The 114,251-nt window shown below is 63.0% G+C and carries 103 protein-coding genes (1 of these 103 running past the window's edge); 39 read left to right on the forward strand and 64 right to left on the reverse strand.

Annotated features, from left to right (window positions below):
• Window positions 1-62 precede the first annotated feature (62 nt).
• The 4 genes from MOD31_RS04910 to MOD31_RS04925 all read right to left on the reverse strand — a co-directional run bounded on the left by MOD31_RS04910 (window position 63) and on the right by MOD31_RS04925 (window position 4,803).
• Complete coding sequence (locus MOD31_RS04910) at window positions 63-1,526, reverse strand: amino acid permease (protein ID WP_142938120.1); 1,464 nt, start codon at window positions 1,524-1,526, stop codon at window positions 63-65.
• A 220-nt stretch (window positions 1,527-1,746) separates the two neighbouring features.
• Window positions 1,747-2,652, reverse strand: a complete 906-nt coding sequence (locus MOD31_RS04915) for an NAD(P)/FAD-dependent oxidoreductase (RefSeq protein ID WP_250820019.1) — start codon at window positions 2,650-2,652, stop codon at window positions 1,747-1,749.
• The gene (locus MOD31_RS04920) at window positions 2,652-2,999 is read right to left on the reverse strand and encodes a molybdopterin oxidoreductase (RefSeq protein WP_142938119.1); all 348 of its coding nucleotides are present in this window, start codon (window positions 2,997-2,999) and stop codon (window positions 2,652-2,654) included. The genes MOD31_RS04915 and MOD31_RS04920 overlap by 1 nt, the downstream gene beginning before the upstream one ends.
• Window positions 3,000-3,138: 139 nt before the next feature.
• Window positions 3,139-4,803 carry an ABC-F family ATP-binding cassette domain-containing protein gene (locus MOD31_RS04925; RefSeq protein ID WP_223940818.1) on the reverse strand — a complete coding sequence of 555 codons (1,665 nt, stop codon included), beginning with the start codon at window positions 4,801-4,803 and terminating at the stop codon, window positions 3,139-3,141.
• A gap of 204 nt (window positions 4,804-5,007) precedes the next feature.
• Between MOD31_RS04925 and MOD31_RS04930 the strand changes: the two genes are divergently transcribed.
• On the forward strand, window positions 5,008-5,517 hold the full coding sequence (locus MOD31_RS04930) for a histidine kinase (RefSeq protein WP_250820020.1): 510 nt from the start codon (window positions 5,008-5,010) through the stop codon (window positions 5,515-5,517).
• Window positions 5,517-6,380, forward strand: coding sequence for a DUF4097 family beta strand repeat-containing protein (locus MOD31_RS04935; protein ID WP_142938116.1), 864 nt, complete (start codon window positions 5,517-5,519; stop codon window positions 6,378-6,380). The genes MOD31_RS04930 and MOD31_RS04935 overlap by 1 nt, the downstream gene beginning before the upstream one ends.
• On the opposite strand, the gene MOD31_RS04940 is transcribed toward MOD31_RS04935, so the two are convergent.
• The 3 genes from MOD31_RS04940 to MOD31_RS04950 are packed head-to-tail and all read right to left on the reverse strand — an operon-like array spanning window position 6,367 to window position 8,918.
• Window positions 6,367-7,239 carry a metal ABC transporter permease gene (locus tag MOD31_RS04940; RefSeq protein WP_250820021.1) on the reverse strand — a complete coding sequence of 291 codons (873 nt, stop codon included), beginning with the start codon at window positions 7,237-7,239 and terminating at the stop codon, window positions 6,367-6,369. The two genes, MOD31_RS04935 and MOD31_RS04940, sit on opposite strands and share 14 nt — an antisense overlap.
• A 3-nt stretch (window positions 7,240-7,242) precedes the next feature.
• Window positions 7,243-7,977: a metal ABC transporter ATP-binding protein gene (locus tag MOD31_RS04945; protein ID WP_250820022.1), complete on the reverse strand. Its 735-nt coding sequence runs from the start codon at window positions 7,975-7,977 to the stop codon at window positions 7,243-7,245.
• On the reverse strand, window positions 7,974-8,918 hold the full coding sequence (locus MOD31_RS04950; RefSeq protein ID WP_250820023.1) for a metal ABC transporter substrate-binding protein: 945 nt from the start codon (window positions 8,916-8,918) through the stop codon (window positions 7,974-7,976). The genes MOD31_RS04945 and MOD31_RS04950 overlap by 4 nt, the downstream gene beginning before the upstream one ends.
• Window positions 8,919-8,969: 51 nt before the next feature.
• On the opposite strand from MOD31_RS04950, the gene MOD31_RS04955 reads away from it, so the two are divergent.
• From MOD31_RS04955 to MOD31_RS04975, 5 genes are all read left to right on the forward strand, one after another.
• Window positions 8,970-9,698 carry a CPBP family intramembrane glutamic endopeptidase gene (locus tag MOD31_RS04955; protein WP_166841784.1) on the forward strand — a complete coding sequence of 243 codons (729 nt, stop codon included), beginning with the start codon at window positions 8,970-8,972 and terminating at the stop codon, window positions 9,696-9,698.
• A 79-nt stretch (window positions 9,699-9,777) separates the two neighbouring features.
• On the forward strand, window positions 9,778-10,215 hold the full coding sequence (locus MOD31_RS04960; RefSeq protein ID WP_250820024.1) for a VOC family protein: 438 nt from the start codon (window positions 9,778-9,780) through the stop codon (window positions 10,213-10,215).
• A 21-nt stretch (window positions 10,216-10,236) separates the two neighbouring features.
• Entirely contained in the window at window positions 10,237-11,187 is a 951-nt protein-coding gene (locus MOD31_RS04965; protein ID WP_223940822.1) for a 1,4-dihydroxy-2-naphthoyl-CoA synthase, read from the forward strand.
• An 8-nt stretch (window positions 11,188-11,195) separates the two neighbouring features.
• Window positions 11,196-12,335 (forward strand): AMP-binding protein, encoded by a 1,140-nt coding sequence (locus tag MOD31_RS04970; protein WP_250820025.1) that lies wholly within the window; start codon window positions 11,196-11,198, stop codon window positions 12,333-12,335.
• Window positions 12,336-12,395: 60 nt separating this feature from the next.
• Window positions 12,396-13,277 (forward strand): 1,4-dihydroxy-2-naphthoate polyprenyltransferase, encoded by an 882-nt coding sequence (locus tag MOD31_RS04975; RefSeq protein WP_142938108.1) that lies wholly within the window; start codon window positions 12,396-12,398, stop codon window positions 13,275-13,277.
• A gap of 73 nt (window positions 13,278-13,350) precedes the next feature.
• Here the strand turns inward: MOD31_RS04975 and MOD31_RS04980 are convergent, their stop codons facing one another.
• On the reverse strand, window positions 13,351-13,662 hold the full coding sequence (locus MOD31_RS04980) for a DUF4229 domain-containing protein (protein ID WP_062071864.1): 312 nt from the start codon (window positions 13,660-13,662) through the stop codon (window positions 13,351-13,353).
• Between the two features lie 87 nt (window positions 13,663-13,749).
• On the opposite strand from MOD31_RS04980, the gene MOD31_RS04985 reads away from it, so the two are divergent.
• Both MOD31_RS04985 and MOD31_RS04990 read left to right on the forward strand, forming a co-directional pair.
• The gene (locus MOD31_RS04985) at window positions 13,750-14,190 is read left to right on the forward strand and encodes a PLD nuclease N-terminal domain-containing protein (protein ID WP_142938106.1); all 441 of its coding nucleotides are present in this window, start codon (window positions 13,750-13,752) and stop codon (window positions 14,188-14,190) included.
• Window positions 14,191-14,195: 5 nt separating this feature from the next.
• A complete protein-coding gene (locus tag MOD31_RS04990) occupies window positions 14,196-14,798 on the forward strand; it encodes a hypothetical protein (protein WP_166841789.1) in 603 nt (200 codons plus the stop codon).
• Here the strand turns inward: MOD31_RS04990 and MOD31_RS04995 are convergent.
• From MOD31_RS04995 to MOD31_RS05040, 10 genes are all read right to left on the reverse strand, one after another.
• Complete coding sequence (locus tag MOD31_RS04995; RefSeq protein ID WP_250820026.1) at window positions 14,795-16,270, reverse strand: dynamin family protein; 1,476 nt, start codon at window positions 16,268-16,270, stop codon at window positions 14,795-14,797. The two genes, MOD31_RS04990 and MOD31_RS04995, sit on opposite strands and share 4 nt — an antisense overlap.
• Window positions 16,267-18,168, reverse strand: a complete 1,902-nt coding sequence (locus MOD31_RS05000) for a dynamin family protein (protein WP_250820027.1) — start codon at window positions 18,166-18,168, stop codon at window positions 16,267-16,269. Before MOD31_RS05000 ends, MOD31_RS04995 begins: the two co-directional genes overlap by 4 nt.
• 149 nt (window positions 18,169-18,317) lie before the next feature.
• Entirely contained in the window at window positions 18,318-19,682 is a 1,365-nt protein-coding gene (locus MOD31_RS05005) for an IniB N-terminal domain-containing protein (RefSeq protein ID WP_250820028.1), read from the reverse strand.
• Window positions 19,683-19,854: 172 nt separating this feature from the next.
• A complete protein-coding gene (locus MOD31_RS05010) occupies window positions 19,855-21,747 on the reverse strand; it encodes a LuxR C-terminal-related transcriptional regulator (protein WP_250820029.1) in 1,893 nt (630 codons plus the stop codon).
• A 3-nt stretch (window positions 21,748-21,750) separates the two neighbouring features.
• Entirely contained in the window at window positions 21,751-23,883 is a 2,133-nt protein-coding gene (locus MOD31_RS05015; RefSeq protein ID WP_250820030.1) for an Hsp70 family protein, read from the reverse strand.
• A gap of 210 nt (window positions 23,884-24,093) precedes the next feature.
• The gene (gene ccsB / locus MOD31_RS05020; RefSeq protein WP_250820031.1) at window positions 24,094-25,161 is read right to left on the reverse strand and encodes a c-type cytochrome biogenesis protein CcsB; all 1,068 of its coding nucleotides are present in this window, start codon (window positions 25,159-25,161) and stop codon (window positions 24,094-24,096) included.
• Complete coding sequence (locus MOD31_RS05025; RefSeq protein ID WP_142938099.1) at window positions 25,161-26,876, reverse strand: cytochrome c biogenesis protein ResB; 1,716 nt, start codon at window positions 26,874-26,876, stop codon at window positions 25,161-25,163. Before MOD31_RS05025 ends, ccsB begins: the two co-directional genes overlap by 1 nt.
• Window positions 26,876-27,631 (reverse strand): cytochrome c biogenesis CcdA family protein, encoded by a 756-nt coding sequence (locus MOD31_RS05030; protein ID WP_166841796.1) that lies wholly within the window; start codon window positions 27,629-27,631, stop codon window positions 26,876-26,878. Before MOD31_RS05030 ends, MOD31_RS05025 begins: the two co-directional genes overlap by 1 nt.
• 5 nt (window positions 27,632-27,636) lie before the next feature.
• Entirely contained in the window at window positions 27,637-28,242 is a 606-nt protein-coding gene (locus MOD31_RS05035) for a TlpA disulfide reductase family protein (RefSeq protein ID WP_250820032.1), read from the reverse strand.
• A gap of 4 nt (window positions 28,243-28,246) precedes the next feature.
• Window positions 28,247-28,912, reverse strand: coding sequence for a histidine phosphatase family protein (locus tag MOD31_RS05040; RefSeq protein WP_250820033.1), 666 nt, complete (start codon window positions 28,910-28,912; stop codon window positions 28,247-28,249).
• Window positions 28,913-29,119: 207 nt separating this feature from the next.
• On the opposite strand from MOD31_RS05040, the gene MOD31_RS05045 reads away from it, so the two are divergent.
• The 3 genes from MOD31_RS05045 to MOD31_RS05055 all read left to right on the forward strand — a co-directional run bounded on the left by MOD31_RS05045 (window position 29,120) and on the right by MOD31_RS05055 (window position 31,616).
• On the forward strand, window positions 29,120-29,671 hold the full coding sequence (locus tag MOD31_RS05045; protein ID WP_024817916.1) for a YceI family protein: 552 nt from the start codon (window positions 29,120-29,122) through the stop codon (window positions 29,669-29,671).
• 190 nt (window positions 29,672-29,861) lie between these two features.
• A complete protein-coding gene (locus MOD31_RS05050) occupies window positions 29,862-30,584 on the forward strand; it encodes a hypothetical protein (protein WP_250820069.1) in 723 nt (240 codons plus the stop codon).
• A 261-nt stretch (window positions 30,585-30,845) separates the two neighbouring features.
• On the forward strand, window positions 30,846-31,616 hold the full coding sequence (locus tag MOD31_RS05055) for a hypothetical protein (protein ID WP_250820034.1): 771 nt from the start codon (window positions 30,846-30,848) through the stop codon (window positions 31,614-31,616).
• Between the two features lie 47 nt (window positions 31,617-31,663).
• Here MOD31_RS05055 and MOD31_RS05060 read toward each other — a convergent pair whose 3' ends face one another.
• Together MOD31_RS05060 and MOD31_RS05065 are read right to left on the reverse strand one after the other, a co-directional pair.
• On the reverse strand, window positions 31,664-32,371 hold the full coding sequence (locus MOD31_RS05060; protein WP_142938094.1) for a redox-sensing transcriptional repressor Rex: 708 nt from the start codon (window positions 32,369-32,371) through the stop codon (window positions 31,664-31,666).
• Window positions 32,372-32,447: 76 nt separating this feature from the next.
• Window positions 32,448-32,702 (reverse strand): glutaredoxin family protein, encoded by a 255-nt coding sequence (locus MOD31_RS05065; RefSeq protein WP_142938093.1) that lies wholly within the window; start codon window positions 32,700-32,702, stop codon window positions 32,448-32,450.
• Window positions 32,703-32,899: 197 nt separating this feature from the next.
• Here MOD31_RS05065 and MOD31_RS05070 point away from each other — a divergent pair, with 197 nt between their 5' ends.
• Window positions 32,900-33,763, forward strand: a complete 864-nt coding sequence (locus tag MOD31_RS05070; RefSeq protein WP_250820035.1) for an HAD family phosphatase — start codon at window positions 32,900-32,902, stop codon at window positions 33,761-33,763.
• 179 nt (window positions 33,764-33,942) lie between these two features.
• On the forward strand, window positions 33,943-34,905 hold the full coding sequence (locus tag MOD31_RS05075) for a DUF559 domain-containing protein (protein ID WP_250820036.1): 963 nt from the start codon (window positions 33,943-33,945) through the stop codon (window positions 34,903-34,905).
• 135 nt (window positions 34,906-35,040) lie between these two features.
• Here MOD31_RS05075 and MOD31_RS05080 read toward each other — a convergent pair whose 3' ends face one another.
• The 4 genes from MOD31_RS05080 to MOD31_RS05095 form a co-directional block, all read right to left on the reverse strand.
• The gene (locus tag MOD31_RS05080; protein WP_003792170.1) at window positions 35,041-35,139 is read right to left on the reverse strand and encodes a 30S ribosomal protein bS22; all 99 of its coding nucleotides are present in this window, start codon (window positions 35,137-35,139) and stop codon (window positions 35,041-35,043) included.
• Window positions 35,140-35,303: 164 nt separating this feature from the next.
• Window positions 35,304-35,516 carry a helix-turn-helix domain-containing protein gene (locus MOD31_RS05085; RefSeq protein ID WP_017199160.1) on the reverse strand — a complete coding sequence of 71 codons (213 nt, stop codon included), beginning with the start codon at window positions 35,514-35,516 and terminating at the stop codon, window positions 35,304-35,306.
• A 154-nt stretch (window positions 35,517-35,670) separates the two neighbouring features.
• Window positions 35,671-36,807 (reverse strand): 3-deoxy-7-phosphoheptulonate synthase, encoded by a 1,137-nt coding sequence (locus MOD31_RS05090; protein ID WP_223940835.1) that lies wholly within the window; start codon window positions 36,805-36,807, stop codon window positions 35,671-35,673.
• A gap of 220 nt (window positions 36,808-37,027) precedes the next feature.
• Window positions 37,028-38,047 (reverse strand): acetylxylan esterase, encoded by a 1,020-nt coding sequence (locus tag MOD31_RS05095; RefSeq protein WP_250820037.1) that lies wholly within the window; start codon window positions 38,045-38,047, stop codon window positions 37,028-37,030.
• A gap of 264 nt (window positions 38,048-38,311) precedes the next feature.
• Here MOD31_RS05095 and MOD31_RS05100 point away from each other — a divergent pair, with 264 nt between their 5' ends.
• Window positions 38,312-40,429 (forward strand): DUF6807 family protein, encoded by a 2,118-nt coding sequence (locus MOD31_RS05100; RefSeq protein ID WP_250820038.1) that lies wholly within the window; start codon window positions 38,312-38,314, stop codon window positions 40,427-40,429.
• A 69-nt stretch (window positions 40,430-40,498) separates the two neighbouring features.
• Here MOD31_RS05100 and MOD31_RS05105 read toward each other — a convergent pair whose 3' ends face one another.
• The 5 genes from MOD31_RS05105 to MOD31_RS05125 form a co-directional block, all read right to left on the reverse strand.
• A complete protein-coding gene (locus MOD31_RS05105; protein ID WP_250820039.1) occupies window positions 40,499-41,773 on the reverse strand; it encodes an MFS transporter in 1,275 nt (424 codons plus the stop codon).
• 104 nt (window positions 41,774-41,877) lie between these two features.
• The gene (locus MOD31_RS05110) at window positions 41,878-42,519 is read right to left on the reverse strand and encodes a Poxvirus protein I5 (RefSeq protein WP_250820067.1); all 642 of its coding nucleotides are present in this window, start codon (window positions 42,517-42,519) and stop codon (window positions 41,878-41,880) included.
• 22 nt (window positions 42,520-42,541) lie between these two features.
• On the reverse strand, window positions 42,542-43,465 hold the full coding sequence (locus tag MOD31_RS05115; RefSeq protein WP_166841806.1) for a carbohydrate ABC transporter permease: 924 nt from the start codon (window positions 43,463-43,465) through the stop codon (window positions 42,542-42,544).
• Complete coding sequence (locus tag MOD31_RS05120; protein WP_166841807.1) at window positions 43,462-44,412, reverse strand: carbohydrate ABC transporter permease; 951 nt, start codon at window positions 44,410-44,412, stop codon at window positions 43,462-43,464. The genes MOD31_RS05115 and MOD31_RS05120 overlap by 4 nt, the downstream gene beginning before the upstream one ends.
• A gap of 50 nt (window positions 44,413-44,462) precedes the next feature.
• Entirely contained in the window at window positions 44,463-45,749 is a 1,287-nt protein-coding gene (locus tag MOD31_RS05125) for an ABC transporter substrate-binding protein (protein ID WP_142938075.1), read from the reverse strand.
• Window positions 45,750-45,955: 206 nt separating this feature from the next.
• Between MOD31_RS05125 and MOD31_RS05130 the strand changes: the two genes are divergently transcribed.
• Complete coding sequence (locus MOD31_RS05130) at window positions 45,956-47,992, forward strand: beta-galactosidase (RefSeq protein WP_250820040.1); 2,037 nt, start codon at window positions 45,956-45,958, stop codon at window positions 47,990-47,992.
• 84 nt (window positions 47,993-48,076) lie between these two features.
• Here MOD31_RS05130 and MOD31_RS05135 read toward each other — a convergent pair whose 3' ends face one another.
• From MOD31_RS05135 to MOD31_RS05145, 3 genes are all read right to left on the reverse strand, one after another.
• Complete coding sequence (locus MOD31_RS05135; protein ID WP_250820041.1) at window positions 48,077-49,450, reverse strand: ABC transporter substrate-binding protein; 1,374 nt, start codon at window positions 49,448-49,450, stop codon at window positions 48,077-48,079.
• Between the two features lie 235 nt (window positions 49,451-49,685).
• Window positions 49,686-50,624: a carbohydrate ABC transporter permease gene (locus MOD31_RS05140; RefSeq protein WP_250820042.1), complete on the reverse strand. Its 939-nt coding sequence runs from the start codon at window positions 50,622-50,624 to the stop codon at window positions 49,686-49,688.
• Entirely contained in the window at window positions 50,617-51,561 is a 945-nt protein-coding gene (locus MOD31_RS05145; RefSeq protein ID WP_142938071.1) for a carbohydrate ABC transporter permease, read from the reverse strand. The genes MOD31_RS05140 and MOD31_RS05145 overlap by 8 nt, the downstream gene beginning before the upstream one ends.
• Before the next feature lie 370 nt (window positions 51,562-51,931).
• On the opposite strand from MOD31_RS05145, the gene MOD31_RS05150 reads away from it, so the two are divergent.
• The 3 genes from MOD31_RS05150 to MOD31_RS05160 are packed head-to-tail and all read left to right on the forward strand — an operon-like array spanning window position 51,932 to window position 56,381.
• Window positions 51,932-53,179, forward strand: a complete 1,248-nt coding sequence (locus MOD31_RS05150; protein ID WP_250820043.1) for an acetylxylan esterase — start codon at window positions 51,932-51,934, stop codon at window positions 53,177-53,179.
• On the forward strand, window positions 53,176-55,239 hold the full coding sequence (locus tag MOD31_RS05155; RefSeq protein ID WP_250820044.1) for a DUF6807 family protein: 2,064 nt from the start codon (window positions 53,176-53,178) through the stop codon (window positions 55,237-55,239). The genes MOD31_RS05150 and MOD31_RS05155 overlap by 4 nt, the downstream gene beginning before the upstream one ends.
• Window positions 55,236-56,381, forward strand: a complete 1,146-nt coding sequence (locus tag MOD31_RS05160) for a Xaa-Pro peptidase family protein (protein WP_250820045.1) — start codon at window positions 55,236-55,238, stop codon at window positions 56,379-56,381. Before MOD31_RS05155 ends, MOD31_RS05160 begins: the two co-directional genes overlap by 4 nt.
• A 66-nt stretch (window positions 56,382-56,447) precedes the next feature.
• On the opposite strand, the gene MOD31_RS05165 is transcribed toward MOD31_RS05160, so the two are convergent.
• The 5 genes from MOD31_RS05165 to MOD31_RS05185 are packed head-to-tail and all read right to left on the reverse strand — an operon-like array spanning window position 56,448 to window position 62,392.
• Window positions 56,448-57,899 (reverse strand): aldehyde dehydrogenase (NADP(+)), encoded by a 1,452-nt coding sequence (locus tag MOD31_RS05165; RefSeq protein ID WP_250820046.1) that lies wholly within the window; start codon window positions 57,897-57,899, stop codon window positions 56,448-56,450.
• On the reverse strand, window positions 57,880-59,043 hold the full coding sequence (locus tag MOD31_RS05170; RefSeq protein ID WP_250820047.1) for a mandelate racemase/muconate lactonizing enzyme family protein: 1,164 nt from the start codon (window positions 59,041-59,043) through the stop codon (window positions 57,880-57,882). Before MOD31_RS05170 ends, MOD31_RS05165 begins: the two co-directional genes overlap by 20 nt.
• Window positions 59,043-59,948, reverse strand: a complete 906-nt coding sequence (locus MOD31_RS05175) for a 5-dehydro-4-deoxyglucarate dehydratase (protein WP_166841815.1) — start codon at window positions 59,946-59,948, stop codon at window positions 59,043-59,045. The genes MOD31_RS05170 and MOD31_RS05175 overlap by 1 nt, the downstream gene beginning before the upstream one ends.
• Complete coding sequence (locus MOD31_RS05180; protein ID WP_250820048.1) at window positions 59,945-60,952, reverse strand: NAD(P)-dependent oxidoreductase; 1,008 nt, start codon at window positions 60,950-60,952, stop codon at window positions 59,945-59,947. The genes MOD31_RS05175 and MOD31_RS05180 overlap by 4 nt, the downstream gene beginning before the upstream one ends.
• Window positions 60,953-60,979: 27 nt before the next feature.
• Window positions 60,980-62,392 (reverse strand): Gfo/Idh/MocA family protein, encoded by a 1,413-nt coding sequence (locus tag MOD31_RS05185; RefSeq protein ID WP_223940848.1) that lies wholly within the window; start codon window positions 62,390-62,392, stop codon window positions 60,980-60,982.
• 180 nt (window positions 62,393-62,572) lie between these two features.
• Here MOD31_RS05185 and MOD31_RS05190 point away from each other — a divergent pair, with 180 nt between their 5' ends.
• Complete coding sequence (locus MOD31_RS05190; protein ID WP_166841818.1) at window positions 62,573-63,604, forward strand: LacI family DNA-binding transcriptional regulator; 1,032 nt, start codon at window positions 62,573-62,575, stop codon at window positions 63,602-63,604.
• 16 nt (window positions 63,605-63,620) lie between these two features.
• On the opposite strand, the gene MOD31_RS05195 is transcribed toward MOD31_RS05190, so the two are convergent.
• Window positions 63,621-64,319 (reverse strand): FadR/GntR family transcriptional regulator, encoded by a 699-nt coding sequence (locus MOD31_RS05195; protein ID WP_223940849.1) that lies wholly within the window; start codon window positions 64,317-64,319, stop codon window positions 63,621-63,623.
• Window positions 64,320-64,409: 90 nt separating this feature from the next.
• Here MOD31_RS05195 and MOD31_RS05200 point away from each other — a divergent pair, with 90 nt between their 5' ends.
• Complete coding sequence (locus MOD31_RS05200; protein ID WP_284705256.1) at window positions 64,410-65,741, forward strand: alpha-hydroxy acid oxidase; 1,332 nt, start codon at window positions 64,410-64,412, stop codon at window positions 65,739-65,741.
• Between the two features lie 80 nt (window positions 65,742-65,821).
• Here MOD31_RS05200 and gdhA read toward each other — a convergent pair whose 3' ends face one another.
• From gdhA to MOD31_RS05215, 3 genes are all read right to left on the reverse strand, one after another.
• Window positions 65,822-67,159 (reverse strand): NADP-specific glutamate dehydrogenase, encoded by a 1,338-nt coding sequence (gene gdhA, locus MOD31_RS05205; RefSeq protein WP_142938061.1) that lies wholly within the window; start codon window positions 67,157-67,159, stop codon window positions 65,822-65,824.
• Window positions 67,160-67,366: 207 nt separating this feature from the next.
• Window positions 67,367-67,981 carry a helix-turn-helix transcriptional regulator gene (locus tag MOD31_RS05210; protein ID WP_250820049.1) on the reverse strand — a complete coding sequence of 205 codons (615 nt, stop codon included), beginning with the start codon at window positions 67,979-67,981 and terminating at the stop codon, window positions 67,367-67,369.
• Window positions 67,982-68,061: 80 nt separating this feature from the next.
• Window positions 68,062-69,288, reverse strand: coding sequence for an acetoin utilization protein AcuC (locus MOD31_RS05215; RefSeq protein ID WP_223940851.1), 1,227 nt, complete (start codon window positions 69,286-69,288; stop codon window positions 68,062-68,064).
• Window positions 69,289-69,390: 102 nt separating this feature from the next.
• Between MOD31_RS05215 and MOD31_RS05220 the strand changes: the two genes are divergently transcribed.
• Both MOD31_RS05220 and MOD31_RS05225 read left to right on the forward strand, forming a co-directional pair.
• Complete coding sequence (locus tag MOD31_RS05220; RefSeq protein WP_142938058.1) at window positions 69,391-70,824, forward strand: TrkH family potassium uptake protein; 1,434 nt, start codon at window positions 69,391-69,393, stop codon at window positions 70,822-70,824.
• A gap of 40 nt (window positions 70,825-70,864) precedes the next feature.
• Window positions 70,865-71,503, forward strand: coding sequence for a TrkA family potassium uptake protein (locus tag MOD31_RS05225; protein WP_011775951.1), 639 nt, complete (start codon window positions 70,865-70,867; stop codon window positions 71,501-71,503).
• 69 nt (window positions 71,504-71,572) lie between these two features.
• On the opposite strand, the gene proC is transcribed toward MOD31_RS05225, so the two are convergent.
• The 7 genes from proC to MOD31_RS05260 form a co-directional block, all read right to left on the reverse strand.
• Complete coding sequence (gene proC, locus MOD31_RS05230) at window positions 71,573-72,403, reverse strand: pyrroline-5-carboxylate reductase (RefSeq protein ID WP_142938057.1); 831 nt, start codon at window positions 72,401-72,403, stop codon at window positions 71,573-71,575.
• A 331-nt stretch (window positions 72,404-72,734) separates the two neighbouring features.
• Window positions 72,735-73,568, reverse strand: coding sequence for a sugar phosphate isomerase/epimerase (locus MOD31_RS05235; protein ID WP_166841831.1), 834 nt, complete (start codon window positions 73,566-73,568; stop codon window positions 72,735-72,737).
• A 1-nt stretch (window position 73,569) separates the two neighbouring features.
• Window positions 73,570-74,694: a Ppx/GppA phosphatase family protein gene (locus MOD31_RS05240; protein ID WP_166841832.1), complete on the reverse strand. Its 1,125-nt coding sequence runs from the start codon at window positions 74,692-74,694 to the stop codon at window positions 73,570-73,572.
• Between the two features lie 89 nt (window positions 74,695-74,783).
• On the reverse strand, window positions 74,784-75,218 hold the full coding sequence (locus MOD31_RS05245; protein WP_142938054.1) for an SseB family protein: 435 nt from the start codon (window positions 75,216-75,218) through the stop codon (window positions 74,784-74,786).
• A gap of 66 nt (window positions 75,219-75,284) precedes the next feature.
• Window positions 75,285-78,008 carry a type I DNA topoisomerase gene (gene topA / locus MOD31_RS05250; protein ID WP_166841834.1) on the reverse strand — a complete coding sequence of 908 codons (2,724 nt, stop codon included), beginning with the start codon at window positions 78,006-78,008 and terminating at the stop codon, window positions 75,285-75,287.
• Window positions 78,009-78,131: 123 nt separating this feature from the next.
• Window positions 78,132-78,839, reverse strand: coding sequence for a helix-turn-helix transcriptional regulator (locus tag MOD31_RS05255; RefSeq protein ID WP_142938052.1), 708 nt, complete (start codon window positions 78,837-78,839; stop codon window positions 78,132-78,134).
• Window positions 78,836-80,485 (reverse strand): methyltransferase, encoded by a 1,650-nt coding sequence (locus tag MOD31_RS05260; RefSeq protein ID WP_142938051.1) that lies wholly within the window; start codon window positions 80,483-80,485, stop codon window positions 78,836-78,838. Before MOD31_RS05260 ends, MOD31_RS05255 begins: the two co-directional genes overlap by 4 nt.
• A gap of 152 nt (window positions 80,486-80,637) precedes the next feature.
• Between MOD31_RS05260 and MOD31_RS05265 the strand changes: the two genes are divergently transcribed.
• On the forward strand, window positions 80,638-81,081 hold the full coding sequence (locus tag MOD31_RS05265) for a hypothetical protein (RefSeq protein ID WP_223940853.1): 444 nt from the start codon (window positions 80,638-80,640) through the stop codon (window positions 81,079-81,081).
• 65 nt (window positions 81,082-81,146) lie between these two features.
• On the forward strand, window positions 81,147-81,677 hold the full coding sequence (locus MOD31_RS05270; RefSeq protein WP_142938049.1) for a hypothetical protein: 531 nt from the start codon (window positions 81,147-81,149) through the stop codon (window positions 81,675-81,677).
• A gap of 8 nt (window positions 81,678-81,685) precedes the next feature.
• Here the strand turns inward: MOD31_RS05270 and MOD31_RS05275 are convergent, their stop codons facing one another.
• Window positions 81,686-82,582, reverse strand: coding sequence for a rhodanese-related sulfurtransferase (locus MOD31_RS05275; RefSeq protein WP_142938048.1), 897 nt, complete (start codon window positions 82,580-82,582; stop codon window positions 81,686-81,688).
• 173 nt (window positions 82,583-82,755) lie between these two features.
• Here MOD31_RS05275 and MOD31_RS05280 point away from each other — a divergent pair, with 173 nt between their 5' ends.
• Both MOD31_RS05280 and MOD31_RS05285 read left to right on the forward strand, forming a co-directional pair.
• Entirely contained in the window at window positions 82,756-83,448 is a 693-nt protein-coding gene (locus MOD31_RS05280) for a GNAT family N-acetyltransferase (protein WP_166841835.1), read from the forward strand.
• A 101-nt stretch (window positions 83,449-83,549) separates the two neighbouring features.
• On the forward strand, window positions 83,550-85,874 hold the full coding sequence (locus tag MOD31_RS05285) for a DEAD/DEAH box helicase (RefSeq protein ID WP_284705273.1): 2,325 nt from the start codon (window positions 83,550-83,552) through the stop codon (window positions 85,872-85,874).
• 55 nt (window positions 85,875-85,929) lie between these two features.
• Here the strand turns inward: MOD31_RS05285 and MOD31_RS05290 are convergent, their stop codons facing one another.
• The 7 genes from MOD31_RS05290 to ssd form a co-directional block, all read right to left on the reverse strand.
• Window positions 85,930-86,289, reverse strand: a complete 360-nt coding sequence (locus tag MOD31_RS05290; RefSeq protein ID WP_142938045.1) for an Rv3654c family TadE-like protein — start codon at window positions 86,287-86,289, stop codon at window positions 85,930-85,932.
• The gene (locus tag MOD31_RS05295; RefSeq protein ID WP_142938044.1) at window positions 86,286-86,669 is read right to left on the reverse strand and encodes a TadE family type IV pilus minor pilin; all 384 of its coding nucleotides are present in this window, start codon (window positions 86,667-86,669) and stop codon (window positions 86,286-86,288) included. Before MOD31_RS05295 ends, MOD31_RS05290 begins: the two co-directional genes overlap by 4 nt.
• Window positions 86,666-87,097 (reverse strand): DUF4244 domain-containing protein, encoded by a 432-nt coding sequence (locus tag MOD31_RS05300; protein WP_142938043.1) that lies wholly within the window; start codon window positions 87,095-87,097, stop codon window positions 86,666-86,668. Before MOD31_RS05300 ends, MOD31_RS05295 begins: the two co-directional genes overlap by 4 nt.
• Window positions 87,098-87,257: 160 nt before the next feature.
• On the reverse strand, window positions 87,258-87,854 hold the full coding sequence (locus tag MOD31_RS05305; RefSeq protein ID WP_142938042.1) for a type II secretion system F family protein: 597 nt from the start codon (window positions 87,852-87,854) through the stop codon (window positions 87,258-87,260).
• Window positions 87,854-88,516 carry a type II secretion system F family protein gene (locus tag MOD31_RS05310; RefSeq protein WP_223940857.1) on the reverse strand — a complete coding sequence of 221 codons (663 nt, stop codon included), beginning with the start codon at window positions 88,514-88,516 and terminating at the stop codon, window positions 87,854-87,856. Before MOD31_RS05310 ends, MOD31_RS05305 begins: the two co-directional genes overlap by 1 nt.
• 131 nt (window positions 88,517-88,647) lie before the next feature.
• Window positions 88,648-89,976, reverse strand: a complete 1,329-nt coding sequence (locus MOD31_RS05315) for a TadA family conjugal transfer-associated ATPase (protein WP_250820051.1) — start codon at window positions 89,974-89,976, stop codon at window positions 88,648-88,650.
• A complete protein-coding gene (gene ssd / locus MOD31_RS05320) occupies window positions 89,973-91,130 on the reverse strand; it encodes a septum site-determining protein Ssd (protein ID WP_243753250.1) in 1,158 nt (385 codons plus the stop codon). The genes MOD31_RS05315 and ssd overlap by 4 nt, the downstream gene beginning before the upstream one ends.
• A gap of 137 nt (window positions 91,131-91,267) precedes the next feature.
• Here ssd and MOD31_RS05325 point away from each other — a divergent pair, with 137 nt between their 5' ends.
• Together MOD31_RS05325 and MOD31_RS05330 are read left to right on the forward strand one after the other, a co-directional pair.
• A complete protein-coding gene (locus tag MOD31_RS05325) occupies window positions 91,268-92,959 on the forward strand; it encodes a bifunctional 3'-5' exonuclease/DNA polymerase (protein WP_250820068.1) in 1,692 nt (563 codons plus the stop codon).
• Between the two features lie 185 nt (window positions 92,960-93,144).
• On the forward strand, window positions 93,145-93,345 hold the full coding sequence (locus tag MOD31_RS05330) for a DUF1508 domain-containing protein (RefSeq protein ID WP_250820052.1): 201 nt from the start codon (window positions 93,145-93,147) through the stop codon (window positions 93,343-93,345).
• A 15-nt stretch (window positions 93,346-93,360) separates the two neighbouring features.
• On the opposite strand, the gene MOD31_RS05335 is transcribed toward MOD31_RS05330, so the two are convergent.
• From MOD31_RS05335 to MOD31_RS05345, 3 genes are read right to left on the reverse strand one after another with little or no spacing between them, the layout of a single operon-like run.
• Entirely contained in the window at window positions 93,361-94,038 is a 678-nt protein-coding gene (locus tag MOD31_RS05335) for a CoA pyrophosphatase (protein ID WP_142938038.1), read from the reverse strand.
• Window positions 94,035-94,829: an endonuclease III gene (gene nth / locus MOD31_RS05340; protein ID WP_142938037.1), complete on the reverse strand. Its 795-nt coding sequence runs from the start codon at window positions 94,827-94,829 to the stop codon at window positions 94,035-94,037. The genes MOD31_RS05335 and nth overlap by 4 nt, the downstream gene beginning before the upstream one ends.
• An 11-nt stretch (window positions 94,830-94,840) precedes the next feature.
• Entirely contained in the window at window positions 94,841-96,370 is a 1,530-nt protein-coding gene (locus tag MOD31_RS05345; RefSeq protein WP_250820053.1) for a hypothetical protein, read from the reverse strand.
• Window positions 96,371-96,840: 470 nt separating this feature from the next.
• Here MOD31_RS05345 and acs point away from each other — a divergent pair, with 470 nt between their 5' ends.
• From acs to MOD31_RS05365, 4 genes are all read left to right on the forward strand, one after another.
• Window positions 96,841-98,886 carry an acetate--CoA ligase gene (gene acs, locus MOD31_RS05350; RefSeq protein WP_166841861.1) on the forward strand — a complete coding sequence of 682 codons (2,046 nt, stop codon included), beginning with the start codon at window positions 96,841-96,843 and terminating at the stop codon, window positions 98,884-98,886.
• 154 nt (window positions 98,887-99,040) lie between these two features.
• Window positions 99,041-99,829: a DeoR/GlpR family DNA-binding transcription regulator gene (locus tag MOD31_RS05355; protein ID WP_142938035.1), complete on the forward strand. Its 789-nt coding sequence runs from the start codon at window positions 99,041-99,043 to the stop codon at window positions 99,827-99,829.
• Between the two features lie 106 nt (window positions 99,830-99,935).
• Window positions 99,936-100,688, forward strand: a complete 753-nt coding sequence (locus tag MOD31_RS05360; RefSeq protein ID WP_250820054.1) for an ABC transporter ATP-binding protein — start codon at window positions 99,936-99,938, stop codon at window positions 100,686-100,688.
• Window positions 100,681-102,051: an FtsX-like permease family protein gene (locus MOD31_RS05365; RefSeq protein WP_250820055.1), complete on the forward strand. Its 1,371-nt coding sequence runs from the start codon at window positions 100,681-100,683 to the stop codon at window positions 102,049-102,051. Before MOD31_RS05360 ends, MOD31_RS05365 begins: the two co-directional genes overlap by 8 nt.
• Window positions 102,052-102,080: 29 nt before the next feature.
• Here MOD31_RS05365 and MOD31_RS05370 read toward each other — a convergent pair whose 3' ends face one another.
• Window positions 102,081-103,100, reverse strand: a complete 1,020-nt coding sequence (locus MOD31_RS05370; RefSeq protein ID WP_142938033.1) for a LacI family DNA-binding transcriptional regulator — start codon at window positions 103,098-103,100, stop codon at window positions 102,081-102,083.
• A gap of 14 nt (window positions 103,101-103,114) precedes the next feature.
• Window positions 103,115-104,314: a Gfo/Idh/MocA family protein gene (locus tag MOD31_RS05375; RefSeq protein WP_166841844.1), complete on the reverse strand. Its 1,200-nt coding sequence runs from the start codon at window positions 104,312-104,314 to the stop codon at window positions 103,115-103,117.
• A 214-nt stretch (window positions 104,315-104,528) separates the two neighbouring features.
• Here MOD31_RS05375 and MOD31_RS05380 point away from each other — a divergent pair, with 214 nt between their 5' ends.
• The 4 genes from MOD31_RS05380 to MOD31_RS05395 all read left to right on the forward strand — a co-directional run bounded on the left by MOD31_RS05380 (window position 104,529) and on the right by MOD31_RS05395 (window position 110,189).
• A complete protein-coding gene (locus MOD31_RS05380; RefSeq protein WP_374206974.1) occupies window positions 104,529-105,491 on the forward strand; it encodes a carbohydrate ABC transporter permease in 963 nt (320 codons plus the stop codon).
• Between the two features lie 9 nt (window positions 105,492-105,500).
• Window positions 105,501-106,427, forward strand: coding sequence for a carbohydrate ABC transporter permease (locus tag MOD31_RS05385; protein WP_250820056.1), 927 nt, complete (start codon window positions 105,501-105,503; stop codon window positions 106,425-106,427).
• A 70-nt stretch (window positions 106,428-106,497) separates the two neighbouring features.
• The gene (locus MOD31_RS05390; protein ID WP_250820057.1) at window positions 106,498-107,847 is read left to right on the forward strand and encodes a sugar ABC transporter substrate-binding protein; all 1,350 of its coding nucleotides are present in this window, start codon (window positions 106,498-106,500) and stop codon (window positions 107,845-107,847) included.
• A 158-nt stretch (window positions 107,848-108,005) separates the two neighbouring features.
• Window positions 108,006-110,189 (forward strand): alpha-galactosidase, encoded by a 2,184-nt coding sequence (locus tag MOD31_RS05395; protein WP_250820058.1) that lies wholly within the window; start codon window positions 108,006-108,008, stop codon window positions 110,187-110,189.
• 162 nt (window positions 110,190-110,351) lie between these two features.
• On the opposite strand, the gene MOD31_RS05400 is transcribed toward MOD31_RS05395, so the two are convergent.
• Window positions 110,352-111,029: a Crp/Fnr family transcriptional regulator gene (locus MOD31_RS05400; protein ID WP_011775987.1), complete on the reverse strand. Its 678-nt coding sequence runs from the start codon at window positions 111,027-111,029 to the stop codon at window positions 110,352-110,354.
• 234 nt (window positions 111,030-111,263) lie between these two features.
• Between MOD31_RS05400 and MOD31_RS05405 the strand changes: the two genes are divergently transcribed.
• Entirely contained in the window at window positions 111,264-112,448 is a 1,185-nt protein-coding gene (locus MOD31_RS05405) for a MarP family serine protease (RefSeq protein ID WP_250820059.1), read from the forward strand.
• 161 nt (window positions 112,449-112,609) lie between these two features.
• Window positions 112,610-113,074 (forward strand): type II 3-dehydroquinate dehydratase, encoded by a 465-nt coding sequence (gene aroQ / locus MOD31_RS05410; protein WP_166841849.1) that lies wholly within the window; start codon window positions 112,610-112,612, stop codon window positions 113,072-113,074.
• A gap of 127 nt (window positions 113,075-113,201) precedes the next feature.
• Here the strand turns inward: aroQ and MOD31_RS05415 are convergent, their stop codons facing one another.
• Both MOD31_RS05415 and MOD31_RS05420 read right to left on the reverse strand, forming a co-directional pair.
• Entirely contained in the window at window positions 113,202-114,113 is a 912-nt protein-coding gene (locus MOD31_RS05415) for an NUDIX hydrolase (RefSeq protein ID WP_250820060.1), read from the reverse strand.
• Window positions 114,114-114,130: 17 nt separating this feature from the next.
• Window positions 114,131-114,251, reverse strand: partial view of a RidA family protein gene (locus MOD31_RS05420; protein ID WP_142938025.1) — the 3' end only. Its footprint extends 416 nt past the window's final position; 121 of the gene's 537 nt are visible here — the last part of the coding sequence; its start codon lies beyond the right edge, outside the window — the gene reads right to left on this strand; it ends in the stop codon at window positions 114,131-114,133.

Genomic DNA, 114,251 nt, shown 5'->3' on the forward strand with positions numbered 1-114,251 from the left:
GCGTGCCCCCGAAAGGAGGCACGCGCCGTCGTACGTTTGAAGCGTCTAAAGCGTTTGGAGCCTTAGCTGAACAACTCGCTTTTGGGCTCGTTGTTCTTGACCTTCTGCCATCCGAGCCACAGCACCAATGCGAAGAACGGGATCGTGGCAAGGGTCCACAGGCCCAGGAGGAAGACCTCGCCGGTCTCCTTGTCCGTCATGGAATCGAAACCGATCAGCACGGTGATGGCCAGCAGCGCAATGAGGCCGAGCCAGCTGGTCCACGGCGAACCGGGCATCGGCAGGCTGGAGACGTTGCCGCGCTTCTTTCGCAGGGCAATCTGGCTCGCGAAGATGGAGCCCCAGGTGAAGATCACGCCGATGGACGCGGTGTTCAGTGCGAGGTCGAACGCATGCGAGCCGCCCAGCCAGATGTTGAGGAGAATTCCCACCAGGTACACGCCACCGATGGCCAGGATGGCCGCGTACGGCACGTGGCGTGTGGACATCTTGGTGAGCCATTGCGGAGCGTGGCCGTTGTTGGCCATGGTGCGGAAGATGCGGCCGATCGAGTACAGGCCCGAGTTGCAGGAGGACAGCGCGGCGGTGATGACGATCATGTTCATGACGTCACCCATCCAGCCGAGGCCCATCTGGCCGAACACGGTAACGAACGGCGAGGTGCCTGCCACGTACTGGTCGGACGGCAGCAGCATAGCCAGCAGCGTCACCGAACCGACGTAGAAGACCACAATACGGATCACGACGGCGCGGATCGCCTTGGGAACTTCGCGTTCCGGGTTTTCCATCTCACCAGCAGTAATGCCGACGAGCTCGATGGCGTTGTAAGCGAAGATCACGGCGTTGAGGACCAGGATCATCACCAGGCCGCCCTTGGGGAACATGCCACCGTCTTCGTGGAAGAGGTTGGCCACAGACGCGTTTCCGTCGCCCACCTTGGCGTTGGTGACCACCATGAATGTGCCAACAGCCAGGAAGATCACGATTGCCGCGACCTTGAGGCAGGATGCCCAGAATTCGAATTCGCCGAACGCCTTGACGCTGAACAGGTTCACGGCCACCAGCAGCACCAATGCGGCAATGGCGGACAGTTCAATGGGCACGTTGGGGAAGAAGAACTGGAAGTACAGGCCGATTGCGATCAGCTCAGCAATGCCTGTCATGGCCCAGTTGATGAAGTACATCCAGCCGGAAAGGAAGGCGCCCTTCTTGCCGAACATTTCGCCGGCGTAGCTTACGAACGAGCCGGAGGTCTGGCGGTACATGATGAGTTCGCCGAGGGCGCGCATCAGCAGGTATGCGATGACGCCGGCAATGGCGTAGGAGAAGATCAGGGCCGGGCCGGTGGAGGCCAGGCGGCCACCGGCGCCCATGAAGAGGCCGACGCCAATAGCGCCACCCATGGCGATCATGGTGACGTGACGGCGGCTCAGGGTCTTCTGATATCCCTCGGCGCTGAGGTTGGAGTCCGAGGCTGCAGATGAGGCCTTGGGGCTCTGGAGATCTGTGGGAGTACTTTGCGGCACAGCTGTTCCTTGTGGGTTGGGGTGTTGCTGTAGGTGTTACGCCAGTGCCGGGACACAGGCGGCTTTGGCACACAAAATTCGATCTTTCCCTCTTTGGAGGGCACGAAGTGTGACAAAGGACGCAGAACGCCGAAGCTTCGCGCAACCCGTCTATCTTACGGGATTAACGCGAATGCCCGTGACGCAGGCAACAGGTGGCTGCGGATAAGGTTTATTCCGGCTACGCCGCGGCTCTGGTTCCCAGGTATATCGAGCTGCGATCCGAGCCCGTGATCTGGTCGGCCAACACGGCGGCCTGCTCCCACAAGGGCGCCACCATCCCGTACACCTCACCGCGGTGCTGGGCGCACTCGCCCACAGCGTAAATGTCCTCCTCGTCCATCACCCTCAGGTGGTCGTCCACCACGATTCCGCGCTCAACCGCCAAACCACTAACGACGGCGACGTCAACGTTCGGTCGGACGCCTGCGGAGACCACCACCATGTGGCAGTCGATTTCAGGTTCGTTGCGTACGCTCAGTCCCGTGATGCGATCAGCCCCGAGGATCGCGGTGACCCGGCTTCCGGAAAGAACCTCCACCTCCAGACCGCAGGACTCCAGACCTCGGGCTGCTTCCAGAGCGAATGAGTCCCCGCCAATCACCGCTGCCCGTCGGTGGTGCTCCTGCTGAGCGAACGTGATCATCCTGCGGGCATCGTCCAGGGTTCGGAAGGTAAAGACTCCGTGGCGGATGGCTCCGCTGGGTGTGTAGAGCCCCGCCATGGGCGGCAGAAACGGGTGGCTGCCGGTTGCGATGATCAGATGGTGGTATTGGACCACTCGTCCGTCGGCGGCGAAGACGTGCTTGCTGAACTTGTCGATGCGTTCCACCCGGACCCCCGAGTGGAGTGTGATGTTGTTCTCCTGGTACCAGGGCAAGGAATTGAGGAGGATGTCCGCCTCACTTTCCTTCCCGGACAGCACCCGCCCAAGCCTGGTCCGGTTGTAATTCCCATAGGGTTCGTCGCCGAACACCGTGATGTCGAAAAGATCCGCGCCACCCCTGGCCAGGACCTCTTCCACTGCCCGCGCGCCGGCCGTGCCGTTGCCGATCACCACCAGCCGCTTCTTCACCAGCACGCTCATCAGTGCTCCACCATCCCCAGGTCCACCACCACATATCCCCTGGTTCCCACGGGAGCCACGATGAAAAGCTCAATCACCGATCCGCCCTCGGTGTCTTCCACTACCCTGAGCGGGATATGAACATCGCTCTTGGCTCCAATGGGGAAATAGCGCATGGGAATGCGGTCCCGCATCAGCACCACGGTGACCAGTTCCGGGCTCGAATTGCCCCCGCGAAAGTAGAGCGTCTGGTTGATAACGCCATCGGGCACGAAGTGGGAGAGCTCGGCATGGAGGGGCACCGGTTTGTCCAGGCCAGCGCCGTCAAAGGTGTAGATGCCCTGCAGGAAGAGATTCTGAATGATCACGGGACAAGTCCTTTCGGCCGTTCCCTTCCCATGATCCATTGCCGCTGTTTCAGGACGCTCGACGCCGTGTTTCCACCTTCGGGCCATGCGGTAACCATCTCTTTGCCAACAGCTCACCGGCAGGGAAGCCGCCCGGGGACTACTGCAATTCGCCGCCCTGCATCCCGTACCGCACCCACGTGCCCGCAGCGGGGCGGGCATGGTGGGAAGCACTTCGATCGAACCACTCCCCCAACGCACGATCGTGGCTCACAATCACCACCGTGCCCTCAAAGGAAGCAAGAGCCGCTTCCAGCTGCTCCACCAACACCGGGGCCAGATGGTTGGTTGGCTCGTCCACGATCATGGTGTCGAATCCACCCAGGAGGAGCCGGGCAAGGGCAAGTCGGCGCTGTTGACCTGCGGACAAACCGCCCACAGGAACGTGGAATTCGGCCGGCCGGAACAGCCCCAGCCGCAGCAGCCCCTCAGCATGTTCGTCGATGTTGCCGCCCAATCCCGCAGCGAACGCAGGGAGCAGCCGCAGCCCGGGCCGGGCGGGCACCTCGAGTTCTTGTTGCAGATAGCCCACCTTGCCGTTGACGTTCACAGTGCCTGCAGCGGGCTCCAGAGTCCGGGCAAGGACGGACAGCAGCGTGGACTTGCCAGCGCCGTTGGGGCCGGTGATGAGCACTTTCTGTCCGGTTTCCACCCTAAGATCGGTGGGCTGGAGACGCCCGGGGACACTCACACCTCTGGCTTCCAACGCGGGAGCGGACGCAATCTCCGCCACGGCCGCGGCCCGGGACGGTGCTGCCAATTTCAACGGCACTGGTGGCCGATCCACCGGGTTGTCCTCGAGCCTGCGCAGCCGCTCCTGGGCGTTACGGACCTTACTGGCCGCGGCGCTTTGCCAGGTTCCGGTCTTGAATCCGAACGCCATCTTGTCGTTGTCGCGTTTGCGGCCATAGCCCATGCCATCTGCAACCGTGGCAGCCTGGTGGCGTTCAGCAGCCATGGCGTCGAGCCATTGATCGTATTCCTGGATCCAGCGGGCACGCTCGGCCGCCTTTTCGCGGAGGTAGCCCTCATATCCGTTCCCGTACCGGTTTACGGACCGCCGGTCAGCGTCAACTTCGATGATGGTGCTGGCCACCTTCCGCAGCAGCACGCGATCGTGCGAGACCACCACAACCGTGCCCCGATGCGCCGCCAATCTCGACTCAAGCCAGGCCGTGCCGTTCGCATCCAGATGATTGGTGGGCTCGTCCAGCAGCAAGGCCTCAGCCGGGTCGGCCAAAAGACAGGCCAGCGCTACCCGCTCCTGCTCGCCGCCGGACAAAGACCCCAGTGTTCGACGCCGGTCCAAGCCTCCCAGCCCCAGCTTGTCCAACGCTGATTCCACCCGGGATTCGGCAGCGTAGCCTTCACGGAGTTGGTACTCCGTTTGCAGGCTTCCGTAGAGCTCCAAATCCTCCGAATCGGCGTCAGCCAAACCCGACTCAAGCTCGGCAATACGTGCCTCCAGGGAACGCAGCGAACCAAGGGAAGCATCAATGGCGTCACCTACGGTCAGGGACTCGGAGAACCCGTGGGTTTGCGCGAGGTAACCCACGCGGTAGCCGGGGTTACCGGACAAACCCGCCGTGCCGTCGTCGGGCGTCTCCACACCGGCCAGCAAGCGAAGCATGGTGGATTTACCGGCGCCGTTTTCGCCGACAATAGCGACGTGTTCGCCGTGGTGGATGGCCAGGTCAACAGCATTCAGGAGTTGGCGGTCCCCGTAGCCGTGGGAAACGCTGGAAAGGTGCAGGTGGTTAGTCAAGAGGAATCCTCGCAAGTCCGCAGTGGGTGGCAGAAAGCCATGTGGGTACTCGGGATGCAGCCGTTGGGAGGGGGCTGCGCTCAAGACTTCATTGCTCAAGCCTGACGGCGGAAGCCGGATGCGTCAAGCCGACGCAACACCCCTTGGCGTCAGTTGTTCCGAAATACCATTGTGATGACACCAAAATGGCGTCACAATGGTGTCATGCAGATAAACCAGTACATCACGGCGGTGCAGCACCAGCTGGAGACCGCCGCCGAGGCTGGCGGCCCGGAGGCTCGCGCCCTCAGCGAACGCCTCACTGCCGCTGTCGAATCCACGGTCCGTCTGATCCTCCTGGAGGCCCTCTCTGATGCCGCCAGCGAGATTACCTTGGAGCTCGCTCCCGGGTCCGTGGAAGTCAGGCTCCGGGGCCGTGACCCGGAATTCGTGGTCACAAATCCGCACGGCGGGGACTTCGAGGCCATGATCGAACAAACCATCCAAGGCACCATGGCACCAGAAGACTTTGATGGCACCAGTACCTCGCGCACCACGCTCCGGCTTCCGGATCAGCTCAAGCAACAAGTTGAAGAGGCGGCCGGCCGGGACAGCCTTTCCGTGAACTCCTGGCTGGTCCGCACCATCGCCGAAGCGTTGAACGGCGGCAACGCGCCCAGGAAAGGCACACGCCGCGAACCCGGCGAGCAAAACTTCACAGGATGGGCCCGCTAATGGCAACCTTCCAGACCCCCCAGCCAATCGCCGTCGTCATTGACGTCTCCGTCCGCGGCGATATCCAGGTGGTAGCCCAAGATCGCCACGACACCGAGGTGACGGTCCAACCCCGCAAGGCCACACGAAACCTGGACGTCAAAATGGCCGAGCAGACCACCGTGGACTACTCCGACGGCCGCCTGCAGGTAAGGCTTCACCCATCGTTCCGCCATAGCTGGTTCAGCGACGGCGGCGCTGTAGAGATCACGGTGGAGGTTCCTACCGGCAGCAGCCTGGAGCTGAAGTCCGCCATGGGAGACCTCCGTTGCGAAGGCGAATTCGGCGCAGCCGACCTCAAAACCGACCTTGGCCACATCCGCGTCGATCACTGCGGCGAGCTGCGGGCACACACGGACATGGGAGACATCACGGTGGAGCACGCTGTGGGCCGGTCCCGAATCAAGACGGGCTCAGGAAAAATCCGCATCCATCACCTGGACGGAGTTGCCACCGTCAAGAACGGCAATGGCAATACGTACATCGCCCACGCTTCCGGAGAACTGAGCGTTAGCGCAGCCAACGGCGACATTTCGCTGGAACGGGCCGGCCTTTCCACCACCGTCAAAACATCCAGCGGCGATGTCACCGTGGGCGAAGTGGCCGCCGGCAGCCTCACAGTTCAGACTGCTGCCGGCACGCTGGCCGTGGGTGTGTCTGAAGGCACTGCCGCGTGGCTCGACCTCAGCACCAAATACGGACGTGTGCGCAATGCCCTCGAAGCTACCAACGGACCGGGCGACACCGTGGACAGAGTGGAGATCCGCGCCCGCAACGCCTATGGCGATATCGCGGTGATGCGGTCCCCTGTCAGCGCGCGGTAGCTGTGGCGAGGGCCCGCTTCCTGCGGGCTTTGGCCAGTCGCGTACCGATCAGTCCCTGCCGCGGGCTGAACAGATACACAAAGCCGAACACCACTCCCTGAGTAAGGACCACCATGGCCCCGGAAGCCGTGTCCAGATAGTAGCTGAGGTAGATGCCGGCCACGGAGCACACCACTGAAATGACGGGGGCAATCACCAGCATCCGGGCGAACCGGTCGGTCAGCAGGTACGCGGTGGCACCCGGGATGATCAGCATGGCCACCACCAGCACCACACCCACAGTCTGAAGGGCAACCACGGAGGTCAGCGCAAGCAGGCCCAAGAGCAGTGCCCCGAGCCTTTTGGGTGACAGACCAATCGCGTGGGCGTGCGTAGGGTCAAAGGCGTAGAGCGTGAGGTCACGGCGTTTGAGGATCAGGATCGCGAAGGCCACCACACCCAGAACCACCACCTGGATGAGGTCCGGAACACTGACACCCAGGAGGTTGCCGAAGATGATGTGGTTCAGGTCGGTCTGGCTCGGGGTCACTGAGATCAGCACCAGGCCCAGTGCGAACAGCGACGTGAACACAATGCCGATCGCCGCATCTTCCTTCACACGGCTGGTATTGCGCACCACGCCGATCAATGTCACCGCGATCAGCGCGAACACCAAGGCACCCAACGCAAATGGCGCACCCACAATGTAGGCGAGGACGACGCCGGGAAGCACCGCGTGCGAGACGGCGTCGCCCATGAGGGACCAGCCGATCAGGACGAGCCAGCAGCTCAGGACGGCGCATACCACCGCAGCGATGGCGGTGGTTGCCAGGGCCCGGACCATGAAGTCGTAGCTGAGGGGTTCCAGGAGGAATTCCATGGCTTAGCCCCTGTTCATGACATCGAGGCCGAAGGCCATGGCGAGGTTCTCCGGCTGGAGCACGGTGTCCGGGCTTCCATGCATGAGCACCTTGCGCATCAGGAGCACTGCTTCGTCACAGAGTTGGGGCAGGGCGTGTAGGTCATGGGTGGAGATGAGGATGGTGGCTCCGTTGTCCGCAAGCTCGCGGAGCAGCCTGGTGATAGTAGCCTCAGACCGTTTATCCACGCCCGCGAACGGCTCGTCCAGCAGCATCATGGTGGCGCCTTGCGCAATGCCGCGGGCAACGAAAGCCCGCTTTTTCTGCCCACCGGACAATTGACCGATCTGCCGGTCGGCGTACTCGCTCAGCTCCACGCGTTCCAAAGCATGCTCGACGGCGTCCCGGTCCGCTTTGCGGGGACGGCGCGTGAATCCCAGGTGCCCGTAACGGCCCATCATCACCACATCCCGGACGGACAGGGGAAATGCCCAGTCAACGTCCTCGCTTTGGGGAACGTAGCCGATCCCCGCGTCCTTGCGCATCTTCACTGGAGGTTGACCGTTGATGAGCACCCTGCCGGAATCCGGTTTGACCATGCCCATGATGACTTTGAAGAGGGTGGACTTGCCGGAGCCATTCATGCCCACCAATCCGCAGATCCGCGAATGGTCCAAGGTGAGGGATGCCTTGTCCAGGGCCAGGACGTCACCGTAGTGAACCGTGACGCCCTCAACAGCGATCGTGGGTGTGCTCATGAGGTTCCTCCTGTCAGCGCCGTGGTGATGACCTTTGCGTCATGGCGCATGAGGTCCAGGTACGTGGGAACGGGCCCGTCCGCTTCAGAGAGGGAATCAACGTAGAGCACCCCGCCGAACTTGGCATCGGTGGCTCCGACAACCTGCTGCATGGGGGCGTCGGACACCGTGGACTCACAGAACACCGCCGGAACTTGGTTGTCCTTGACGAACTCGATGGCCCGCGTGATCTGCTGTGGCGTGGCCTGCTGCTCTGCGTTCACGGCCCAGATGTAGACCTCTTTGAGGCCGGCATCGCGGGCCAGGTAGGAGAATGCGCCTTCACAGGTGACCAGGGCCCTCTGTTTTTCCGAAAGTACGGACAGTTTGGACACCATTTCGTCCTGCACGGCCTGAAGTTGGGTGTTGTAGGCCTTCGCGTTGGCTTCGAACTCGGCGGCGTGGGACGGGTCCAGCTTGGCGAAAGCCGTGGCCATGTTGTTGGCGTAGATCTGAACGTTCTTGGGAGACATCCACGCATGCGGGTTCGGCTTGCCTTGGTAGGAATCCTCGGCAATGGGAATGACCTCCACCCCATCACTGACTACTGCGTGCGGCACATCCAGGTCTTCGACGAACTGGGCGAACCAGGCCTCGAGGTTGAGCCCGTTGTCCAGAATGAGATCGGCCTGGGCGGCCTTGCGAATGTCCCCCGGCGTTGGCTCGTAGCCGTGGATCTCAGCTCCGGCTTTGGTGATGGACTCGACGCGAAGCTTGTCCCCCGCAACGTTCTTGGCCACGTCCGCCAGGACTGTGAAAGTCGTGAGCACCACGGGCTTGTCATCACCTCCCGCAGAAGAATTCCCTCCGCACGCGGTGACTCCCAGGGCAAGTGAGATCGCGGTAAGGACAGCAGCGAAACGGCGGACGTCTTTGGCGCGCCGAAACGAAAAGTTAGGCATACCGAAAATTGTAGCGACGCATGGGCCGCCCGGCAAAGCTAGGCTGGTCATATGGGCACTCTTTCCACCAAGGCACCTGAGTTCAAGTTCACTGCCTTGGACGGCCTCGCCGTTGCCGTCTACGTAGGCTTCACGGCCTACTTCCTGCTGGCCGGTGAGACGCTCAACCTCCTGATGCTGCAGCTTTTCGCGAACCCGGCCACAGCGTCGTTTGCCGTCAACGCAATCTTTTATGCCGGCGTCGGAATATTCTCCGTGGCGTCTGCCTGGCGTGTGGCCGGCCGCGACCTGAAGATACTGGGGACCCGGCCGTGGTTCACGCTGGGCATGGTGCCGCTCGCCATCGTGGTGATGCTGATACTTACGGCACTTCTGGTGGCGGCCTTCGGAGGCGTTCAAAGCTCTGAAAACCAACTGGGCATCCAGGGCATGCTGCAACAGGTCCCCGCGTGGTTAATGGTGCCACTATTGGTGATCCTGGGTCCATTCGTGGAGGAGTACCTTTTCCGTCATCTCCTGATCGGCAAGTTGTCGCAGTACCTGAACATCTGGATCTGCTGCGTGATCTCCGTAGTGGTTTTCGCATCCATCCACGTGGTGGGCCGCGAAGGGCTTGCTTTGCCCGCGTTGGCACCGTACTTGGGGATGGCCGTGGTGCTGGTGGGGGTCTATGTGTGGACGGGGAAAAACCTGATGTTCTCCTACTTTGTGCACGCCGCCAAGAACCTCATGGCCGTTGTCCTGATCTACGCTGTTCCCCCCGAACTCCTCCCCAACTAACTGGCATTAGTGGTAACGCGGACGGAAGCTGACCGCAAGGCCCTACCCGGCCACCCGCAGTCGGGAATAGCTTGAGGGCATGACACTGAACATCCAGGTAGTAGTCGATTGCAAGAAGCCCCACGAACTCGCCGATTGGTGGGCAGAAACCATTGAGTGGACCGTGGAGCCCCAGGACGAGGCCTTTATCCGCTCCATGATCGAGCAGGGCCACGCCACCGAGGCCCAGACCATCACCCACAAGGGCAAGCTGGTGTGGGCCGAGGGCTGCGCAATTGTGCCCGCCGAGGACAAAGACCCCAAGACGGGCCGGCGGATCCTGTTCCAAACGGATCCCAACCAAAAGTCCGTCAAAAACCGCGTCCATTGGGATGTGCGCCTGGACGGCCGGGACAAGGACGACATGCGGAAACAGCTGGAAGCACGCGGTGCCAAACACTTATGGACCGCCAACCAAGGACCCCACGAATGGCACACCATGGCCGACCCCGAGGGCAACGAGTTCTGCATCAGCTAAGGCCATTACTAGACTCAGGGTGTGAACAACCAACTCCCTGCCAAGGTTTCCGACGTCTTTGACCCCTCACGCTGGCGCACCGTTTCCGGCTTCGACGACTTCAAAGACATGACCTATCACCGGCAGGTTGAGCGTTCAACGGACGGCTCCGTCAAGGACCTGCCCACGGTCCGCATCGCCTTCAACCGCCCCGAGGTCCGTAACGCGTTCCGCCCGGGCACCGTGGACGAGCTCTACCGCGCCATGGACCATGCCCGCATGACACCCGACGTCGCCACCGTCCTGCTCACGGGTAACGGCCCCTCGGAGAAAGACGGCGGCCACTCGTTCTGCTCCGGCGGAGACCAGCGGATCCGCGGCAGGGACGGGTACCGCTATGCCGAAGGGGATACCCAGGAGACCATAGACCCCGCCCGCGCCGGCCGCCTCCACATTCTTGAAGTCCAGCGGCTCATGCGGACTATGCCCAAAGTGGTGATCGCTGTGGTGAACGGTTGGGCGGCAGGTGGTGGCCATTCATTGCACGTGGTCAGCGACCTCACCATCGCCTCGCGCGAGCACGGCAAGTTCAAGCAGACCGACGCCACCGTGGGAAGTTTCGACGCCGGATACGGCTCTGCGCTGCTGGCCCGCCAAATCGGTCAGAAGGCCGCGCGGGAGATCTTCTTCCTGGCCCGCGAATACTCTGCCGAAGACATGGTCCGGATGGGCGCTGTCAACGAGGCCGTGGATCATGAACGGCTGGAAGAAGTGGCCCTGGAATACGCCGCGGACATCGCCCGCCAATCTCCGCAGGCCATTCGCATGCTCAAGTTTGCCTTCAACCTGGCAGACGACGGCCTCGCCGGGCAGCAGGTATTTGCCGGCGAAGCCACCCGCCTCGCGTACATGACGGACGAGGCCGTGGAGGGCAAAGAAGCGTTCCTCCAGAAGCGCGATCCCGACTGGTCCAACTTCCCTTACTACTTCTAGGACACCCGGTGGACATCGATCCCATACTCAAAGCCCTGATGGCCGCCCTCCACGGCGAGGGCCCCGCCGTCGAAATCGTCGTGGACGAACTCGGCGAGCCGCAAGCGGTTCCGGTGGAGACCGGCGTCGAAGAGGCAGCCGTTGTGGTCCGCACCTCCGGCTCCACGGGGACGCCCAAAGCCACCGTTCTGACCATTGACGCCCTGGCTGCGTCCTCCGTGTCCACAGCCATGGCCCTGCGCGGCGAAGGCCAGTGGCTGCTGGCCCTCCCCCTGCAGTATGTGGCCGGGGTTCAGGTGCTGGTCCGTTCGCTGTATGCGGGCACGCGCCCGTGGGTCATGGACCAGTCCAGTGGCTTCACGCCTGAGGCCTTCACCGCTGCGGCCGAGGAACTCACGGACAAGATCCGGTTCACCTCTTTGGTGCCCACGCAGCTCCAGCGGCTGCTGGACTCCCCCGCGCCGGAAACCCTCGCCGTGCTGCGCCGCTTCAACGCGATTCTGCTGGGCGGCGCGCCCGCTTCGGCTGAACTCCTCAGCACTGCCCGGGAGCAGGGACTCAAGGTGGTGACCACCTACGGCTCAGCCGAGACTTGCGGTGGGTGCGTCTACGACGGCGAGCCGTTGGACGGCGTCGAGGTCCGCATCGGCCAGGGCGAACTGGAAGGCCGCATCCTGCTGGGTGGCGACACCGTGGCGGCAGGCTATATGGATGCTGCCCGGGCTTCAAAGGCTGCGTTCTTCGAGGAAGACGGGACCCGCTGGTACATCACCGGGGATCTTGGGGAACTGTCCGACGACGGCAAGCTTACGGTTCTGGGCCGCGCCGATGACGTGATCATCACCGGCGGCGTCAAAGCCTCCGCCGCATACATCCAAGGCAAGTTGGAAGAGCTCGACGGCGTCACCGCGGCTTTCGTGACCGGCGTCCCGTCGCGCGAATGGGGCCAGGCCGTGGCAGCCTACGTTGCCGTGACCGATCCCTCGCCCGAAGGCGTGAAGGGATTCACCGCCCGACGCGAAGAGGCACTGGGCGTCCTTGCACCCAAGACGGTGCTGGCCGAGAAGGAACTGCCGATGCTTCCCAACGGAAAACCGGACCGCATGGCCATGATTGACCTGCTTTCCAATCTGCATCAGGGACAATAGACACGTTCTTCCTCCCGAGCCTGACTCAAGATCAACCGCGAAATACACGAGGTACTACACGTGGCGACAGCTGCACAATGGATTCAAGGAGCCCGGCTCCGCACACTGCCCGCGGCGATTGCGCCGGTCCTCATCGGTTCGGCAGCGGCGTACGAGCTCCAGGCTTTCCGGCTGCCGAACGCGATCCTGGCGGCACTTGTGGCTCTCTTGCTTCAAATCGGAGTCAACTACGCCAACGACTACTCGGACGGGATCCGCGGGACGGACGAGGACCGGGTGGGTCCTCTTCGCTTGGTGGGTTCCGGCGCAGCTAAACCGGAGCAGGTGAAATGGGCAGCCTTCGCGCTATTCGGGGCGGCGATGATCTGCGGCCTGATCCTGGTGATCATTACCCAGACGTGGTGGCTGATCCTGGTGGGCATTGGCTGCGTCCTGGCAGCTTGGGGATACACCGGCGGGAAGAACCCCTACGGGTACCTGGGCTTGGGTGACGTCTTTGTCTTCGTGTTCTTCGGTCTTGTGGCCACCCTTGGCACCACCTACACCCAGGCCGGGCAGGTCAGCCTCGCCGCGGTGATTGGTGCGATCGGCACCGGGCTCATTGCCTGCGCATTGCTGATGGCCAACAACGTGAGGGACATCCCCACGGATGCGGCAGCAGGAAAGCGCACCCTTGCTGTGCGGCTTGGTGACAGGCATGCCCGTGAAAGCTACGTCCTGATGCTGGCCGTCGCCATTCTGCTGGTGATCGTGCTGGCACCCACCAAACCGTGGATGCTCATTGTCCTGCTGCTGATCCCCGCGTGCCTCATGCCTGCCTGGCTGATGGTGAACGGCAAGAAGCGCAAGAGCCTCATCCCGGTCCTCAAGCAGACCGGCATGATCAACCTCGGCTACAGCCTGCTGTTCTCGCTGGGGCTGATCCTAAGCCGCGGCTTCTAAACCTTTATACGAGTTTTTGTACAGCTAACGCCCCCAAGAAGCTCTCTTAGGGGCGTTAGCTGTACAAAAACTTCTAGACAGTGCCCGGGCGTTTGTCGTTGTTAACGGCGATGTCCGGGTTTTTCTCTACCAAGCCGTCCTCGGCTGCGGCGTCTTCAACCTCACCCGCGGTGCGAATCGGCTTGGCCCGCCCGGAGAAACGCTCGCGCATGGCCGCAGTGGCGGCGTCGCGCTGTTTTTGGAAGAAGAGGTAGCTGATGGCGAAGGCAATCAGACCGGCGAACACCACAGCCAGGATCCAACCAACCCCCAAAAAGGCGAACAACACGAACAACGGCACGAACAGTGCCAGGCGGATGAGGGAATACTTCAGGAAAGCCACCATCCAAGTTTAGCCGCCCGGATGGTTGCACTCTGATCACAGCCGCAAGAGGGCGTCCAGTGATTGGCTTCCGGCGACTAGACTTGGTGCATGCTCCGGGTTGTAGGCGTCGTCATTGTACTGGTCATCTTTGTCTATGCCTTGGTGGACGTCATCCGCACCGACGGCCACCAGACACGCGGGATCTCCAAACCCGCGTGGATCATTGTGATGATCGTCCTCCCGCTGCTGGGCGCGATCCTCTGGTTCATTTTCGGCCGCCCTTACAACAAACCCAAAGCCGCACCGGTTCGACGCCAGCCCACAGCTCCGGATGACGACCCCGAATTCCTCCGCAACCTGGAAACCCGCCGCCGTAACCAGGCTGAAGACGATCGCCTGAAAAAGCTCAAAGCGGACTTGGAAGCCAAGGAACGCGATCTTGGCGAGAAGCCCGGCGATGGCAGCGGCGACGCCAAAAACAACGGATTCAAACCCGGCGATGCCAAGCGTACCGAGCCGGATCCGCATGATACGGACGAGCTGAAGTAGGGAACATGGCCCAGCAAGCTGATGGATCACGGCAGACACCTTCCTCCACGCCATCAGTCAGCGGGCCCGCGTCACCCTCCGCACCACCGCCGCGCCCCGGCATTTCACTTTCCACGCCCCCGCCCATAGCAGCGGTGGTCAAACCTCCCGCACTAGCGCGATGGTCGCGCTCACTATGGGTGGCCAGCTTCGTGGCGGGGATAGCCGTGGTGGCCACAGGCTTTCTGGGCCGTGATTCCCACTTCGAACGCTTGAAGGGGGTCATCGGAGGCATGGTTCCCGAGGGCGACGCCAATGCAGTGGAGGGGGCCACTGCGGTGGTGTTCCTGGGAAGCCTCGCCATGCTGGCCCTGGTGGTGGCCATGGAAGCGACCCTGCTGGCGGCCCTGTTTAGACGCCGCATCTGGGCGCGCTGGGCCTTGGCCCCGCTGGTCCTCCTGCACGCTGTGGTCACCGTCATCACCGCCGACTTCGTGGTGGCGCCCGGAGCCGATGGCGTCCTGACAACTGTGCTCTTGGCGGCCCAATTCATCCTGGCCGCTGCTGGCCTGATCCTGCTGTTTCTCCCATCCACCACCAGCTGGCTGCTGAGCGAACGGTTTTCTTAGCGGACGGCCGGAATTGCGGCCAACATCCCTTCGCAACTGCGCAGGACTACGCGGCATGCGTCCAGTGCGGCCGGCTCAGTGAGCGGGTTTTCCGCGATCAACCGCCAACGGTTAAAGGCGTTCCGTGCCGCCTCACTGATCTGCTCCGGGGTTGCCCCAGGATCCAAGCCCAACCTCAGCTGGGGGGTACTGCCGTGGCCGCCTACCAACTGCTCGGCTTCCGCAGACAACTCCGGGGTCAGGCTTAGTCCCGTCGTTCGCAGCGTCCCTAGGAGTTTCAACTCCCGGAACTCGTGCGCGCCAGCCTGAAGCCTCTCCAAGCCGGCTTCCAGCGGAAGCACGGTATCCCGCGGTGAACCGCGCAGGAGAGCCTCCAAACCCACGACGGCGGCACGGGTCTTGAGTGCGTCCGCCCGGGTCTGGAACAAAGAGGCGATGTTCTGGAGCAACTGGCCAAGTCCGCTGCGCCGTGCCAGCTCATGGGCCAGTTCCGTGGGATTGCTGATGCCGCCCCGGATCAATGCAACACCAAGGCGAATGCCGAAAAGGCCGAACCTTTGCACGAGGAACGCTTTTGCTTCCGGGGTCAGCCCAGCGGGTTCGCTGGCCCGGACAAAGAGGTCCGCTGACAGCATCAGCCTTTCCCGCTGGTTCCTGTCCATCAGCGCCAACACCTTCATGGCTTCAAAATCCGTTTGGCGCATGGCCCGCGAGCTTTGCGCCAGCAGGCCGGCAACCGGCACGACGCCCAGCGCAAGGGGCCTGAGGTTCTGGTCCCTGCTGTATCTATCAGCGATCACCGCGGCGGAGATGAGGGAGTCGATTCTTCCCGCACCGATCTCGTCGGCCCGGGACAGGACCGCCAACGCATTGACAGTCCCGGATTGACCCGCGGCGGTGTCCTTAAAGGACTCGAGGAACCTGACATCGGAGGCATGAAGATGCCGCATGAGATAGATGACAGCATCGGCGGCCATGGGGGCGTCCTCGGGTAGGAGGAATTCTGCGGAGCGCCCTGACACATCCTGAGACAAAGAGGCGATCCCCGGGGTATCGATCAGCGTCAGCTCCCTCAGGCTCGTTGCCGGCCAATCCACCACCAAGCGTTCCACGTCCTCAGGCCGGACATCGCCCAAGCTGAAAACCAGACGGCCATCCTCACGGGTAACCGGGAGGGCAAGCGGCTCCCCGATGACGGGATGGAGCGTAATCCTGGGCGTATGTCCGTACCGGTACCAGGTGACGATCCGTGTGCATTCCCCGGCATCGGTGGGCGCGATCTCTTCTCCGATGATCGCATTGAGAAGAGTGGATTTGCCGGCCTTGACCATACCGGCCACTGCTACCCGCAAAGGCCCTTCCAGCCTGCCCTCGAGCTCCTCCACCACCGCCAGCGCTACTGCGTCGTGCCGGAAGATCTCCCTTGCTTGCCGGAGCAGGTCAGATGCTCCGGCGATGCCCGAGTCCATCATCCTGCCGGGACCGCCGGCGTTGACGTGGTGGGTTGGGGCAGGGGGTCGGCCTGGGTGGTTGCGGGTGGCTCTTGGTGCAGTTGCTGCGCGGCCTTCGCCAGGGCGTCCACTGCTTTGAGCTGGTTCCGTATCTCTTTGATTCTCATGTCCCGTTCAACTGCGTACGTGGCTGCCGCTTTCTGTGCGGCCGCAACGGATTCTGTCAGGGAACGGTGGTGCTCTTCGGCGATCTCCGTGAAATGGTCGCGTGTGGCACGCTGGACCAGCCGCAGCCTGTCTTTGAGCTGCTTGCCCACTTGGAACACAACATCATCAACGTGCTTCCGTACCAGCACCTTCGCTTCGGACTGGCGTTGTTTCAGGCGCGCTTCTTTGTCTTCCCTATAGGCTTTCCGTCCCAGCATCAGGCCGGCCCCAACCGATAGCGGATTGATAAGGGCCATCCCAAAGATGCCCGTCAGGAGGCCGAACATCAGTACGCCTCCATAGGACCCGCGCATCCCGATCAGCACTTTCTGCAGCGGCCCGAGCCTGCCATCCTGCATCTCCTGGATGTCGGCTACAGGGTCCAGTACGCCGCCGGTGTCTGCCACTTTCAAGGCGGGGAGGGCCACCACTTCCTCTGAGAAGTGCTCCGCCACCTGGGTGGCCAACCATTGAGCACGCTCACTGGTCCACACGAAGGTATCCGAAACCGCCGCTGCCGTGCTCTGTTCCAGCCATTGCGTGAACTGCTCCCACGCGGGTCCAGGGTCGCCTTGATCAATGGCAGTTTCGGCCTCGCGTTGGATCCGGCGGAGCCTGTCCCTCAAGTCGTACTCCAGGTCGGCGATCAGGTCACCAATGCCATCATTAAGGGTGATCTGCCAACGGGCGGAGCGTTTGCGCAGCGAGTCCGCGTCCTCCTTCGCCGCGTTCAAGCCAGCGATCATTTGTGGTGTTCCTGCCGGGTTTTCCAAGGCTTCAAGTTCCGACTGCAAAGCCAGCCGAAGGTTTTCGGTGACAGACAAAAGGTCGTTGCTGACGGATCTGCGTTGCATCCTGGCCGCCCCGCCCACAATGTTGTTCCGCAAATGGCCGATCAGCGCGGGAAATCCTGATTCGGCGTTCAATTCCTGGTCCTGCAGCCGCGCCGCATGGAGCCGCAACTCCGAGGACACTGGAAAGAGTGGAATATCGGGCCCGACGCTGGCCAGGTGTCTTTGATCCAGCTCAGCGATTTGGCGCCAACTGGGATAAAGATCTGTCTTGGACAACACACACAGGACGTTCGGGCTGATGCGCATCGCTTGACTCAGGAACCGCATCTCCGGTTCGGTGTATTCCTGCGATGCATCGGAGACGAACACCATGGCGTGGGCCGATGGCAAGGCAGTCAACGTGGTCAGTGTGTGTGTTGAGCCCAGTCCGCCAACGCCAGGGGAATCGACGATCGTCAGTCCACCGCTCAGCAGCTTCCGGGGCAGTGACACTTCTGCGGCCACGATGTTCTTCGCGTTGCCCGGATTACCTTTCTCTGAGACGTATTCCGCGAGTTGATCCAGGTGGACGGGTTGCCTTTCCAAGCCGTTTTCGCGTCCTCCGGCATCTCCTTCGGCCTCCGGTCCGCTGCTTTGTTGGGCGGGAACGAGAACGACCGCCGACGCCGGGTCCCCGTGCCGCACAACTGTTGGGACGGCGGTGGCAATGTCGTCATCCACCGGGCAGACAGGTGCGTTCACCAGCGCGTTGATGAGCTGGCTCTTCCCTTGTTTGAACTCGCCCACCACGATCACACGGACACTGGGATCGCTGAGGCGGGTGAGGGTATTTTCCAGACGACGCCGGAGGTCGTTCCGGTCCCCTGCCAGCGCCATGCCCTGTTCCACCAAGATGGTCATGCGTCCTGTTTCCGTCACCGTCTGTCCTTTGTCCCTTGTTTTCCAGCGCCGCTCCAGTGAAGAGGCCACGAAGTGCCCGGCAAACGTTATGGCGTCTGCCGGGCACTGCTGGGGTTTTCGTAAATGTTGTGTCAAAAATTCTTTACGACGTTTGGACCTTCCTGGTGCTAGTCGATTTCCACATCGTTCTTGGCGACGACGATCGAATCATCAATGTCGTTGTATTCAACCTCAACGTCGAGTTCGTTGTCGGCGATGACGGTGTTGTCCTCGACGTTGGTGTATTCGAGTTCCAGCTCGTTGTCCTGGATGACCGTGGAGTCGTAGTTGACCTGCACGTCCTCGACGTCGATGTCGGTGGAGTTATCAACTTCCAGCTCGTTGTCCTGTACAACGATGGACTCGTTGATGAGCTGAACGTCTTCGACGTCCACATCCGTGGAGTTGTCGTTGAACGAATCGGTGACGTTCACGGAGTTGTCCGTGACGGAGTTGTCGGAATTATCCGAGTTGTCCGAGTTGTCCGAGTTGTCGTTGAACGAATCCGAGACATTGACCGAGTTGTCCGAGTTGTCCACGGAGTTGTCCGTGTTGAACGAGTCCTCGATGTCCACGTCAACATCAACATCGGTGTTGTAGGAGTCCTTGGTCACCGAATGATCGGAGTTGTCGTTGAACGAATCCTTGACCTCAATGTCCGTGTTGCCTACTTCAACATCACCGTCGCCGGACTCCGTAATGTTCACCGAGTTATCCGTTGAATGGTCATCGGTAGTGGTAGTCGTTGTAGTCGTGGTGGTGTTGCCCGAATTGCTGACGTCGTCGCCGGCAGCAATAGCGCCGTCGCCGGAGGCCACCACAGCGTCCTGGTTGAAGAGTTGCGTGACATCGCCGTCGGCCCAGATGTTCTGGTTCACCGACTGGTCAGTGATGGTGTCGCGGTCGTCGATGGTGGTGGTGTAAGAGTAATTGTTCACCACGTGGACCAGCTGCTGAACGGCATGTGCGTGGTCGTCCCAGTCGCCGCCACCGCCACCACCGTGACCGCCGTCGTGGCCACCGTGGTCACCGTGGTCGTCGTCGTGTCCACCCCAGCCGCCGCCACCGCCGCCACCACCGTGGCCGCCATGTCCGTGGTCGTCGTCGTCGTCGTGTCCACCCCAGCCGCCGCCACCGCCGCCACCACCGTGGCCGCCATGTCCGTTGTCATCGTCATCGTGGTCCGGGCGTCCGCCGCCACCGCCACCACCGTGGGGGTGATCATCGTCGTCACGGCCGCCCCAGGCACCCCCGCCACCGGTGGAAGCATGATTGCCGCCAGTGTTGTATTCGCGGTCGAACGAGGAACGGGCGCTGATGGGTGCGTAGTCCAGGACAACCGGACGAACGGCGTCGACGTCGGCCGACGAGACGTCACGCAAACCCGCTGCAGCGAGCGCAGCTTCCGGATCACGGACGAACTCTTCAGCGGCATCAGGATCATTGAACAGGCTCATCAGGAACTGCACGAGCTGTTGTGCGAGTGTAGGCATTGGAGTGCTCCCTCAAATTCTGTGGTGTGTGGTTGGCCCGGCGCCTTTGCCGGGCTTGAATTCAACGTATTGCCGGGCCGGGGGTCCGGGCATCGGGGGTGGTCCCCCTACCCAGTCACCCACCGTTAGGGGATGGCGGGGTTTCCCGTTAGGGGGTGAAGGGGTATGCCGCCTACGGAGGCGGGTACCCCTCCCCCAACGCCAGCCGTAGGCGGACCAAGAGTTCCGAACGGTTTTCCGCTCCCAGACGTCGCCGCATACGTGCCACGTGATGCTCCGCCGTGCGGGGAGAGATATAGATGGCCTCACCGATCTCCCGGTAGGTCTTGCCTTCAAGGATGAGTCGGCCCACTTCACGTTCCCGGGCGCTGAGCCCTGAGGTGTCGGGAGTTCCGGGACCACCATTGCCAAAGTCCATGACGGGTTGAGCTGTAGCGCTAGAGCGCGCGTCCTCTGGCCGTTGGGCCGCCCCGGCAGGCGGTGCTGCACTTTGGGGATGAATATCCCTGGCGCACGCCAGTAGTTTCACCATGTCACGTCGCTCATCCGCGTGCGCAGCGGCGTGGCCCGCCAAGCGCGCGCCCTCCCAAGGCATCCCGACGGCGGCCAACCCACGGGCCGCTGTTTCGACGTCGGACGCTTCAAAACGGCCTGCCAGGACGGAGACCCACGCCTTGCCGCCTGTGGCGAGCACGGACGCCAGATGGCTGTGTTCAGAGGCGCGCACGAGTGCTGCAGCGTGTGGTGCCAGTCCGGCGGGGTCTTCGCTGAGCAAAGCCGCCTGCACCGCCGCCCAGTGCAATGGAACGGACCACAAGGGCGGTTTGCCCAGCCTGCCCAGCAGCTCCCAGGCGTTGTCCAGGTAATGGCCAACCCTCCTTGATTCCCGAAGCCGGGCCGCGGTGATCATGAGTTCGCCCCACGGCAGGAGGCTGAAGAGATCCACGGACACATGCATCATCGCTTCGCGGGCTCTCTCCCAGGCAAGCACGAGCTCGTGCATGTCACTGCCGCGCCGGGCAAGGCCCACCTCCAGTGCCGCAAGCAAGAACCCATCCCTTGGTGCCAAGGACCAATGGTTGGCCTTGAGGGCCTCGTTGATGGCCAGGATGGCGTCATCGGCGTTGTCCTGTTGCATGGAGGACCACGCCCGCAACAGGAACAGCCGTGGTCGCGCTGCATCGCCCCCTTGACCAGCCGCCAGCGCTGCTTTGAGCACTGTGTCCGCCACCTCCGGCTCCCCGCTGTGGAGGGCGCATAAGGCTGCCAAGGCTCCGGGTGTTTCCGGAAGGGGGATGGTTGTGCCTGCCGCGTTCATCATGTCCGAGGCCCGGATGAGCTCAGGCAGTGCCAGTTCCGGGGCCGGCCCCAAGGTTCGGCGGAGACCCTCCTGGGTCAGTGACAAGGCCACTGCCAGGAGCGTCGGAGAACCGCTCGGCGGAGCAGCTGCCAGAAACTCTTCGGCGGCCGCGGCATTTCCCGTCCCGATCATGGCCACAGCAGCAAGGGGTGCCGAACCATCGATCCTGTTCGGCCCAAGCCAGCTGTAAGTATCGGCGCTCCGGGACAGCATTCCGCGCTGCGCCCAGACCGCCGAGGCTACGTCTACTCCCAGTCGCAGGTCCGGTGCCTTGGGCACCGCCAGGAGTCTGTCCGCGATTCTGCCTGCAGCATCCAAATCACCAGTCGCGGCAGCAGCCTGGGCGCGTCTTGCGGCCTTGGCGGCCTCGTCACCCCCGGCCAAAAGAGCTTCGGCGTAGAGCTCTGCAGCCAGCCGCGGGTCATTTTCCAGCGCTTCATCTGCGCAGCGTTCGAGCTCAGCCACCACGCGGGGATCCTTGAAACCCGTCCGCGCAAGGTCACGGGCCAGTTCCCCCAAATGCTGGCCGTCCTGAATGGTCTTGTCCACCAGCTCTTTTTGCATTGCACGGGTGCGGGCAGGTGGAGTTTCCTTCAGCAAGGCATACCGTGCCGTTGCTGCGTCCCAGGTATCGGTTGTCTCTGTGAGGGGGTGATCTTCTGCGCCGGGACCATAGTGGCCGGGCATATGGTCATGTCCCGTCATGGGTTAGACCGCCGAGAGCAGCGACGGATCCGCAGCGGGGCTGGTTTCCGTTGGTAACGGAGCCGGGTCAGGGACGGCCGGCGGTGTGGTCTCTTGCGGCAGTATTGGTTCCTGTGCCGGGGGTGGAGGGTCTTGGACCACCGTCGGCTCGGGCGCCGGCACGGTCGGTTCCGGCGTTGGGGGTGGAGTCACTGGGTCCGCGGGAGTACTCGGAGGTGTTGTCGGTTCTGTTACCGGTGGGGTGGTGGGCTCGGTCGTTGGCGGTGTTGTGGTCGGTGGCGGAGTCGGTCCGCTGGCGGCACCTCCTGTGGGATCAGGTGCAGGGGTCGCTGGCGGGGTCTGGGTACCTGGAGCCTGGGTACCCGGGGCCTGGGTACCCGGCGTCTGAGTACCCGGAGCCGGTGCAGCCGGTGGGGTGGACGCCCCCGGCGCAACCGGTGGGGTGGTGCCGGCCGCGCCGGTTCCCGTCCCGGCAGTGGTACCGGAGCCGGACCCGGCGCTTCCTGTACCACCGGTGCCCGCGCTGGTTGACCCGGGGTTCGTACCCTGAGTGTTTGCACCTTTGGCTGGCGCCTTTCCGTTGGATCCAGCCCTCGTGACGCCCGCCCTGGCGCTCGCTTCGAGACCGCCCGCCAGTCCTCCGACAACCGGGATCGAACCCCCTGCGCCTCCAGCGCCGTTGCCTTGGGCGCCGGGAGCCTGTGCCCCGGCTGCCTGAGCACCGCCGTCGCGCATGACATCCGCTGCCTGATTGCCGAACATGGTGGCCAGCAGTCCTGAGCCTGCGGGGCTTTGGGCCGCCGTGGCAGTCGCGATGGTCAGCGCGGCAGCGGCCGCAGCGGCTGCTGCCGCCATCCGCACGCGGGGCCGCGGGGCATGCCGGCCTGGTGTGGTCACACTGGATTTGGGGTGGTTGAATGCCGGAGCCCTGCCCGGGACGTGCGGCCTCCGCATCGCAGCCGCCGCGCTTGTTTTTACAGGCCCGGATGGCAAGGCTGCAGCGGCCGGAACTGAAGCGGCCGTGGCCGAGGCTGCCGCGGCATCCACTGCGTCCGCCCCCTGCGAGAGCAGGCCAGCGACAGCAGCGCCACGGCAGATAGACGATTTGGGATCGGCGTCAACGGCGATTGGACGGTCAAGTTCCACGGAAATCAGCTCTGCCACGAGTGGAATCCGGGAAGACCCGCCGATGAGCAGCACTGCGCTGAGATCCTGGGCTTGGAGGTTGATGGTTCTCAGGCTGCGTTGGAGGGCGTCCACGGTATCCCTGACAGGGGCCTCGATCATCGCCTCGAATTCGGAGCGGACCAGCCGCACCGACGTCTGGGTTCCGGGCAGGGATACGGCCACGCTGGCTTCGCTGTCCAGTGAGAGTGCCTCCTTGGCTTCCCGGCATTCCCGCCTCAACCGCGCCAGTGCAGCCAAGGTCTCGGGAGAGGCCGGGTCCATGGCCGGGCCGTCGCCAAGGTGACCCATGACGTGGCGCAGGACGGCGGCGTCGAAATCGGCGCCGCCCAGAGTTTCAATGCCGTCCGGACGGCCCAATAGCTCAAAGTTGCCCGCTCCGGCTTTGCGAAGGATTGCGGTGTCGAACGTACCGCCGCCGAGGTCGTACACCGCGATGATGCTGCCGTCCTCCACGCGCGTTTGGGAGGCGTAGTGCAGCGCAGCCGCTTCCGGCTCGCTGATCAGGGTGATGTCCTGCAGGCCTGCCATGGTGAGCGCTGCCAGGACCAGTGAGGTGCGGTGCTGACCCCACGCTGCAGGGTGGGTCATGATGATCGACGTCGGCGCGGTGCCCTCGCGCTCTTGGGCCTTATCCACCACCCATCGGGCCATGGTGGCGTACACGTCCTCTGGTGCCAGCCAGCTTTCGCCCACAGCGAGGGGAACGGAGTCACCTATGCGGCGCTTGAACTCCCGCACCATGCGTTGGGGGTCGTCCAGACCGCGACGTTCGGCGGCTTCTCCTACCAGCACCCGGCCGTCGCCGGCATAAAACAGCACCGAGGGCACGGCACTGCCATGCAATCCCAACGAGAGAATTTCAGGGGTTGGAGTGGGTCCTTGGCAGGGCTTGACAAGGGCTGCGGCGGTAAAACTTGTTCCGACATCGATGGCGAGAACATAGCTCATGGTTACCTCGAAAAGGTCACGGCGCGTCGCTAGCGGGCTGCATCACAAGCGGGTCCTGAACAAGGTAGCACCTGCCCCTGATGGGCAAAAGGCTTAGTTGCAACACCAAATTGTCATGATTGCTACACCGATTTGTCATACTCCGCGACCGTCATCCGCGTGCAGGAGCAAAGCCCCTGCTCAGAGGGCCAAAGCGGCAGGCCCCTCGGCCTAAAGCCCCGAGTAGGAGTGCAGACCGTTGAAAACGGTATTGACGAGCGTGAAGTTGATGATGACGCAGGCGTAGCCAACAATTGACAACCATGCGGCACGGGTTCCGGTCCAACCGCGTGTGGCCCGCGCATGCAGGTAGCCCGCGTAGACCACCCAGATCACAAAGGTCCACACTTCCTTGGGGTCCCAGCCCCAGAAGCGGCCCCAGGCTTTCTCAGCCCAGATCGCCCCGAACATGAGGGTAAACGTCCAGCCGATGAAAGCGATGGCGTTAATGCGGTAGGAGAGATTCTCAAGGCTCAAGGCGTTCGGAACCAGGCGCATGAAGCCCAACTTGTCCGCACGGCCGGCAGCCAGGTTCTTTTGGCGATGCGATTGCAGCAACTGCAGCACGGACATGGCAAACGTCAGGGTGAACAGTGCAGAGGACAGCACTGCGATGGAGACGTGGATGATCAACCAGTAACTCTGCAGCGCCGGAACCAAATGGCCCACTGGAGTCCAGAAAGCAGCCGAAGCCGCTACCAGCATGATGATGGCCAAGCCGATCACGAACGTGCCCAGGAAGCGGAGATCCCTACGGATGAGGACTACAAGGAAGACAGCCACTGCCACGAAAGCACCGGTGGTGAGGAACTCGTACATGTTGCCCCACGGCACGCGGCCTGCACCGAAGGCACGCGTCACCACACCCGCACCATGGATCAGCACACCCAGCACGGTCAGCGCGACGGCCACGCGGGCAGGAGCGCGGCGTTCGCCTGCGTACTTCATGTCACCGGCGGCGGTACCGCCCTCAACGGTGAGGCCCGACGTCGGACGCTCGGCGCGGCCAGCCGGCCCACCGGCGTCGGGACCTCCCAAACCTGCCGCGACACGGCCCGCAGCAACGCTCACCTTGTGGTCGGTGGTGCAGGCCGCAGCCTTCTGGTCCACGGCGCGGAGCATCTTGCTGCTCTTGGCCAGGTCCCAGGCAAAGGCGATGAACGCCACGGTGTACGTGCCGGCGGCCAACAGCATGAACAGCTCGCTGTACTGGCCCAGGGTTTCGTTGATGACGGGCATTACTGGTCCTTCGAGGTTGAGGAAGATCCTGCAGTTGTTGTAGCGGTGTCCGGCGTGGCCGGCGTTTCCGGGATGTTCCATTCCCGGGCAAAGATCTCGCGGAGGGCTGCTGCTTCACCGGCGAGGCGGTGGTCTTCACCGCGAGCCAGCAGGCCGTATTCCACCATGGTGCGGCCATCGGAGTGGGTTCCGGTGCGGACCCAGACACGGCGGCGGTTGATGTACAGCGACATGACCAAACCGGCGACTGCGAGGAAGCCGAAGATCAAGGCGTACAGCTGGCCGGGGTTGTGGTGGATGTCCACGCCGATGTACTTCTTGACGCCATCGAACGTGATGCTGCCCTTGCCTTCGGGCAGGTCCACGGTGGCTCCGGGCGTCAAGGTGATGCCGCCTGCAGCGAGGTCGCGGGCGTTGAGTGGTTTCAGGTCCTTGACGTCCAGCTCGAACACGTTCTGGGGCACGCCCTTGTCCAGGCCGAGGTCTCCGTAGAAGGAATTCAGGCTCAGCTGGGGGTTGAAGAGTTCCGGGGAAGCGCTGAACGAGGTGCCGGTCTCTGTAACGAACGCCGTCGGAAGGAAGAAGCCCACAAAGCCCAGCTGTTCCGGCTTGGCATCCGGGACCTTGATGACCACGGACGAGTAATAGTTGTCGCCCTGGACCTTGGCAATCACTGGCCCTTCGAAGGAGACGTTGCCCTCCCCATCGCGGATAGTGACCATGGGCGCGTAGCCGTTTCCGGTGAGATAAAGGCTGGTTCCTCCGAGGGAAACGGGGTCGTTGACCTTCAGTGTTTCCTTCTTGCCCGGCGCATCAGGGGTTTCCTTGGTGGTCACCTCAGCGGTGTAATCGATGGGCTGGCCGGCCTTGCCGGGAGACTCACCGCGATCGAACGTGGCCTCGAACTTGTCCAATTGCATGGAGTACGGCTGGAGTGAACTGCTCTGGAAGTTGGTACCCGGAGTGAATTGGTCATAGCCCACCAGGGTGTTGACGAACGTGTCGCCCTCCACCAGGATTCGCTGGCCGCTGTACCCGAAAAGGCCACCAATGGCCACGGACACCAGCACCCCGATCAATGAGGTGTGGAACACCAGGTTCCCCACTTCCTTCAGGAAGCCGCGCTCGGCACCCAAGGACGGCAGGTCGCCGTCGACGTCCCTGACTTCCACGCGGTAGCCGCGCTTCTTGAGCAGCCCGGCGGCATCGGTGACGGCCTTCGACGCCGGGATCCCGGCGTCGGCGGGCAGCGCCAGAGTGCCGTATTCCGGCAGGCGCGAAAGGCGCCTGGGAGTGCGCGGCGGCTGAGACTTCATGGCCTTGTAATGGGCAATGGCGCGGGGAGTAACGCAGCCGATCAAGGAAATGAACAGCAGGATGTAGATGGCCGAGAACCAGGCCGAGGAATAGACGTCGAACATCTGGAGGGCGTCCAGGAATGGGCCGGTTGTTGGGTTGTTCCTGATCCAGTCAGTAACCACCACCGGATTGGCCGGCCGCTGCGGAAACAGGGAACCCGGGACCGCGCCAACGGCCAGCAGGAGCAGCAGGAACAGAGCCGTGCGCATGCTGGTCAGTTGGGTCCAGGACCACCGGAGCATGCCCTTGAAACCAAGCGCGGGCAGGGCAGCCTCGGACTTGGCCTGCTGGAGTTTTCCGTCCGCTGTGTTCTCAGCGGCTGGTGACTTCTTCTTGGCTTTCACGGACTCGCTCATCAGATTGGCAACTTCACATCGTTTTGGAACCAGTACTGCAACTCGGTCACCCAGGCTCCCCACACTCCGGTGGCCATCAGGATGCCGAGCAAAATCAGAATGCCTCCGCCGATCCGCTGGATGGCCAGCCGATGCTTTCGGAAGAAGGACATGACTCCCATGCCCCGGCGTACAGCCAACGCAATCAGGAGGAACGGAATGCCAAGGCCAAGGCTGTAAACGAACGCCAGGAGGGCACCCTTGGCCGCCGACGAACCGCCGGACAAGCTCAGCAACTGTACCGCGGAGTACGTCGGACCAATGCAGGGCGCCCAACCCAAGCCGAACGTCAGCCCCAGGAGCGGAGCGCCCCACAAGCCTGCCGGCGGTTTGGCATGGATTTTCGCGTCCCGCTGGAGCCAGCCGAAACCACCCATGAACACCACGCCCATGATGATCACCAGAATGCCCAGCAGTTGAGTGATCCAGGCGTTTTGCGGACCCGTCAGCAACGTTCCAAGCTGCCCGAAAGCACCGCCCAAGAGGACAAAAATCACCGAGAATCCCAGGACGAACAGCCCGATTCCGGCCAGCATACGGCCTCGCCGCTGCTTTTGGAGGTCGACGCCGGTCAGTCCCGTGACGTAGCCAAGGTAACCAGGGACCAGCGGCAGGACGCACGGCGAAAGGAAGGAGACCAGCCCGGCCAGCAATGCCACCGGCACAGCCAGCAGCAGTGATCCGTTGAGGATCGTCTCGGCGAATGGACTGTTCATGGGTGCTACTCCGCCGCTGCGGAGGTGATGAGGGCCTTTAGGGTGCTCTTCTCAATCTCGCCCAGCACGCGGGAGGCAACCTTGCCTTCCTTGTCCAGGACCAGGGTGGTGGGAACCGCACCTGGAGGGACAATGCCGGACACGGACAGCAGCACTGCGCCGTCCTTGTCATCGAAGCTCGGGTAGGTGATGTTGAAGGTCTTGTCGAAGGCCTCAGCGGTGGCTTTTTCGTCACGAAGGTTAACGCCGAAGAACTGGACTCCCTGGTCCTTGAAGTCCTGGTGCAGGGCTTCAAGCTGGGGAGCTTCGATGCGACACGGAGCGCAGGCGGCAAACCAGAAGTTGAGCACGGTGACTTTGCCCTGGAGATCCTCAGGCTTGACGGTCTGTCCATTAAACAAAGTGCCCTTGAGCGCCACCGGAGCTGCGCGGTCAGCCTTCGCGAATTCCGTCACCGAGCCGTCGCCTGCCACGTAGTTCTTGTTATCGCCGGCCTTGGCCTGCTTGGCAAGGGACTCTTCCTGAGCGCATGCGGACAGGCCCATGGTCAGTCCTGCCAGGAGAACTCCACCGGCGGTCAGCACGCCGCGGCGTGAAAGATTGTTGTCCATGCCTCTATGCCCCCGGGGTGCTCGCCGCGCCGGGGAGCAGAACGGCAGCAGGCTCGGTGTATTCGACGCGCACGATCTTGCCGGCATCGTCCAAAGTCAAGGATGTCAGGGAGGTGAGGGTGCATTCACGCTTGCGGGGATCGTGCGCGAGGCGGCGGCCCTCAGCGGTCAAACGGGTTGACCAAATGGGAAGTTGGTGGCTCACCAGAATGGCTTCAGCGCCGTCGCCACCGAGCTCGATCGCCTTCACCCGTGCGTCTTCCACAGCCGCCAGAACGCGGGCCGCTTGCTCTTTGTAGGGCTCGCCCCAGGAAGGCCGCAGGGGATTCCGGAAGTAGAACCAGTGCTTGGGCTTGAGGAACTCGCTCTTGGTGGGATGGAGTCCCTCAAAGTGGTTCTCGGCTTCGATGATGCGAGGATCAGTGGTGATCTCCAGGTTCAGCGCCTCGGAGGTCGGCATGGCTGTTTCCTGGGCGCGGGTCAGCGGCGAGGCTACCAAATGCACAATCTTGGCACCTTCACTGGCGCGGGCCGTGAAGTGGTCCGCCAACATCCGGGCCATCTCCCGGCCACGCTCTGAGAGGTGGAATTCCGGCAGCCGGCCATAGAGGACGGCGTCGGGATTGTGGACCTCGCCATGGCGAAGCAGATGGACAGTTGCTTGGGGCATGTTTACCAGTTTCTCAAAGAAGCGGGGCGATCCGAAATCTTCTACCGCTAGTAGAACTCAAAGTTTTCCCGAAATGTTCCGTGGAGTTGGAATAAAAGATGCATATGCATGTTTATACTGGGTACGAAGCTCGGTTGACGCTTCAAGCAATGAGCTCGACCGGACAAGCACGCAGTACCCACCACTTGATATAGGAGCAACACCATGATGACTCTCCCCGCTTCCGTCACCACCGGCACCTGGACCCTCGACGCTTCCCACAGCGAAATCGGCTTCACCGTCCGCCACGCAGGCATCAGCAAGGTCCGCGGCCAGTTCAAGGACGCCACGGCCACCTTGGAAGTTGGCGAAACCCTGACCGATTCCAAGGTCACCGCCACCATCCAGACCGCCAGCTTCGACTCCGGCGACGTCAACCGCGACGGGCACGTCAAGGGCGAAGACTTCTTTGACGTAGAGAAGTTCCCGGAAATCACCTTCGTGTCCCGGCACGTCAAGGCCAACGGAAACAGCTTCGACCTCGTGGGCGATCTCACAATCAAGGGAGTGACCAAGGAAGTTTCCATCGAGACCGAATTCAACGGTGTAGCAGTGGACCCCTTTGGCAACACCCGCGCCGGCGTTTCCGGTGAAACCACCATCAGCCGCAAGGACTTCGGCCTTACCTGGAACGCCGTCCTCGAAGCCGGTGGCGTCCTGGTCAGCGACAAGGTTGTCATCAACCTGGAACTCGCTTTCATCGCACCGGCTGCCGCGTAGTCCTTCACCACCCGGCCGGCTACTCCCGGCCCGCGTCCGCAAACGGCGCCCTGCACAGTTCATTCTGTGGGGGCGCCGTTTCGCGTAGGGAGAAGTCACCTCGCAATTGTTCGGCAAAAGGCCTGTATTTAGCTGCGCGTTAGCTCCGAATTTCCTATGCATCCTTCAACCTGCGGTCTAAAGTGATGCCATGAGTACCCCAGACGAAACACCACAGCCACAGCAGCCCGGCGCTCAGCCTCCGCAGCCCGGCACTGTTCCTCCTGCGGGTCCCCAACCTCCGCAGCGCGGCGACGTCCCTCCCTCCGGCTACCAACCGCCCCAGGGTTACCAGCCACCGCAGGGTTACCAGCCGCCGTCGCAACCCGGCCAATACTCACAGCCCGGACCGGCCCAGCCCGCACCCGGCCAGCCGGGTTTCCACTTTGAAATGCCCACTGACGGACCGCGAAACTTCAACGACGTCATGCCCCAGGGCGGCTTCTCGGGAATGTTCAAAACCCAGGGCCTGCCAACGGAGCTGAAGGTCTCCTACTTCATCTGGGTGATCTCCGGACTCCTGGGATTGTTGTTTGGCCTCATCGCCTTCTTCGCGGTGATCGCCGCCTTCGCGTTCGCTCCAGGATTCGCTGCCATCGCACTGATCCTCCTTCTGCTCACCCTGGCCGTCTCTGCCGCCCAGGTGGTCCTGGCCATGAAGATGAAGGAAGGCAAAGAGTGGGCACGCCTCGCCCTGACCATCCTGGCCGGCATCTCCCTCCTGCTGGCAATCTTCGGTGCAGCGAGTGGCGGCGGCTCAGGGATGGGCCTGGGTGGCAACTGGTTCGGCTTCCTGGTCAGCGCCGTAGCCGTGGTACTGATGTGGCTACCTAATTCACAGCTGTGGTTCAAGGCGGTCAAGGGCCACGCCTGACACGTACCCAGCTGCCGCCGTCGGGCGTTTTCGACGCAAATGCAGGCTGAAGGCCGCGGTTGAATCCCCAGGGATCCCGCGGCCTTCATCATGAAGGCGTAAGCCCACATGATGATTTTTCCCGTCAGCTTGAAATACCTGCGTGTGATCGTCTGCAGCGCAAGGACCTGGAGGTACGGTGGTAGCAGAACCACGCTGGGGGCAGGGTCGTTTTGCTGATCCCGGCGGCCGCACCAGCAGTCGAACAAGCAAAGGAATGCCATGAGCAACCCTCCGTACCCACCGTCAAACCCGGGCGACACTAACCAGCCCGGCACAAACGGCTCCCAGCCCCCGGCGCCGCAGTACGACCAGCAGTCCCCCGCCGCGCCGCAGTACGGCCAGCAGTCCCCCGCCGCGCCGCAGTATGGCCAGCCAGCCGCGCCGCAGTATGGTCAGCAGTCCCCCGCCGCACCGCAATACGGTCAGCAGGGCTCCCCGTATGGTCAGCCTCCCGCAGCTCCGCAGTACGGCCAGGACACCAACTGGCCAAGCCAGCAGCCCGGACCCACCACCGTCCCGCAGATGGTCAATTACGCCTTCTGGATGATCATCGCCGCCGGAGTTCTATCCGCCATCAGCTCGATTATTCTGGCCACCACCGGTGCGGATGCCTTCATCAATGCCATGAACCAGCAGGCGGCCCAGCAGGGTACCGATTTGCCTGAAGGGTCCATGGAAGGCATGCGTGGCGTCATTGGCGTCAGTGCCATCGTGGGTGCCTTTATTTCCCTGGGCCTCTACGCACTGGTTGCCTTCCCTGTCCGGAAGGGCAAGAACTGGGCAAGGATCCTGGGCACGGTCTTCGCTGCCATTTCTGTTCTGGGCCTCACCAGCTTGTTCCAGTTCGGTGCCACCTACGGCGTCCTGCAGCTCATTGTGATCCTGCTGGGTGTTGCCGCGATCGTTCTGCTGTACCTGCCGGCGTCGGCGCCGTACTTCCGCAAGGCACAGCCTTTCGGCAACCCGTACCAGAATCCGTACGGGCGCTAAACACCCACGCTTCCGAGCAGTACACGCGGGCGCGGACCCGGCGAAGGCTAAACAGCCTGGCCCGGTGTCTGCGCCCGCTGTGCGTGGTAGGCAAGGATCTGTAGCTCGGTTGCCATGTCCACCTTGCGGAGGTTGACGTGCGGCGGGACCTGCAGCAGTACCGGGGCGAAGCTGAGGATGCTCCGGATGCCTGCGGCAATGACGCGGTCGCACACGGCTTGGGCCACCGTGGCAGGCAGGGCCAGCACCACCATGTTGGTGTGGGTCCGTTCCAGGACCCGTTCCAGCTCGGCTGAGTCACTGACCCGCAACCAACCCACTTCATTGCCGATCACCATGGGGTCAGCGTCGAAAATGGCTACGACGTCGAAGCCTCGGGACTCGAAGCCGCCGTACCGGGCGAGGGCTTTGCCGAGGTTGCCGGCGCCCACAATCGCCACCTTCCAGTCGTGGGTCAGCCCCAAGGCTGCTGCTATGTGGCGGCTCAGGTTCTGGACTTCGTAACCTACGCCGCGGGTCCCGTAGGAACCAACGTAGGAAAGGTCTTTGCGGAGCGTGGATGAGCTAACGCCCGAGGCTTCCGCCAGTGCTTCAGAGGAAACCCGTTCAACGCCTTCGGCCAGAAGAGAGTTGAGCGCACGCAAATAGAGGGTCATCCGGGCCACGGCCGCGGGCGGGATCTGCTTGGCGGCAGGCTCATTGTCTCCGGTTGTGGCTTCCGGGGACGGTTCCAGCGCAGTCACGGTATTCTCCATTGCGTCGCTTTGTTGTTCCACTCTATGACCCTCGGGCGGACTCAACAAAAGCCATTACCTGCGGGTAACCCCACCCTCAGCCCTCCAGGACTTTCTTCAAGGTCCGGGTAAGTCGCTGCTCGTCGATCTTCCAGAAATCGCGCTGGATACCGTCCACCAGCACCACCGGGATCTCCTCTGCGAACCGCTCCTGCAGTTGGGGGTCGCCGTCAATCTTCTGCTCGGTCCACTGAACGCCAAGACTTTTTGTGACACGCTCGACGGCGGCACGAGCCTCCGTGCAGAGGTGGCAGTCAGCTTTGGTGAGGAGAACGACGTCGGGAATAGCCATGTCTCAAAGGTACCGGCCCCACGCTCTCTCACATCCCACCCCCTTCCGGCCGTCCCTCTCTCACATCCCATGCCCGTCCCGCCAACGCTCTCTCACATCCCATGCCCGTCCGGCCAACGCTCTCTCACATCCCATGCCGTGGGTGACGCCACCGTGCGTCCTCAACACTGGCCCCGGTGATTGACTAGACTCAAAGCATGCCCGAGGAGAAGAACGCCGCCGTGGTCGCAGATGCCTTGGTGCAGCAGGACGCCGTACAGAGGGACGCGACCAAAAAGGACATGGCGCGGAAGTACGCTGGCGAGGCCGCTTTTTTCGATGTCGACAATACGTTGATGAAAGGTGCCAGCCTCTTCCACGTGGCTCGCAAAATGTATGAGCGCAAAGCGTTCACTCTTTCGCAGGCCGCCGGATTCGCCTGGAAGCAATTCAAGTTCGTCATGCGCGGCGAGAACATGGAAGATGTCCATTCGGTGCGTGACTCCGCGCTGACACTTGCTGCGGGCATTACGGTCGAGGACATCAAGGCCTTGGGCGAAGAGGTTTACGACGAAATGATCGAGTCGCGGATCTGGCCCGGAACCAAGGCGCTGGCCGACCAACACCTCCGGGTGGGCCGTAAAGTGTGGCTCGTGACTGCCACGCCCATCGAAGTGGCCACAGTCATCTCCACCCGGCTCGGTCTGACCGGCGCCCTGGGCACCGTGGGCGAGGTGGACGACGGCGTGTACACGGGGAAGCTTGTAGGCGACATCCTGCACGGACCTGCCAAGGCGATCGCTGTCCAAATCGTTGCAGATCGCGAAGGGCTGGACCTGGACCATTGCTGGGCTTACAGCGACTCCGCCAATGACATTCCCTTGCTCACCATGGTGGGACATCCAGTGGTCATCAACCCGGATGCAAAGCTGCGCCGGCATGCGCGTGAAAACAATTGGCCCGTTTACGATTTCCGTTCCGGACGCCGCGCCGCAACATTCGGCCTCAAAGCCGCGACCGTCGGCGGAGCCGTCTACGGTCTATGGCGCGGATTCGCGAAATTCCGCGGCCCCCACGTCTAACGCTCTCTCACATCACGCGCGCCTAAACCCAACGCTCTCTCACATCACGCGCGCCTAAACCCAACGCTCTCTCACATCACGCGCGCCTAAACCCAACGCTCTCTCACATCACGCGCGGGCCTCACACAGCCTGTGGATAACTTCCGGTGCCTTCAACGTATCTGGGCAAGAATGCCGGTATGAAGAACTTCACGCCGATTCCTCCGCAACTGACGGTTGCACCCTTCACTCTCGACGAGGCCGAGGTTGCGGGCCTCAAGCGATCGCACCTAAGGAACCGAACCAAGATTGATGGCGTTAGCCGAGGTGTTTATCGACCTTCCGACTGGAATTTCGACCTGTCAGCGGCTGCAAGAGCGCTCTCAGCTGCAACTCCTGGCGCTTGGATTTCACATGTAACGGCCGCGAGGCTACATGGATCCTGTCTTCCGCCTTGGTTGTCGGACTCCAACGAATTGCATCTCAGCAAGCCGAGGCATCTCCCTTCAGTTCGGCGCAAGGGAGTGATCGGGCACACGGTAGTCGCCTCCGAGGACGAGATCGAGTTTGTCCGTGGCATCTGGATCAGCACTCGATCGCGGACTTGGTTGGATCTCGCAAGACGCCTTCCGGTCCCCGACCTCGTCTGCATGGGCGACGAACTCATCCGAACTCCCAGGCTGGAGTTCGAAGAACGCGATACACCATTCACTACACTTGAGGCGCTCCGCAAAATGGTGGATAGGCACAAGAATCTCCAGGGTGTGGTTCGGGCAAGAGAAGCACTCGACCTCGTGCGCGTGGGCGCCGACTCCGCACCCGAGTCGCTACTCCGCTTGGCGATGCTGGACGCTGGTATTCCCGAACCGGAGCTGCAGGTACAGCTCCGGCCGGGCGACCCGTTCTCCCCGTCCGCGGACCTGGGCTTCCGCGATCGGCGAGTAGCGATACAGTACGACGGCGGCCATCACCTTGAGCAGGAACAGATATTTAGCGACCGGCGACGCGACAAAGCATTCGAAGCAGCAGGTTGGACGGTCCTCAAGTTCGGAAAAGATGACCTGGCGGACCATTTTTCATCAGCCATTGGGAAGATTAAACGCGCTCTGAGATCAGCCTGGCAGGATCCCGCCGTCAGCTCAGGCTTTTCCCGCAGGACCTGAGAGAGCGACCGGAAAAACCCCGCGGGACGTGAGAGAGCGACCGGAAAAACCCCGCAGGATGTGAGAGAGCGACGGGGGTGCAAAAATGCCCGCCACCTCGAGAGGCAACGGGCATTCACGCTTGATGAAGTATCTCTACTTCTTATTGCGGCGCTGGTGGCGAGTCTTACGAAGCAGCTTGCGGTGCTTCTTCTTGGCCATACGCTTGCGGCGCTTCTTAATAACTGAACCCACGAAAGTTCCTTACAAACTAGAAGTTCCTGTCTGTTGGAACCGATCCGCGGAAGCAGACAGTACAACTGACAGATTCTTACATTGACGTAAAACGTTCCTTAACAGAGTACCGCTTCAAAGAGGCACCCTGTGACCACGGTCCGGAGGACGGACTGCGGCAAGTCTCAGGCGGTCTCGGATTGTCCGTCCACCACAGCACCCTTGAGGTACTGGGCAACAGCCTCTTCGGGAACCCGGAAGGAACGGCCGAACCTTACAGCGGGCATCTCTCCGGAGTGAACCAGGCGGTACACGGTCATTTTGGAAACGCGCAGGACGTCGGCCACCTCGGCCACCGTCATGAAACGCGCATTCGAGAAGTTAGTCTCCGCGGACATTTCCCATATTCCTTTGCTCTCAGACGATAGGACACCCCCAGTGGAACGGTGTGCCGATGCTGAGCCATCAAACAACCATGTGCTAGATACTCTAGAGGCTGATGGGGCCAATGTGAAAGAGCCAGCGACACAGATCTGCCCGGCGTTACCGGGTCTACGCCGCGACCACCGCGCGACGCTTGCGTGCCGACGCCGCGAGCTGATCCAAAACCGAGGCCGTGACGTCCCACTCCATGCAGGCATCCGTAACGCTCTGGCCGTACACCAGCTCCTGCTCCCCGGAAAGCTGCTGGGCGGTATCCAGGTTCTGCGCCCCTCCCACAAGGAAGCTTTCCAGCATCACACCGGCAATCGGCGAGGTCTCCCCTGCTTCCAGCTGCGCACCGATTTCCAGTGCAACCTCGGCCTGGCGGTGATGGCTCTTGCCACTGTTGGCGTGGCTGGCGTCCACGATCAGGCGAGGGTTGAGGCCCTTGGCAGCAAGCTTGCCCGAGGCCGCTGCGACGTCGTCGGCAGAGTAGTTGGGACCCTTGCGTCCGCCCCGGAGGATCACGTGGGTATCGGGGTTTCCGGAGGTCGCTACGAGAGCTGCCCGGCCGTCGTCGTCGATTCCCAGGAAGGCTTGCTCAGCGGCAGAGGCGCCGCACGCGTCGATGGCCACCTGGAGGTCGCCGTCGGTGCCGTTCTTGAACCCGATCGGCATGGACAGACCGGAGGCGAGCTGGCGGTGGATCTGGCTTTCGGTGGTGCGCGCACCGATGGCGCCCCAGGAGACGAGGTCCGCCATGTACTGCGGGCTGATGGGTTCCAGGAACTCGGTGGCCGTGGGCAGGCCCAGGGCGGCGACCTGCTTGAGGAAGCCGCGGGCGGCGCGCAGGCCTGCGGCGATGTCGTGGCTGCCGTCCAGGTGGGGATCGTTGATGAGGCCCTTCCAGCCGACGGTGGTGCGGGGCTTCTCGAAGTAGGTCCGCATCACGATCAGCAAGTCTTCCTTGTGCTTCTCGGCCTGGCTGACCAACCGGCGGGCGTATTCGAGCCCGGCCTTGGGATCGTGGATGGAGCACGGGCCCACAATCACCAACAGGCGATCGTCCACGCCGTCCATGATGGCGCGGACCTGGTCACGGCCGCGGTCGACGACGGCAGCTGAGCGGGCGTCCAGCGGCAACTCGGCGATGAGGTCCTGGGGCGCCGGAAGCGGTTCGAAACGGGCCACCCGCAGGTTGGAGGTGGCGGGCTGGGCGGAATCAGCCGGGTGGAGCGGTGTGGGTTCTGCAGCGATGCTGGTCATGTCTGGGTCCTGTTCCGGGATGCGGAGCGGGCCCCTTGTCAGAACCCGCCGGATATGGCGAAGGGCAGAGAGTAATCTCTGCCCTGTTGGCTCTGAAGGAAAGTTGGATGCGTGTCAGTTAGACGCGGGCCCCTCCAGAGCCAACGAAAAATACGCATACCAACGGTTTGTCATAGCCACACCATAACCGCGGTTCTTCATCGCGGGCAAATCGCTTCCATCAAGATGACAGTAGTTTGCGCAGGAACTGCAGCTGCTTGATCCAGTGGTGTTCCTGCCCGCCTTCGTGGTTGTTGAAGCGGTAAACCTCGATGTCCTTCTCAACCCCGCCGATGCGTGTGCCGAAGCCAGTGCCGTAGCTGTTGTAGCTCGCGAACACCGTTGACGGAGGGCAGATGTCATCCATTTGCGCAGCGGAGAATAGAGCGGGAACTGTAGCGGCACGGCCCAAGTGCACGCCGTCGAAGTAGTTCAGCACTGCCAGCATGGGCTCATACTTTTCGCGGTGCCGGCCCAGGAATCCGGCAATCTCGGGGTACGGGCCACGCGGGCTGATGTCGATCGCGCGGGGGAAGTCCTGCAGGAATGGGACGTCGGGCAGCGCGGCGATGACGCCGTCGAGCCTTCCAGCGGTCAGCCCGGCAGCGGCAACAGTAATGCCGCCACCTTGGCTCACGCCGGTAAGGATTACCTGTGAAGGGTCGACGGCGGGATGGTTCTGTGCCGCTTCTACCGCACGGAAGGCGTCCACATAGACCCGGCGGAAGTAGTAATCGTCCTGGTGCCCGGAACCACGGGTCATGAGCCCGGCGTAATTGACCTCGCCCGCCGAGGGGTGTGGATCCGGGGTGTCTCCGGAGACGCCGCCATAGCCTTGGCCGCGGGTGTCCATGATGAAGTGCGCGTACCCGGCCTGGGCCCAGCGGGTGTTCTGGTTGACCAGGCCGCGCCCGCCTGAGTAGCCGATGTACTCCACCACCACGGGAAGCTGCTCCCCCGACTCAAGCTGTGACGGCACGTGCAGCCAGCCCTTGATGCGGTCTCCCCCGAAGCCGGAGAACGTGACATCGAAGGTGTTGATCACGCTGAGGTAGTTGTCCACGGGTTCGAACACGGCATTGAGCGGGAGCGCCCGGGCCTCAGCGATGGTGCGATCCCAGAAGTCACTGAGATCGGCTGGTGCTACGGCCGTGGAGGAGTAGGTGCGGAGCTGGTCAAGGGGGAGGTCGAAGAGGGGCATGGTCCATTCCGGTTCGGGTGGGTCTGACTGAGCTGGCTGAGCTGCTGGAGTCGAAGGCTGATTGAGGACATCCTACGTCATGAGAGGCTCTAATGGTTGCTCAATTTGAATCGTTACATTTGGAGGCGGATCAGGCTAAACTAAACACAGCCAACCACGGGAAAGCGCTTGCTGAGGTGTAGCCTAAACCCGCCCGAACACTTTTGTGAAGACCCAAACGACGGCGTCACGCGCCATCGTCGCCGCGCCAGCCGAGGAGAGCCCATGGACACCAAGTCCGTCAGTAGCCCAACACCCAACAGGCCTGCTTCGACCGGGACTGCAGCGTCAACCGGGCCTGCCGGCGCCGCTGGACGTGCCACTGGGCCCGCCACTCCCCCCGCCCGAATCGCCCTGGTGGGCGTGCACGGCTTCGGCACGCACCATCTCCGCAACCTGGAGCGGCTAAGCAGCCAGGGCCTGGTGGACCTTGTTGCCGTGGCCGACCCGAATCCGCCGGCACCCGGAGCTTTGCCGGCCACCACGGCAGTGCATGCCAATCTGGACGAACTGCTGGCCGGCGAGCATAGACCGGACGTCATCATCGTGGCAACTCCCATCCAGACCCACGCCCCGTTGGCGCTGTCCGTTCTTGCTTCCGAGGCTGATCTTTACTTGGAGAAGCCCCCGGTTGCCTCGATGAGCGACTTCCTCCGCCTCCAGGAAGCGGCGGCAAAGGCTGGCCGCAGCGTTCAGATCGGTTTTCAGAGCCTCGGATCCCATGCCTTGGCAGCGTTGGAGAAGCTGGCCGGCGGGGATGCGGCGGAAGAGTTGCCGGGTATCGGCACTTTGAAGGGGATTTCCGCTACGGGACGCTGGGTCCGGGATCGGGCCTATTACAAGCGGTCCCGCTGGGCAGGCAAACGCAGCCTCGACGGCGTGGATGTGGTGGATGGCGTGGCGACCAATCCGCTGGCTCATGCGATTGCCACCGCACTCCGCATTGCCGGAGCCAGGGAAGCAGCGGATCTGGTATCCGTGGACACCGATCTCTACCGCGCCAATGACATCGAAGCGGACGACACCTCTGTGATCCGCATGCGGACCATCAACGGTTTGCCCATCACCTGCGCCCTCACGCTGTGCGCCACCGAATCCGTGGAACCGTATGTCACGCTCCACGGCACTGAAGGCACGGCAATATTCCACTACACGGAGGACCGGGTGACGGTCCGCACCGAAGCGGGCGAAACCGCTCACACGTTCGGTCGAGACGATCTCACGGAGAACCTCCTCCAACACCTGTCCCACGGCATGCCGCTGCTCAGCCCACTCGATCACAGCGGCGCCTTCATGAAGGTAGTGGAAGCCATCCGAACAGCAGAGGCACCTGCGCTGATTCCCACGGAATGCGTGAATTGGGTAGGAACGGGCGAGCAAGCCCACGCAGTGATTCCGAACATTGAGGACATCCTGGAACGCGCCACCCGCGCCCACGCTACCTTCTCCGAGTTGGGACTTCCTTGGGCTCTGCCGGTCACCGCTGGTGCCGAGGCACTCTTCTCCCCTGACGTGGACGCCAACGCCAACGCCTCCAACAACGGCGCCGCCGTCCTCCGCACCGGAAGCATCCTCGAGCCGGATCTCTCCCCGAGGCCCTACTTGCACCCGGTGACCACACAAGCCGGTGTGGTGGTAACGGATCACTTGCCCTCAGACCACGTATGGCACCTCGGCGCAGGATTTGCCCTGCAGGACGTCAACGGCAGCAACTTCTGGGGCGGTCGCAGCTACCGCAGAACAACGGGCAGGTACGTGGACTTGAAGGACCACGGCAGGATCGAAACGGCGAGCATCTCCCGGGAAAAAGACCACACCACGCTTGACCTCAGCTGGCTCGCAGCAGACGGTGAACTGGTCCTGAAGGAAAGCCGTTCCCTGAGCCGCACGCCCCTGGACGCCCGCACATGGCGACTCGACATTCAGACCCGGCTTACCGCCGTCGTGGATGTTTCGCTGGGCAGTCCCGGTTCGCATGGGGCTGCCGGCAGCGGCTACGGCGGATTCTTCTGGCGGCTTCCAGTCTGTACCGCCCCGCGCGTCTTCTCCTCCACAGCCGAGGGTGAGCCGTCCGTGCACGGCTCGGTGGCGCCGTGGCTCGCTTGGACGGGAGAGTTCGACGGCGGCCCTGCCACTTTGGTATTCGGCGCACCTTTGGAGTCGGCGGACCCGTGGTTCGTTCGGTGCAGCGGCTACCCCGCAGTGGGTTCGGCGCTGGCGTGGGACACCGCCGTAGAACTGGCCGCAGGTGACTCGATCACCCGGACCAACACGGTGTGGATCAGCGACGGAACGTTGGACGCAGCGGAGATCGAGGACCTGGTGGGCAGCGTCAGGATGTAGCGCGCTTGTCCGTCCTCGTCACTTTTCATCAACAGGGAGGACGGACAAAAGCCGGCTTGTGGGGGGTGGCTAGGCGCGCCGGCGAGCCGAGTAGAGCCACAGCAGCAAGCCAATCACTGCCGCCGACACCATGCCCAGTGCGCCCGTGACAACCAGTCCCGCCCGGACCCCAAAGTCTTCTGTAAGCCAGCCGGCCAGCAAACCGCCCAAAGCATGGCCACCCAGCAGGAGCGGGAAATACAGGGCCAGAACCCTGCCACGCACGCTGGCGCCGGCCTCGAGCTGCACCGCCGTTGCCGCGCTCGTGAGGAACACCAGGGTCATGAAACCCACCACAATGAGCATCACCACAAACCACTCCTGGGTGGGCATCACGGCAGCGAGGGCTTGCGTCAAGCCGAAAAGCCCGGCGCTGGCCACAATCCCTTTTCGTCCAAAGCGTTTGATGCGCGTGGCCACCAGCGCACCTGCCAGTGCGCCCAAGGCGCTGACGGTATTGAAGAGCCCAAAGCCTGCGGGACCGCTATGCCACACTCCGTCAGCGAACGCGGCGAGGACTACGGGCCCGTTCATGCCAAAGGCACCCAGTAAGCCCGCAAGCAGCATGGTCAGCAGCAGGGGCGGACGAGCGATGACGAAGCGGAAACCGGCCAGGATCTGGCCGCGCCGGGCACCCGGCTCAGTGGGCTCGTGAGAATGGTGCAGTTCGCCGGGCCTGATGGAGGCGATCATCACCAGGACCGAAACCCCTATCAAAGCGTTGGCCGCGAATGCCGAGGCCGGACCTGATTGGGCAATGACTACCCCTGCCAGTGCCGGGCCTGCCATGGCCCCCAACTGCCCTATTGCGCTGTTGAGGCCGATTGCGGCGGGCAGTCCGGCGTCGCCCACTACCTCGTTGACGAAGACCTGCCGTGCCGGTCCATCGATCGCACTGGTGATTCCCAGGGCTATGCAGGACGCATAGACCACCCAGACGTCCGTGCCGCCCGTCGCGTTCCACACAGCCAAAGCTGCGGCCAGCAACGCGGCGACGGACTGGCAAACCAGAAGGATGCGGCGTTTAGGGAACAGGTCCACCAGCACTCCGCTGATTGGACCCACCACCAGCATGGGCAGGAACTGGAGTGCAACGGCGACACCTACGGCGGCCGGACTCCCCGTGAGCTGCAGCACCAGCCAGTCCTGGGCGAGGCGTTGCATCCACACCCCGCCACTTCCTACAAGGGAGAGAGTGACGAAGATCCGGTAGTTGTGATGCCTCAGCGGGTAATGCCAGCTTTCCGTGGATCGGGCACGCGGGGCGGTGGATTTGGGGCGCAGTGGGAACGGGCGCGGCGACACGGAGTGTTCTGCTCGATTCAGCGGGCTGGGACGGATTCTTGTGGAGTTTTTGTACAGCTGATGCCCTTAAGGGCGCTCCTAAAGGGCATTAGCTGTACAAAAACTCAGCGATTGGCGCGGATTTTGATGGCGGCAGCGGCCAGAACCAGGGTCCCGGGGACGATCACGAACAGGGCCTGCAGCATCCACACGAAGACCACCGTCATGAACACGGCCGCGAGCAGCAGCAGGGATCCGGTCCAGTCGCGCAGCGAGTCGGCCTTGGCATTGGCATACGCGGCAGCCCAGCGTTGCGGGCCGGGAACGTCGGCGGATTGCTGGCCTGCGTCGCCGCTCCAGGTCACGCTCCCGCTCCAGTTGGCGGCGATACGCAGGAACAGCACGGCGCCGGCCGCAGCCAGGATCAGCGTGGCGGGCAGGATCGCTGCCCGGCCGGGCAGTTGACCTACCAGGGCGAGCAACAGGTTCAGGACAATCACGACGGCGGCTGCCGCCGTCGTGATGCCGATCTTCCAACTGCCGGGCAGCGCACGGCGGAAATTGCCCCACAGGCTTCGCAGGGAATCGTCCCTGCCGCTGAGGTGCCTTTCCAGGTGGGAGACGCCGGCCGCGTAGGCAGCCGGCGCCGTCACCAAGGGGACGGAAAGGAGGAGCACGATGACTCCCGCCAGGATGGTCTCGGCGAAGAGGGCAAAGCGGTTGACCGGAATCCCGGGGTTCGGCGAGGACTTGCCTGTGGCGTTCATAGTGCTCATTCTCTGCTACTCCTTAACCCTTGAGACCCTGGGTTGAGACGCCTTCGACGATGTAGCGCTGGAAGACCAGGAAGAAGACCAGCACGGGCAGGAGCGCCAGGACGGACATGGCGATCATGGCACCGTAGTCCGAGCTCTGGGTCTGGTCCACGAAGAGCCGCAGCGCCAGGGGTAGCGGGTATTTGTCCGGGGTGTTCAGGTAGAGCAGCGGGCCCAGGAAGTCGTTCCAGCTCCAGATGAAGGAAAAGATGGAGGTGGAGATCAGGGCCGGTTTCATCAGCGGAAGCATGATGGACCCGAAGATCCGGACGTGTCCGGCGCCGTCGATGCGGGCGGCTTCGTCCAGTTCGGCCGGCAGGCCGCGCATGAACTGGACCATGAGGAACACGAAGAACGCATCCGCGGCCAGGAACTTGCCGATCAGCAACGGCACGTAGGTGTCCACGAGGCCAAGCTGCTGGAACACGATGTACTGCGGGATGATCACCACGTGGAAGGGCAGCAGCAGGGTGGCGATCATCATGCCGAAGAACAGCCCACGGCCGGGGAAGTTGATCCGGGCGAACGCGTAGGCCGAGATGGACGCCGAGAGCACAGTACCTACGACGGCGCCGACGGCCAGGATCAGCGAGTTGGTGAAGAACGTCAGGGTGGAGACCCCGCCGATGCCTTCCATGGCGGTGGCGAAGTTATCGAAGCTGAAGTTGTTTGACCACAGCGCGTTGTTGGCGCCGCCGATCTCCGAGTTCGGCTTGAACGCCGCGGAGATCATCCACAGGGCCGGGTAGAGGACCATCGCCACCAAGCCCAGGGCCACGATGTGGAAGATGGTGCTCTTGATCCGTTTGACCGTGGTGGATTCGGACTTCGGGTTATAGACCGGCGCCGGGGTGGTTGTTGTTGGTTGGTTCTGGGTGGGGGTTGCCATGGTTGTCACTTTGCATCACCGCTGTAGTGGACCCAGGACTTGGAGGTCTTGAAGAAGATCAGCGTGATGATGCCGACCACGATCACCAGGAGCCAGGCCATCGCCGAGGCGTAGCCCATCCGGAAATCGGAGAAACCGCGCAAGTACAGGTAGAGGGTGTAGAAGAGGGTGGACCCTGCCGGGCCGCCTTCACCGTTGGAGATGATGTAGGCCGAGGCGAAGATCTGGAAGGCGTGGATGGTTTCCATCAGCAGGTTGAAGAAGATCACCGGGGACAGCATGGGCCAGGTGATATTCATGAACTTCCGCACCGGTCCGGCGCCGTCCATGGACGCCGCCTCGTAGAGATCCGCCGGGATCTGCTTGAGGCCGGCCAGGAAGATCACCATCGGGGCGCCGAACTGCCAGACGGTCAGGAGGATCATCATGCCCATGGTCATGTTGGGGTTGCCCACCCAACCGCCGAGGTTGATCCCGAAGAAGGACAGGCCTTGGTCCACGGGGCCGGAATCGCCGAACATGGCTTTCCAGACGATCGCGATGGACACCGACGCGCCGATCAGGGACGGGGCGTAGAACGAGGACCGGTAGAAGCCCTGGCCTTTGCGTTTGCTGTTGAGCAGCATCGCGATCGCCAACGCCGCCGCGAGCTTCAGCGGAGTACCGAAGACCACGTACTGCATGGTCACGCCCACCGACTGCAGGAACCGTTCGTCCTGGAAGAGGCTGACGTAGTTATCGAAGCCGATCCACTTGGGGGCATCGAAGAGGTTGTAGTTGGTGAAGGAAAGGTACAGCGAGGAAATCATCGGGCCTACGGTCAGGGCGATAAATCCCAGCAGCCAGGGCAACAGGAACGTGTAGCCGGCGCGGGCGTCCGCCCCGCGCCGGCGCGATTTACGCGGCGGCGTGGGAGCGGAAGCGGTGCGCCTGCTCAGGGTTGGGCTTTGAGTCACAGGATCAGTCCGTCAGTTATGAAGCTCGGATCAGACACAGAGTGTCTGGATCAGGCGTTCTGCTTGATAAGGTCTTCGGCTTCCTTGAACCACGCATCAACTGCGCCGTCCACGGTGAGCTTGCCGTAGTTGAGGTCCTGGGTGACGCGCTTGAACGTGGACTCCAGGGTGCCGAAACCGACGATGGGCGGCTCGGGGGCGTCCTTGAGGTACTTCTCGATGGACTTCTCGTAATCCACCACGAGCTTGTCCGTGCCTTCGAACGTGGTGCCGTCGCGTTGGGTCTTGGACGCAGGAACACCGCGGGAGGTCTTGAAGATCTGGCCCACCTCGGGATCGTTGACCATGAAGTCAATGAAGCGGGCGGCAGCATCCTTGTACTTGGTCTTGGCGCTGGCCACCATGAGCATGGACGGCTTGAGGAACAGGCCCAGGTTGTCCGGGTCATCCGACGGGACAGGAACCAGCTTGAGTTCCTTGGCACCGCTGTCAGCGAGGTAGCCGGCCATGAAGTTGTCCCACGTAACTTCCGTGGCAGTGACATTGGATCCGAACGGGGACTTGGGCAGCAACTGGGTGGCCTTGTCTTCGCCAACAATTGCCCCGGTACCGCGCAGGTCCGCGGTAAGGTTCCACCACTTCTTCAGATCGTCCTTGGAGAACCCAAGCTTGCCGTCCTCGGTGAAGGCCTGGATGTTGTTCTGGCGCAGCCAGATGTTGAAGTTCCACCAAATGCCGGTGTAGTCGGTGCCACCGAACAACGTGCCGTTGCCCTTGGCGCCAACCTCGGCCAGGAAGGTGTTGAATTCTTTGTAGTTCCACGTGCCATCGGGCTCTGCGATTCCCAAGGAAGCGAGTTTGGCGGGATCGTAGTAGACCGCGAAGGCGTTGGTGCTGGTGGGGATGCCGTAGGTCTTGCCGCGGATCTGGCCCGAGGGAAGGAGCGACTTGTCGAATGCGTCCGTGTTGATCTTGACGGTGCCAAGGTCCAGGAGCTGGTTCCGCTGACCGTAGTCACGCAGGTAGGAGAGGTCCCACTGCATCACGTCCGGCAGGCCACCACCGGCGGCTTCGGTGGCACGCTTCTGCCAGTAGCCTGCGAAGTCGGAGAAGTTGCCGTTGACCTTGATGTCCGGATTCTTGGACTCGAAGAGCGCAATGGCTTTGCGGGTGCGCTCAGCTCGGTCATCGTTGCCCCACCAGGTGTAGGTGATGGTGACGGGGTTCTCCGCGGAACCCGTCTGTCCTGCCGTTGAGGATTGGCCACAAGCGGACAGGAACGCGGCAGATGCGGTGCCCAGAGCCACCGTGGTGAGGAATTTCCTTCTATCGAACATAAGAGCCTCCTTGCTCAGTTGGTGCAAGCTTCCGAGTTCTCTACAACGTGGTAGTGACTTCGCTTACACTCCTTCTGAATCGATACAATATCTCTAATGGCGGATCTGGGCAAGCGTTTTCCAAAGATCGCAATTTGACCGGTACGCTGCATTCATACCTTCAGTACCTCCAGTACCAGCACGGCCCACCTGACGAAGGAGTCCCCTTGACTTCCCCCGAAATCCCACGCAGTCCATCCGTCTGGAACAGCATCGACGGACTCGCATACGGCGGCGACTACAACCCCGAGCAGTGGCCGGAGGACATCCGGCTTGAGGACATTGAGCTCATGAAGGAAGCCGGGGTCAACTTCCTCAGCGTCGGCATTTTCTCCTGGGGGCTCCTGGAGCCCACTGAAGGGAACTACGACTTCGGCTGGTTGGACGATGTCATGGACAACCTCCACGGAGCCGGAATTAAGGTCGCGCTAGCAACAGCCACCGCTTCTCCCCCTGCCTGGCTGGCCCGCAAATACCCCGAGATCCTGCCCGTTACCGCGGAAGGAATCCGGCTTGAACGTGGCTCGCGACGCCACTACACGCCGTCGTCGTCCGTGTACCGCAGGTACGCCACCGCCATGACGCGGGTCATCGCCGAACGCTACAAAAACCACCCGGCCCTGGCACTCTGGCACGTGGACAACGAGCTTGGCTGCCACGTTGGCGAGTTCCATGGCGAGGAAGACGCAGCGGCTTTCCGCGCTTGGCTTGAACGGCGCTACGGTTCCATCGAGGCCCTCAACGAGGCCTGGGGTACGGCGTTCTGGTCCCAGCATTACGCATCGTTTGACGAGATCATCCCGCCGGGCGCAGCTCCCACTACATTGAACCCTGGGCAACAGCTGGACTTCGCGCGCTTCAACTCCTGGGCCTTCATCGACTACTACCGCGAGCTGCTGGCCGTGATCCGTGACGTCACCCCCAACGTTCCGGCGACCACCAACTTCATGGTCTCCAGCGCCACCAAGGCCCTGGACTACTTCGATTGGTCCAAAGACATGGACGTGATCGCCAACGATCACTACCTCGTGGCCGCTGACCCGGAGCGGGAAATCGAACTCGCGTTCAGCGCGGACCTGACCCGCGGTGTAGCCGGCGGTGAGCCGTGGATCCTCATGGAACACTCGACGTCGGCGGTCAACTGGCAGCCGCACAACCAGCCCAAAATGCCCGGCGAAATGCTCCGGAACTCACTAACGCATGTGGCCCGCGGTGCCGACGCCGTCATGTTCTTCCAGTGGCGGCAGAGCAAGGCCGGCTCCGAAAAGTTTCACTCCGCCATGGTTCCCCACGGCGGCCGCGACACGCAGGTGTGGCGCAACGTGGTGGACCTCGGCGAGGCGCTGTCCAGGCTGGAACCTGTCAAAGGCTCCCGCGTGGACTCGCGGGTCGCGATCGTGTTCGACTACGAAGCCTGGTGGGCCTCCGAGCTGGACTCACACCCGAGCAATTCACTGAAGTACTTGGACACCATGCGGGCGTTCCACCGTTCCCTCTATAAGCGCGGGATCACCGCGGACTTCGTGCACCCGTCATCGGACATCTCCGGATATGACCTGATCCTGGTGTGCACGTTGTACGCCGTCACGGATTCAGCGGCCGCCTCCATCGCGGCAGCCGCGGAGGGTGGCGCCACCGTGCTGATCAGCTACTTCAGCGGCATTGTTGATGAACGGGACCACGTTCGATTGGGCGGCTACCCGGGCGCTTTCCGTGAACTTTTGGGCGTTCGGGGTGAAGAATTCCACCCGCTCTTCCCCGGTACCTCGGTCACGTTGAGCGACGGCGCGGTATTTGCCTCCGGAACAGTGGGATCCGTGTGGAGCGAGAACGTGCGTGCCGCCGGGGATACGGAAGTTTTGGCAGCCTTCACCGAGTACCCGCTCACCGATGTCCCGGCCCTGACGCGGCGAAGTGTGGGCACCGGTTCAGCCTGGTACCTCGCAACCCTCCCCGACCCCGAAGGCATCGACGCACTCACCGCCCGGTTGGTGGACGAAGCAGGGGTGACACCCGTTGCTGAGGTTTCTTCCGGCGTCGAACTTGTCCGACGGCGCGCCGCGAACGGCCGCACCTTCCTGTTTGCCATCAACCACAGCCGGGAAGACGTCACAGTGAAGGCCGACGGCGGCGAACTGCTCAGCGGCGAACGCTTCACTGGGGTGGTACCCGCCGGAGCCGTGGCCGTCATCGCGGAAGACTGACCCAAGAAGGGACAGCACACGCAAAAACCGCGCCCCGGACGGATCACGAATGATTCGCCTGGGGCGCGGTTTACGGTGCGAAAGCTAGCTGATGGCGGACTTCATTTCATCCACTGCCTTCTTGCCGGCTTCTTCGGTGGAAAGCCTGTTGAACAGGACCTCCGAGGTGTAGCGCTTGATGATTTCCTGGATGGCCCCTGCGCCCTTCGGCGGTGCTGCCGGAGCCTCTCCAAGTTCGTCCTTGATCGCGTCAATGAAGCTGACAACCTTGACGTCGGCCTTGGCCAGCTTGGGAGCGATGGCCTCGCGGACCTCCGAGTTGGGGTACACGCCGCGGTCGGCCAGAAGTGCCTCGCCAGCCTTGACGTCGTTGGCCAGGAAGTTGATGAACTTGGCCGTCTCTTCAGGGTGCTTGGTGCGTGATGATGCGGACCAGAACTGCGAAGCCTTGTACCAGAGCTTGGAGTCCTCAGCCTTGCCCGTCTTGGACGGGAAGCGCATGATCTGCAGTTCTCCGCCTGCAGCTTTCTCCAAGGCCGGAAGCTGGTTGGACCACCAGAAGGCCAGTCCGTTCTTACCCGTAGCCAGGCCACTCTGGTCCAGCGGGGCTGCCTCGGCTTCAACAACCTCGGACGCTGAGGGAACAGCCTTCTTCTCGCTGAGTTCCTTCAGGAAACCCCACCACTGGGCGATGTCCGAGGGCTCGAAGCCAAGCTTGCCGTCCTCGGTGTAGAGGGACTTGCCGTTCTGGCGGAGCCACACCCCGAGGGAAGCTTCATCCGTACCATAAGCGGCTGCGCCGTAGGTGCCCTTGGGCGACTTGGCCGTGATCTCGGCGGCGACGCGCTCGAAGTCTTCCCACGTCCAGGTCTTGTCATCGGGGATAGCGACTCCGGCAGCCTCGAACACTGCCGGGTTGGCCAGGATGGTGGCGGCGTTGATGCCGGCAGCGATACCGGTCAGGCCGTCCTCGCCCTGTCCGGCTTCCAGCGCGGCCTTGTCGAGCTTTGAGGTATCGATCTGGTATTTGGAGAGGTCCAGCAAGGCACCGCGGGTGGAGTATTCGGTGATGTACTTCTCGTCCATCTGGATGATGTCCGGAGCGTCATTGGCTGCCACCTGCGTAGCCAGTTTGTCCCAGTAGCCACTCCAGTCGCCATACTCCGGCTTGATCTTGATGTTTGGATTCTCGGCCTCGAAGGCGGCGATGGCAGCCTGGGTCACCTGGGCGCGCTTGTCGCTGCCCCACCAGGAGAAGCGCAACTCCACCTTGCCGTCAGCACTCTTGGCCTCCGACCCCCCACCGCAAGCGGTGAGGGCAAGAACTGCAGCAGCTGTTGCTGCCACCAGGGCTGAGGCACGAACTCTACGCCGTGCTTTGGGGGCCCGGGCCTTGAGGGCTGCGGTTCCCGACTCTTCTGCGGGGGCGACTGCTTCACCCTTGGGATGTACCGGCACTATTGTCTCCGATCTTCATTGATCCTGATGCGATTGGGAAAGCGTTTTCTTACTTTTCATTATGATACAAGTCACATGCTTGTATTACAAGATATCAACTTGTCTTAGTTGTTGGATTGTCGACGGCGGCATGCAGCCATGCAGTCGGCACGCACCGGCGTCGACGGGCACGCCCTACAGCGGTACCCAGCAAAAGGGGGCGGGACCAACCGCCCCCTTCAGAGAAGCCGGCGGCCTACTTGATGCCGGTGGTGGCGATTCCCTTGATGAGGAATCGCTGGCCGAAGAGGAACACCAGGAACACCGGGAGCAGGGACACGATGGACATTGCGAAGAGCGATCCCCAGCTGGTTGCCGACTGCGAGTCAACGAAGGCGCGCAGGGCCACGGGAACAGTGAACATGTCCGGGTCCGTGAGGTAAATCAGTGCGCCGAAGAAGTCATTCCAGGTCCAGATGAACGTGAAGATGGTGGTGGTTGCCAGGGCCGGGACCATCAGAGGCAGAATCACGCGCAGGAAGATCCTGGGGTGGCCGGCACCGTCAATGCGGGCTGCTTCGTCGAGGTCCTTGGGGATGCCGCGGATGAACTGGACCATGAGGAAGACGAAGAACGCGTCCGTGGCCAGGAGTTTGGGCACGATCAGCGGCCAGAAAGTGTTCACCCAGCCGATCTGGGAGAACAGGATGTACTGCGGCACGATTACCACATGGAAGGGCAGCATGATGGTCAGCAGCATGATGCCGAAGAAGAGTTTCTTACCGCTGAACTGCAGGCGGGCGAAGGCATAGGCCGCCATGGAGCAGGAAACCAGGTTGCCAACGATCGAGCCCAGGACCACGATCGCGGAGTTGATCATGTAGTGCCCGAACGGGTGAGTCAACGCGGACCAGCCATCGGTGTAGTTGCTCATTTCCAGGTTCTCCAGCCAGAGGCCGGGTTCGCGGAAGATGAGGTCGTTGGGGCGCAGGGAGGAGACCACCATCCACAGCAGCGGGTAGATCATCACGCCGCCTACAAGGATCAGGATGGCGTGTTTGATCAGGCCCTTGGTCCGGGCGGAGCGGCTGAAGGCCAGGTTCCCCCGGGATTCGCGGCGGCGCGGGCTCTTGCCGGACTGGCCGGCTTTGGCATCGGAGGCAGAAGCTGCGGGGAGGGTCTGGAGTTTAGTCATCGTAGAACACCCAATACTTTGAAGCGATGAAGTTGATGGCAGTGAAGACACCGATGATGACCAGCAGGAACCAGGCCATCGCTGAGGCGTAACCCATATCGAACTGGCCGAAGCCCTTTTGGTACAGGTACAGGGTGAAGAACATGGTGGAGTCGGACGGGCCGCCGTTACCGCCGGAGACGATGAACGCCTGGGTGAACGACTGGAACGAACCGATGATCTGCAACACCAGGTTGAAGAAAATGATGGGGCTCAGCATCGGAAGCGTGATCCGCCAGAACTGCTGCAACGTGGTGGCACCATCGACCTTGGCGGCCTCGTAGTACATCACCGGGATCTGCCGAAGACCGGCAAGGAAGATGATCATCGGGGCACCGAACGTCCACACGTGCAGCAGGATGATCGAACCCAGCGCGGTCCCGGGATCGGAGATCCAGCCGGGCCCCTGGATGCCCACCATCGCCAGGACCTGGTTCACCAAGCCCGTGGTGCCGAAGATCTGCTTCCACAAGATAGCGATCGCTACTGAACCGCCCAACAGTGAGGGCAAGTAGAACACTGAACGGTAGAACGGAAGGCCACGCAGCCCCTTGTCCAGGACCAATGCGATCAACAACGCCACCGCCAACTGCAACGGCACACCCACCAGCACATACGTGAACGTCACGCCGAGCGAGTTATGCAGGCGCGCATCACCGAACATCCGGACGAAGTTATCCAGGCCCACCCATTCCGGGGGCTGCAACAGGTTGTAATCCGTGAACGACAGATACAACGACATCAGCATCGGACCGATGGTAATAGCCACCAACCCCACCAACCACGGCAAGAGGAAGATATACGCAGCCTTGTTATCCCGGCCGTTCGCCTTCTTCTCTTCCTTGGTAGCAGGGCCCTTACGGCGGGTCATCGTGGAGAGTTCGCCAATAGCGCTCATCGCTTCCCCTTCACAGGCCCGCGGACGCTTCGCGGCGTCCCCGTGCGTAGTACAGCGGCCATGTGGTCTCCTTTGGTCATCGTGGCCATCCACGGACATCGAGTCTGGTTGGTACTTGCCTTCCGGGACGCCGACCTTCCGGCGTTCCCTCCTGAGGTGCCAGGATCGAGGTCCCGGGTTTCAGCGGCTCCGTATCAAAGTAAACGTTTTCTTGACCCTTGTACAGCCTTTTGCTAATTTTTGAGAAAGCGTTTTCTTGCGAAACCGCCCCAACTTGTTTTTCCACGCTGACGAAGCCCGGCGTGCGCTGGAGCACACCTTCCGCATCGATAAGGCAGGACACTATTGTTCCCCACCGACTCCGCCTGCCATGACCACCGTTGACATGGCAGCATCCCCCACCAGACCCAGTGCACTTGCTGGTTACGAGGATTGGCCGGCCTATGCAGCCAAGCACCGATTCGCTGCCGAGCTCACCGCCGGCCCACCAGAAGCCAGACAACTTGCCGACACCCTTGGCGTGCCCGCCGTAATACCAGACATTGAGTACACAGTGCTTGCCGAATCGGAGCACGACGGCGTCATCACCTCGCATCTGCAGTGGCAGTTGGGTTTCGGCCCTGCCACATCCGCCTGGTTCGTACGACCTGCCCGGGCAACCGGCCCGCAGCCCGGACTGCTCGCCCTTCACTGCCATGGCGGAATCAAGGCATACGGCGCTGAGCGGCTGGTGCGGTTCGAACACAACCCGGAAGATAACGACGGCGGCATCTCCGCGGCGGTCGCCTCCGGTTTTTCGTCGCTTGCGTTGCCGCCCCTGGACGTCAGGGCGAAGCTCTACGGCGGCCGGGCACTCGCCACGTGGTTGGCCCGGCACGGCTTTGCCGTCCTTGCGCACGATGCCTTCATGTGGGGCAGCCGACGCTTTGAACTCGATCCCCTTCCGTGGCGGACTGCCAACGCCGACAACGGCCGGAAGGCACTATGGCGGGAGGCCGGCGTCGAACTTTCCGTGGCGGAACATTACGACGCCGCGGCGGCTTCCCACGAGGAAACCGTGGCGAAAGCCGCAACGCTGATCGGGACCACCGTGGCCGGGACCGTTGCGCATGACGACCTCGCGGCCCTGGGTGTCCTCGCGTCCCTGCCGGGCGTGGATAGGGATCGGCTCGGTTGCCTGGGATTCTCCGGCGGCGGCGGACGGGCGATGGTACTCGGTGCCCTGAGCCCGCTGATCCGCAGCTACGTGGTCACGTGCATGATGACCACCTTCGAGTCACTCCTGCCCTCATACTTGGACGCGCATTCCTGGTTACTGCACTCCCCAGGCCTGGCCGGGCTAGGTGACTGGCCGGACCTGGCCATCCGTTCCACTACCGAAAAAGTGCTGGTCCAATACGCCCTGGATGACCCCCTGTTCCCGGAACGGGGTATGCGCGACGCGCACCAGCATCTAGTGGAGGGCATGCCCGCCCGCTACACCGGAAGTTTTTGGCAGGAACCACACGTCTTCACCCGGGCCATGCAGGACGAGGCCGCCGCGTTCCTCACCTCCGCATTGCAGCCCCGCCCCACCACCGCTACCCACGCACCTGACCCCGCTAGGACAGCCTCATGACACAACCCCTGACCGCCACCACCGAGCGCATTGCCCGGCTCCCGCGCATCGCGCTGGTGGGCGTGCACGGTTTCGGCGAACGGCACTTGGACAACCTCGGCAGGCTGAGTGCCAACGGCGTCTTGGAGTTGGTGGCCGTCGCCGATCCCCTGCCCCCGGCGGACGGAACGCTGGGCCCGGAGGTGAAGGTCTTCGCTTCCCTTGACGAGCTCCTGGCTGCAGGTACCAAACCGGACGTGGTCATCGTCTCCACCCCCATCCAAACCCACGCACCTCTTGCCCTCGCCGCCCTCAACGCAGGTGCCAACGTGTACTTGGAAAAACCGCCGGTGGCTTCCATGGCCCAATTCGAGGAGCTCATGGAGGCGGCTGCGAGCGCCGGCCGTCTGGTGCAGGTGGGTTTTCAGAGCCTGGGCTCGGAGGCTTTGCCCGCAATCGAGGCCGTGGTGGCATCCGGCGAGATCGGCGATGTCCGAGGCATCAGCGCTACCGGACTGTGGCTGCGGAACAAGGCGTACTTCAAGCGGTCACGATGGGCCGGCAAGCGGAGCCTCAACGGGACCGACGTGGTGGACGGAGTGGCCACCAATGCCTTGGCACATGCTGTGGCTACCGGTCTCCGGCTAGCTGGTGCGCGGACTGTGGCGGACGTTGATTCCGTGGAGACGGACTTGTACCGCGCCAACCACACCGAAAGCGACGACACGTCCGTGGTGCGGGTCCGGATTGCGGGAAGTACTGTGCTGACGTGCGCCCTGACCCTGTGCGCGCCCGTGCAGTCCGCGCCGTCGGTCACCATTGACGGGACTCTCGGTCAGCTCACCCTCTTCTACACGGAGGACCGCGTGGAGGTTACCACCCCCCAAGGCACCCGGACGGAGACCTTTGGGCGGACCGACCTGCTGGAGAACCTGCTGGCCGCCCGCACGGAACAGGATCTGCTCAGCCCGCTGTCCGGATCGGGTGCCTACGTTTCTGTCTTGGAGGCCATCCGCACAGCAGATGCTCCCCGGCTGATCCACCCGGAATTCATCACCTGGGAAGGTGAGGGCGACGCCGCCCACCCCGTGGTCCATGGCATCGAATCGCTGATCCGCCGGGCAGCCCTGGGGCAGGCCACGTTCGCGGAGCTCGGAGCGCCCTGGACCGTTTCCGACGAGCCCGCCCTGCAAGCCGATGAAACTCTGCACGTTAATGGCGTCCCTGTCGCTACCCTGCAGGACGGGACCCGGATCCGGCCTACGTCCTCGCCACGCCCTTACCTGCACCCCGTGCGAACCCTCGCGGGAACCGTGGTCACCGATCACATCCCGGAAGACCATGTGTGGCACCTCGGGGCGGGAGTGGCCCTCCCGGACGTGGACGGCATCAACTTCTGGGGCGGCCGGACCTACACCCGCGACGCCGGAGCGTACGTTTGGCGTAAGGATCACGGCAGGATCGTCACAGAGTCCGCGGAGCACAGTGAAGGACACAGGCGCGAACAGCTGAGCTGGATCGGCCCGGACGGCACACCCGTGCTCCGCGAACAGCGCGAGTGGCGCTGGTCCGCCGTCGGACATTCAACGTGGAAACTGACGCTGGACTTCACACTGGACTCAGCCACAGGACGTCCGGTGCTGCTGGGCAGCCCGGGCTCCAACGGGCGGCCGCAAGGTGGTTACGGCGGCTTCTTCTGGCGGCTCCCCAAGGTTGGCGACGCGACTATTTGGACACCGGACGCGCGGGGCGAGGACACCGTACATGGCACCGTGGCGCCATGGCTGGCTTGGTCCGGAACGTTCGACGCCGGCACAGCCACCGCTACGCCCGTCACCGGCGTCCCCGGGCTGGGACGCCCGGCAACCCTCGTGTTCCTTGCCTCACCGCAGGCACCGGATCCGTGGTTCGTGCGGCACTCGGGGTACCCCGGGGTTGGGCTGTCCTTGGCCTGGGACACCCCGGTGACCGCCGAACCGGGAAAACCTGTCCACAGAACCGTCACCGTCCTCATCACGGACGGCTTCCTGGCCACACAAGACATTGAACAACTCATCACAACTTTGGGGGAACCGGCATGACCACGCCTACTCAATTCACGCCAGCTCTGACCGCAGTCACTGCGCGAAGCCAGCCCACTGCGCCCGGCCCTCTGACTGCGCCTGGCAACGTCGCCGACCGTGCAGTGAAGCGCCGGCGGGTGTTGGACATCATGGACGCTGCGGGTCGCGACTCGCTGCTGCTGACATCCAACACAGCCCTTACCTGGTACCTGGACGGCAGCCGTGTGCACATCAGCCTGGCCGGCGACCCCATTGCCGCCCTCTTGGTGGACCGCACCGGTGATCACCTGGTCACGTTCAACAACGAGGCCGGCCGGATCGCAGCTGAAGAATTGCCCGAGGACGTCAGCCTTGACACAGTTCCCTGGCATGGCCAGTTGCATGCCTTCGCGGCCGGGCTGGCCCTTGACGGTGACCCGTTACTGGAAGCGGCTGTCACCGCTGAACTGCGTGCGGCCCGGCAGCAACTCCTTCCCGGCGAGACGGCCCGCTACGCCGAACTTTCCGCCGACGCAGCCGCCGCCATGACCGATGTCCTTGCTGCTGCGACGCCGGAAACCACGGAATTCCAGCTCGTCTCGGAGCTGGCCGCGCGGATTGTTTCGGTGGGAGCCGAGCCGCTGGTCCTCCTTTGCAACGGAGCGTCCCGCAGCGACTTCCGCCACCCCTTGGCCACGCACTCCCCCATCGGACGCCGCGCCATGGCTGTGGTCTGCGCCCGTCGGAACGGACTGGTTGCCAACGTCACCCGTTGGGTAGCATTCGACGCCGGCACTCCCCGGGAGCTCGACGCCGAGGCCCGCATCGCCGCAGTTGAGGCGGACATTCTCCGGGCGACGGTTCCCGGCGCCCGCCTCAATGAGATCTTCGCCGAGATCAAACTGGCATACCTCCGGCACGGCTTTGGCGAGGACCAGTGGACGCTTCACCACCAGGGCGGCCCGGCCGGCTATGCGGGGCGCGATCCCCGGGTCACCGCAGACGTTACGGATACCGTGGTGCTCAACCAGCCTTTCACGTGGAACCCGTCCGGCCCCGGCGTGAAGATCGAGGACACGGTGCTGCTCACTGAATCCGGCGTGCGCGTCCTGACCGTCGACGAACGGTGGCCGACCACCCCAGTTGACGGCCGCCGTCGTCCGCTGACGCTTCGCCCGTAAGCAACCCGAAAGGGGCGGGGTCACCGTGTTGGTGACCCCGCCCCTTTCGTGTGCCCTACGGGTGCGCTAGCCCAGCGTGAGTACGCCGTCCACGCGCCGCGGGATGCCCAGCGGGTTGGCGTCATGCAAGGCAGGGTGCAGCACGCTTTCCGGGGCGTCCTGGTAAGCCACCGGACGCTGGAAGCGGCGCACAGCAGTAGCGCCCACCGAGGTGAACAGGGACGTCGTAGCCGGGTAGGGGCCACCGTGCTGCTGGGCCCAGTTCACGGCGACACCCGTGGGCCAGCCATCGAACAGGACCCGCCCGGCCAGACCGCTGAGCTGCTCCACAAGGGCAGAGACATCCTCGCCCGGCTGGGCGTGCACCGTGCCCGTGAGGCTGCCAGGGACCTTCGCGAGTGTCGCGGAGAGTTCTTCCTGGTTGGCATACTCAATGAGCAGCGTGGTGGGGCCGAAGCACTCCTCCAACAGTTCATTCGGGCGTGCCAACACGTTGGCGGCGCTGGTGGAGAACACCACGGGCGCGGCGCCGTCGGCCAGGCTGTCCTGCTGGACGGTGCCACTGACGACGGCGACACCCGGCTGGTCTGCGACGTTACGGAGCCCGTCCGGGTAGGCCTCTGCGATCCGCTCGGTCAACATGGCAGCGGTGGGCTTGTCCTTGCTGGCCTCGGCCAGGTGTGAAGCAAAGTCCGTGCCTTCGGGGATGAAGACCAGCCCGGGCTTGGTGCAGAACTGGCCGGCGCCCTGGGTGAAGGACCCAGCCAGACCGGCGGCGAGTTGCTGTCCTCGTTCCGCGAGGGCGTCCGCAGTGATGACTACGGGGTTGAGGCTGCCCAGCTCGCCGTAGAAAGGAATGGGCTCCGGCCGGGAGGACGCGAGATCGAACAACGCGCGCCCGCCCGGGATGGAGCCGGTGAAGCCGACGGCCTTGATGGCAGGATCCTGGACCAGGGCCGTACCGGCCTCCCGGCCACTGACCAGGGCAAAGATTCCGTCCGGGGCTCCGGCCTTTGCCAGCGCTTCGGTCACGATCTCGGCGGTCCGCTGGGACAGTCGGAGGTGACCCGAGTGTGCCTTGACGATCACCGGGCAGCCAACGGCCAACGCGGACGCGGTGTCGCCGCCGGCCACGGAAAACGCAAACGGGAAGTTCGACGCCGAGAAAACGGCCACCGGACCAATCGGACGCAGGATGCGGCGAAGGTCGGGCTTGGGCGGAGTTGCCGTTGGGTCGGCGTGGTCGATGACGGCTTCGAGGTACGAGCCCTCAGTGATCACGTTGGCGAACAACCGCAGTTGCCCGCTGGTCCTCGCCACCTCACCTGTGAGCCGGACTGTGCCAAGGCTCGTCTCGGAATCGGCAATGGCCACCAGTTCGGTGACGTTGGCGTCCAGGGCATTGGCGACGGCGGTCAGCCAGGCGGCGCGCTCGGCGTCGGAGGCCGCTGCGGTCACCTTTGCCGCCTCGGTAGCTGCCGCTGTAACGGCGGTCAGGTCAAGAGTTGCTGTACTCAATGCGGTTTCCTTTACTCTCAGGGGCGGAATGCTCTGGGGCTGCCGCCTCAGGTGCGTGCGGCCCTGCTGTGTGCGGCGTAGAGCTGAAGTCGAAGCCAAGCCCGGGAAGGCCGGACGAGGTGAGCCGGCTGTTGTGGATCCGGATCGGAGAAGGTCCTGCCAGGATGCCCAGCTGCTGGAACGAGGCATCCTCCACGTCCTCAACGCTCACGGCCTCAGCCAGGGTGAGCGCCAACTGTCCGGAGAGTTCCGGAAGAAGGTGCGGAGCAACCCGGATGCTGTTGGCCCGTGCCAGTTCAACAATTCTCCGGAAGGGGGTAATACCACCCACCCGGACGATGTTGGGCTGGATGATGTCCACCGCTTCGGCCTCGATGAAGTCGCGGAAGCGGTAGATGGTGTGGACGTTCTCGCCCAGGGCAATGGGCACCGGGGAGTGCTTGCGCAGGCGGCGGTAGGCCCACAGGTCATCGGCACGGATCGGCTCCTCCAACCACTCCAGTCCGTACTCCCCCAAGATATCCAATGCACGGAACGTGTGGGCCAGGTCCCAGCGCTGGTTGGCGTCGATCATGAGCAGCCGGTCCGGGCCGATCACCTGGCGGACGGCAGCAACGCGCTCGGCGTCTTCCCGAAGCTCGGGCTTGCCCACTTTGATCTTCACCGCGTTGTGTCCCGCAGCAACCCAGCGCTGCGCCTGCTCCACCAGCTGCTCCAAGGTGTAGTGCAGGTTCACTCCGGAGCCGTACACCTCCACGGATTCCTGGCGCTGGCCCAAAAGCCCCGTGACGGACGTCCCGGCCTGCCGCGCCTTCAGGTCCCACAGCGCCAGGTCCACGCCGGCCATCGCGATGGTGGTCAGTCCTCCCCCGCCAGCCTCGTGAAGCCTCTTCCAGAGTTGGTCCCACACGATCTCCGGATTCGCTTCCAAACCCAGGATGAACGGGGCGATGTCGTGATCCAGCAGGGCCTTCACCGCATGGGGACCAATGGTGGGTGTCCACGAGAAGCCGTGGCCCGCGCCCCCGTCGTCCGTGGTCAGCTCGGTGACAATCACATGGTTCTCCGGCGCCTCCACGCCCCAGCTGCGCAGCAGCGGGACCGTGATCAGCCGGGTGGAGAGGCCCGTGATGCGGGCGGGCATCAGCGGCCGGCCAGCTCGTGGCCCTTGGCCAGGATGGACTTGAGCTCCAAGAGCTGTTCCTCGCTGGGGTCCACCAGCGGTGGGCGGACCGGACCGACAGGAAGCCCGGCGAGGCGCAAGCCAGCCTTGATCAATGAGACGCCGAAGCCAGGAGTCTGGTCGCGGAGCCGGACCAGCGGCGCGTAGAAACCTTCAAGGAGCGCGTGGCGGCGCTCCTCGTCACCGGACACATAGGCGTCGTAATACGCCTTGGCGATTTCGGGGGCCATGGCGAAAGCAGCCGAGGAATACAGCGGGATGCCGAGGCCGCGGTAGGCGCCTTGGGTCAGTTCCGCCGTGAGGAGGCCGTTGAAGAGTGCGAAGTCGGTGCGACCGCTGGCGTTGATGGCCGACACGATTTCCTGGGCCAGGCCCACATCGCCGATCCCGTCCTTAAATCCAACAACCTTGGGGTTGGCCGTCAGGCGGGTGATGGCCTCGGCGGTAAACTTGGCAGTCCCACGGTGGTACACGATCACCGGCAGGCTACTCGCGGCCGCGATGGCTTCGACGTAAGCCACCACGCCATCGGTAGGCCCGGTCACCAGATACGGCGGGAGCACCAGAAGGGCGTCCGCACCGGCTTCCTCAGCAACCTTGGCTGCAGCGATCGCGTGACCCAGCGGACCACCCGCACCGGAAACCACCGGCACCGCTCCCGCAACGGCCTCGACGGCGGCGGTCACCACCGTGCGGATCTCATCCAGGGAGAGCGCATGGAATTCACCGGTGCCGCAAGCAGGGAACACGCCGCCCGGGCCGAACGGAAGCCGGGAAGTGATGTGCTCCTTCAACAGGGCAACGTCCACGCTGCCGTCCTCGGCGAAGGGTGTGACGGGGAAGAACAGTACGCCGTCGAAGTTCATGGGGTCTCCTTTGTTGCTCCCGCTGCCACCAGGCGCGCGGGATTCTCGTCATTGAGTGCTGCTTGTTGGTTCTCTTGGTCAGACGCGGTGTCGGCGCCTTGGTAGGGAGGCGTGAGTTCGCTGCGCCACGAGCGCTTGGGCTCCCACCCCAGCAATTCCCGGGCTTTATTGATGGAAAACGCCGGACTGGTGCCGGAAAGGTGCCCGGTGATGGGACCGCTACCCGGCAAAAACCGCGGGAAGAGCTCTGCCAGCGGAGCCGTGGCCAGGGCATCCTTCGCGCCAACGAAGAACACCTCGCCGTTGGGGATCGAGTCCATCTTGTCCAGGAGCACATCCAGGAAATCGGCTACGTCCCGGGCGTCAACATAGTTGAACAGGGCCGGCGCGGACAGTGCGGGATCGTCCAGGCGCTCGCGGACAGTGTGTCCCTGCTGCGTCAGCGCACCTTCCCATTCCTCCGGCGAGATGACGTAGCACGGGCGGAATGCCGCATAACGGATCTTCTCGCCCTGCGCGGCCGCGAACATCTGCACGGTTTGCTCGGCGATCAGTTTGGACAGCGCATAGGCGTTCCACGGCTTGGGCGGCGTCTGCTCGTCCAACGGGAACGACGGCGGCAGCCACCCGGCCGGTGAACCGTAGCCCAGGGCGGTGGGGCTGGACGCCGTCACGATCTTCGGGACACCGGCGTCGGTGGCCGCACTGACAACCGCAAAGGCGAGCCGGGTGTTCGTGCTGAAAATGACGTCCTCGGGTGCGCTGAAAGGTACCGCAATAGCAGCGAGGTGGATGACGGCGTCGGGCGCTGTTTCCCGGATGAGCCGCTCCGCCTCCCCCGGCGCCAGCAGATCTGCGGTGTATTGCTCGGCTCCGGGCGGCAAGTGCTCTGCCGGAATGGCATCCCGGTCAACCGAGATCACGGTGTGGCCGCCCTGGGCCAGTCCGGCCACCACGCTGCGGCCCAACCGGCCGGAACCGCCGGTGACAAAAATCCTGCTCATGTGCGTTTCCTGGTTTCTGTTGGCTGGTCAGTCCTGGCCGCGGCTGAGGTCGGCGCCGAGGCCAAGTTCGCTGATGCGGACGGGAAGATCGGTGTCCAGTGACTTGTTGCCCGCGATGCCCACCGACACGGACCGGAGCCCATCGATGTAGCCGGACGGGCGGCCCAGCGGGTCAATGCCGGGACCGTTGAAGAGGTCCGAGAGCAGCAGATTGTCGCCGCCACCATGGCCACCCTCGCCGTTGATGATCGGAACTTCGTACGCAGCTTCCCAGTGGCGCTGGACCACCAGGCGTTCACCGTTTCGGCGCACTGCGTCTTCTTCTTCGATGGGTGTGGCGCTGGGGTCCACCACGGTCTTTTTATCGGTGCTGGATTCGACGGCGGCACGTTCCACCACTTCGAGCTCAGCCCGGCCTTCGGTGCCGTTGACGGTGACGCGGTAACCTTCCCACGGGCTGTGGGCGTTCAGGGAGTAGCTCAGCGTCGGGCCGCCCTGGTAGTCAACCACCAGGGCGAGGTTGTCCTCGATAGTGATGCCCTCGGTGAAAACGTCCTGGTCACGGATGTAGCCGTCAAACTTTTCGTTGTCGTAGTACAGGGCCTTCAGGCGCTCGTCGTCGCGCATGTCCAGGCGGAATGGATCGTGCTCAAGGCCATCAACGGTGCCGCGCTCCGGACGGGCTCCCAGGCCACGTTCGGCTGCATTCTTGTCGCCGTAGAAGCGCAGGCCACCGGAGGCAAAGACGCGCTCCGGAACATCGTTGATCCACCAATTGACCAGGTCGAAGTGGTGCGAAGCCTTGTGAATGAGCAGGCCGCCGGAGTTCTTCTTCTCGCGGTGCCAGCGGCGGAAGTAGTCAGCGCCGTGCACGGTATCCAGCACCCAGCTGAAGTCGACGGACGTTACCTTCCCGATCACGCCGTTCTGGATAACTTCTTTCAACGCACTGTTGCGCGGCGAGTAGCGGTAGTTGAACGTGACCACCACGTTGCGGCCCGTCTTGGCCACTGCGTCGGTGATCCGGCGGCAGCCCTCAACGTCGATGGTGAGCGGCTTTTCCACCACGACGTCGGCACCCGCCTCAAGTGCCTCCACGATGTAGTCCGCGTGGGTGTAGTCGGGCGTAGTGACGATCACCCGCTCAATGCCGTTTGCCCGGATGAAGCTGGTGAGTTGGCCAGGTTCGAAGGATGCCACCGGCTCCGTTCCGCCCAGTTCCTTGATGAGGTCCTGGTAGAAGTCCACCCGGCCTTGGTTGACATCGGAAAGCGCAATAAGTTCAGCGACGTCCGAGTGCTGCCCGTAGATGGCCCGGATGTACATCTCTGAGCGGCCACCGGTGCCAATGAGCGCTATCCGGGTTCGGTGGGGGCCTTCAGTCTGGGCTGCGGGTGCGGCAGATGCGGTCTGGGTCTCAGCTGAGTCGACGTTGACCATATTGAATGCCCCTTTCAAAAGGCAGGAGTGAACCGCTTGACGGCCCGGCTTCGTATGGGAAGAATCATGAGAAAGCGTTTTCTCAGAGCGTTATAAGCTTTGTATCAAGACTCTGGTGGTCACGTCAACCACTGCTCCAACGACGGAGCATGCGGGAGGCGACCAATGGGAAGGGGCCACATGGCACGCAGGAACACCAACAGGCGCGTTGGCATTGCCGATGTCGCAGAGAAGGCGGGCGTCTCGCACGCCACCGTGTCACGCGTCATGAACGGTAACGCCGCCGTGGACCCCGGCATTGCCGCACGGGTCAGGGCCGCCGCTGTTGAATTGAAGTACCAGCCCAATCCGGTGGGGCGCAGCCTGGCCCTCGGAAAAACTGACACCATTGGGATCGTAGTTCCGGACCTGGCCAACCCCACGTTCCAGGCAATCCTCCGTGGACTCAGCATCGCCGCGGCCCAGGACGGGTACCGCGTCCTCATTGCTGATTCCTCGGAAGTTACCAGCGAAGAAGCCATCCTTGCCGGCGAGGCCCGACGCCGCTGCGATGGCGTAGTGCTCTGCGCCCCCCGCATGAGCGATGCGGAGCTGGAAGAACTAGCGCCCACCCTGCACCCACTGGTGCTGATCAACCGCACCACCATTGCCACCAACACGCCGAGCCTGAGCGTGGATTACGGGCAAGGCATCCAGGAACTGGCCCACCACCTGGTATCACTCGGGCACCGCCGCCTGGTGTTCCTCTCCGGCCCGGAGCACAGCGCATCCAACCGCCAGCGCCTTGTTGGCCTGGACCAATTCCGGACAGAACACCCGGAAATCGAGCTGCAGATGCTCTATGGTGGCTCCAACTTCGACTCCGGCCACGAATCCACCGAGGCCATCATCGCCAGCGGCGCCACCGGAATCCTGGCCTTCAATGACCTGGTGGCCATGGGCCTGCTCAGCGGCTTGCACGAGCGCGGCGTCCGCGTTCCGGAGGACATTTCCGTGACCGGCTTCGATGACATCCCGTTCGCCAAATACACCACGCCCCCGTTGACCACGGCAGCTGTGCCCATCAACGAGCTCGGAAGCCTGGCCTGGCGGAGGATGCGCGAACAGATACAACAGGCGGGCGAAACTGCCACCCAGGCGCAGGATGAGTTCTCACCCCGGGTGGAGATCCGCAAGAGCACCGCGGCGCCCGCACTCACGCCCGCCTCCTAAAACAACGCGGGGCACTCTACTTCGGCGATGGGTTGGAGCCCACTCCCGCCTCTTTGTAGAAGCCCTGGATGTGCGCTGCAACAAGCTCAGCCGCCTTGCCGCCGTCGTGAATGTTCACGGCGGCGAGGATGGCACGGTGTTCGGAGCGAAGCCTTGCGCAGGTTGTTTCCCAGTCCGGGAGGTGTCCCGTCAGCTCACTTGCATAGTTCTCGATCGCACCCCGGAGCGAGGCCATCATCGCGCTGACCACCGAGTTTCCCGCGGCCTGGGCCAAGGCCACATGGAACCGGGCATCAAGGGCCAGGAAAGTGTCGATGTCAGGCGCCGTATCCATCTCATCCAGGAGCGCAGCCGCTTCCTCCAGCTCCGGCACGCCCACCTTAGCCCGTTCCGCAGCCCAGGATTCAAGCAGGACGCGGGTCTCCACAATGTCCGCTACCGGGAGATGGCGCGTAGCAACATGAAGCCTTAGCGTGGACCCCAGAGCCGACCCCGGCTCGGCGATCACCACCGTGCCGGCGTCCTTACCCGACCCCACACCGGCACGGACCACGCCCATTGCCTCAAGGATCCTGACAGCCTCTCGCACCGAGGTCCGGGAAACCTGCAGTTGTTCGGCCATGGCGCGCTCACCCGGCAGCCGTCCCCCCAGGGCGAGGTCTCCGTCAGACAGCTGCTTCTCGATCCATTGCAGGACCAACTCGTGGGTACGCATACCGGAATACTAGTTGATGTGGTCCAACCACATGGATTACAGTGTGGTTAGACCACAGTGGTAGGACCACAGAATTCAAGGGAGAACCGCATGACCGACACCCTCGACCCCAAGATCACGGCTGCGCCAGCCAATGCCGGTAGCGACGAAACCGTGACCCGTCCCGCACAGCCGCGACCCGCCGTCGCGCTTCCACCGGCACTGAAGCGCCGCGTTCCCAAGGTCTCCGATCTGGCGCCGCTGATGCAGTTCAAGAAGCCCGAATTCAGCAAGACCGCCCGCCTGAAGCGTGCCAGCACCATCTGGGAACTGCGCGAGATCGCCAAGCGCCGCACCCCGCAGGCGCCTTTCGATTACACCGACGGTGCTGCCGAAGAAGAAATCACTCTCCGCCGTGCACGCCAGGCGTTCCAGGACATAGAGTTCCGGCCCGGCATCCTCCGCGACGTCTCGAAGATTGATCTCCGTACGGACATCCTGGGCAAAGAATCACGCCTTCCGTTCGGCATCGCACCCACGGGGTTCACGCGCATGATGCAGTCCGAAGGCGAATATGCAGGCTCCCAGGCAGCAGAAGCCGCCGGAATTCCGTACACCCTGTCCACCATGGGCACGGCGTCCATTGAAGACGTGGCCACCGCTGCCCCCAACGGCCGGAACTGGTTCCAGTTGTACCTGTGGACGGACCGCGCCCGTTCCCTGGAACTAATCGAGCGCGCCGCCAAGGCCGGCAATGACACCCTCATGGTCACCGTGGACACCGCCGTTGCCGGCGCCCGTCTCCGCGATGTCCGCAACGGCATGACCATCCCGCCGGCACTGACCATCAAGACCGTGCTGGACGCCTCGTACCGCCCGGCCTGGTGGTTCAACTTCCTCACCCACGAGCCACTGACATTCGCCTCGCTCTCCCGGTACACGGGCACCGTTGCTGACCTCATCAACTCCATGTTCGACCCCACCCTGACCTACGAGGACCTGGACTGGCTCCGCGAAACGTGGAAGGGCAAGCTGGTGGTCAAGGGCATTCAGACCGTGGAGGACGCCCGCAAGGTTGTGGATCACGGTGCCGACGGCATCATCCTGTCCAACCACGGCGGACGCCAACTGGACCGCGCCCCCATTCCGTTCCACCTGCTCCCGGACGTTACCGCAGCCCTGAAGGCGGACAACAGCAAGGCCGCGGTCATGCTGGATACGGGCATCATGAGCGGAGCAGACATTGTGGCAGCCCTGGCCCTGGGCGCCGACTTCGCACTGATCGGCCGCGCCTACCTCTACGGCCTGATGGCCGGTGGACGTGAGGGCGTGGACCGCACCATCCAGATCCTAGAGAAGGACATGACCCGCACCATGGCGCTGCTGGGCGTCAGCAAGGTGGCGGACCTGAACCCGGACCACGTGCGGCTACTCCAGCGCTGACCGTCACCCATGTAAGTAGCAGCAGAGCGCGTTTTGAGGGCTCAAAACGCGCTCTGCTGCTATTCAGTTGGGTAAAAGTGTTAGATCAGACCTTGGGCGAGCATCGCGTCGGCTACCTTGACGAAGCCACCGATGTTGGCGCCCACCACATAGTTTCCGGGCGCACCGTATTCGTCCGCGGTTTGGGCGCAGCGATCATGGATGCCCACCATGATCTCCGTGAGCCGCTGCTCCGTGTGCTCAAAGGACCAGGAGTCACGGCTGGCATTCTGCTGCATTTCCAAGGCAGATGTAGCCACACCACCGGCATTGGCTGCCTTGCCCGGACCGAACAGGATCCCGGCGTCTTGGAACACGGAGACGGCAGAACGTGTGGACGGCATGTTGGCACCCTCAGCCACGGCGATCAGTCCGTTGCTCACCAACTTGGCCGCAGCGTCGCCGTCGAGTTCGTTCTGCGTTGCGCAGGGCAAGGCCACGGTGCCGTTCACGTCCCACACAGAACCACCGGCAACATGACTGGCGCCCGGCCGGCGTGCGGCGTAGTCCGTGAGGCGACCACGCTCCACTTCCTTGATCTGGCTTAGAAGCGCGACGTCGATCCCGGCTTCGTCCACGATGTAGCCAGCGGAGTCCGAACACGCCACCACATTGGCACCAAGGGATTGCGCCTTGGCGATTGCATGGATGGCCACATTGCCCGAGCCAGACACCACAACGCGCTGTCCGTCGAAGGACTGTCCACGGGTTTTGAGCATCTCCTGGGCGAAAATCACCGTACCGTAGCCGGTGGCTTCGGGACGCACCAGGGAACCGCCCCATGAGATGCCTTTGCCCGTGAGGACGCCGGATTCATAGCGGTTGGTGATGCGCTTGTACTGGCCGAAGAGGTAGCCGATTTCGCGCCCACCCACACCGATATCGCCGGCCGGGACGTCGGTGTACTCGCCGATGTGACGGTACAGCTCGGTCATGAAGGACTGGCAGAACCGCATGATCTCAGCGTCGGAACGCCCGCGGGGATCGAAGTCCGAGCCACCCTTGCCACCGCCGATGGGCATGCCGGTGAGCGCGTTCTTGAAAATCTGCTCGAAGCCGAGGAACTTCACAATTCCCAGGTACACCGAGGGATGGAACCGGAGCCCACCCTTGTACGGGCCGAGGGCGGAGTTGAACTCCACACGGAACCCGCGGTTTACGTGGACGCGGCCGGCATCATCGGTCCAGGGCACACGGAAGATGATCTGGCGCTCCGGTTCGCACAGGCGTTCCAGAACGGCACCTTCAAGGAACTCAGGGTGACGATCGTGCACAGGGCCGAGGCTTTCAAAGACCTCAGTGACGGCCTGGTGGAATTCCTTCTCCCCCGGGTTCCGCGCCAACACAGTGTCGCGGACAGCTTCGAGCCTTGAATCCATGCGTCTTCCTATCCTCAGTGGGCCGGCCAGCGGCGAGACGATCAGTCCCGCTCATGGTTGCACCGAGGGAGGTGGGATCTCCACCCGGAGGCAATGTGACCCGGATCGCGGAGTTAACACAACTGTAGAAAATCGTTGAAAACTCAAGGAAACAAGAGATTAACAAAAACTCACAATGTGATAAGGATCACGTTAAGTCGGGTACGACTATCGCTTACGGCCGAACTTGGGAAGGTTGGGCAAGTTCGGAAGATTCGCCAAAAGATCAGCGGCCTTAGTGGCAGCACGGCCGACGGTGCGGCCAATCTGTTGGGGCACAGTATCGTCCGAGGCCGGATCCAAGGAGACCGGGGTTCCGCTCGCGTGGACCTTCACAGCCTGGCCTACGGCGTCCGCGCGGGTAGCCGGGACCTCCGGAGCGGGGGCACCAACGGCTGAAGGCTCAGCGGCTGCCGGCTCGGCGGAAGGCTCAGAGGCCGGCACCGCTACGGCCGGCACTGCTGCGGCCGGCACTGCTACGGCAGGCACCTCAGAAGGTGCGACGACTGCGGGCGCCGGGGTGCCGACGTCGAACGTTTCCAGCCAGCTGGCGACGCCGGCCAGCGGCTTGGGATTCAGGGCATAGAAACGCTTCTGGCCCTGCGCGCGCATGCTGACGAGATCTGCCTCACGGAGCACTTTCAAATGCTTGGAAATGGTGGGCTGGCTCGCAGCCAGTTCTTCCACCAATTCGCCTACAGCTTTATCCCCAGAGCGGAGGGAGACCAGGATATCGCGCCTGGTTGCCTCAGCTATGACGGCAAATACGTCGTCAGTCACCATGCCTTACACCCTAGCGACATATACGCCAATTGGCATCCCTGTTTCGTGGCGCTACAGGCACCCCGATGCCGGGGGAACTCTTAGTCGAACCAGGGATCCAGGCCGTAGAGGGGGAAGATCTCCTTGCGCGTGGCAATAACGGTCCGGTCAACCTCATCCGCGGGATCGTAACCAACTTCCCAGGAGCGCCACCAGACGTCCACGTCATCGCCCATCGACTCCGGAGCCCACACGCCGTACGTTTCCTTCACGTAATTCCGCCACGCTTCCGGCACGGGTGTTTTCAGGGGCACCGGCCGTTGGGTCACCATGCCGATCAGATGGCTCCAGGATCGGGGCACAACGCCGGTGACGTCGTAGCCGCCTCCGCCGGTAGCGATCCAGCGGTTGTCGCAATAGCGGGCGGCGAGGCCGGCGACGGCGGAGGCCGCCTCACGCTGCCCATCAACGCTGAGGTTGAGGTGCGTCAGGGGGTCGTCCCGGTGGGAATCGCAGCCGTGCTGGCTGACGATGACTTCTGGTTGGAACGCCCCAACAAGCTGTGGCACCACCGCATGGAAAGCCCGGAGCCAGGCAGCGTCGCCGGTGAAGGCGGGAAGTGCCACGTTGACCGCTGTCCCAGGGGCATTTGGGCCTCCGGTTTCATTGGCAAAGCCGGTTCCCGGGAAAAGGGTGAGCCCGGTTTCGTGCAGGCTGATGGTCATCACGCGGGGGTCGTTCCAGAAAATGCTCTGCGTGCCGTCGCCGTGGTGGGCGTCGACGTCGATGCTCACCACCCGTTGCACGCCGCCGTCGAGCAGCCGTTGGATGGCCAGCGCGACGTCGTTGTAAACACAAAAGCCACTGGCCCGCTCGCGCGCTGCGTGGTGCATTCCGCCGCTGAAGTTCACAGCGCGCACGGCCTGGCCGCTAAGGATGGCCTCAGCCGCTACCAGTGAACCGCCCGCGAGGCGGGCACTGGCCTCGTGCATGCCGGCGAACGCGGGATCGTCCTCCGTTCCCAGTCCGCGCTCCTCCTCAGGAGCGAGGGGATCAGCACTGACCCGGCGTACAGCCTCCACATATTCGCGGCTATGGACGGAAAAAAGTTCGACGTCGGTGGCCACCTTGGGTGCCTGAACGGCCACATGGTTGTGGTTGAACAGGCCCAGTGATTCGGCGAGCCGCGCTGTCAGCTCAAGCCGCTGCGGCGCCATGGGATGACCCGGACCAAAGTTGTAGGCAGTCATGGCTGCATCCCACACCACCGTCGTTGGCAGTGCGGAGCGCGTAATGCTGGAAGCTGTTGTTCCAAGCCTTGAGTTCATCCAGAACAGGCTACCTGAGCCCGGAGTACCCTTCCGCCCGGTTACGCCGCGGGAATAGTGGTTTACTACTCAGGAAAGCTTGTTCAACCGAGGAAGAGCGCCATGTCTCAAAGCCAGTCGCGGTCCACGAGCCCGACCAACTGGCAACCCAACCAGCAGGAGCGGGAAGGTCTCTGGATCTTCACGCGCGTGCGCGACTTCGTAGACAACATTGCCAACACCTCGCCCGCGCGTTTGGCGTTGACCGTCTTTGCCGTGGTGATCCTGGTTTTCACCGGGTTGTTGTCCTTGCCCGCCGCTTCAGCGGCCGGCACGGTCACGCCCCTGCACCAGTCCATGTTCACGGCGGTTTCCGCTGTCTGCGTCACCGGGCTCACTGTAGTTTCAACCGCCACTCACTGGACCTTCTTCGGTCAGCTGGTCATCCTGATCGGCATCTTCGTTGGTGGCCTCGGCACCTTGACGCTGGCCTCCCTGCTTGCCCTCATGGTCAGCAAACGGCTGGGCGTGCGCGGCAAGCTCATCGCACAGGAAGCCATGAACAACGCGGGCAGGCTCGGCGAGGTGGGTACCCTGCTCCGGATCGTCATCGTAACGTCAGTGGTGATTGAGGCCGTTCTGGCCATCGTGCTGATCCCCCGCTTCATGGTGCTTGGCGAGAGCTTCTGGCAATCGGTGTGGCACGGCGTTTTTTACTCGATTTCCGCGTTCAACAACGCTGGATTCACGCCGCACTCCGATGGCATCGTCCCTTACGAGACAGATCTTTGGATCCTCATTCCGCTGATGCTGGGCGTCTTCCTCGGCAGCCTTGGCTTCCCCGTGGTGATGGTGCTGCAGCAGAACGGGCTCAACTGGAAGAAGTGGAACCTCCACACCAAGCTCACCATCCAGGTCTCCTTCATCCTGCTCGCGGCAGGCACGGTCCTGTGGGCGTTGATGGAGTGGGACAACGTACGGACCATCGGCCATATGAGCATGGGCGACAAAGTGATCCATTCCTTGTTCGCCTCCGTGATGACCCGTTCCGGTGGCTTCAACCTGGTGGATCAAAACCACATGGAGTCCACCACCATGCTCCTCACCGATGCCCTCATGTTTGCCGGTGGCGGATCCGCGTCCACCGCAGGCGGCATCAAGGTGACAACCATCGCGGTGATGTTCCTGGCCATCATGGCTGAAGCGCGCGGCGACGCCGACGTCAAGGTCTACGGACGCACCATTCCCCAAGGAACTATGCGCGTGGCGATCTCCGTAATCGTGGCCGGAGCCACCCTGGTCTCAGTTGCCGCTTTCCTGTTGCTCTCCATCAGCGGCGCCTCCCTGGACAGGGTGCTCTTCGAATCCATTTCCGCCTTCGCCACCGTGGGACTGAGCACTAACCTCAGTGCCGAGCTGCCGCCGTCGGGCGTTTATGTCCTGACCGCCCTCATGTTCGCAGGACGCGTAGGCACCGTAACCCTGGCGGCCGGGTTGGCCCTTCGCCAACGCAGCCAGCTGTACCACTACCCGGAAGAGAGGCCAATCATTGGCTAGTAGCACAGGGGCAGCAAACCGCCCCGCCCACAACTCACCAGTGCTGGTCATTGGCCTCGGCCGTTTCGGCTCCGCCACCGCAGAGCAACTGGTCAAGCAAGGCCGTGAAGTCCTGGCTATTGAGCGTGACCGCACCCTCGTCCAGAAGTGGGCCCCTGTCCTCACTCACGTGGTGGAAGCCGACGCCACCAACATCGATGCGCTGCGCCAGTTGGGCGCCCAGGAATTCAGTTCGGCGGTGGTGGGTGTTGGTACGTCCATCGAGTCCTCGGTGCTCATCACCGTGAACTTGGTGGACCTGGGCATTCAACACCTGTGGGTCAAGGCCATCACGCCCTCGCACGGCAAGATCCTCACCCGGATCGGCGCCAACCACGTGATCTACCCGGAGGCCGACGCCGGTGTCCGTGCAGCACACCTGGTGTCCGGCCGCATGCTGGACTTCATCGAGTTTGACGACGACTACGCAATCGTCAAGATGTACCCGCCCAAGGAGACCGTGGGCTTCACCTTGGAAGAATCCAAAGTCCGCTCGAAGTACGGCGTGACGATCGTAGGTGTAAAAACTCCGGGCGAGGACTTCACCTACGCCCGCCCGGAAACCAAGGTGTCCGGCCACGACATGTTGATCGTGTCCGGACACGTGGACTTGCTGGAGCGCTTCGCGGCGCGGCCATAATCCAGCTGGAGTTTTTGTACAGCTAACGCCCTTTAGACGCTCTTTTAGGGGCGTTAGCTGTACAAAAAATCAGCCGAGCTGCTTGGTGATTTCAGCTGCACGGGCCGCTGCCGCGCGTGCACCGTCAGCGATGATCTTGGGGATGCCGCCGTCGTCGAAGGCCGCAATGGCGCGCTCGGTGGTGCCGTTGGGGCTGGTGACGGCGACCCTCAGCTGTGTGGGGTCCGCTCCCGGCTCAGCCAACATGAAACCCGCGCCTGCCACCGTTTCGCGGGCGAGCATCACGGACAGTTCCTGGTCCAGGCCAAGTTCGACGCCGGCAGCAGCCATGGCCTCAGCCAGATAGAAAGCGTAGGCCGGCCCGGAGCCGCTGATAGCAGAGAGCGCATCCACTTGCTCTTCAGGAATCTCCACCACTGTTCCCGCCCCGGCGAACGCCGTCTTGGCCCTTTCGAGCTGCTCAGATGTGCAATGGGTACCTGGGGAGACGGAGATGACCCCACGACCCAGCCGTGCGGGGGTGTTGGGCATGGTGCGGATCACCGGCTGCCCATCCGGCAATGCCGCTTCAAGCTGTTCGATGGAGACGGCAGCCGCGACGCTGACAACGATCGTGTCCTTCGCCAGCGCGGGGCCGATCTCCCGGGCCAGGTCAAGGATGCCCACCGGCTTGACGCCCAGGATGACCATGCCCGAGCCCTTGGTGGCCAGCTTGTTGTTGTCCGGCTCTTCCTCGCCTGCAATGGCCATGACCCCGTGGCGCTGGGCCAATTCATCGGCGCGTTCTGCACGGCGCACGGTAGCGACGATGTCCGAAGGGTCCGTCCCGGCGGCGACAAGGCCTCCTAGAATTGCCTCGTTCATGGATCCACAGCCAAGGAATGCGATTCGGTTGCTCATGGCTCCATCATTGCAGTTGGCCGTGGACGGGGTCTAACGAATGCCGGATTCCCAGCTTGCTCCCAAGGTTATTGCAGGCAGCACTCATGCTTGGTCCGTAACTTAGTAGTTACCTCATTGAGGGTGCGAGTGATGAAGGCGGGCATGGGGATGTCCGCCAGCAGCACCGGTGGCCGGGCGGGTTTTCCCCCATTTCCCGATTCGACCGCCGGTGCTTTCGCTTTTAACGAGCGCGGGCGGCTTTAACGAGCGCGGGCGGCACAAAACCCACGCTTGTTCGCCTGGCACACCAATGAACGGCGGGACAGGCGAACAAGCGCTTCGACGCCGGCTAGTTGTCTACGCTGCGCAGCGACGGCACGCTGAGGTGCTGCCGGGCGAAACGCAACGTTTCAGCCAGCATTTCCTCACGTTCCCCCGCAACCTTGGCCTTGCGGGTGGAAATCTCCGCTACTACTACGCCGTCAAAACCGGTGGCGGCCAGGTGCTGCAAGGCATCGGCGCATTGTTGCGTTCCAGTGCCAGGCACCAGATGCTCGTCCTTGCCCGAACCCGAGCCATCGGTGAGATGGACGTGCCGGAGCTTGTTCCCGAGCGCTTTGATGGCTTCCAAACTGTTGGCCCCGGCAGTGGCAGCGTGCGAGAAGTCCCACGTGACGTCGTCGTAATCCTGGCCCAACGGGTCCCAGTGCGGTAGGTAGGCCACCGCCTCACGCCCACGGACCCGCCACGGGTACATGTTCTCCACGGCGATCCGAACGCGGTACCTCGCAGCGATTTCACGCACGCCTTCTACGAAGTTCTCCGCGTAATTGGACTGCCACCGGAACGGCGGGTGAACCACCACGGTGTCGCAGCCGACATCCGCGGCCATTTGGCAGGACTTTTCGATCTTGTTCCACGCCGTGCCCCAAACCTGCTGCGTCAACAGCAAAGTAGGCGCGTGGATGGAGACGATCTCCTGGTGGTACCGGTGGCTCAGCTGGATCAGGGCATCGGGGTTCTGGCTCACCGCATTGTTGGTGACCATCACCTCAACGCCCTCGTAGCCCAGATCCTGCGCCACGGCGAAGGCGTCATGGACGCTCAGGGGATACACGGACGCGCTGGACAGCGCCACGGGGATTTGGCGGGCATTCACTTCAGGTTCGACGTCGTTGCTCATCTCAGGAGGCCAGCCCGCCTGCCACAGGGGCTGGGACCGGTGTTGGGGACGGTGTGTTGACAGGGACCGGGAATTCTTTGAACCCCGGGTGGGGTTCTTCATCTTTTTCAGGAGCCTTGCCGGCTTCCTTTGCTGCCTTCTTCTTTGACTTATCCTTCTTACGCTTCCCCACGTGCGGCGCCGGGTCCAATGCTTCCTCAAAGACCAACTGGTCCAGGCGGCGCAGGATCAGGCCCTCGCGGAGGGCCCAGGGGCAAATTTCCATCTTGGGGAATTCGAAGAGTTCCAGCGCCGCTTCAGCCACCAAGGCTCCCGCCAGTAATTGGCGGGCACGGGCGTCGGAAACGCCGGGAAGGTACAACCGGTCCTCCACTGTCATGGCCGAAATCCGTTGCGCCCACAGTCCCAGATCTGCTGCGTGGAGTTCGCGCTTAACGTACGGTCCTGCCCCGCTGGGGGCTGCACCGGCGATGCGCGCCAACGACCGGAACGTTTTGGACGTGCCAGCCACCAAGTTGGCCCGGCCCAGCTCGTGGAAGTCCCGGACCACGGGCTTCAACGTGGACCGGATATACCGGCGCAGTTCCTTGACGCTCTTGGCAGTAGGCGGATCGTCGTGGAGCCAGTCCCGCGTCAAACGGCTGGCACCAAGGGGAACTGACGTGGCGTGCTCAGGAAGTTCGTCCGTTCCATACGCCATTTCGAACGAGCCGCCCCCGATGTCCAGGTCAAGAATGGGACCTGCGCCCCATCCGTACCAACGGCGTACGGCGAAGAACGTCATGGAGGCTTCTTCGCTGCCCGTAAGTTCCTGGAGGGTCACCGTGGTTTCGTGCTTGACCAGGGCCAGAACCTCGGGGCCATTGGTTGCTTCCCGAATGGCCGAGGTACAGAACGCAAGGAGGTCCTCGGCCTTATGCCTGGCCGCGAACTCCCAGGCCTCCAGGACGAATTCAATGAGCTCGTGCTGTCCGGCGTCGTTGATGTTGCCGTCACCGTCGAGGTACTGCACCAGAGAAAGCGGGCGCTTGTGGGAAGCGAAAGCTACCGGACGCGCGCCAGGGTGAGCGTCCACCAGCAGTAGGTGGACGGTGTTGGACCCGATGTCGAGAACGCCAAGACGCATTCTGCCATTATTCACCGATTCGAAGCCTGCGAAGCAACTTAGCCAAGACGTTTCGCCGGTCGATTGGTTCCCGACAGCTTGGGCGGGCCCTATTCGGCGGGCTCCCCGGCTTCGTCGGCGCGCTTGAAGTCGCGGCGAATGTTGGCAATGCCCTCGGGATCGATTTCGAAGCCGAATTCGCTCCCGGGGTTGATGACCATGCCCAGTTCGTCCCCGATGTTGCCCAGGATGGCAGAGCCCATGGTGCCCAGAACGTGCGGGGCTGCCTCGAGGAAGCGGTCATCGACGCGGCTCGGGTGGCTGAAGACGGCCAAAACAGGCTGGCCGTCGGCGTTCGAGAGCACCAAGGGCTCCACCGATGAGTCCGGGCCGTCCACAGCTTCCGAGCTGACGAGGTAAACCTCGTTGTTCAGGAAAGCGAGGATGACGTCCACCGGGTTAGCGTCCGGCTGTTCGGCCGAGGCCAGCTTGGCCTCGAGGTCGTTCAAGGGTTCACTATCCGGTGAAACGGTCTGTTCAGTCATGGTTCTACTCGACCACGATGCCGGCCGGGACGCAATTCGTGAGTGCTGCCCCGGCCGTCATTCAAGCTACTTTTTGGCTGTTGCCCTCTTGGCCGGCGCCTTGCGGGTGGTGGTCCGCTTGACCGGTCCCTTGGCACGCTTTTCCGCCAACAGCTCAACGGCTTGTTCCCGAGTCAACTCCTCAAGTGAGGTTGAGCGCGGGACGGTGATGTTGGTGACGCCGTCAGTGATGTAAGGGCCGAAACGGCCTTCCTTCACCACAATGTTCTTCTCGGACACGGGGTCCGGACCAAACTCAGCCAGCGGCGGGACGGCCGCGCGGGCGCCACGCTGCTTGGGCTGCGAGTAGATCTCCAGGGCCTGTTCCAGGGTGATCGTGAAGATCTCCTCTTCCGAACCTATGGAGCGGGAGTCCGTGCCCTTCTTCAGGTACGGACCGAATCTGCCATTCTGCACCGTGATGGGGTTGCCGTCCGCGTCCTCACCGAGGACCCGGGGCAGGCTCATCAGGGCAAGCGCTTCATCCAAGGTGACCGTATCCACGGTCATGGACTTGAACAGGGAACCCGTACGCGGCTTGGCTTTCACCGGCTTCTTGGGAGGCTTGGGCTTGCCGTTCTTGTAATACTCCACCGGTTGGTTGGCTAGTTGTTCCTCGGTCATCTCCGGGATGATCTCAGTGACGTACGCGCCATAGCGGCCGTTCTTGGCAACGATGGTGTGGCCGGTGTGCGGGTCCGTTCCCAGAACCCGTTCCTCGGGGGCCGCCGTCTCCATGAGCTCTTTGGCTTTGTCGGCCGTGAGTTCGTCCGGAGCGAGTTCTTCGGGGACGTTGGCCCGCGCGGACTCAACCACTTCGCCGGTCTTCGCATCAAGGGTGGGGATGGAGCTTTCCAAGTACGGGCCGAATTTGCCCACACGCAGCGTGATGCCCTCGGCGATCGGCACGGAATTGATCTCGCGCGCATCGATTTCGCCAAGGTTGTTGACGATGCTCAGCAGGCCGGGGTCTGCATCTTCACCGTAGTAGAAGTGCTTGAGCCAGGCAGCGCCCACAGCCTGGCCGTTGGCGATCTTATCCAGATCCCCTTCCATGTCTGCGGTGAACTCGTAGTCCACATAATCCGTGAAGTGCTGTTCCAGCAAGCGGATCACAGAGAACGCGATCCAGCTGGGAACCAAAGCGGAGCCCTGCTTACGGACGTAGCCACGGTCCTGGATGGTGGAAATGGTGGACGCGTAGGTGGACGGGCGGCCGATGCCACGCTTTTCCAACTCAGCGGTCAGCGATGCTTCCGTGTAACGCGGAGGCGGGGACGTTTCGTGGCCGACAGCCACGATCTCCGAAGCCGTAAGGGAATCATCCTTGGAAACGTTCGGCAGGCGACGGGCTTCGTCGGAATCATCGTCCCCGCGGCTCTCGTCCTTGCCCTCTTCATAGGCTGCAAGGAAGCCCGGGAAGGTGATGACCGTACCGGAAGCCGAGAATTCGGCGTCGCGGCCGTCAGCGGCCACTGCGCCGAGGCGGATGGTGGCAGTGGAACCCTTGGCATCAGCCATCTGGGAGGCCACGGTGCGCTTCCAGATGAGCTCGTACAGGCGGAACTCGTCACCGCTCAGCTGCTTGGCAACCTGCGCCGGCGTACGGAACGAGTCACCCGCGGGACGAATGGCCTCGTGAGCTTCCTGGGCGTTGGCAGCCTTGTTCGCGTAAACGCGGGGGCTCTGGGGAACGTACTCGGGACCATACAGCTCGGAAGCCTGGCGGCGGGCTGCGGTGAGTGCTTCATCGCTCAAGGCGGATGAGTCCGTACGCATATAGGTGATGTAGCCGTTTTCATACAGGCGCTGGGCAACCTGCATGGTGCTCTTGGAGGAGAAGCGGAGCTTACGGCCGGCTTCCTGCTGCAGGGTGGAGGTGGTGAACGGCGCGGCAGGGCGGCGGGTGTAGGGCTTGGTATCTACGGAGCGGACACGGAAATCAGCGTTTTCCAGTCCGGCAGCCAAAGAGGTGGCAAGTTCCTGGTTGAGGTGCACCACGTTGGAGGACGTCAGCTGCCCGTTGTCATTGAAGTCCCGGCCGCTGGCTACCTTGGAACCATCCACGGCGGCAAGCTTTGCCTTGAACGAACCCGAGTCCGAACCGAACTGGCCCGTGAGATCCCAGTAGGACGCTGCGCGGAAGGCCATGCGTTCACGTTCGCGGTCCACCACCATGCGGGTCACCACGGACTGCACACGGCCAGCCGAGAGCCCGCGGGCCACCTTGCGCCACAACACGGGGGAGATCTCGTAGCCGTAGAGGCGGTCAAGAATACGACGCGTCTCCTGGGCATCCACCAAAGCGGTGTCGACGTCACGGAGGTTGTCCATGGCGCGGTGGATGGCTTCCTTGGTGATTTCACCGAACGTCATGCGATAGACGGGAACCTTGGGCTTGAGGACCTCCAGGAGGTGCCACGCGATGGCTTCGCCTTCGCGGTCCCCATCGGTTGCGAGGTAGAGCGCGTCAGCGTCTTTCAGCTGGGCCTTGAGCTCGGCAACCTTTTTCTTCTTGTCCGGGGAGACAACGTAGTACGGCTTGAAGTCGTTTTCGACGTCTACTGCGAACTTGCCCAGCGAGGTCTTCTTCAGTTCGGCAGGGAGGTCAGATGGCTGCGGGAGGTCCCGGATATGGCCGATCGAAGCCTCGACGATGAAGCCCTCGCCAAGATACTTGGCGATGGTCTTGCTCTTGGCGGGAGACTCCACGATCACGAGTTTCTTGCCGGTTTTTGCCTTGCTGGGCACGGTGCTCCTACAGAAAAAATGTGTAATTGGGCTGGTGCCCATATTGGCCTAGTTCACCATAGTTTGCAGAATCCTGCGTTCTGGTGCGGAACAAGGACGGACATTCGATGGTCCGGCGGGCTGTTACTGACCGGGCGCTAAGCGGTCGTCCGGGATCATTGACCACAAGGTTGCCACACGTTCGGCACCTTCGGGTATCTGAGTGGGATCCTCAAGTTCGTACTCCCGCAGAACCGCGCGGATTCTGTCCAAAAGTTCCCTGCGCTGCGGGTTGGTCAGATACAACAAGTTGCTGGAGAGAACAACCGCTGCCGGTTCTTCCCCGGTTTCCCCCCGCTGCCGGCGTTCGCCGCGGGCCCTGGCGAATGCAGAAGCCCTGCGTCGGAAGGCATCCAGCTCAAGGTCCACGACGGCTATCTCAGGACTGGCGACGCTGCCTCCGGAGATGGTGAAGTCTGTTCCCGCTGCCTTCCAGCGGCGTTCCCTGGCGTCGCCCGCATTTTCCGCCGGAGCCACGATGCCCCACTTTTGGAGAGCCCTGAGGTGGTAGCTCATTGCACTGGGCGTCAGGCCTGTCCTGGCAGCGAGTTCGGTGGCTGTGTGGCTGACCTGTGTGGCGTACAGCTCAGAGATGACCTCCAGCCGGGCGGCATGCGCCAAAGCACGGATGGCCTTGGGATCGGTGATCACAACCGTCTTCTCGGCACGTTTCCGTCGAGGAACGTCTCCTGACGCTTGGGATGTTTCGTTGTTCACAGTCACTTCATCAGTGTAGTCAGGGTCACTTCCCGGAGGTCCGGCACTTGATGAGCGCGCCGTAGTCCGGATCATTCGCCCACCTGCTCCGGGTCCGGAAGGAGGAATCCGTCCAACACCAGGTTGGTGACGTCGCGGAAGAGTCCTTCGCGGAAAGCCTCTTCATCGAAGCCCTCGCCCCCGCCCAGGAGCGATACCAAGGCCGAAGTGATCTGCCGGACGGACAATTGGCCGTCGCATGCGGAGACGAAACCGGCGAGTTCGGTGCTCAGCAGGTTGGTCCGCCGAAGCCCTGCCCCTTGCCGGAGCAGGATGACCCCCGGATGGGCAGCCCCTGGACGTTGGTGCCTTTCCTCCGTGACATCCTCGGCAACCACCAAGTGCGCCAAGGAAACTGAATGTGCAGCAGCCCAGTCAGCCCGTTCCACGGCGGCGCCGAGATGGGGACCGATGGGTTGTTCGATCGGGTACGTGATTTCCTCGAAGCGGTTGATGACGGCCCCGAGCGCTTGCGCCGGGCGACGCAACCAGATCATGCCGAAGCCGATTCCCTCAACGTCCCTGGAAGAAAAATCATCCAAATATGCCGCGTACGCGTCCTGGTATTGCCCGTCCTCGCGGTTCTGGGAAGCATCCTGAAGCCACGTCTCCGCGTACTGCTCAGGGCCAACCTGTTCCCGTTGAATAAACCAGACGTCCAAACCTGAGTTCCTAAGCCATGCCTGGGGCCGGTCCTTCCAGTCCGAACCAGAGGTTATCTCCCAGTTGCCCAGCATCTGCGCTATGCCGCCGGGCTCCAGGACCTCCGCCAGGGACTGTACAAGGGAAGCCACGATGTCGTCCCCCGGAAGCCCGCCGTCGCGGTAGGTGAACTGGTCGGAGGAGGATTCACCACCCGTTCGCGGAGTGATGACGAAGGGCGGATTGGACACCACCAGGCCGAACTGTTCCCCTGCCACCGGTTCCAGAAGCGACCCATGCCGCAGGCTCACCCTGCCCTCCAGGTTTTCGGGGTCCAGCTCCAGTTCCGCAGCGTTCAACAGAAGATTAAAGCGTGTGAAAGCGAGTGCCCTCTCGGAAATGTCCGTGGCCGTCACATGGTCGCAGTGATGGAGCAAGTGGAACGTTTGGATACCGCAGCCGGTGCCCACGTCCAGCGCTCGTTTGATGTGCTTCCTGACTGTGGTCTGCACCAGCGTGGTGGAGGCGCGCCCGATCCCCAGGACATGATCATGCCTCAACACTCCCGGCTGTTGGTGGGCTGCGAGGTCGCTGGCAACCCAGAGTTCCGCGCCGCCACTGCCGTCTGCATTGGCGTCCCAGCCGTAAGGGCGCAGGTCCACTTTGGCCTTGACCACCCCTGAATCCACTGTGACGAGCCCCAGTTCCGCAAGTCCATGAGTGCGGATGCCGGGGAGAGCGGAATCGATGTCCGCCACAGACTGCGGAACGGCCAACAACCACAGGCGAACGACAACTGCCGACGATCGGAGGGCCGGGTCCTGAGAGTCCATGTGCCGCTCGCTGGCCAGCAGAGCAGGGATGAGCTGGTCCCTGCCGAGTGCTTCAGAGGCGGAGGTCCCCAGAAGTTCAGCCACACCATCCACTGTGTAGGAGAGTGCACGAAGGTCCGCGGCAAGCGCCGACAGCAGTTGGGGTTGGTCGCTGCGGGGAGCATCGTCAGTGTTGCCGGAGGTAAAGGAGGAAGCTGTGTCAGTCACCTTGCAAGTGTAGGGGCGGCGTGCCGTGCCCTGGGATGCTGAACCTGTCCTATGTGGACAATCGGGTCCTATGTGGACAATCGGGAACCTGGCCAAGCGGAATGGGCAGGGGTGGACAAAGCTCCCTGCAGGAACCCGGTAGCGTTGGATTCATGCTCAACTTCTCCTCCACAAGGCGCCGCGCGGGCCTTGTTGCCATCACCACTGCGGCGCTGCTGGGAGTCTGCGGCTGCCAGGCACCGGTTAATATCGAAGATGCCGACGTTCCTGCCTGGAAGGAAAAGGTCCTCCCCGCGGCGAGTGGCGTAGTGCTGGAGGACTCCGGCAAAATCCTCAACCGTGACCCCTTGGTCAAGGAATCTCCCAACGTTCCGGCCGGAAGCTACACGCTTACCATGGCGTGTGATGGTGGCGGCAAAGCCTATTTTGCGGTTTCCTCTGGCGGCACCAAGATCGCAGACGCGGCCGCCGCTTGCAACGGCAGCCTTGACGTGGTGAAGATCAAAATGCCCGTTTCCGGTACTTTGAACATCTCTACAAGTAGCGTCGATGCCCCGCTGATCTTCGCCTACCACGTGGTCGCTGCTGCTGCCTAGGACCTGGCCGATGCCCGCCCCCGGCAGGCCTTTGGCTTGCGGCTGTACGGGCGTAAAGTCAGTCCATGGGCAGCAAGGCAGCTCGCTCGGTGATGCCGCAACGGCCGGTGAGGGCCGCCGTCGTGATCCTTATTGCGCTGAGCAGCAGTCTGACGGCTTGCGAATACACCTTTGACGAGGATGGCAGGCCGGATGCCAGCCCTACATCCACTGCCGGCAATGTTGTTCTTCCGCCCGACCCCGCGCTGGAGGATACAGTCACCGGCGAGGCACTGGAAGAGTGGGCCAAAATGGCTTTGCCTGAGTCCCAGGGACAGTCCTTCTACTCAAGCAGCGGCTACCTCAACCCCGGCGAGTCCAAGTCTGAGCAGACTGTGCAGCTGCCTGGCGGAACGTACGCGGTGACGCTGGCATGCCGCGGAACACGCCGCGTTACCTTCAGCGTCGCGTTGGGCGAGGCCAAGCTGGTGGATCTGACCTTGGGGTGCGCCAATGCCCGCGTGAGCGTAGTCCAGTTGGAAAAGGACGCAGTACTCTCCATCACGGTGGGGTCCAGATCGGACTCCAACTTCGCGTACCGGGTGAGCCGCCTCTGAACCGGCCGTCAGGCGGCTTCGCAGCCTCCAGGGCAGCGGAGTGTTTCCGGGCTGGAGGCACATTCCGCGCAGTAAAGGGTCAAAGTACGGCAGCTGAGGTTTGAGCAGTTCTCAAACTTGTTGGTGGGAGCCGCACAGCGGACGCATTCACCAATGGTTTTGGCTTCCTCGCTGAACTCGACATGCATGCGCTTATCGAAGACGTACAGAGAGCCCTCCCACAGGCCTTGATCCTTGAAGGTCTCGCCGTAGCGGACAATCCCGCCATCCAGCTGGTACACCTCTTTGAAGCCCCTGTTGACCATCAGGCTGGACAGCACTTCGCAGCGGATACCGCCCGTGCAATAGGTGACAACGGGCTTGTCCTTGAGGGAGTCGTACTTGCCCGAATCGAGTTCCTTGATGAAATCGTGGGTGGTGTCCACGTCCGGGACGATTGCGTCCTTGAACTTGCCGATTTGGGCTTCGAACGCGTTGCGGCCGTCAAAGAACACCACGTCTTCGCCACTGGACTTCTTGGCATCCACCAATGCGTGCAGTTCCTCCGGTTGGAGGTGCTTTCCGCCGCCCACCACGCCGTTGGCGTCCACCTTCAGCTCACCGGGCGCACCGAACGACACGATCTCATCGCGCACTTTGACGCTGAGGCGCGGGAAATCTGCAGCGCCCCCCTCTGACCACTTGAAGTCGATGCCATGAAAGCCCTTGTATTCACGGGTGGTCTTCACATACTGCTTCATGTTGTTGAGCTCGCCGCCCACCGTGGCGTTGATGCCGTCCTTTGAGATCAGGATCCTGCCGGTGAGACCCAGCTTTTCGCAGAGAGCACGCTGCCACAGACGCACGGCGTCGGGGTCGGCGATCGGAGTAAAGCCATAGAAGAGCACAATTCGGTTCAGAGCCACTATTAAAGGGTACTTGGTGCAGTAAAATCCTCGCCTCCCGTGCCGGATTCCAAGCAGGGTTCCGGGCAGGTTTGCCTGAGGGACCGTGGTCGGGAAGTCACAATTCCATAAGCAACCATCCCCGGGCTGACGTGGCTCTGTTGCTTCATGATGCGCTGGCATACTCTCTCTACATGAGTCCAGACGCCTTGGTTGAAGACATTGCGCACCTCTTGGAAGTCTGGGTAGCCGGCTGGTCCGGCTGCCGCGGCTATGAACTACGCCAAGAGGGCCGCTTCCCTGCCGCACTTCGCGCCGACAAAACCGGTGACTGGGAGTATTTCGCCCACGATCCGTCAGACGAAGAATTCGCCGTCCTGGCTGACAAGACGGCAGAAGCTCCAACCCGGGTCCTGACGATCCTCACCAACGATGTCCAACGGTACAAATACCTCGCTGAACAGCGCGGACTGACGGTGACCTCCGCGTCCCAGACCATGATGATCGTGGACATGGAAACTCAGGATGCCGAGGATCCGTGGCTCCCTGACGACGATCTGGAGCTGGCTACCTCGGAATCCAACGGTGTCCATTACGCGGTGGTCCATTCCGGCGAGCAGGTGGCTGCCAGCGGCCGGGTGTATGTGGTCAACGGCACGGCCATCTTCGACAAGATCGTCACCGAACCCGATTTTCAACGCCGCGGCTTGGGCAGTTTCATCATGAAGGCCTTGGCGGCACAAGCCTTCGCGCACGATGTGGAGAATGGTCTGCTCCTGGCATCGTTGGACGGCCAAAAGCTCTACTCCCATCTGGGATGGGACGTGGTGTGCCACGTCCTTATGATGTCCAGCGGCACCGAAGGGTCGGACCTCTCAGGAGCATAGAGCCTCCCAACCAAAAGCAATGCCCGACGGCGGCGCCCCAGGGTGCCGCTGTTGGCGTCCCCGCACAGTGACAGAATGATTCGGTGGCTGCACCAAATTCAATGATCTCCTTGCTGGGCCGGACGCCGGACCCTGAGCAGCTGCGCCATGTCCACACCATCCCCGCCCGGAAAGCGGTCAATGAGCCCTGGCCCGGCTGGGTCCATCCGGACGTTGTGGCAGCCTACGGTTCCCTGGGCATCCACCAACCGTACCGGCACCAGATCCAGGCGGCAGACCTCGCCCATTCCGGACAGCATGTTGTGATTGCCACGGGAACTGCTTCGGGAAAGTCGCTCGCCTACCAGTTGCCGGCGTTGGATGCGATACACCGTTCCGAATTGCGGGTCTTGTCAGATCCCGGCAAGATCCACGACGACGGCGCCGTTACGCTCTACCTATCCCCTACCAAGGCCTTGGCAGCAGACCAGCTGGCAGCAATCCGCTCGCTGAAGTTACCCACGGTCCGGGCTGAAACCTATGACGGGGATACTGACGTCTCCTCCCGGCGGTGGATTCGTGACCACGCCAACTTCATCCTCGCCAACCCGGACATGCTGCACTTCGGCATCCTTCCCAACCACACATGGTGGGCCAGGTTCTTCCGGCGGCTGCGCTACGTGATTGTAGACGAAGCACATAGTTATCGCGGCGTGTTCGGCTCGCACGTGGCCAATCTGATGCGACGACTCCGCCGGATCTGCGCCTACTACGGGGCTGGGACCTCCTTCCCCGAGCCGGTGTTCATTGCCGCTTCCGCCACGGCCTCGGACCCCGGGGTTTCCTTTGGGCGGCTCATCGGCGCTCCCGTCCGGGAAGTTTCCGAAGACTGCTCGCCCCACGGTTCCACGACGGTGGCGTTCTGGGAACCGGCCCTCACCGACGTCAAGGGCGAGAACGGCGCCAAGCAGAGGAGGACGGCCGTAGCTGAGACTGCGGACATCCTGGCGAACCTCGTCTCTTCCCGTGTCAGGACCATCGCGTTCATCAAGTCGCGTCGCGGCGCCGAGTCCATTGCGTCCATCACCAAAAGACTGCTGGACGAAGTGGACCCTGGTCTTCCTGGCCGGGTGGCCGCCTACCGTTCCGGGTATCTCCCCGAGGAGCGGCGGGCCTTGGAACAGGCTTTGAGATCAGGGCAATTGCTGGGGGTCTCCAGCACTTCCGCCTTGGAACTTGGCATCGATATCTCGGGCCTTGATGCCGTGCTGGTAGCTGGATGGCCCGGCACCCGGGCTTCGCTCTTTCAGCAGATCGGCCGAGCAGGACGGGCAGGGCAGGACGCCATTGCCGCCTTCGTGGCAAGCGATGACCCCTTGGATACGTATCTGGTGAACCATCCCGAGGCCATCTTTGACGTGTCGGTTGAGGCCACCGTCTTCGATCCCGGCAACCCGTACGTCCTTGGCCCGCACCTGTGCGCGGCAGCAGCCGAATTGCCGATCGGACCCGCCGAGCTTGACCTGTTTGGGCCGACTGCCGAGGGGCTTCTGGACCGTTTGGTAGTTCAGGGGTACCTTCGAAAGAGGCCCGCCGGATGGTTCTGGACCCACCCTGAGAGTGCCGCAGGCATGGTGAACCTCCGGGCCGACGGCGGCGGTCCTGTCAGCATCGTTGACGCTGAAACCGGGTCCCTCCTGGGAACCATGGACTCGCCGCAAACCCATTACCAGGCGCACACGGGTGCCATCTACGTCCATCAAGGCGAGAGCTACCTGGTGGAGGACCTCAACGAAGCCGACCACTGCGTGATGGTGCGCCGGGTCAACCCCGACTTCTACACCACGGCACGGGACGTAACCCAGATCGAGGTCCTTGAAACTTCCCGTTCCGTCCAGTGGGGCGACATCACCGTGCACTTTGGGGACGTCAAAGTAACTACCCAAGTGGTCTCCTTCCAACGCAAGGCCTTGATTTCCAATGAGATCCTCGGCGAGGAACCCCTCGATTTGGGAGCAAGGGACCTGTTTACCAAGGCCGTGTGGTTCGTGGTGGACAACCGTTCGCTGCACAGAGCCGGGCTGGTGGAAGCGGAGTTCCCCGGGGCGCTGCATGCGGCTGAACATGCTGCAATTGGGCTCCTCCCTTTGGTGGCGTCCAGCGACCGCTGGGATATCGGCGGGGTATCCACTGCCTTGCATGCCGACACAGGGGTACCAACGATTTTCGTTTACGACGGCCATCCTGGTGGCGCCGGGTTCGCTGAGCGGGGCTTTGAGAAGGCCAAGATATGGCTGACAGCCACCCGGGAAGCCATCAAGGCCTGTGAGTGTGATACCGGCTGCCCGTCCTGTGTTCAGTCCCCCAAGTGCGGCAACAAGAACAACCCGCTGGACAAGGCAGCCGCCATCACCCTCCTGAACGTCCTGTTGAAGGACGCCAGCTAGATTCCCTGAAGCCAGCCGCCCGGCACGAAGCCTGTGTGCTTGGCCCTGTTAGCTGCTAAGGAGGAGGTCCGGCTCGTGCGCGGCCAGTGGCAACGCCCCACTGGAAGGGATGGGCCAGCTCCGTGCCGACCTCCACCACCCCACCAGCAACACTGCAGGACGTGATCTTTGCATCGTGCTTCCCGGCCACACTTGCGGCAACGGCGCAAGGCTCCCCGGACGTAAGCCCCCGGGCCGCATCTGCGGCGGCCAGCGCTGCCAGGTCAGCCGCAGACGCCGCCCGGGATGCCATCACTCCGGCCTGCGCCAGTAGGAGCAAGCCCAGCAACAGCAGCATGACCACCGCGCCCAAGGCCAGCGCCAGCACGGTGCCAGCGCCGCCTTCATGCTCGGTGTTTGGCCAAAGGTTTTTCACGGGGTGCCCACTTCTTCCCGTGCTGTAGCCGAGGCCTTCAGCGTCCATGGGATCAACGGGCCCAAAGCCCCGCCAACTGCCGAGGAAGCAGTCACTGTGACCCACTCGCCGTCCCCGTTTATTGACGACGTAACGCCTCCCCCGGCAAGCCGCTTGACGATCCCATCCACCGAGCCGGAGGCCTCACCCCGCGCCGAGGCTCGTGCTCCTGCCCTCGCCGCCTCCTCCAGCCTGAGTTGGGTGATACCTGCGGCGCCGCCTGCCAGCAGGAATGCCAGGAGCAACACAACGGCCGGCAAAGCGACCGCGAACTCCGCAGTGACAGCACCCTTTTCCTTTGCATTCCGGGATCTCCTGTCGGCAGGCAGCAGAGCGGTCATGGCAGGGACAACGCCGTACGGATCAGGTTGAGCAGGAAGCCGCGGACCTCTTCGCTCCGGAGGATAACTACCAACAAACCCGCCAGGCCTACGGCGGCAAGGGTAGCAATGGCATACTCGGCCGTGGCCATGCCCATTTCCGAGCCCATCAGCTTTGTCCGTGTGCTTAACCTTGACCAGAAGCCTTCGTCCTCACATGGGCCGTCCTCGGACTCCGCAAGATCCCCGAAGCCGAGTCCTAACTGCAGGAGCTCGTCCTCGAAACCGAATCGCTCGGGATCGTTGTGGTCGAGCTCGTACTCGGAGAGTTCCTCATGCTGGGTCGTCTGTGGTTCCTCGAAGGGAGCCCCAAGGAATTCAACGGGAGCCGGCCGATCCCGCGGCATATCACTCAGGAGGCCTGGAAGCGTAGCGGACAGTGTTTTCATGGTGGTTTCCTTTCCATAAAGTGCCGGCTCTCTGCCGACAGAACCGACTCTTCCGTGGTCCGGAAAGGCCGGGAAGTGGGTGATCTCCGCAAGTGGATAACCCGTCCCGTCCCGCTGGGTGTGGAGGAAAGGTTGTGGCGTTGACGGCCCTCTCCACGTTTCACCCCGAGGGGAGCATGGCGATCAGGACCGGGACAATGCCAAGGCAGATAAAAGCAGGCAGGGAGCAGAGACCCAGAGGAACTACAAGCTTCACGCCCAAGGCAGCTGCCCGCTTCTCCGCGGCCCGGAACTGCTCGCGCCGTTCCCTCGCCGCTTGTGCATAGAGGATAGAGGCAGACGGCGCACCAGTCAGCGCCGCGAAAGCCAACGCATCCTTGAGGCGGACCACTTCAGGGGCGTGCTTGGTGGGCGTCCGCCAGGCAGTCTCCCAGTCGGCACCGAGGGCCAGCGCGGCAACAACGGGCCGGAGAGAATGCCTGATGGGAGGAGACGCGCACTTGGCGATAAGTTCCAATGCCCGCCCGATTCCGGCTCCGGCGTCGAGCATGGAAGCCACCAATTCCAGCATCATTGCCGTATCGCGCAGTCCGTCTGCATCCTGTTCCGGTGGGGTTGATGCGGAGGACTCCTGCGCCGCTGCTGAGTCCCTTCCCCGGGACGGCAACTGAGTTCCCAACCGTGCGGGCGCCGCGAAGCTCAGGATTGCTGCGAGCACCATGACCGCGATCATCACTAACACCGGCGTCTGGTGCATCAGTAGGCTCCGATCGCGGATGCGACCAGCCGCGATGACCATACACGACCCGCCGCTGTGAGAAGCAGACCAACCGCGAAGGTGGCAACACCCAGGAAGTTGTTCAACAAGATCCCCACCGGATCCACGCCTAATGCCACCCCCAGCCCCAGTCCAAATACCGGGAGCCATGACAACAGGCGCACGGTAGCTTTGGGGCCTGCGAGCGCCGTCTGACGGGCAGCCTCGGAGTCCTCTTCGGCCTCCAACTGCGCTGCAAACCGGGTGAGGAGGTCAGCCAACGGACAGCCGCTGGTCTCCGCGATGTCCAGGCAGGCTGCCAACTCCATCCACACGCGGCGCTCAGAACTCCCGCGTTGCGGATACGCTTTTGCGGCTGTGCCCCGGATGGCTTCGGCCGGCGAATTTCCCACCGTGGACGCTGCCCGCGCTGCTGCTAGAACCTGCAGGGAGGGGTGGGAAAGCCCGGTGTTTCCCTTTGCTGCTGCCGAACCCGCGCCATTTTCCGCTAGCTGCCCTGCACCGTGGACTATCCATAGCTCCTCCCACAGCCTGAAAGCTCCCCGTCCGCCGCGCAGGAGGGCTGCGAGCTGCTGCACCAACACCACAAGTGACAAGGGCTCCGGACGCTTTCGCGGCCTTGGACCTCCGCGCTGCGTCATGGGACGGGCATTGGTGCGCAAGGTCCGGTCCGCTGGTTCCCCCAGCCTCGTCCGGAGACGCCTGATTCCATCCCTGTGGCCTGTGAACTGCAACCAAACCGCGAGAGCCGCAACCAGGATGAAGAGGCCCATCACCGGATATCACCGAGGTTATGCATCCCCACCGGACGTGACCCGGTTGATGTTGGAATGGCCGTCTTCCGGGACCTGCGCCGTGGCGGATCATCAGGTTCAGGCCGGTCGACTTCCTGTGCTGGTTGCTCGTCCATCTCCAGCGGTGCCAGCGAGAGCCGGGAGGCAAGTTCCGGCCATGCCGGCCCTGGTGTCATTCCTGCCGGGCTCCAGCTGAGGGCTGGCACAACTTTTTGCTGTTGCCGTGTGTCTGTGACTACTCCGATGGACGCGACCTTCCGTCCCGATGGTGTTCGGTCTACGTGGATCACGACGTCAAGGGCGCTGGAGACCTGCAACCGAACGGCTTCGGCGTTCAACCCCGCCAATGCGCCGAGGGCCACCAACCGTGCCGGCACGGCCTCTGCGGTGTTGGCGTGGATAGTGCCACCACCACCGGTGTGCCCAGTGTTGAGTGCGGTCAGCAATTCGCGGACTTCAGCGCCACGGCATTCCCCCACGATCAGCCTGTCCGGCCGCATGCGCAGTGCTTGGCGGACCAGTTCTCCGAGGTCCAGTGCACCTCCGCCCTCAAGGTTTCCGTGGCGGGATTCCAGCGTGACAACATGCGGGTGAACAGGGTTGAGCTCTGCGGCGTCCTCTATCAGTACTAAACGTTCCGCCGGATGGCTCAGCCCGAGCATTGTGGAGAGCAGGGTTGTCTTTCCTGAGCCGGTGGCACCGCTAATGAGGAAACTCAGTTTGTTGGCCATGACGGCACGAAGAACCGACTCAACGTGCTCCGAAAACATGCCGGATTCCCGCAACTCGGCGAGGGTAAACACTTCGTCCCGGCGGATTCGAATGGACAGCAACGTCCCTGCCGTTGATATGGGAGCGAGGACTGCGTGGACCCGGTATCCGCCGTTGAGCCGGACGTCCACGCAGGGGGAGCCATCGTCCAACCGTCTTCCCCCGGCTGAGATCAGGCGGGTGGCCAGCGATCTGACCTGTTGCTCGGTGTCGAAGTAAACAGATGTACGTTCCAGGCCGTTCCCGCGGTCAAACCAGACGGAGTCGGGGCCGTTGACGAAAATGTCAGTGACGCCAGGATCCTGTGCGAGCGGCTGAAGAGGACCCAGTCCGTTGAGTTCAGCATTGATGGACTCAGCCGCCTCCAACGCTCCGGCGGTACCCAGTAGTCTGCCGCTTGCCTGCACGGCTGCGGCGACAGTGGAAGGTGTCACGGGTCCGCTCCCGGCGAGCACCGATTCCCGCACCGTTTCAAGAAGAACCGAGTCCAGCCTGCGGCTCTGCCGGCGGCGGGTTCCGTCGGCAAAGGGGCTCACTGGGCGGCCCCGTTCAGTTCCAGGACGGAACCGGCTAAGCGCCTGATTGGTTTTCGGCGTCCGATCTCCAGCAATCGCCCCAGCTCAGTGCTGGCCGCTACACCACGCATCTCCGGTAGGACACCCAGCAGCGGCAAGCCAAGCGACTCGGCGATCAGTGGCGCATCCACTGAACTGGCGCCGCTTCCCCGGATCAAGAGTCCTGCATCTATGGGTGGGAGTTCGTTGAGGACGCGCGCGGCCGCCACTGCAGACTTAAGGTGGGCCGTGGTCAGCACCAGGATCCTGTCGCAGTCCCATGCAAGCGTTCCCAGCCCCTCAACGCTGCGTCCGATATCCACGAGGATGAGTTCGAAGCTCCGGCGTGCAGCGTCAACAACAGCAGCCACAGCGCCGACCGCCGGGATGTGGACCGGTTCCCTCGTCCCGGGCCAGGACAGGTATGCGAATCCGCCAGCCACGGGCAATGAATCCCGGAATTGGGAAGGATCAATGCTTCCCCGGGTTTCGGCGAAGTCCGGCCATCGGAGGCCGGGCACCTCATCCGCCGTCACTGCCAGCTCGAGGCCTCCACCCCAGCGGTCGCCATCGATGAGCACGGTGCTGATGCCATGCCCTGCCGCAGCCTGGGCAAGCCAGATTGCGGTAGTGGTAGCTCCCGCCCCACCACTACCGCCGATGATTCCGATGACCGTCCCCCCAGGGTCCGGTGAGCCGGACATACTGAGGTGTTCAGCCAGCCAGCCGGCGGCCTCGGGAAGGACAGCGACCCGCTCAGCTCCAAGCGACGCGGCCAAACTCCATAGCCCATCACCTTCAGAGGCTTTGCCGAGCAACACAGTGGGAGCCCTTCGCCTGGGCGGCAACTCTTGAATATCGCTGCCTACCAATACGACGTCGGCATTGTCCCAGCCGTGGACGGCTTCGGCCACGTCCGCGGCTAAACGGAGACTCCCCCCTGCAGCCGCGACTATCCGTTTGGCCTCTTCCTGAAGGTAGGAGTCAGCGGAAACGAGCAGAATGCCGACGGCTTCGCGTGGCAGCCAAGATCCGTCCGGGTCCCCTTCAACTGCTTTCTTGTGGGGGTGCCCGTAATTGTCAGTGGTCTGCTGGATGTGTGCGGGTTGCCTCTGCCGACGATCTCGCTTGCTCATGGCGTCCACACTGGTTGAATCGGCAAACCAACATAAGGTTCGAATTCCCGTATGTGCACAACATAGTGCGGCCGGAAGTTGTGGAGGAGCAGTCCTCCCAGCAACAGCACACCTCCGCACAGGGCAGAATGGACACCATGTATTTGCTGCTCGCCGCCCACCAGCAAGGCGCAGCCATACAAAGGATCTCCCCCACCGGCAAGGCCACTGCAGACGCACGCGTCCTCACCCGGGGTGAGTTGCCCGGCGTCGTGCGTGAATTCGAAACCCAGCGGCCCCGCTGGGTGTGGCACCGCGCCCAGGACTGGTATTCGGAGCTGCTAACCCATGGCATAGAGCTGGAGCGTTGCCACGACCTCGCGCTCTGCGGAGCCATCCTTGCCCACTCCGAATTCACGGCGCACACGGATTATGCCCGGCATGCGGTCAAACTCACGCAGGACGACGACTCCGCACCACCCCGCGCTCTTCAGCCCCCACCGCCTCCCGCAGACCAGGGCGCTCTCTTCGAGGACCTGGTCCAGTCCAACCCCAAAGTGGGGTTGGCTGAACTCAGGGAGGAATTCGCGGCCCAACAGCACGCAATCTCACAAGTCTCAGAGGCCCACCAACAGAAACAGCGCCTCCAGTTACTGCTCGCCGCTGAGTCCGCTTGCGCGATGATCGCCCTGGAGATGCAGCACGCCGGCGTCCCCTGGCGAGAAGAGTTGCATCAGCAAATCCTTGCCGATGTCCTGGGGCCCCGGCCGCCTCTAGGGCACCGTCCGCCGGCTCTTGAGGCTCTTTGCGCCGAGCTGAGGAGCATCCTCAACTCCCCCGGCCTGAATCCGGACTCCCCTCAGGACCTGATGCGCGCCCTGCACCGGAACGGGATCGAGGTCAAAAGTACCCGGCAGTGGGAGCTTCAGGAATCCAAGCATCCGGCCATTCAGCCGCTGCTCGCCTACAAGAAGCTTTCCCGGCTGCACACCGCCAATGGCTGGTCCTGGCTGGACGCCTGGGTGCGCGACGGACGGTTCCGTCCCGAGTACGTGGTGGGCGGAGTCGTGTCCGGCCGCTGGGCTTCCCGCGGTGGCGGCGCGCTTCAGATCCCTCGTAACATCCGGGCAGCGGTCCACGCGGACCCCGGCCACAAACTCATCGTCGCCGATGCCTCCCAACTGGAGCCGCGGGTCCTTGTGGCACTGGCCCAAGACACGAAAATGGCAGAAGCAGCACGGGACAAGGACCTCTACGCAGGCATCGCAGCCCAAGGCTTTGGGGGTGACCGGGCCAAGGCGAAAATTGCCCTGCTGGGAGCTATTTACGGCGCCACCACAGGCGAGTCGGGGCGGCTTATGCCGCAGCTCACGCGGACCTATCCACGCGCTGTCGGCTTCGTGGAGCAAGCAGCACGTGAGGGCGAAGCAGGCCGAACCGTGACCACCCGGCTGGGCAGAAGCAGCCCGCCACCATCGATCGGCTGGCTGCGGAGCCAGCAATCCACCACGGCCGAGGAACAGCGCCGGGCCGACAATCTTGCCCGATCACGGGGCCGTTTCACCCGCAACTTCGTGGTGCAGGGCTCGGCTGCTGAGTGGGCGGCCTGCTGGTTGGCAGAATTACGACGACGGCTGCGAACCTTACGCGCCGAAGGCTCACCCAGCGGTGAACTCGTCTTTTTTCTCCACGATGAGGTGATGATTCACGCTCCAGTGAACGCCGTGGACGCCTGTATCCGCGCCATCGAAGAAGCGGCAGCATCGGCGAAGGAACTTATGTTCGGACGGATCCCTGTGGAGTTTCCAGTGAGCCTGGCCGTCGTCGATTCCTACGACAAAGCGAAGTAGCGGACCATAGCCTGATGCAGCGGCACTATCCAGTCACATCCCGCTATATGAGCCGGGATGACCCGCCCATGACAGGTACCGCAAAGTAGCTTTGGTTCCGCCCGGGTTCTGGATAGTTTCATGATGTGGATACTTTTGCTGGTCCACCGCAGAATCAAAACAGCATCACAAGGGGGAAGCATTCGATGGCTGGCAGGTTTGAAATTCTCAAGGACAATGCCCAGGGCTACCGGTTCCGCCTTACAGCGGCCGACGGTACGGTGGTTGCCGAGTCACCCACGTTCCCGCACCTCGAGGGTGTTGTGGCCGGCATCAACGCCGTACGGGAAAACGCCGCCACCGGTCTGATCGTGGACCGGTCCACGACGGCCCGCGAGGCAGCGTAAGCCTCGACGGACCACCTAAAGGTCTATGTCCCGCAATTTGTCTTTATCCCAGGGAACTGTCCAGCCCAGTTCGTCGAAGAGGCCACTGAGGACCATCCCCGTGAAGCCCCACACGAGCACACCATTGACGGTGAAACCTGGGCTGGTATAGGTGCGGCCGAACCTCGAGATGGTGGCAGTGACACGGTTGACCGGGTCCAAAAGGTCGCGCACCGGTACCCTGAAGACCTGAGCGGATTCGGCGTAGTCCACCACGCGAACCGGTGACGGCGCATCCCACCATGCCAGCACAGGTGTCACACGGAAGTTGCTCCGGATGAGCCCAAGCTCCGGGATGACTCCAAGAACCCGGACACCACTGGCATCCAAGCCGGTTTCTTCCACTGCTTCACGAAGGGCTGCGGCGACGATCGACTCATCTTCCTCGTCCACGCTGCCGCCCGGGAACGCCACCTGACCCGGATGGTCGTCCAGGGTATGTGCCCGTTCCAGCAGCAGAACATCGAGGTCCGCCGGCGCTATTGGCCGCCCCGACTCGGCAGGGATGTTGTCCAGTACACCGAAAAGCATCAGGACTGCCGCGGCGCGGTTTGTTTCCGGGGTGACGGGAAGCTGCTCCCACAATGCCGAGTGCTGCTGTTGGCCCTCATCGAAGCGAGCAACCAGCGCGGACAGTTCCTCAAGCGCGGTCACCCGGGCCTCCTTTGCGATTCCATGCGGATCTCCGCTGCCCTGTGCGTCTCGGCCAGGAGCTTCTCGAGCAAAGCTTCGCTGCCCGGCGCTAGCTCGTACTTCAACAATTTGGCTGCCTTGACGGGATCAGTTTCGCCCTCGCCGTAGCTCGGGCAGAGGCTTGCCACCGGGCAGGCACCACAGGCCGGCTTCCTGGAATGGCAGACTCTGCGTCCGTGGAACACCACTCTGTGCGAGAGCATGGTCCAGTCCCGGGGTTCAAACAGTTCGGCGACGTCGAACTCGATCTTCACAGGATCGTCCGAGGCCGTCCACCCGAATCGGCGGGCAAGCCGGCCGAAGTGAGTGTCCACCGTGATCCCGGGGACACCAAAGGCATTGCCCAGGACCACGTTGGCGGTTTTGCGCCCGACGCCCGGGAGCGTCACCAGATCTTCGAGACGTCCCGGGACCACGCCGTCGTACTCATCTACGAGCCGCGTACTGAGCGCCAAAACGTTCCGTGCTTTGGCACGGAAGAAGCCCGTCGGCTGGAGTATTGTCTCCAGCTCGAGGGGATCCGCCTCAGCCATGGCGCGGGCATCCGGGTAGCGGGCAAACAGGATCTTGGTGACCTGGTTGACCGCCACATCGGTGGTTTGGGCGGAAAGGACCGTGGCCACCACCAGTTCAAAAGGGTTCCTAAAATCCAACTCCGCATGCGCGTAGGGATACTTCTCCGCGAGAACCCTATTGATCTTCCGTGCCCGGCGTTTGAGCGCGAGCAGCGAACCAGCTTCGGCGATGGCCACGGCGTCCCTGCTTAGCCGCGTTCGATGTTGCTGAGCTCCCGAAGAACCCCAACCTTGCCGTCGGTGTCCTGTACCAGGAACTCATGGCCGCGGTCTTCCAGGGCCAGAACCCATCCACCGGGTTCGATGGTGAAGGCCGGGGTCCCCGAGTGTTCTTCGTACGCAATCCTGGGTTGTGCAACAGCGAACCAGAAAGCCTCATACTGCGGCGAATCGGACTCTTCCGGTCGGCTGGCCGGGTCCACGGTAGCGCCGATCGAGTCGCTCACCCTGCGCGTATCACCGGAAACGATGGGCGTTGCCATGGTGGCAGCCCACGGCTGCTGGGCCGCTGGTTGGGCCGCCTGCTGAGCGGCGTGCTGGGTTGTAGCGGGCTGGGCCGTGTGCTGGGTAGTGGCGGGCTGAGCCGCTGAACCCGTGGCAGGAACGTGGGCATCCTTAGCGCCAGGCTCGCCAACGGGCTCGGCCTTCTCAGGCGAAGACGTAGCGGGCGAAGCGGCAGCAGCGGGTTCAGTGGCAGCGGTGCTGCCAGTAGCGGGCCCACTTCCTGTGGGTCCACTGCTTGCATAGCCGCTACCGTCCGCAGGTTTTGCGTCAGCTGCGTGCACGACGGCGGAAGCTTCAGTTGCCGGCGACGGCGATGTTCCGTAGCTGGCCGGCGGAGCGAAGGGGCTTGCGCCCGTTGCGGCGCCGGTCGCGGCACCTGCACCGGGAGCACCCGTGGAGGCTGCTGCAGCCGCTGTACCGGAAACGTGCGGAGCGGGAGCCTGGTAACCGGGTGCCGATCCCTGGTATCCGGGGGTTGAACTCCGGAATCCGCCGCTTGAACCTGTGGCGTCTGCGGGCTTGGGTGTGGTGGGCGCCTTCGGTGCTTTGGGAGCAGCCGGCTTGCGGCTGGGCACTGCTGCTTCGCGGGCAACCACGTGCGCCGGCGTTTCAGCACGGCCCTTGAAGTCGGCGGAAAGCCACGGAAGATGCGGGGCCAGAACCGTCGCTGCCAGCAGACCCACGGAGCCGACCAGGCCCAGCAGTACGCTGCCGTTGAACGAGTTGGCAATGGTCAGGAAGAACAAGGGGAACGCAAACGAGGCAACCACGGACGCGAACTGGTCAACGGACAGCGAACCTATGCGGAGGATAGTACCCGGCTGCAGCCTGCGGGCTACGAAGAGAGCCACCACAACCAGCGGCAGCAGGATTCCCAGCAGCAGGAAGAACAAGTTACCCAGGTTCCACAGGTTGTAGCGCTCCCCGAACATGGGCAGAAGCGAGGCAACGAACATCAGGAGCGTGGAGCCGAAAACAGTAAGATCCCGGATGGTGAACGGCCCAGCGACGGCGTCATACTTGGCAGCGTCGTTTTTAGGAGCATCGTTCTTGGCAGCAGTGTCCTTCTTGAAAGGAGTTCCGGACGTACCCGTCGCCGGATTCCCAACAGCGGTGCCGTCAGCAGCGTTTCCACCCGCAGCGGTGACCGTTCCAGCCGCGGTGTCCGGTCCCGTCGGGTGTGAGTCGTGCGGGCCTGGGCTCAGCTGGTTCATTTATATCTCCTTCGTACGGCGGCGTCTTGGACAGTCCGGCCCGGCGACCTCCGCGGGACTCCGCAGTGAACCGGACACGCCAGAAGTGCGTCCCAAGACTTCTTCAGCCTATGCCACCCCCCTGACAGGGTTCTAGCTGAAAACGGCCATACGGCTTCGCCCACAGCAAACTCCAAGGTTCCTTACAGAATGTGGCCGACAGCAAGCCCGCCAGCAACGGCAGCCCGGTGCCGCCGTCGTGCGTCATGTAAACGGTTCCCCACCGCCACAGCCGCCATTCGTCGCTAAATCCGCGCCGTTCACGGCCGCATTTGTGACGACGCCCACGTTCGACTTCTTGAAGCGATAGTGTTGATGCCGGACAGCACTTTGCGGACCCTTGGGGGAAGCGCTCGACGCCGACGACGGCCCGGGCGGGGACCTCACGTCAGGATCCGCGCAGCAAAGATCGATGAATGATGAGGTTCACCATGTCCCAGGACACCACCGGATCCACGGCCACCGCTGCAGCTTCAACAGCTCACAACGGATCGGCCCCGCACGTCGAGGCGCTTGAAAACCTCCTCCACGAGAACCGCAAGTTCGCGCCTTCTGCAGAGTTCGCCGCGAACGCGGTCGCAAGCGCCGACGCCTATGCTGAGGCAGAAGCGGACCGTCCCGCGTTCTGGGCCAAGCAGGCCCGTGAACTGTTGACCTGGGACAAGGACTTCACCGAAGCCCTTGACTGGTCCAACCCGCCATTCGCCAAGTGGTTCGTGGGCGGCGAGATCAACGCCGCTTACAACGCACTGGACCGGCACGTGGAAAACGGCCTGGGCGACCGCGTGGCCATCTACTTCGAAGGCGAACCCGGGGACACCCGCAGCTACACCTACGCGGAGCTGACCGAAGAGGTCAAGAAGGCCGCCAACGCGTTCGAGTCCCTGGGCGTGGCCAAGGGCGACCGTGTGGCCGTGTACCTGCCCATGATCCCTGAAGCCGTGATCACGCTCCTTGCCTGCGCCAGGATCGGGGCCGTGCACTCGGTAGTGTTCGGTGGATTCTCCGCGGACGCGCTGCGTTCCCGGATCGAGGACGCCGAAGCCAAGCTCGTTGTTACCGCGGACGGCACCTACCGCCGCGGCAAGCCGAGTGCCCTGAAGCCAGCGGTGGACGAAGCCCTCTCCAAAGAAGGCCACACCGTACAAAACGTTGTGGTGGTCAAGCGCAACGGCGAGGACGTCAACTGGGTGGAAGGCCGCGACCTCTGGTGGTCCGACACCGTTGATAAGGCAGATACCGAGCACACCGCCGTGGGGCATGACTCCGAGCACCCGCTGTTCATCCTTTACACCTCCGGCACCACCGGAAAGCCCAAGGGCATCCTGCACACCACCGGCGGCTACCTCACCCAAGGCGCCTACACGCACAAGGCGGTCTTCGACCTCCACCCGGAAACGGACGTGTACTGGTGCACCGCCGACGTCGGATGGGTCACCGGCCACTCGTACGTCACTTACGCGCCGCTCATCAACGGCGCCACCCAGGTCATGTACGAAGGCACCCCGGACTCCCCGCACCAGGGCCGCTGGTGGGAAATCGTGGAAAAGTACAAGGTCTCCATCCTCTACACCGCCCCCACCGCGATCCGGACGTTCATGAAGTGGGGCCGTGACATCCCGGACAAGTACGATCTCTCCTCCATCCGCGTCCTCGGTTCGGTGGGCGAATCCATCAACCCCGAAGCGTGGATGTGGTACCGGGACGTCATAGGCGCCAACGCCGGCAAGAACGGCGAGAAGAAGGACAACCCGGCACCGATCGTGGATACCTGGTGGCAGACCGAAACCGGTGCGCAGATGATCGCCCCGCTGCCCGGCGTGACCGCCACCAAGCCCGGCTCGGCGCAGGTTCCGCTGCCCGGCATCGCCGTGGACGTGGTGGACGAAAACGGTCAGTCCGTGGCCAACGGCGAAGGCGGCTACCTGGTGGTCCGCGAACCGTGGCCCTCCATGCTGCGCGGCATTTGGGGCGACCCGGAACGGTTCAAGGACACCTACTGGTCCCGCTTCGAGGCCATGTACTTCGCCGGCGACGGCGCCAAGAAGGACGAAGACGGCGACGTCTGGCTCCTCGGCCGGGTGGACGACGTCATGAACGTCTCCGGCCACCGCCTCTCCACCACCGAAATCGAATCGGCTCTCGTCAGCCACCCGTCCGTCGCCGAAGCAGCTGTGGTCGGCGCCGCTGACGAGACCACCGGGCAGGCCGTCGTCGCGTTCGTCATCCTCCGCGGTGACGCCGCGAACAACGGCGACGAAACCGTCCTGGAACTCCGCAACCACGTGGGCAAGGAAATCGGCCCGATCGCCAAGCCCAAGCAGCTGCTGATCGTCCCGGAACTGCCCAAGACGCGCTCCGGCAAGATCGTCCGCCGCCTCCTCAAAGACATCGCTGAAGGCCGCGACACCGGCGACGCCACCACACTGGCTGACCCCGGCATCATGACCCAGATTGCGGACTCCCTCCGCAAGTAGGTAATTCACGACGGCGCCGCTCACCTCCCCAGGCGAACGGCGCCGTCGTCGTTATGACAGTGGTGCGGTGCCTTACCGGCCCGTAGCGGCCCCGCACCCTACACTGGAGCCAGACTCAGCCCCATGTTTGACGAGGTTCCCCAGAAAGGCCCTGATGCTTCAGGCAGCACGCCACTCCGCCATCATCGACGCCGTCCAGCGCGAACGCGTAGTGCGGGTCTCGGACCTCGCCCAGTTGCTGGGGGTCTCACCCATGACCGTACGCCGCGACATCGAAGCGCTCGAGGAAGCCGGCCGCGTCGAGCGAATTCACGGCGGAGCCAAGCTTCCAGGCGATGCCAGCACCCACGAGCCCGGCTTCGAACTCAAGTCCACACAGCTGCCCGCGGAGAAACACGCCATCGCGGTGGAAGCCGCGAGCCTGGTCCAGGAAGGCATGGCGATCGGCCTTGGCGCCGGCACCACCACCTGGGCCTTGGCGAAGGAACTCGTCAACGGGCCCCGCATCACCGTGGTCACTAACTCGGTGAGGATCGCCGATCTTTTCCACCACGGCTCGTCGTCCGGCCCGGCACGCTTCGGGTCCACAGTGATCCTGATCGGCGGCGAGCGGACACCGTCGGACGCCCTGGTAGGCCCCATTGCCACGTCATCGCTGAAGCAACTCCACTTGGACGTCCTGTTCCTGGGTGTCCACGGCATGGATGCCCACGCCGGCTTTACCACTCCGAACCTGCTGGAAGCCGAGACCAACCGAGCGTTCATGACATCCGCCCGGAGCACAGTCATTCTGGCCGACCACAGCAAGTGGGGCGTGGTGGGCATCGCCTCGATCGCCCGGCTGGAAGAAGCGGACGAGCTGATCACGGACTCGCTCCTTGGTGAAGACGCCCGGCGCGTGCTGGCCGAAAACGTGGCCAAGCTGCGGATCGCCGAGGCCTGAACCACGTAGTTAACACTTAGGTCTCATACCGCAGGTGGAGGCCGCCCCGCAGACTTCAGCCGCGGGACTGATGCCGCGGAGTAACGCCCGCAGGGATGCTGGATATATGAACGCCATCCTCCACGCCCAGCAGCTCACCAAGCACTACCCCGGCAGCATCGCCCTGGACCACGTCAACTTCACAGCCAACGCCGGCCAGTCCATTGCGATCATCGGCCCCTCAGGTTCCGGCAAGACCACCCTTTTGCACTGCCTCGCCGGGATATTGAGGCCCGACGCCGGTGCCATCACCTTGAATACTCCGTCCTCGCCTCTGCGGCTGGACACCTTGGGAGATGCTGCGCTGTCCCGGCTGCGGCGCGAGGAGTTCGGCTTCGTCTTCCAGCAAGGCATGCTGCTACCGGAGCTCACCGCCGTGGAAAACGTGGCCCTGGCTCTCATGCTCAACGGCACGGACCGTGCTACTTCGGAGGCCCGGGCCGCTGAGTGGTTAGCGGCCCTCGGCTTGGCCGGGATGGAACAACGCCGCTTGGGCGAACTCTCCGGCGGGCAGGTCCAGCGCGTGGCCATCGCCCGCGCCCAGGTCACCGGGGCCCGGGTTGTCTTCGCTGACGAGCCCACCGGCGCTTTGGATTCGGCCACCTCCAGCGAAGTCCTGGACGTTCTCCTGCACTCTGTGGCTGCGAACGGCCGGACACTTCTGGTGGTCACGCACGATCCCAACGTTGCTGCCCGGTGCGAGCGCGTTGTGGAATTGCGCGACGGCCGGATCGTGGCAGACAGCGGAACAGTTCCGGCTTCCGCTTCCGGCCCGGCCGCGCCAGCCACCACCAACTTCAAGGGTGCCTTCAATGTCTAGTCTCTCCATGGCCCTGCGCCTCACCCCCTACCTGGCACGAAGCAACGGAAGCAGCTTCCGGGAAGCCGGTCTTCGCGACGCCGGGCTCCCCATCCTCGCTTTCGGGACGGTTACGGCCCTGCTGCTCACCGTTGCCGGTGGTTCACAGGTTTTCTGGTCCTGGTCCGACGACATCGCGGGCACCTACCAGGCCTTGGCCGTGGCCGCCATGGTGCTGCTGATCATCCCTTTGCTGACGCTCGGCGCCTCGGCCGCCCGACTCGCCGCCCGCCGTCGTGATGACCGTTTGGCATCCTTGCGGTTGCTGGGCGCCAACAGCGCCACGGTGGTCTGGATGACCGTCATTGAGTCAACCGTCCTCGCGGCCGTGGGAGCTGTGGCTGGTGCGGGGCTATACGCCTGCGCAGCGCCGTTCCTGGGTTTGATCCAGTTCCGGGGACAAGCAATAGGAAGCCATGCATGGTTGTCAGTGCCGTCCATCCTCGGCTGCGTGCTGGCCGTCTGTGTCCTTGCAGCGGCCAGTGCCGCGTTGGGGCTGCGGAAAGTTGTGGTGACGCCGTTGGGCGTCCGGACCCGGCAAACGGCCGACGGCGCGCACTGGGTTCGCGGACTCATCGCAGCTGTGGTGGTGGTCATCGGAGTGGTGGCTATGGGGATGCTCAGCAGCTTCGGCGCGTTCATTGTGATCATCGCGGTGATGGGCGGTTGCTTCGGCCTGGCTTTGCTGGCGTTGAACCTCATGGGACCGTGGATCCTGCGGCTGCGGGCGTCCTCGCAACTCAAACACGCCAAGAAGCCTGAGCAACTGCTGGCCGCGCGGACCGTGCTGGAGAGCCCTAAAGAATCGTGGCGGCAAGTTGGGGGCGTCGCGATGACCAGTTTTGTGGGCGTGTTCGTGGGCGTCGGCATGGCGGTGGCGGACACCATGGGAACCGGGGGCGACGCTGAAACTACGCTCCTTGTCCGGGACATCAACACCGGAGTGATGATCACCCTGCTGGGCTCGTTCCTGATGGTCGCCTGCTCTGCGGGTGTAAACCAAGCAGCTGCAGTGCTGGACAGGGCTTCCACCCTGGTGGCACTGGACCGTGTTGGAATGCCGCAGAAACTCATGGTGGCGGCGAGGGTCAAAGCCGTCATGTCGCCGCTGTTTCTGGTTGCCGGCATATCCGCGGCTGCCGCGGCTGCTCTGGTCCTGCCGCTCACGGGTGCCGTGCTGCTGACCCAGCCCGTGGTGTTCCTGACCATCGGTGGGGTGTTCGCCGCCGGCTTCCTGCTGGTTCGGCTCGCTGTCGCTGCCGGCACGGCCCAGATCAGCCAGGTGCTGGCCCGGCCGGAGCGGTACGCGAGCATGGATTCGTAACCCGGCCCACCGCCGTCGTCATCCCCGGGTTATTTGCAGCCGCAGGACTGCCGGATGATCAGCTCGGTGGAGAGGATCTGGTGTTTCAGCTCATCGCCACGGCCCTTGCCCACCAGCGCCTGCACAGCGGCTTCGGCCATCGCCTTGACGGGCTGCGCAACGGTGGTCAGCGCAGGCCAGCTGTATTCGGAGTCCAGGGATCCGTCGAAGGATACCAACGCCAGGTCCTCGGGCACCCTGACGCCTGCCTCATGAAGCGCCCTGAGGATACCGATGGCTTGCATGTCATTGCTGGCAAAGATCGCCGTTGGACGGTTGGCCATGGAGAGGAAACGCTTGCCTACCTCGTACCCGCCCGGACGGGTGAAGGGACCGTGAAGCATGGGTCCGTCCGGCAGTCCGGCGTCACGCAAAGTGGCCAGCCAGCCTACCTCGCGCCCGTCCAGCTGGTTCCCGGTATTGGTGCCGATCGCCAAGCCAATGTTCGTATGGCCGTGGCCTATCAGATGTTCAACGGCAGCACGGGCACCGGCTTCCAGATCCACACCCACACTGTTGATTCCCGGCGGTGAGCCTGCGTTATTCAACAAAACGGAGGGGATTTCGGAGGCCTCCAGTTCCGTGACATCGGGATCGAACACGCAGCTGGCCAGGAATACCCCGTCCACCTGCCGGGCAGCCAAGGTGCGGATGTTCTTGCGTTCGCGGGTAAGGCTTCCATCCGAGTTGGTGAGCACCATGCCGAAGCCAAGTTCCGCGGCCGCATCTTCCACAGCGTGGGCCAGCTGGGTGAAGAACGGGTTGGTGTTGTCCGGAACCACCACGCCAATGGTCTCGCTGGATCCCAACTTCAGGGCACGGGCGGCAGCGTTGGGTCGGTATCCAAGGACGCGGATGGCCTCGCGAACCTTGGCTTCCGTACCCGGGGCCACGTTCTTGGGCCCTCCGTTCACCACATAACTCACGACGGCGGTACTCACCCCGGCGTACCGGGCCACGTCTTTGCGTGTAACCGGGCCGCGCGAGGTTTGTACCGCCGAAGTTGTCATGAGGTAAATGCTAGCTACTCCACGGGAGCATCACCGAAGTCGCGGATGGGAAGGCGCTCCCCGCCACGGAGCGCGGACTCGTGGGCAATGATTCCCGGCAACGTGAACCGGGCCGCGACCCAGGCATTAACGGGAGGAAGGCTGCGGTTGTTTACGGCCGTGACGAAGTCGTCCACCAGGAATTGGTGGCTTCCTTCGTGCCCGTTGGGGGCTCCGAGGAATTCCTGCGGAAGCCTGGACTGGTCATGGACCGGAGCCAGCCCGGAGATAAAGGCATCGCGCAGCTCCGGCGCCACGTCCGCCAGGGACGGGTCATCCAGGGACATGGTGGGCTTGGTTTCCACTTGCTCGGACACGTCTTCCACGGTGGACTTGTCCTGCCACACGGTGGTGGTGGCAAGTTGCTCAAAGCTGGCGTCGGTGCCGAAGAAACGGAAGCGGGACTCCCGGATGTGGGAGGGGTACCCCACCCGGCGCATCTCGTTGGTGCGCATCGCGCCGCCGTCGTTCATTTCAAACAGCGCCGTGGCGTTGGAGAAGTCGTTGGCGAACATGCTGACGTCCTTATCAAAAACGCCATCCCCGCGCTGGTCCTTCACGCCGATGCAGCTGACGCTGACCGCATGGCCGGGGACGGCGCCGAGGACCCCACCTATTGCGTGGGTGGGGTAGAGCATGGGCGGGTAGCTGGCGGTTTCCTTCCACCGCTCTCCGCCGCTGTACTGATACGCCTCGTAGAAACCGAGGTCCATGTCGTGGACGTAGTCACCCTCGGTGTAGAAGATGCGGCCAAACTTACCTGCTGCATGTTGTTGCCGGGCGAAGACCGTGGCGGGGTTGTAGTAGCTGGTCTCACCCATGGCGTAGACCAGTTTGGTCTCTCGAACGGCCTCAATGATCCGTTCAATTTCCTCTTCGGATATGGCCATCGGCACCGCTGAGTAGACGTGCTTTCCAGCACGCAGGGCCCGCTCTACCAGTGGTCCGTGAGTCCAGCGCTGCGTGAAGATGGCGACAGCATCGACGTCGGAGTCCAGCAACTCTTCAAAGCTGCCCATTACGCCGTCCAGTCCCCAGCGTTCCTGCGCTGCAACTGCCCGCTCAGGGAGTTCATCTATTGCATAAACCGCGCTGACGCCCGGGTGGAGCTTGAACAGGTGGGCGAACTGGCTGCCGAACTGCCCGGCACCCACAACCCCGATCGAAAACGTCATTGTTTACCTTCCCTGGGACTGCCAAAGCAGCCTCCGCTGTGTCCCTGTGTGACTGTCCTGTCGAGTTTTGCATCGGAATCTACTCGAGTCAACAGAAAGAACATCTTTGAACATTTTTCACCAAAATTTTGCCTCCGCTCTTGCTATCACCAAATCTACTCGTGTAGATTCTCATCCAGTTGTTATGCACATCACAGTCACGAAAGGGTCGACGATGACCACGCTCACCAAGCAACCGGATCCGGAGCTCTCCTCCGTCGGGGCGCCGCGGAAGTCACGCAAGCGGGGGAAACCAGCCGACGGGTTCCGCGGAGTAGGGGACCTCAAGGTTGCACTCTTCTTCATCGCTCCAGCGATGCTCGGACTGATCCTCTTCTACCTCGTCCCCACCATCCGGGGCATCTACCTCAGCTTCACTGAATACAGCATCCTGGGCGACCCGGAATGGATCGGCACGCGGAACTACGAACGCATAGCCAAGGATCCGCTGTTCTGGAACGCTTTGGGCGTCACCTCGGAATACGTGGTGATCAACATTGTTCTCCAGACGGCATTGGCGTTGGGCCTCGCAATCCTGATGCACCGCGTCGCAAAGTCCACCCTCGTCCGCGGTGCGCTCCTGATGCCCTATCTGATGGCAAATGTCATTGCGGCTCTCCTGTGGTTCTGGATGCTTGACTACCAGATCGGCATCATCAACCAGATCATCGAATGGACCGGGCTGCCCCGGGTAGCCTTCTTCGGCAGCGAGCAATGGGCCATCCCCACCCAGGCTCTCATCAACACGTGGCGGCACATGGGCTACACAGCTCTCCTGATCTTCGCCGGACTCCAGGCAATCCCGAACAGTGTCTATGAGGCCGCCAGCATCGACGGCTCCAAGGCCATGAGCACTTTCTGGCGGATCACCCTGCCACTGCTCCGGCCAGTCCTGGTACTGGTCCTGGTAGTAACCGTGATCGGTTCTTTCCAGGTCTTTGACACTGTTGCCGTCACGACGGCCGGCGGTCCTGTCAACGCCACCCGCGTGCTGCAGTTCTACATCTATCAACGCGCCTTCAATGAACAGGACTTCGGCTATGGCTCCGCCCTGGCTGTGATCCTCTTCCTCATCCTCGCCATCGTCGCTTTCATCCAGATGAAGTTCCTCCGCGGCAACCAGTCGGACCTGGACTAAGGACTCGCCATGACCACCCTTGCCTCACCCAAGAACGGCAGCCGGCGTCGCCCGCTCAGCCGCCCCTTCAACTGGCGCCGCGCCATCGCCCTGACCCTCCTCGCCCTGGCCGTCGCCGTGAGCATCCTGCCCTTCTACTGGGTACTGCGCACGGCCCTGTCTTCCAACGGCTCCCTCGCAGCGAACTCCGCCAACCTGCTGCCCGCCGACTTTAATCTTGGCGCGTTCAAGCGGGTGTTCGGCCTCCAAAGTGCCGCCGACGCTATCGCAGAAGGCGGCTCGGGTGCTTCGATCAATTTCTGGCAGTACCTTTGGAACTCGCTGCTCTTTTCCGGCATCACTACAGCCTGCGCCGTGTTCTTCAGCTCAATGGCCGCCTATGCCTTCTCCCGGCTCCGGTGGAAAGGCCGCGACGCAGTCTTCTCGCTGTTCCTTGCCACCATGCTCGTCCCGCCGATCTTCACTGCCCTCCCCAACTTCCTGCTCATCAAGAACCTGGGCCTGCTGAATTCCATGCTCGGACTCGTTTTGCCCTACTTGTTCATGACCCCGTTCGCGATCTTCTTCATGCGCCAGTTCTTCCTGAACATGTCCAGGGAAGTTGAAGAAGCTGCAATGCTGGACGGCGCCAAGCACTGGCGGATCTTCTTCCAGATCATCATGCCCAACGCCGCTGCCCCAGTTGCCACCCTGGCGCTTCTGACCTTCATGGGTCAGTGGAACGAATACTTCTGGCCGCTGCTCGTAGGCACGTCCGAGGAATCCAGGGTGCTCACCGTGGGACTGGGAGTCTTCAAATCCCAGTCCCCGCAAGGCGCACCGGACTGGTCCGGGCTCATGGCCGCAACGCTCGTGTCTGCTACGCCGGTGCTGATCCTCTTCGCCATCTTCGGCAAACGGATTGTCAACTCCATCGGCTTCAACGGCACCAAATAGCTCTTTCTCTTTCCACCCGCAGAAACCGGCCTGTGCCGGCTCGCACCCTCCCGTCCCGAAAGGACCAACCATGATGAAAAAGAAGGCAGTCGGCGCCGTCGCCGTCGCAGCAGCCGCCGTCCTCGCACTCTCCGCCTGCGCCGGCGGAAGCTCCGGAGGAGACGCCGCCAAGGGCGAGATCAGTTATTGGCTCTGGGACGCCAACCAGCTCCCTGCCTACCAGCAGTGCGCCACGGACTTCACCAAGGCCAATCCGGACATCACCGTCAAAATCACCCAAACCGGTTGGGATGACTACTGGTCCAAGATCACCAACGGCATGGCCTCCGGCACTGCACCTGACGTCTTCACGGACCACCTCTCCAAGTACCCGGAGTTCCTCAAGACCAAGCAACTGGTGGCCCTTGACGACAGCATCGCCCAGGACAAGATAGACCTTTCCCAGTACAACGAAGGCCTCGCAGACCTCTGGGTTGGCCAAGATGGCAAGCGCTACGGCCTGCCCAAAGACTGGGACACCGTGGCTTTGTTCTTCAACCAGAAGATGGCCACCGACGCCGGCATCACCCCTGAAGAGATGGGCTCCCTGATTTGGAACCCGAAGGACGGCGGAACGTACGAGAAAGCAATCGCCCGACTCACTGTGGACAAGAACGGCAAACGCGGCGACGAGGCAGGCTTCGACAAGAACAATGTTGCCGTTTACGGCTTAGGGCTGCCCGGCTCCGATGCCGAGAACGCCGGCCAGACGCAGTGGAGCTACCTCTCCGCTACCACTGGCTGGACCACCACTGACAAGAACCCGTGGGGCACCCATTTCAACTACGACGACAAGAGGCTCCAGGACACCATCGACTGGTGGGCCTCACTCGCCGAAAAGGGCTACATGCCCAAACTTGAAACCACCGTTGGCGCCAACGCCGCCGACAGCTTCGGAGCAGGCAAAGCAGCCATCAACAGCAACGGTTCGTGGATGATCGGCCAGTACACCGGCTACAAGGGAATCGACCTCGGCATCGCCCCCACACCGCAGGGCCCCGAAGGCAAGCGTGCCTCCATGTTCAACGGCCTGGCCGATTCCGTGTGGGCTGGTACTAAGAAGAAGGACGCCGCCATCAAGTGGGTGGAATACCTCGGCTCCACCGCCTGCCAGGACGTTGTGGCCTCCAAGGCCGTGGTCTTCCCGGCCATCAGCACCTCCTCCGAGAAGGCTGCAGAGGCCTTCAAGGCCAAGAACGTGGATGTCAGCGCCTTCACCCAGCATGTGGCGGACAAGACCACCTTCATGCTTCCCATCACGGACAATGCCTCCAAGGTTGCGGGAATCATGAAGCCTGCTGTGGACGCGGTAATCGCCGGCAAGGCCCCGGCGAGTTCGCTGACAGCCGCGAACGAACAGGTCAACGCGCTCTTCAAGTAGAACGCCTCTCATCACTCATAGACTCAACTCGAGTAGATCCTCCCCTTGCGGGGCCCGCTCTGCGGGTTATAAACCACCCGAATCCCGCAGAGCGGGCCCCGCAACACACGTACCTGCCCCGCCTCGGGGCGCATCGACACTGAAAGCGACCCACCCTTATGCAACCGCTCCACCTCCGTTCCGCAGGTACCAGCTTGGTCATCAGCACCCATCGCGGAGAGGCTGAGATCATCCACTGGGGAGCCGATCTGGGCGACACACTGCCTGACCTTGCCATCCTCAACGAGCCCATTCCGCCGTCGTCCATCGACGCTAACGTCCCGGCGGGGCTCCTCCCCCAAGCATCGTCATCGTGGCAGGGCAGGCCAGGACTTCGCGGGCACCGCTTCACGGACGGCGTGCCGGGCTTTGATTTCTCAGTACGCCTGCGGGTTGTGAGTGCGACGGTGAATGGCGGCACAGCGGTGATTGTCCAAGCGGACCCCGACGCCGGCATCACCGTCACGTCCACCCTCACCTTGCACCCGGGCGGGCTTCTCGAACTGAAGCACACGGTCAGCAACCACGGCACGTCGCCTTTCCAAGTAGACGAACTGGCGACGATGCTCCCGGTGGCGCCAGACGCCGTCGAACTTCTGGACCTGACCGGCCGCTGGTGCCGCGAGCGGCATCCGCAGCGCAGGACCATTCAGCAGGGAACCTGGGTCCGCACGGGCCGTCACGGCCGCACCGGGCATGACTCGTCACTGCTGCTCGCCGCTGGAACTGCCGGTTTTGGGAACAGGCACGGCAAGGTGTGGGCGACACATCTGGCCTGGAGCGGGAACCACGAGCAGTTTGCGGACAGCATTGCCGATGGCCGCACCATGGTGGGCGGCTCCGAGCTGTTGGGACCTGCCGAAGTGGTGCTGCAATCCGGGGAAAGCTACACCACGCCGGCACTGTTTGCCGCATACTCTGACCGCGGTTTGGACGGGATTTCGGAGGCCTTCTACGCCTGGTTCCGTTCGCGGCCACACCATGTGGGGGCAGTTTCCGGTAAGGCCCGCCCAGTAGTCCTCAACACCTGGGAAGCGGTGTACTTCGACCACAACCTGGACACCCTGATCGAGCTGGCTGAGTCGGCCGCCGACCTTGGGGTTGAGCGCTTCGTGCTCGACGACGGCTGGTTCCGCGGGCGCCGTGACGACCACGCCGGGTTGGGCGACTGGTACGTGGACGAAACCGTATGGCCTGGCGGTCTGACGCCTTTGATTGATGCCGTGACCAGCCGGGGCATGGAGTTCGGGCTCTGGGTGGAGCCGGAGATGGTGAACCTGGACTCCGACATCGCCCGGGCACATCCGGAGTGGATCGTGGGGCCCTCAGCCACGTCCTACAAGGACGGTGGCAGGCTGCCTCTTGAGTGGCGGCAGCAGCACGTGATCGACCTCGTGAATCCGGACGCGTGGCAATACATCTACGAGCGCATGGACACTCTTCTGCGCGAGAATAACATCAGCTACCTCAAGTGGGACCAAAACCGGGACCTCCTGGAACATGGCCACGCGGGCCGGGCTTCGGTACACGAACAGACCTTGGCGGCGTACCGGCTGTTCGATGCGCTCCGAGCGGCACACCCCGGGGTAGAGATCGAAAGCTGCTCCTCCGGCGGCGCCCGCGTGGATCTTGGAATCCTGGAGCGGACCGACCGCATCTGGGCCTCGGACTGCAACGACGCCTTGGAACGGCAAACCATCCAACGCTGGACCGGCATGGTGGTTCCGCCGGAGCTGGTGGGCGGGCACATTGGGCCCACAACATCGCACACTACCGGGCGGACGCACGACCTCTCATTCCGTGCCATCACCGCCCTGTTCGGTCACTTCGGCATGGAGTGGGATGTCCGCTCCGTCACCGGGGCGGAGCGTCAGGAACTCAAGCGCTTCATCGGCCTCTACAAGGAGCACCGCGGACTCATCCACAGTGGACGGATGGTGCGCGCCGATGTGCCGGACGAGTCGCTGATGGTGCACGGCGTGGTCGCTAACGAGTCCGACGGCGGCACCCCGGTGGGTGCCACGGCGGCGCTCTTCGCTGTGGTGAAGACGCGGACGGGCTTTACGGAAAAGCCCGGTTGTGTGGCTATTCCGGGGTTGGATCCTTCGCGTGCATACCGTGTGGAAGCCATCTTCCCCTCCCCAGGTGACGCCGACCACGGGCACACGTTCATTGAGGCCAAGCCGGCACCCTGGCTGGCGTCCGGGGCCGAAGCAACGGGTCGGTTCCTGGCCGAGGTAGGCCTTCCGATGCCCGTCCTGAACCCGGAGCACGCCATCCTACTACGGTTCACGGCCCTCTGACCCTCTCTCACATCCCCCGGGCTAGAACCGAACCCTCTCTCACATCCACAGGGCTAAAACCGAACCCTCTCTCACATCCCCCGGGCTAAAACCGAACCCTCTCTCACATCCCCAGACAAAAAAGCCGCCCCGGCGAAACCGGGGCGGCTTTTTCGTAGCTGTTTAGCGTGAGCGCTGGCGGAGGCGCTGCATGTCCAGGATCACCACGGCGCGGGCTTCCAGGCGGAGCCATCCGCGCTGGACGAACTCGGCCAGTGCCTTGTTCACGGTTTCGCGGGAAGCGCCCACCAGTTGGGCCAGTTCTTCCTGGGTGAGCTCGTGGGCAACCAGAACGCCGTCGGTGGCAGGACGCCCGAAGCGGTCCGCCAGGTCCAGGAGGGCCTTGGCAACACGGCCCGGGACGTCAGAGAAGACGAGGTCGGAGAGGGAGTCGTTGGTACGGCGAAGGCGGCGGGCCAGAGCCTGCAGCAGCTGCGCGGAAACCTCGGGACGCGTGCGGAGCAGAGCGTTGAGGCTCTCATTCTTGAGGCCGGCCAGTCGGGTTTCCGAAACGGCGGTGGCCGTGGCGGTACGCGGGCTGGGATCGAACAACGCCATTTCGCCGAAGAGCTCACCCGGGCCGAGGATGGCCAGAAGCGACTCGCGGCCGTCGGGGGACGTGCGGCCGAGCTTTACCTTGCCGGAAACGATGAAGTAGAGCTGGTCACCCTGATCACCTTCGCGGAACACCGACGCTCCACGTGAAAGGTCCACCTCGGTGAGTTCGTCCGTCAGCAAGCGGAATGCGTCGTCGTCAAGGGTGGCGAAGAGGGGTGCGCGGCGCAATACCTCGATGTCCATGAAATCTCCTGAATATAAGTTTCGGTCGTGGCGCTCAGGCCATTGTTTCAGAATTTTTAAGCTTCTGTGACGTACTTGGCACGTGAAACGCTGAAATGGCGCGGTTTTCGGGGCATACGACCCACTCTGAAGCCTCTCACAGGGGTATAAAAGCCTCCTTACCGTGACCGGACTAACGGTTTGCTGTCAGGGTGGACATCTAGAATTGGCGCTACCCGGCTATGAGGAGCATTGGTGTTTGGCTTGACGATATTGGATTTGGCATTGATTTTGATGCTCCTGTCCTACCTGATCTATGGCCTCCGCAATGGCTTCATGGTCACACTTGGTGGAATCGCAGGATTCGTCATTGGTGCCATTGCCGCGTTCATGGCAGTTCCGCTCGTCAGCGGCTGGGTGACCGACAGCGGCTGGAGGTTGACCGCCACGGTGGGCGCCGCCGTCGTGCTTATTGCTTTAGGGCATGGGCTGGGCACCATGATCGGGCGAAAAGTCCGCCACGCTGTGCGGATCAAGCCGTTGCATGCCGTGGACCGGTTGATCGGCGGCGTGGTGAGCGTTGTGGTGGCCGCGTTGGTGATGTCCATGCTGGCCTTCAGCATCAGTTCACTGGGTGTGCCGTTCGTTTCGCAGCAGTTGGCCGAGTCCCGCGTCATTCGCTACATCGACAACCTGACGCCTACGCCCGTCAAGAGCACCATGGCTCAGCTGCGGTCCACGGTGATCGGTGACGGAATACCTAAGCTCATCGAGGGCATCGGGCCTGTCACACCGGTGCCCGTTCCCAACGAGTCAACCGACACACCTGCCCTGAACCAGGCTGCGGATTCCGTCCTCAAGATCGCCGGCACCGCATTCGAGTGCGGGCAGAACCAGACCGGATCCGGATTTGTTGTCTCGCCCGGGCGCGTCGTCACCAACGCGCACGTTGTGGCGGGCGTGTCGCAGCCTGTTGTGGAAGTCCCCGACGGCGGCGCGTTGCCGGGTCGGGTGGTTTACTTCGACTCCCAGCGGGACATCGCAGTGCTGGCCGTGGACGGACTGCAGTCCAGCCCGCTGACCTTGAGCGCCGACCTCGCTGCAGGAAGCCCGGCCGCTTTTGCGGGGTACCCGCACGGAGGTCCCTTCCAATCCAAGCCGGCCACTGTCCAAGGTATCTCCACCATTCTGGTTCCGGATATATACGGCAACAATCCTTCGCCCGCGCAGGTTTACAGGCTGGCAGGCGACGTTCAGCCGGGTAACTCCGGCGGTCCGCTGCTGACCACACAGGGACAGGTGGCCGGCCTGATCTTCGCCAAGACCACCACCGACGCCGCTCTCGGCTTCGCGCTCACCATGGCGGACCTGGAACCCGTGGCTGCGCAGGCTCCCGGTCTGAGCAGCCCTGTCTCGGCCGGCCAGTGCACCCGTAAATAGCCAACGCTCTCTCACATCACGCGGGTGTTTGGACGTCGCTCTCTCACATCATGCGGGTGTTTGGACGTCGCTCTCTCACCTGGTGACTGTTTTCAGGGCACCCTCGCTCACCCTGTGGGCACAATTCCCGCGCACTCCCGCACCGCTATAGATTGGGAGTCATGACTGAAGCCTCTCCTGCCACCGAAACCGGTCGCGGCACCATCCTTGTGATCAACGGCCCCAACCTGAACCTTCTGGGCACCCGCGAACCGGAGAAGTACGGAACGTCCACCTTGGCTGACGTGGAGCAATTGGCCATGAAAGCTGCGGCCGCCCATGGATTCACTGTTGACTGCGTTCAGTCCAACCACGAGGGCGACCTCCTGGACGCCATCCACGCAGCGCGAGGCACCGCCGTCGGAATTGTGATCAACGCCGGCGCCTACACGCATACTTCCGTGGCCCTTCGCGACGCCTTGGCGGCTGTGCAGCTGCCCGCCGTCGAGGTGCACATCACCAACGTGCACCAGCGTGAAGAGTTCCGCCACCATTCGTACCTGTCCGGCGTGTGCAACGCGATCATCGTGGGTGCGGGGGTTCTGGGCTACAAACTGGCCATCGATTACTTGGCTGACTCGATATAACGACTTTGCCGGTGAGAGAGCGTCCGGCTCAAACCCGAGGGACGTGAGAGAGCGACCGGCTCAAACCCGAGGGATGTGAGAGAGCGTCCGTCTCAAACCCGAGGGATGTGAGAGAGCATCGGAAGGCCTAGCGTTCGCGCTGGGGCTCCCCTGCCACGGTGCGGGCTGCTTCGACCTCGAGCATGAGGATGCCACCCTCATCCACCAGTTTCGCCTGGTACACGTGCGCTTTGCGCTTGTAGCTCAGGTAGGCGATACAGCCGTTGGCGTTGGCCATTTTTTCGAGCATGATTTCCGAGCCCGGCACCAGGAGCTGGCCGAGCTTGAGGCCCACAGTATTCTCCTGGCCTATCTCATCACCAAGTGCTGAGGCGTCCCGCAGTGCAATGGCTTGGGAGGCACACACCCAGCGGCCCCACACACCCTTGCTGCCCAGGATGCTGGGCTGCTGGTTCACCGGGACAGTGGCGGCAAAGTACCGGGTGTTGAAACGCGCGTGCGCAAAGTCCGGGCTGAGCCAGTTCACCAAGGGTTTCAGGAGGTCGGTGCGGAGGGACAGCCCGCGCTTGGTAAGCATCTCCGTGAAGGACTTCTCCTGGGCGGCCACGGCTTCGCGGGCGCGCATCCAGTCAATGGTGGAGTTCGATTCGACCGTGGAAGAAGCGTCAGGGCCTGCGAGCAGGACACCCGTTTCTTCGAAGAGTTCGCGGATGGCGCCCACCACGTGACGGCGGGCGAGTCCGACGTCGTCCGTTCCCATCTGCTCAGCCCAATGCTGAGGTGACGGGCCCAACCAGCCGACGGGGTCGTCGTCGGACGGGTCCAAAGAACCGCCCGGGAACGCGACAACGCCCAACGGCGAGGAACCCGGCCTGTATCCAAGCCAGGTTTCCAAGCCGGTGGGCGAATCGCGCAACAGCACAACGGAGGAGGCGTAGCGGGCGGCCCTGGGGGTCCGTTCGCCAAGCTCAAGCCAGTTTTGTGCTGCCCCTTCGAGTTCCGGGGGCAGTACAAACAGACGGCGGGCAAGCTGTGGCACGTGGGTGAACCGGTTCCTTAGCTGAATTCAGCGATGAGCTCGACTTCAACGGGAGAGTCGAGCGGCAGGACAGAAACGCCGACGGCGGAGCGTGCGTGCTTGCCGGCGTCACCGAATACCTGTCCCAGGAGTTCGGAC

Origin of the sequence: Paenarthrobacter sp. TYUT067, assembly GCF_023656375.1 — a bacterium.
Taxonomy (GTDB): Bacteria; Actinomycetota; Actinomycetes; order Actinomycetales; family Micrococcaceae; genus Arthrobacter.

Coding starts and splice junctions, on each gene's coding strand:
- MOD31_RS05175 (WP_166841815.1), bottom strand. CDS start 59,948: ATGAACTTCGACGGCGTACTGTTCTTCCCCGTCACACCCTTCGCCGAG.
- MOD31_RS05200 (WP_284705256.1), top strand. CDS start 64,410: ATGACCGACACCCTCGACCCCAAGATCACGGCTGCGCCAGCCAATGCC.
- MOD31_RS05345 (WP_250820053.1), bottom strand. CDS start 96,370: ATGAACCAGCTGAGCCCAGGCCCGCACGACTCACACCCGACGGGACCG.
- MOD31_RS05370 (WP_142938033.1), bottom strand. CDS start 103,100: ATGACAACTTCGGCGGTACAAACCTCGCGCGGCCCGGTTACACGCAAA.
- ccsB (WP_250820031.1), bottom strand. CDS start 25,161: ATGCCCGTCATCAACGAAACCCTGGGCCAGTACAGCGAGCTGTTCATG.
- MOD31_RS04955 (WP_166841784.1), top strand. CDS start 8,970: ATGGGCACTCTTTCCACCAAGGCACCTGAGTTCAAGTTCACTGCCTTG.
- MOD31_RS05295 (WP_142938044.1), bottom strand. CDS start 86,669: ATGACCGCTCTGCTGCCTGCCGACAGGAGATCCCGGAATGCAAAGGAA.
- MOD31_RS05265 (WP_223940853.1), top strand. CDS start 80,638: ATGCTCAACTTCTCCTCCACAAGGCGCCGCGCGGGCCTTGTTGCCATC.
- MOD31_RS05195 (WP_223940849.1), bottom strand. CDS start 64,319: ATGCGTACCCACGAGTTGGTCCTGCAATGGATCGAGAAGCAGCTGTCT.
- MOD31_RS05220 (WP_142938058.1), top strand. CDS start 69,391: ATGTCTCAAAGCCAGTCGCGGTCCACGAGCCCGACCAACTGGCAACCC.
- MOD31_RS04930 (WP_250820020.1), top strand. CDS start 5,008: ATGCAGATAAACCAGTACATCACGGCGGTGCAGCACCAGCTGGAGACC.
- MOD31_RS05380 (WP_374206974.1), top strand. CDS start 104,529: ATGACCACGCTCACCAAGCAACCGGATCCGGAGCTCTCCTCCGTCGGG.
- MOD31_RS05095 (WP_250820037.1), bottom strand. CDS start 38,047: ATGCCCCTCTTCGACCTCCCCCTTGACCAGCTCCGCACCTACTCCTCC.
- MOD31_RS05015 (WP_250820030.1), bottom strand. CDS start 23,883: ATGAGCTATGTTCTCGCCATCGATGTCGGAACAAGTTTTACCGCCGCA.
- MOD31_RS05180 (WP_250820048.1), bottom strand. CDS start 60,952: ATGAGCAGGATTTTTGTCACCGGCGGTTCCGGCCGGTTGGGCCGCAGC.
- MOD31_RS05255 (WP_142938052.1), bottom strand. CDS start 78,839: ATGATCCGGACTACGGCGCGCTCATCAAGTGCCGGACCTCCGGGAAGT.
- MOD31_RS05010 (WP_250820029.1), bottom strand. CDS start 21,747: ATGACGGGACATGACCATATGCCCGGCCACTATGGTCCCGGCGCAGAA.
- MOD31_RS05360 (WP_250820054.1), top strand. CDS start 99,936: ATGAACGCCATCCTCCACGCCCAGCAGCTCACCAAGCACTACCCCGGC.
- MOD31_RS05375 (WP_166841844.1), bottom strand. CDS start 104,314: ATGACGTTTTCGATCGGGGTTGTGGGTGCCGGGCAGTTCGGCAGCCAG.
- MOD31_RS05050 (WP_250820069.1), top strand. CDS start 29,862: ATGAGTACCCCAGACGAAACACCACAGCCACAGCAGCCCGGCGCTCAG.
- MOD31_RS05025 (WP_142938099.1), bottom strand. CDS start 26,876: ATGAGCGAGTCCGTGAAAGCCAAGAAGAAGTCACCAGCCGCTGAGAAC.
- MOD31_RS05390 (WP_250820057.1), top strand. CDS start 106,498: ATGATGAAAAAGAAGGCAGTCGGCGCCGTCGCCGTCGCAGCAGCCGCC.
- MOD31_RS05145 (WP_142938071.1), bottom strand. CDS start 51,561: ATGAGCGCTATTGGCGAACTCTCCACGATGACCCGCCGTAAGGGCCCT.
- MOD31_RS04935 (WP_142938116.1), top strand. CDS start 5,517: ATGGCAACCTTCCAGACCCCCCAGCCAATCGCCGTCGTCATTGACGTC.
- MOD31_RS04985 (WP_142938106.1), top strand. CDS start 13,750: ATGCTCCGGGTTGTAGGCGTCGTCATTGTACTGGTCATCTTTGTCTAT.
- MOD31_RS04940 (WP_250820021.1), bottom strand. CDS start 7,239: ATGGAATTCCTCCTGGAACCCCTCAGCTACGACTTCATGGTCCGGGCC.
- MOD31_RS04980 (WP_062071864.1), bottom strand. CDS start 13,662: ATGGTGGCTTTCCTGAAGTATTCCCTCATCCGCCTGGCACTGTTCGTG.
- MOD31_RS04950 (WP_250820023.1), bottom strand. CDS start 8,918: ATGCCTAACTTTTCGTTTCGGCGCGCCAAAGACGTCCGCCGTTTCGCT.
- MOD31_RS05280 (WP_166841835.1), top strand. CDS start 82,756: ATGAGTCCAGACGCCTTGGTTGAAGACATTGCGCACCTCTTGGAAGTC.
- MOD31_RS05245 (WP_142938054.1), bottom strand. CDS start 75,218: ATGACTGAACAGACCGTTTCACCGGATAGTGAACCCTTGAACGACCTC.
- MOD31_RS05300 (WP_142938043.1), bottom strand. CDS start 87,097: ATGAAAACACTGTCCGCTACGCTTCCAGGCCTCCTGAGTGATATGCCG.
- proC (WP_142938057.1), bottom strand. CDS start 72,403: ATGAGCAACCGAATCGCATTCCTTGGCTGTGGATCCATGAACGAGGCA.
- ssd (WP_243753250.1), bottom strand. CDS start 91,130: ATGAGCAAGCGAGATCGTCGGCAGAGGCAACCCGCACACATCCAGCAG.
- MOD31_RS05150 (WP_250820043.1), top strand. CDS start 51,932: ATGACCACCGTTGACATGGCAGCATCCCCCACCAGACCCAGTGCACTT.
- MOD31_RS05330 (WP_250820052.1), top strand. CDS start 93,145: ATGGCTGGCAGGTTTGAAATTCTCAAGGACAATGCCCAGGGCTACCGG.
- MOD31_RS05310 (WP_223940857.1), bottom strand. CDS start 88,516: ATGACGCAGCGCGGAGGTCCAAGGCCGCGAAAGCGTCCGGAGCCCTTG.
- MOD31_RS04990 (WP_166841789.1), top strand. CDS start 14,196: ATGGCCCAGCAAGCTGATGGATCACGGCAGACACCTTCCTCCACGCCA.
- MOD31_RS05065 (WP_142938093.1), bottom strand. CDS start 32,702: ATGGCTATTCCCGACGTCGTTCTCCTCACCAAAGCTGACTGCCACCTC.
- gdhA (WP_142938061.1), bottom strand. CDS start 67,159: ATGGATTCAAGGCTCGAAGCTGTCCGCGACACTGTGTTGGCGCGGAAC.
- MOD31_RS05055 (WP_250820034.1), top strand. CDS start 30,846: ATGAGCAACCCTCCGTACCCACCGTCAAACCCGGGCGACACTAACCAG.
- MOD31_RS05060 (WP_142938094.1), bottom strand. CDS start 32,371: ATGGAGAATACCGTGACTGCGCTGGAACCGTCCCCGGAAGCCACAACC.
- MOD31_RS05155 (WP_250820044.1), top strand. CDS start 53,176: ATGACACAACCCCTGACCGCCACCACCGAGCGCATTGCCCGGCTCCCG.
- MOD31_RS05170 (WP_250820047.1), bottom strand. CDS start 59,043: ATGCCCGCCCGCATCACGGGCCTCTCCACCCGGCTGATCACGGTCCCG.
- MOD31_RS05240 (WP_166841832.1), bottom strand. CDS start 74,694: ATGCGTCTTGGCGTTCTCGACATCGGGTCCAACACCGTCCACCTACTG.
- MOD31_RS04995 (WP_250820026.1), bottom strand. CDS start 16,270: ATGATGGACTCGGGCATCGCCGGAGCATCTGACCTGCTCCGGCAAGCA.
- MOD31_RS05125 (WP_142938075.1), bottom strand. CDS start 45,749: ATGTTCGATAGAAGGAAATTCCTCACCACGGTGGCTCTGGGCACCGCA.
- MOD31_RS05210 (WP_250820049.1), bottom strand. CDS start 67,981: ATGGTGACTGACGACGTATTTGCCGTCATAGCTGAGGCAACCAGGCGC.
- MOD31_RS05215 (WP_223940851.1), bottom strand. CDS start 69,288: ATGAACTCAAGGCTTGGAACAACAGCTTCCAGCATTACGCGCTCCGCA.
- MOD31_RS05355 (WP_142938035.1), top strand. CDS start 99,041: ATGCTTCAGGCAGCACGCCACTCCGCCATCATCGACGCCGTCCAGCGC.
- MOD31_RS04915 (WP_250820019.1), bottom strand. CDS start 2,652: ATGAGCGTGCTGGTGAAGAAGCGGCTGGTGGTGATCGGCAACGGCACG.
- MOD31_RS05185 (WP_223940848.1), bottom strand. CDS start 62,392: ATGGTCAACGTCGACTCAGCTGAGACCCAGACCGCATCTGCCGCACCC.
- MOD31_RS05030 (WP_166841796.1), bottom strand. CDS start 27,631: ATGAACAGTCCATTCGCCGAGACGATCCTCAACGGATCACTGCTGCTG.
- MOD31_RS05395 (WP_250820058.1), top strand. CDS start 108,006: ATGCAACCGCTCCACCTCCGTTCCGCAGGTACCAGCTTGGTCATCAGC.
- MOD31_RS04960 (WP_250820024.1), top strand. CDS start 9,778: ATGACACTGAACATCCAGGTAGTAGTCGATTGCAAGAAGCCCCACGAA.
- MOD31_RS05285 (WP_284705273.1), top strand. CDS start 83,550: ATGATCTCCTTGCTGGGCCGGACGCCGGACCCTGAGCAGCTGCGCCAT.
- MOD31_RS05190 (WP_166841818.1), top strand. CDS start 62,573: ATGGCACGCAGGAACACCAACAGGCGCGTTGGCATTGCCGATGTCGCA.
- MOD31_RS05045 (WP_024817916.1), top strand. CDS start 29,120: ATGACTCTCCCCGCTTCCGTCACCACCGGCACCTGGACCCTCGACGCT.
- MOD31_RS05090 (WP_223940835.1), bottom strand. CDS start 36,807: ATGACCAGCATCGCTGCAGAACCCACACCGCTCCACCCGGCTGATTCC.
- MOD31_RS05085 (WP_017199160.1), bottom strand. CDS start 35,516: ATGTCCGCGGAGACTAACTTCTCGAATGCGCGTTTCATGACGGTGGCC.
- MOD31_RS05005 (WP_250820028.1), bottom strand. CDS start 19,682: ATGCCTACACTCGCACAACAGCTCGTGCAGTTCCTGATGAGCCTGTTC.
- MOD31_RS05035 (WP_250820032.1), bottom strand. CDS start 28,242: ATGGACAACAATCTTTCACGCCGCGGCGTGCTGACCGCCGGTGGAGTT.
- MOD31_RS05235 (WP_166841831.1), bottom strand. CDS start 73,568: ATGAGCAACGACGTCGAACCTGAAGTGAATGCCCGCCAAATCCCCGTG.
- MOD31_RS05400 (WP_011775987.1), bottom strand. CDS start 111,029: ATGGACATCGAGGTATTGCGCCGCGCACCCCTCTTCGCCACCCTTGAC.
- MOD31_RS05385 (WP_250820056.1), top strand. CDS start 105,501: ATGACCACCCTTGCCTCACCCAAGAACGGCAGCCGGCGTCGCCCGCTC.
- MOD31_RS05365 (WP_250820055.1), top strand. CDS start 100,681: ATGTCTAGTCTCTCCATGGCCCTGCGCCTCACCCCCTACCTGGCACGA.
- MOD31_RS05070 (WP_250820035.1), top strand. CDS start 32,900: ATGCCCGAGGAGAAGAACGCCGCCGTGGTCGCAGATGCCTTGGTGCAG.
- MOD31_RS04945 (WP_250820022.1), bottom strand. CDS start 7,977: ATGAGCACACCCACGATCGCTGTTGAGGGCGTCACGGTTCACTACGGT.
- MOD31_RS05040 (WP_250820033.1), bottom strand. CDS start 28,912: ATGCCCCAAGCAACTGTCCATCTGCTTCGCCATGGCGAGGTCCACAAT.
- MOD31_RS05110 (WP_250820067.1), bottom strand. CDS start 42,519: ATGAACGCCACAGGCAAGTCCTCGCCGAACCCCGGGATTCCGGTCAAC.
- MOD31_RS05160 (WP_250820045.1), top strand. CDS start 55,236: ATGACCACGCCTACTCAATTCACGCCAGCTCTGACCGCAGTCACTGCG.
- MOD31_RS05075 (WP_250820036.1), top strand. CDS start 33,943: ATGAAGAACTTCACGCCGATTCCTCCGCAACTGACGGTTGCACCCTTC.
- MOD31_RS05305 (WP_142938042.1), bottom strand. CDS start 87,854: ATGCACCAGACGCCGGTGTTAGTGATGATCGCGGTCATGGTGCTCGCA.
- MOD31_RS05100 (WP_250820038.1), top strand. CDS start 38,312: ATGGACACCAAGTCCGTCAGTAGCCCAACACCCAACAGGCCTGCTTCG.
- acs (WP_166841861.1), top strand. CDS start 96,841: ATGTCCCAGGACACCACCGGATCCACGGCCACCGCTGCAGCTTCAACA.
- aroQ (WP_166841849.1), top strand. CDS start 112,610: ATGACTGAAGCCTCTCCTGCCACCGAAACCGGTCGCGGCACCATCCTT.
- MOD31_RS05140 (WP_250820042.1), bottom strand. CDS start 50,624: ATGACTAAACTCCAGACCCTCCCCGCAGCTTCTGCCTCCGATGCCAAA.
- MOD31_RS05325 (WP_250820068.1), top strand. CDS start 91,268: ATGTATTTGCTGCTCGCCGCCCACCAGCAAGGCGCAGCCATACAAAGG.
- MOD31_RS05270 (WP_142938049.1), top strand. CDS start 81,147: ATGGGCAGCAAGGCAGCTCGCTCGGTGATGCCGCAACGGCCGGTGAGG.